Below are 115,343 nucleotides of genomic sequence, written 5' to 3' on the forward strand. Positions count from 1 at the left end.
CAATAAGGGAAGCCATGGAGTGGATGGAATGAAAGTGGATGAACTTCCACAATACTTGAAGCAAAATATAATCTCGCTTAAGAAAAGTATATTGGAGGGGACTTATCGTCCTCACCCTGTCAGAAGGGTGGAAATACCAAAACCTGACGGAGGAATAAGATTGCTTGGAATACCTACTGTAGTTGATAGAATGATACAACAAGCAGTTGCCCAGGTGCTAACTCCTATATTTGAAAAGACCTTTTCAGAAAATAGCTATGGATTTAGACCTAAAAGGGATGCTAAACAAGCTATACGAAAAGCAAAAGAATATATGGAACAAGGCTACAAATGGGTGGTGGACATAGACCTTGCAAAATACTTCGATACTGTGAATCATGATAAGCTCATGGCACTCGTTGCAAGAGAAATCAAAGATAAAAGAGTATTAAAGTTAATAAGGCTATTTTTACAAAGTGGGGTATTGATAAACGGAGTAGTTATTGAAACAGAGGAAGGTTGTCCACAAGGAGGACCTCTAAGTCCACTACTTAGTAACATCATGCTCACCGAACTCGATAGAGAGCTTGAGAAAAGAGGACACAAATTCTGTCGCTATGCTGATGATAACAATATTTACGTCAAAAGCAAGAAATCAGGAGATAGAGTTATGCATAGCATAACAGAATTCATTGAAAACAAACTTAAGCTTAAAGTTAACAAAGATAAAAGTGCAGTAGATAGACCTTGGAAAAGAAAATTTCTAGGGTTTAGCTTCTATCAATGGTACGGCAAGATAGGAATAAGAGTACACGAAAAATCTATAAACAAGTTCAAAGCTAAAATCAGAAATATAACGTCAAGAAGTAATGCTTGGGATATGAATTATAGAATGTTAAAACTCCGCCAGTGCATAGTAGGATGGCTCAATTATTTTAGAATAGCTGATATAGCAAGACTAACAAAAGAGTTAGACGAGTGGACTAGACGAAGGCTTAGAATGTGCTTTTGGAAACAGTGGAAAAAGATTAAGACTAAGCATGATAACTTAAAGAATCTTGGAATTAAAGAAAGCAAAGCGTGGGAATTTGCTAACACAAGGAAAAGCTATTGGCGAATAGCCAACAGCCCCATACTTGCATCAACACTGACCAATTCTTATCTTGAGAAAAATAGGATATACAAGTATTCATAAAAGGTATAAGCAAGTACATTAATTCTTGTTGAACCGCCGTATACCGAACGGTACGTACGGTGGTGTGAGAGGTCGGTAGATAAAATAATTATCTACCTCCTACTCGATTAATATAGTAAACTAAGCATACTAATATTAAATTCAACAGCTGGGCATAGATTGTTAAAATTATATAATTGTAAAACTTGGCTATTATTAAAATATTTGATAAAATTACTAGGACAGAGTAATACTTAAGCGCAGAGTTAAAATCCATATTTATATATACGACTTTAATTTTACGTAGATTACTAATTTTTATTTTTAGTTTTACATTGAGGCGGGAGGTAGTTACTATGAGAAAAACACGAAGCAAAAATAAAAAGAAAGAACAAAAGATACTCATAGGTTCTGTTGCGGTGTTAGGTAGTTTACTTGTTATATATTTGTCTATGTCCTTTTACTTTATGAAGCGTTTTTATTTCGGTACCATTATTAATGGGGTAAAGGCTGGGGGAAAAACCGTAGATTTAGTAAATAATCAAATAGCTAAGAGTATTGATAAGTATACCTTGACATTAGAAGAGAGGAAAGAAATAAAGGAAGAGATAAGGGGTGCTGATATAGGCTTAAAATACAGTGAAGTATATAAAGTTGAAGAGGTAAAAAGCAAGCAAAGTCCCTTTAAATGGCTTACAGGATCCTTCAATAAAAAAAATTATACCTTGTCTGAAATTATTTCCTTCGATGAAAAGTTGCTAAAAGAGAAGATTGATAATTTAAGCTGTTTTGTGGGAAAGGACATAACCGAGCCTAAGGATGCAGGCTTTAAATATACAGACAAGGGATATGAAATAGTAGAAGAGGTTAATGGAAATAAGGTTATTAAAGAAAAGTTATTGGAGGAGGTAAAGCAAGGCATTATCAACTTAAAAAGATCTTTAGACCTAGATAAAGCTGACTGTTATGAAAAGCCTAAATATACTAAGAATTCTAAAGAAATTATAGATACTAATAACCTTCTTAATAAATATATTTCTTCTAAAATCACTTATACTTTCGGGGACAATGAAGAAGTGTTGGATGCATCAGAGTTTAATACTTGGATTAAGGTGGATGAAAACTTAGGAGTTACTATTGATGAGGAAAAGGTGAAAAACTATGTAAAAATTTTATCTGGTAAATATGACACCTATGGTACTACTAGAAGTTTTAGTACCTCCACTGGAAAAGTAATAAATATAAAAGGCGGAAATTATGGATATAGAATAAATAGAAGTAAAGAATCCAGTGAAATAATGGAAGCTATAAAGCAGGGAGAAACTGTAAAGAAGAAGCCATCCTACTCCCAAACTGCCAAGGGTTCCTTAAGCAATGATATTGGAAATACTTATGTGGAAATCGATATGTCCAAGCAGCATCTGTGGCTTTATAAAAACAAAACCCTTTTAGCAGAGGGGGATATAGTTACAGGGAATATGTCGAAAAATTATTCAACTCCTGCAGGAACTTATAGGCTAACTTATAAGCAGAAAGATGCTACGTTAAAGGGTACTGATTACGAGACACCGGTAAGTTATTGGATGCCCTTTAACGGAAATATAGGACTTCACGATGCTACTTGGAGGAAAACCTTTGGAGGGAATATTTATCAGAAAGATGGTTCTCATGGTTGTGTAAATGCTCCATTTGGTTTAGCGGAAATTGTATTTAATAATATTGAAGCTGGAACTCCAGTGGTTTGTTATTATTAATAAATAATAAGTAAGAAGTAATGAGTAATAGCTGAATATAAGAATTGAAAGAAATTCTTTTACATTAGTAAAAAATAAAGAGCATATCCAGTGAATATCAACGTAAACTGGACATGCTCTTTTTTATATAAACAAGCTCTCTAAATCTTCTTGTGTCATTTTAGTCATAACATTGTCTTCGTTCATATCTTCATTAATGACATTATTGATAATCCTTTTCTTTTCTTCTTGAAGGTTAAAAATCTTTTCTTCTATAGTGCCTTTAGCTAAAAGCTTTATAACCTCTACAGTTTTTTTTTGACCTATTCTATGGGCTCTGTCAGTGGCCTGTTCTTCTACTGCAGGATTCCACCAGGGATCAAAATGTATTACCGTATCAGCCCCTGTAAGGTTTAATCCTGTACCTCCAGCTTTTAAGGATATTAAGAAAAGTTTTGCATCTCCAGTATTAAACTCTTTACATAAATCCATTCTATCTTCACTTTTGGTGTTACCATCTAAGTATAAATACTTGATACTGTTTTTATCTAATATCTTAGTGATGTTTTTAAGAACAGAAGTAAATTGGGAAAATAGGAGTATCTTATGTCCTTGTTCTAGACTTTCCTCTACTAGGTCATTAAGTGCTAGCATTTTTCCACTTTCTCCTTTAAAGCCTTCTACAAACACTGAAGGATCACAGCAGATTTGTCTTAACCTAGTAAGCACTGAGAAAATTTTGATTTTGCTTTTGTTAAAGCCCTTACCCTTAATTTCTTCATCAATTTCATTCTTGGCAGAAGCTAAGTAAGCTGCATAAAGTTTTTTCTGCTCATCAGTCATATCCACCACTAAGTTATGTTCTATCTTAGGAGGAAGTTCTTTCAGCACATCCTTTTTCATCCTTCGCAGTATAAAGGGCTTAATATGCCTGTTTAATTCTTCTAAAGCTTCATTATCCTGATTTTTTACTATAGGATTCTCATAGAGCTTTGAAAATTTGCTGTGAGAAAGCAAATACCCAGGCATAATGAAGTCAAAAATAGACCAAAGCTCTGTTAAGGAATTTTCCATTGGGGTTCCTGTAAGAGCAAAGTATCCTTCTGCTTTTATCCTTTTAACGGAATTTGCATTTTGTGAGGATGCATTTTTTATTTGCTGTGCCTCATCTAAAATGCAGTATTTAAAGTTTATGTTTTCATACTCATCTATATCTCTTCTAATTAAAGGATATGAAGTAATCACTATGTCAGAGTTTCCTACTTCTTCCATAAGCTCTTCTCTCTGCTTTTTGGATCCTGACATTACAAGTACCTTAAGCTCCGGTGTAAATTTTTCAATTTCGCTCTGCCAATTATATAATAGTGAGGTAGGAGCTACCACCAAGGAAGGCTTTTCTCCTATTTCAGAAGCTAAAAAGGCTATGGTTTGAAGGGTTTTACCTAAGCCCATCTCATCGGCTAAGATTCCTCCAAAGCCGTAATAGGATAAGGTTTTAAACCATTTGAAACCAATTTTTTGATAGTTTCTCATTACCTTATTAAGATATTCAGGTGGATTGTAGTCCATTTCCTTAATGTCTCTAATATTATTAGTAAGCTCTCTAAAATCCTTACTTCTTTGTATATAATTCATATCTTGGTCTTTTATCTTTTGATCAAGATATAATGCATTATATTTGGAAAGGAGTATCTTATCATTTAAAAAATCCTTATCTTTTATTCCAAGATAATCCATTACCTCTACAATATTCTTTATACCATCATCTTCTAAAGTTACAAAGCCGCCTTTTTTAAGCTTGTAATATTTTTTCTTTTCTCTTAAAGCATTAAAAATATTGGTAAGCTCTTCTTTATCTACGCCTTCTAGTTCGAAGGTAAACTCTAGGAGATTTTCATTATTAAGTCTTATTCCTGCTTTAAGGTTTGACTTTCCATATAGTCTAATATTTTTAAAGCTTTCAGAATAATAAACTTCACCAAGGTCTTGAAGTTTATTTACCCCTTCATTAAGAAAGCTCACTATGTTTTTTTCATTTCTCATTACATAGAAATTTGAATCTTTTTCAAAGCCAAAGCTTCTTAGCACTTGGTGGCATATCTCTTCCTTCTCTATATCCCTTACCAGAATGCCTTTATCTTTATTAATTTCATTTTGTAAGAAAGGATAAATTTCTATATCACCATAGTTGTACTTAAGGCTAGCGGTGATAAAATCATCCTTCTTATCCAGATAAGTGCTTACTAAAAGCTCAGTTTCATAAAAGGCCTCTTTTATGCTTTTGTCCACATTAACTTCCTTTGATAGCTTTTTAAGCATGGGGAGCAAGTAGGAAGCCACTTTTTCCCCTTCCTCTTTGCCTATGATAAGTTTGTTATTTCTTTTATTATTAATTAAATTATATAGGGGTTCATACATTTTAACTTGACTTTCACTAGGAATATAAAAATTACCATCGTAGAAAAATACCTTTTTAGCTCCATCAACGGGGTAAGGCATGGTGCTTTCCTGGGATAATTCAATGATTTGTTTGTTCATACCTAGATTAAACCTAAGAGGAAGGTCTCCTTCTATTATTTTCACATTTATATATTCTTTACTATTAATTTCAGCATTTATGGTTCTTTCTTTAGCTAACTTAAAAAATCTATATATTAATTTATCTGTTAGTAAAAATTTTTTTCCGGTAAAGACTGAGTTTGAGTATGAAGGGTAGTAGCCATAGGGGTTTTCGCGTTCCTCTTCAAGTTCTCTAAGCTCTAAAAACATCTGGATTATTTTTTCATCTGTTTCATTGAATTTTTGTATAGAGGGATCATAAGTAAAATTCTTACCAAACTCTAGATTTTCCTCTAATAAAACAGCATATAAAAACTTCTTCATGCTTTTTACTACATAGTTTTTTTCTAAACCTAACTTTAATTCTATATTGGGTCTTAAGGAAAGCTTATCATTAATAAAATTTATCTCTAAATTAAGTTCTCTTTTATACTCTTTACTATCCTTTGAAATATTTTTTATTTCATTAATAAGGGTATCAATTTCATTTATTTGAGAATTTATTTGTGCATTTCTTTGATATTCATTAATATATTTTAATAATACTGCAGTTATATGTTTGCAAGGACCATATTCTTTATTATCATCACAACTACAGCTAACACCAGTCTTATTTGTACTTTTATCTAACTCTATATAAACTTCATAACTGTTAAATCCGTTAAAAGAAATTACATTGCTGCTTATTTCCACTATATTATCTTTTTTTCTCCAGATGGTGTTATCTGCATTGATTTTAAGTTCTTCCACGTATCCGCCATCATAATATTTCATTGCTTTTCTATAGGTTATGTCATCTACCCAGCTTTTTATTGTCTGTATATTTAAAAACAAAATTACTACCTCCAAGCATAGGTTTAGGGAACTGTCCCTTTTATTTTTCTTTAAGTATTATATCATTAATTATTTGGCCTTAGGCATTAAATTCATAACAAATACAAAACTTTTACTTATATTCAGTGGCAATATAGTATTAATGTTGTAATCTTTCCATTATAATGTAAGAAAAGGGGGTAAGATTATGAGTTACAAATATGAATTTGTAATGGGAGATGAAGAACTTCCTTTAAAAGCTATAATACATAGTGTCAATGAATTTAATTTACACTGGCATAATAAATTTGAAATTCTAATTGTATTAGAAGGAAGTGTAAATGTGAGCATAGGTAAAGAAAACTATGTTCTTTATGAGGAGGATGTTATATTAATTAATTCTAACGAGATCCATGCTACCAGCAGAAATGAAGATAAAAATATATTACTGGCACTGCAAATTGATCCTGAATTTTATATTAGCTGTTATTCTAAATTTAAAAATATGAAGTTTCATAATAAACCTATAAATGAAAAGGGTTATGATGGGGATAATCTAAATATTCTTAAACAATATATTGCAAATGTTGTGTGGTGTTTAAATAAAAAGAATAACGGATACAAGCTAGTAGTCGGCAGCTATTTACTTCTTTTAGGGGAATATTTAATTAATAATTTTAAATATGCACTGCTAGAAGATAGGGATGAAATTACTGATGGTGACCTTATTAGAATAAAAAATATAATAGATTATACCAACGAAAATATAGGCAGGAATATTACCTTGAAGGAAATTGCTGAAAATATGCATCTCAGTTATCATTTTTTATCTCATTTTATTAAAGAGAAGATAGGTATGTCCTTCCAAGAATACCTAAACAGCATACGCTTGAACAAAGCGGTAAAACTGCTTTCCAAGGATGACCAAAGTATAACCAGCATAGCTTATGCCAGCGGCTTTCCCAGTGTAAATTCCTTTAATAGGCTATTTAAAAAGTACTATAATTATTCTCCCAGTGAATATAGAGACAATTTATTAAGCTCTAAGTCCAAGGATGATAATGTTTTACAGGTGAATAATGAAATAGGAAGTTACTTAGAGGTGGATAGAAATGCTGCCTTAAAAAAGCTTTATGGTTATCTTAAAGTATCCCCTAGAGAAGCTAAAGAAGACTATAGCCACGGAGAGGATTTAAAGCTTATTTCTATAGATTTAAATCAAGAGGGACAGGACTTTAGCCATTACTGGAAGAAGATAATAACCTTTGGCAGGGCTTCTGAAGGGTTAAGGAGTAATCTCCAAGGTCAGTTTAGAGAGCTTCAGAGGGAAATAGGTTTTGAATATGTAAGATTTCATGGAATTTTTATGGATGAAATGATGATATACAATGTTTCACTAGAAGGAAAGGTAGAGTATAACTGGAGCTACGTGGACAATCTCTTTGATTTTTTTAAGGAGATTAATATTAAGCCTTTTATTGAGCTTACCTTTATGCCCAGTGAATTGAAGAGAACAGAGGATACTATTTTCTTTTGGAAAGGTAATATCTCTCCTCCAAGGGATATAAATTTATGGACAGATCTTGTAAAAGCCTTTGTAAAGCACTGCATAAACAGGTACGGTGTAAAGGAAGTAGAGACTTGGTATTTTGAGATTTGGAATGAGCCAGAGCTTAAATACGTCTTTTGGGCTGGCAGTGATGAGGAATACTTTGAGTTTTATAAAGAAACCACTAAGGCTATAAAATCTATTTTAGGAAAGCTTAAGGTAGGAGGACCATCCATAACTCATGGGGCTATATTAGGAAGTACTTATATAGATAGGTTTTTAGACTATTGCAGCAAAGAGGGAATAGTAATAGATTTTATTTCTTTACATATATATCCGGAGTATCTTCTCCTTGATGCAATAGATGAATCAATATTAGAGCAATTAGATGATGAAGATAAATTAAATCTGATACCCTTGGTAAAGAAGATTTATCATGGCGAAAATAATACCTTTAATACTTTAAATACAGTAAATAATAAAATATTAGAAATTTTAAATTATAAGCCTGAAATTCATGTTACCGAGTGGAATGCTTCTTCTTCCAATGGAAATTTAATTCATGATACAAGCTATGTGGCAGCTTTTATAATAAAAAATGTGCTGCAATGCATAGGAAATACTAATTCTTTGGGATATTGGACTTTTACAGATTTGATGGAAGAACAAAAGCTTGGAATTTCATCCTTCCACGGAGGATTTGGACTTATTAATAAAGAAGGCTTAAAAAAAGCATCTTATTATGGATATTATCTATTGTCAAAGTTAGGCGATAGCATAATAAAAAGAGGAGAAGATTACATAGTAACTAAAAAGGATGATAGTATACAGATATTAGCCTATAATTATGCATTTTTTGATGAGCTGTTTTTACACGGAGATGTGTCTGCTTTAACTCATAAAGATAGATATTCCATTTATGAGAACAAACCATTAAAAGAAATTGAATTTACTTTAAATGGTCTTGAAGGAGATTATAAAATTACAAGCTATAAGCTAAATAGAGAACATGGCTCTGTATACGATGAGTGGATTAAATTAGGAGCTCAGGAGAATATGAACTTTGAAGAAATCAGTTATTTACAAGGAATATCTAAACCAAAAATGGAGATAAGAGAATTAGAGCTATATGGGGAATATAGGGATAAAATCAATATACCAGTACATGGAGCAGAATTAATAATACTGGAAAAGAGGATTTAGAAGCTAAAAACTAAATAGAGCAAATATTAGTATGTGTTTTAGCAATAATTATATAGTCTGATAATGAGTATATAGGTAAAATAATTACTATAAAGTATATAATGATTATTAACTAATATTTTTAGTTAATAATCATTATTTTTATATTGATTTTTATTTAGTATTATTTTATTATTAGTAATGTCGTAAAAAATGTAAATTCATTAGGTAGTTTTACTATAGCAATATTTATTATTTAGCAAAGTTATGTAAAATTAACTACTAATTTATTAAAGGAGACATAGAAGCATATACTTATCTGGGCACTTTGTATATGTGGAGTCGCTAGTGCAACCGACCTTAATTGTATTAAGGTCGGTTTTTTATTTTTTAAATTATTAATTATAAAGATTATGAAAGGAGATATATTATGAGAAAGAAGAGGTATAAGTTTAAGCGAAAGAAAAAAATGTCCGTGGTGGTAGCTTTACTTGCTGTGGTTTTTCAACTTTTTTCTATTTTCCCAGCAGTGGCGGTTAAATCTGCTGATACCACAAACAACTTCCCATTTATAACTGAAGTAACTTTAACTGATGGTAATGGGAACCTAATAAATGAGGCATCAAACCCAATAAAGAAAAATGCTGAGGTTAAATTAACTTATAAATTTACCATTCCAAATGAAGGAACGGTAAAAAAAGGTGATACCTATACCATGCAGATACCTAAGGAAATACAAATAATAAGCGAGTTAAAGTTCCCCATTACCATAGATAATGGTGATACCATTGCCAATGTAACCATTGGTACTGATGGAAAGGTTAATATTACTTTTACTGAATTTGCCGAAAGCAATTCCAATGTTTCAGGATACTTTTATATTGATACTCAATTTGATCCTAATAAAATAGGGGGGCCAAATCCAGTACCTATTAAATTTGAAATTGGAGGAAGCTCTGAGCCATATATAATTAATGTAAACTTTGAGCAGCCAGAAGCTCCAAAGGCTTCTGTGAAAAAGGAAGGCAGTTATGATACTTCTAAAAATGAGATTACTTGGAAGGTGACAATAAATCCTGAAAATGTTAAGGTTAATAATGCTCAAATCCTGGACAACATTTCAGATGGTCAGGAATTTATACCAGGCTCTGTGATAATAAATGGAGCTAATGCGGACACAACTAATTATAGCTATGATACTAGCAGTAAAAAGTTAACTTATAATTTTCCAGATGTAATAGATAAACAACAAGTAATGACATTTAAGACTAAGGTAGTCAATCCTAAGGCTTTTGAATCTGAAGGCACTACAGTATACGAGTATAATAAAGCAACTTTTAACCATGATGGAACTTCTAAAGTATCTAATGAGGCATCAGTTAAGATTGTTACAGACTTTATTAGAAAAGACGGTAAATATGATCAAAAAACCAAGAGAATTAATTGGACTATTTATGTAAACAATAATGCTCAATATATCCCCAATGCTGTGGTTACAGATGATATACCAGAGGGGTTAACTTTTACACCAGGCAGCGTTAAGATAGATGGAAGTCCAACCAATGACAATTATACTGTAAATGGACAAAAATTCGTCTATACTTTCCCAGGTGCTATTAATGAGCCTCATAAAATTGAATTTTCCACAGATGTAACGGATAAAGGGGCTTTTAATTCAAATGATTGGAAAACCTATAATAATAAAGTAACACTAACAGGTACTGGAGTTCCAGGTAATTCTTCAGACAATAAAGGTGTTGGAGTGCCTACTAGCGTTATTTATAAGAATGGAGTAGGGTACAACCCAGCCACAGGAGAAATTACTTGGCAAGTTGTGGTAAATAGTAATAAGATAGCTATAAAAAATGCTGTGGTGACAGATGATATAAGATTAGGACAAGAATATGTGGAAAATTCTGCTACTATAGATAAAAGCACCCCTGGTGGAAGCTTTAACTATGTAAAAGCAGGTGAAGGAGATTCTCAAAAAACTGGAACATTAACATATGCCTTTAATGGTGATATTAATGAAACTTATGTAATAACTTTTAAAACTAAAGTAACAGATCCTAAGGTTTTTGCAGGAAACAGAAGTGAAAAATATTATAATGTTGCCAAATTAACAGGAGACAATATTGTAACCTCTACAGGTCAAGGTGAACAAAAAGTAGATAGCCAGGTTATAAACAAGACAAGTGCAGCTTATGACTATGTTAAAAGAGAACTTACCTGGAAGGTGGTAGTGAATAATAACAAAATGACACTTCATAATGCTTATTTTACAGATGTTATAAAGGAAGGTCAGGAATTTGTACCTAATTCTGTGAAGATTAATGGAAATCCAGCGGAAGCATCAAATTATGTTTATGATGAAGCTACCAAAACGTTAAGATATAATTTCCCTAGTGAAATTAAAGATGAACAGATAGTAACCTTTAAAACTAAAATCACCGATGATTCCATTTTTAAAACTAATGGAGAAAAGGAGATTAGTAATACTGTAAAGCTAGTAACTGATTTAGTACCTGGCGGTGTAGAAAGTACCGGCACAGGAAAGATAAAGAATACTTTAATAGGAAAGACAGCTGATTATAAAACAGGTAATAATTATATTGATTGGAATGTAACCATTAACTCTAATAAAATCTTAATTAAGGATGCTGTTTTAACAGATATACTTCAAGAAGGACTTGAGCTAGATACTACTTCTGTAAAGTTGTACAAGCAGACATTAAGTGAAGATGGAGCTCTAGTAAAAGGAGAAGAAGTTCCTTTAGATGGCAGGAATATAAAATATAACTCTGAAACTAGAGAATTTACCTTTACTTTGCCTGCTATCACAGAAGAAGCATATATTTTAACCTTTAGAACCGAGGTTATAGACAAGAAAAAATCACCTTTCACTAATTCCATATCCTTTAAAGGAACAGGGTTAACAGAATCTACAGAATCCGGTAAGGTGGATGTAGTATTCCAAGGAGCTGGCGGCGGTGGTGTAGGTGAGACCGGCAGCATTAAGTTTATAAAAGTGGATAAAAACAATGAAAATATAAAGCTTCAGGGAGCAGTATTTGAATTATTAGACAAGTATCAAAATGTTATAAGGATCTCAGGAGCTACTGGAGAAAATGGAGAGGCTTTATTTGATAGGTTAAAGTTTGATATAGACTATTATGTAAGAGAAAAGTCTGCTCCTACAGGATATCTTCTAAGTGATGAAGTATATAGATTCCAGCTTAAAAATGCTGTAGATGGAAAAAATATAACCTATAATTATAAAAATCAAATAATTACTGGTGATATTGAATTCTATAAAACTGGGGAAAATAATGATAAGCTAAAAGATGCGGAGTTTACCCTGTATAAGCTTTCAGATACTGGTTATAAAAATCCTATAGCCACAGCTATAAGTGATGACAGTGGAAAAGTAGAATTTAAAAATGTGGAATACGGAGAATATGCAATAAAAGAAACAAAGGCACCAGAAGGATATAATCTTTCCTCGGAAATATTAAAGGCTGCTATTACTGAAGGAGGAAAAGTTGTAAAAGCAAATCCTTATAGTATCCCTAATACTAAAATAAGAGGAAATATAGAATTTACTAAATTAGGGGAAGGCAAAAATCCATTACAAGGTGCAGAGTTTAAGCTTTACAAAGAAGCGGATACAAGCTACGAAAATGCTGTAGCTGAAGCTATAAGTGATGGAAGCGGAAGAGTAGAGTTTAAAAATGTAGAGTATGGTAAGTACGTTATTAAAGAAACAAAGGCACCAAAAGGATATGTTCTTTCAGGGGAAGTATTAGCTGCTAATATAACTAAAAATGGTGCTACAGTAAAAGCAAACCCTGAAAGTATTTCTAATAAAATAATAAGAGGTAATATAGAATTTACCAAACTAGGTGAAGTGGAGGATCCACTAAGTGGAGCTGAATTTGCTCTTTATTATGAAGCAGATAAGAACTTTGAAAATCCTGTTTTCAAGGCTGTAAGCGATGAAAACGGAAAAGTAGAGTTTAAAGATGTAGAATATGGTAAGTATGTGATTAAAGAAACCAATCCACTAGAAGGATATCTTCTTTCAGAGGAAATATTAACAGCTGAAATAATTGAAAATGGTGTTGTGGTAAAAGCTAATCCAGAAAGCATCTCCAACACAAAGATAAGAGGAAATATAGAATTTACTAAACTAGGAGAAAATAAGGATCTATTACCTGGAGCAGAATTTACTCTTTACAGCAAAGAGGACAAGAACTTTGAAAATCCTATATTCACTGCTATAAGTGATGAAGAAGGAAAAGTAGAGTTTAAGAATGTAGAATATGGTAAGTATGTAATTAAAGAAACCAAAGCACCAGAAGGATACAATCTTTCACAGGAAGTTTTAACTGCTAATATCACCGAAGAGGGTGTTACAGTAAAAGCAAATCCAGAAAGTATTTCTAATACTAAAATTAGAGGTTCAGTTCAGGTGAAAAAGCTAGACCAAAATAATAAGCCACTTCAAGGAGCTGAGTTCACATTATACGATGTAGAAGGCAAGGAAATTAAAACTTCTGTGTCAGGAGAAGATGGTGTGGTACTATTTGAAAATATAGTTTATGGGGAATATACCATAAAAGAAACAAAGGTTCCTGAAGGATATCTAGCTGCAGAAGGTGATATAAAAGTATTTGTGGATAAAGACGGAGAGTTGTACACATATGAGGTAGTAAATAACAGAATTAAGGGAGTAATTGTAATTACCAAGACTGACATGAAAGGAAAGCTACTTCCTGGGGCAGAGTTTACTTTATATGACAGAGATGGCAAGGAAGTAACTACAGTTGTTTCTGATAAAGATGGAGTTGCAACCTTTAAGGATGTGGATTATGGTAGCTACACCATTAAAGAAACCAAAGCTCCTAAGGGCTATATTCTAGAAAAAGAGATATTAGAAGTTAAGGTTAATACTCCTGAAACTCAAGGGTTTACTGTTAAGAATGAAGCTGAAAAGCTTATTGATAAGGTAGTTAACAACCTGCCTAAGACTGGTACTTCTAACGCTAGGGCTATAAGTATCATTGGAACATTAATAATTCTCAGTGGTATTGGATTATTCTTAAAGAGAAATAGAGCAAAGTAAAATATAAATTTAACTAAATTAAAGGATATGAAATATGCTGTTTTAGCATACTTCATATCCTTTTTTATAACGATTTTTTATGAAGGGCGGTAGTGTTTTTTAATAGATGACCAACATTATTACTATCATATTTTATGGTATATATATTTTCTTCCTGATGTTCTACTTTTTCGCCAAAATCTAAATTTTTGAAATTAAATCTATAATAGTAATTTGTTATCCTCTCCAAGTTTCTTAAAGAGGGTTTAAAGGTAGCATCTAAGGAACAAGAGGCCCTATAGTGATTTCCAGCTAAGCTTAAATGTCCTTGAATTTCCGCTATAATACCAAGCAAATTATGAGGGCTAGGAGAAGAGTCATCTAATACCATAGAGGAATGGATATATTCTTTTGCTAAGGATAAATTGTTATTTTTAATTTCCTCAATGGATTTTCTTATATAATATTCAAACATATTTTTCACCTCAACATGATTTATATAGCTTTATTCTATCAAATTCTATATAAAAATCCTGTTAAGATAAACCTTGGAAATATAAGTAAGGTATAAAGATTTGTTATTAAGAAAATAATAAAAAGTTCTAAGAAGCACTGTGTTTAAAATCTTTATACAATCTTTATACTCTGAAAAATACTCTTAACACTATCTTTATATCATTACTGATATTATTGGAATATAAAAAGTTAATGGAGGAGTTTTTAAAATGTTAGACATTATTTTTGTATCAGCATTATTAATGGGATTTATTTCTATAAAATTTTTTGTGAATTGGTGTGAAAAGCAGATTGATAATAGATAACCATAAATGGAGGTAATGATATGTGGGCTTTAGGATTAATTATTTTATTACTATTTATGTATCTAGCTTATGCGCTGTTTAATCCGGAAAAATTTTAGTGTGGAAGTTTATATAGGAGGAAAACTTTTATGGAATGGTTACAGATAATAATAACTTTAGTATTATTTATGCTTATTATAGTACCGCTGGGAAAATATTTGTACAAGATAGCTAATTTTCATAAGACACTTGGGGACAAGTTTTTTAATAAAATAGATAACTTTATATATAAGGTATGTAAAATAAACAAAGATGAAGAAATGAACTGGAAAGAATATGTGATTTCCATTATTGCGGTAAACGCAGTGATGGTGTTTTTAGGATATATAATTCTTAGAACCCAAAACTTAAATATTTTAAATCCCAATAAGGTAGGGGGAATGGAGCAAAGCTTATCCTTTAATACCATCATAAGCTTTATGACAAATACAAATTTACAAGATTATAGCGGTGAATCAGGGCTTTCCCACTTTAGTCAGATGACGGTTATTATATTTATGATGTTTACTTCTGCGGCTACAGGTTATGCTGCAGCCATAGCTTTTATGAGAGCTATTACCGGAAGTAAAAAAAAGCTGGGAAACTTTTTTGTGGATTTAGTAAGGATAATAACTAGAGTTCTAATGCCATTAGCTTTAGTGGTATCCATAGTTTTGGTAACACAAGGAGTACCACAAACTCTTTCTGGAACTCGTACAGTGACTACCATAGAGGGGAAAATGCAGGACATAGCCTTAGGACCTGTAGCTTCTCTTGAATCCATAAAGCATTTAGGAACCAATGGTGGTGGATTCTTTGGAGCTAACTCCTCGCATCCCTTTGAAAATCCTACACCTATATCTAATTTAATAGAGATATTATCCATGATGATATTACCTGGTGCCTTAGTTTATACCTTTGGATTAATGCTTAAAAACAAGAAGCAAGCCTGGGCAATATTCTATGCTATGGCAACTTTATTTCTTATAGCATTACCTATAAGTTATTATGCAGAAAAAGCAGGAAATCCAATGCTGGCTCAAAGTGGACTAAATCAGTTAATGGGGAATATGGAGGGCAAAGAAGTAAGGTTTGGCATAGAGCAGTCAGCTTTATTTACCACAGTAACCACGGCCTTCACTACAGGTTCTGTGAATAACATGCATGACTCTTTAACTCCTTTAGGTGGAGCTGTACCCTTAATAAATATGATGCTTAATGTGGTATTTGGGGGTAAAGGTGTTGGCTTCATGAACATGATTATGTACGCCATACTCACAGTATTCTTATGCGGACTCATGGTGGGTAGAACCCCGGAATTTTTATCAAAGAAGATTGAAGGAAAAGAAATTAAACTTATAGCTTTGGCTATAATTATTCACCCCTTTTTAATATTAATGTTTTCAGCCTTAGCTTTAATTGTTCCTCAAGGGGGATCAGGAATATCCAACCCTGGATTCCATGGACTCACCCAGGTGCTTTACCAGTTTACATCTTCTGCTGCTAATAATGGTTCAGGGTTTGAAGGCTTGGCAGATAATAATATATTTTGGAATACCGCAGCAGGGATAGTAATGTTTTATGGAAGATATTTATCCATGATTATACTTCTTGCTGTAGCTAGTTCTTTAGCTTCTAAGAGGACAATCCCTGTAAGTGCAAGTACTTTTAGAACTGATAACGCTATGTTTACCATAACTTTAGTATTCATAGTTTTGATTATAGGTGCATTAACCTTCTTGCCAGCTCTAGCGCTGGGACCTATTGCGGAGCATCTGACCCTGTGGCATTAAAGACAGAGCAGCGATTAAATGTTCAATGAGGAGATTATTCATATGAGTGATAAAAATAATAAATCAAAATTTATTACTAGTAAAATATTGAAGGAAGCTTTTATAGAATCTTTTAAAAAACTCCATCCCAAATATATGATAAAAAATCCAGTGATGTTTGTGGTGGAAGTGGGCTTTATTATATCTTTATTCCTTAGCTTTTTTCCAAATTTCTTTGGGGATGAAGGTAATAATTTAAGAATTTACAATTCCATTGTGTCATTAATTTTGTTTATCACAGTACTTTTTGCAAATTTTGCAGAAGCTATAGCAGAAGGACGTGGTAAAGCTCAAGCAGAGAATTTAAAGAAAACCCGTAAAGACACCCTAGCAAAACTTATAGATGACCATGGAAATATAAAAGTTATAAATGCTTTAGATTTGAAAAAAGGAGATATAGTTTTAGTTGAAAATGGGGATATTATTCCCAATGATGGTGAGGTAATAGAGGGTATAGCCTCTGTGGATGAGTCTGCCATAACAGGAGAATCTGCTCCAGTTCTAAAGGAAAACGGTGGAGATTTTGCTTCTGTTACCGGAGGAACTAAGGTGGTTAGCGATTGGTTAAAGATAAGAATTACAGCTACCCCTGGAGAGTCTTTCTTAGATAAGATGATTGCCTTGGTAGAAGGGGCATCTAGGCAGAAGACACCTAATGAAATTGCCTTAAATACCTTACTTGTAAGTTTAACCCTTATATTTCTTATAGTTATAGTAACCCTTTATCCCATGGCTAACTATTCTGGCGTTAAAATACCTATATCCACCTTAATAGCATTGCTTGTATGCTTAATTCCTACCACCATTGGCGGTTTACTTTCTGCTATTGGAATAGCAGGTATGGATAGGGTTACTAGGTTTAACGTAATAGCCATGTCAGGAAAAGCTGTGGAGGCTTGTGGAGATGTAGATACCATGATACTAGACAAAACAGGCACCATAACCTTTGGAAACAGACTTGCATCAGAATTTATACCCGTAGGAAAATCTGATATGACATCCTTAATTAAATACTCAGTTATTTCTTCTTTAAAGGATGACACTCCAGAAGGTAAATCCATTGTAGAACTGGGTAATGAGATGGGAGCAAAAATAGATTTTAAAGCATATGAAAAGCTGAATTTTATTGAGTTTACAGCACAAACAAGGATGAGCGGAATAGATTTAAGCGATGGTATTATGATTAGAAAAGGATCCTATGATGCTATAAAAAACAGAGTAAAAGAAATGGGAGGGATAATTCCTAAGGACTTAGAAGCTGTAGTTAATAAAGTATCATCTCTGGGAGGTACTCCCTTGGTGGTTTGTGTTAATGACAGGATCTATGGTGTCATCTACCTTAAGGATACGGTTAAGCCGGGACTAGTGGAGAGATTTCAAAGGCTTAGAGAAATTGGCATTAAAACCATTATGTGCACAGGGGATAACCCTTTAACTGCTGCTACCATTGCCAGAGAAGCAGGAGTGGATGGCTTTATTGCAGAATGTAAACCAGAAGATAAGATTGAAGCCATTAAAAAAGAGCAATTAGAAGGCAAGCTAGTAGCTATGACTGGTGATGGTACCAACGACGCACCAGCATTGGCTCAGGCAGATGTAGGTCTTGCTATGAATAGTGGTACTACTGCTGCAAAAGAAGCAGCTAATATGGTAGACCTAGATTCAGACCCTACAAAAATTCTTGAAGTGGTGGAAATAGGTAAGCAGCTGCTTATTACTAGAGGAGCTTTAACTACCTTTAGCATAGCAAATGACGTAGCAAAATATTTTGCTATAATACCAGCTATATTTACTATAGCTATACCTGAAATGCAGATTATGAACGTTATGAAGCTTTCCACCCCCTATAGTGCTATACTTTCAGCGCTTATATTTAATGCCATAATAATACCATTGCTTATACCTATTGCTATGAAAGGTGTAAAGTATAAACCTATGAGATCAGAACTTATGCTCCTTAGAAATATGCTTATTTTTGGTGTGGGAGGTATAGTAGTTCCTTTTATAGGAATTAAGATTATAGATATGTTAATTACACCTTTAGTGGCGGTGCTTAATTTGGGTTAAATGAAAAAATATGTAAGAAATAAAAAGGAGAAATTCCTATGAAAATAATAAAAAAAGCCTTTCTAGTTAGTATTGTATTAATGATATTATGCGGCATTGTATATCCCCTTGCTATAACGGGAATAAGCCAGTTGGCTTTAAATAAAAAAGCTAATGGAAGCATCATAGTGGTAGAGGGAAAAGAAGTAGGTTCAGAGCTAATAGGGCAAAACTTTACAGATCCCAAGTATTTTAGAGGAAGGGTTTCTGGAGTAAATTACAATACCTATACAGAAGAAGATACAAAAGTTAAGGAAGATGGTACAAGGATCTATGGAGGAGTGGGCTCGGGGTCACAAAATCTTGCTCCTTCTAATAAAGCTCTTCAAGAAAGGGTAGAAAAGGATATTGAAGATTTCTTAAAATTCCATCCAGGGGTTAAAAGGGAAGATATCCCCACTGATTTGCTTACCAGTTCAGGATCAGGACTAGACCCTAATATAAGCCCTGAAGCTGCAAAAGTACAAATTCCTGCAGTTTCAAAAGCTTCTGGTATCAGTGAAGAAAAAATTGGAAAAATAGTGGATAAATATACACAAGGAAAATCCTTAAAGATTTTTGGTCAGCCTAGAGTAAATGTATTAAAAGTTAACTTAGAAATAGCTTCTATGTTAAAATCTAATTAAGTCTAATGCATTAGGGGATGATTAAAATAAATATGGATGAAAGACCTAATCCCGAATATTTTTTAGAACAGATAAAAAAAGAAGAAAATGAATATAAGAGAGGAAAGCTAAAGATATTTTTCGGCTATGCAGCAGGAGTGGGAAAAAGCTATGCCATGCTCATGGAAGCCCATGACATGAAAAAGATAGGTAAAGATGTGGTTATTGGATATATAGAACCTCATGCAAGACCAGAAACCACAGCTTTGCTCCAAGGCATTGAAGCTATAGAAACTAAAATAATTAAGTATAAGGGAATAACTTTAAAAGAATTTGACTTAGATAAAGCCTTGCTTAGAAAACCGGAAATAATATTAGTAGATGAGCTGGCTCATACCAATTCCAATGCTCAAAGGCATAGGAAAAGATGGCAGGATATCGAAGAGCTTTTAGATGCAGGAATAGATGTATATACTACTTTAAACGTTCAGCATATTGAAAGTTTAAATGATATTGTAGAAAGTATAACCCATGTTTCTGTAAGAGAAACCATTCCAGATAAAGTATTTGATGAGTCAGATAAGGTAGAATTAATAGATATAGAGCCCGCTGAACTATTAAAGCGCTTTAGCGATGGCAAAATATATAGCAAGGAGCAGACTAAAAGAGCTTTTAATAATTTCTTTACCATTAATAACTTATTTGCCCTTAGGGAAATTGCACTTAGAAGAACTGCGGATAGAGTAAATTATGAGGTGGAAAGCGTAAGGCTATCCAAGGGTCAGATAACGGTAATACCTACTTCTGAATCCATATTGGCATGTATTGGAACCTCCCCTTCCTCTTCAAGAATTATACGTACTGCGGCAAGAATGGCAGAAGCTCATCATTCTAAATGGATAGCCTTATATGTGGAAACCACAAAATCCCAGAGATTAAGTAAAGAGGACAAAGAAAGGTTAAATGCAAATTTTCTATTGGCAGAACAGTTAGGGGGAGAAGTGGTTACAGTCTATGGTGACAACGTGGTGGAACAAATAATACAATATGCTAAATTTAGGAATGTTACTAAGATAGTAATGGGAAAAAATCATAGAAAAGCTAATAATCTATTTCATTTTTATGCAAAAGATATTGTGGATAAACTTATGGACTCTACCTCCTATATAGATGTCTATGTTATACCTAATTTGACAATGCATAGAAAAAGCAAAAATCTTGCACCAAAAAATAAAAGCTTCTTTAAGATATCATTTAAAGAAGCTTTAGTAGCAACCTTTATAATGTTTTGTGCTACAATAGTTTCCATTATTATAGATCGTTTAGGCTTTAGTGATTCAAATGTTATAATGATTTTTATTTTAGGAGTTATAATTATAAATATAGAAACCACTGGATATATCTTAGGGTTTATATGTTCTATAATTAGTGTAATGCTATTTAATTATTTTTTCACAGACCCTAGATACACCTTACAATTTTATGATAAAAGTTATTTAGCAACTTTCCCTATAATGCTGGCTGTAACCTTCATCATTGGCACCCTTACCAGTAGAATTCAAAGGGAGGCGCGAAATTCTTCCGCTAGAGAGAATAGAACTCAGGTTTTATATAGAGTGAGTAGAAAGCTGTTAAGGGCTACAGGTACTGCAGATGTGGTTTCCATAGGGATAAAATATATCTCCAGACTATTAGAAAAAACGGTTATTTGTTACTTAACACAAGAGAACAACTTGTCCACACCTTTTATTTATAAAGCTGATAAAGGAGAAAAAGAGGATGTGCTTTTAAATAAGGAAGAAGAAGCGGTAGCTTACTGGACCTTATTAAATGATAAAGAATCAGGTAAGGGCACCAATACCTTTTATGGAGCCAAGGGCTATTATATGACTTTAAAGAGTCAGGGGAAAATATTAGGAGTGGTAGGTATTGCATGCACAGATGGTGTTCTAGAGCCGGAACAGAAGTTTATTTTTGAAACCGTGGCTAGCCAGATTTCCATAGCTTTAGACAGAGAAATTTTAGCTGAAACACAAAAAAATTCTAAGCTAGAAATCGAAAGTGAAAAGTTAAGAAGTAATTTATTAAGATCTATTTCCCATGACTTAAGAAGCCCTTTAGCAGGAATTAAAGGTGCTGTGAGCACAATTATAGAAAATGGTGAGCTTATTTCTAAAGAAAAGAAAGATGAACTTCTCCAAGGAGTTTATGAGGATACCGAATGGCTAATAAGGCTGGTAGAAAATTTGCTTAGCATGACAAGAGTAGATGAAGGAAAGATGAAAATAACTAAAAGTATGGAACTGGTGGAAGAAGTGGTATATGAAGCTGTGCAGAGGACCGCAAAAAGATTCAAAGAGCATAAAATAAAAGTTACAGTTCCAGAAAAGGTGATAATGGCTCCTATGGACGGTAGTTTAATTGAGCAAGTACTCATAAATTTAATGGACAATGCTTTGAAGTTTTCACCTCAGGATTCTTTAATAGAAATTAATGCCTATGAGGAAGGACAATGGGTTTATTTTGAGGTTGCGGATAACGGCATAGGAATACAAGAGGAAATATTACCCCATATTTTTAATATATTTTTTACCAATGGAAGCAAAGTGTCTGATTCAAGAAGAGGGGTAGGGTTAGGCCTTGCAATTTGTAAATCTATAGTTGAAGCTCATGGGGGAGAAATTAGTGCTTATAATAAAAAAGTGGGTGGGGCTGTTTTTAGATTTGTTATTCCAAAGGAGGAGAGTAAGGATGGAAAATAAACCATATATCCTTGTAGTTGAAGATGATAGAGCTATAAGAAATTTTATCACCGCTTCCTTGAGTGCACAAGGATTTAAATATATTGAAACGGACAAGGGAATTGAAGGTATTGCCCTTTCTATGTCTTATAATCCCGATTTGATAATATTAGATTTAGGACTTCCGGATATGGACGGTATTGATGTTCTTACTAAATTAAGAGAATGGTGTAATACTCCAATAATAATAGTTTCTGCAAGAGAAAATGAAAGACAAAAGGTAGAGGCCTTAGATAAAGGGGCAGATGATTATTTAACTAAACCCTTTGGAATAGGGGAATTACTAGCTAGGGTTAGAGTTGCTTTAAGGCATAGCATTACTAATAAAAATGAAAATGAGAATCAGGATAATTTTAGGGTGAAAGATTTATTTGTGGATTTTAACAAAAGGCGAGTAATGATAAATAATGAAGAAATTCATTTAACACCCATAGAATATAAAATAATGGCATTACTTTGCAAATACTCAGGGAAAGTATTAACCCATAATTTTATAATTCATGAGATTTGGGGTTCTGCCCTGGGTAATGAAACTCAATCGCTAAGAGTTTTCATGGCTAGTTTAAGAAGAAAGATAGAAAAAGATCCAGCTCAGCCAGAGTACATTTATACTGAAGTAGGTGTGGGGTATAGATTGATAGATGAATAAGTAAAAAGTAAGTAATAAGTAAGAGGTAAGAAGTAATAGGTAAAAAGTAAGAAGTAAGAAGTAACTCTTCACTCTTACTTCTTACCTGTTCTATGATTTTTACTCTACCTTTCTGTGATATTTATAATAAACCATGAGCTCATTATTTTCCCCTAAAGCATCATTTTTGTGATATATGATCATTCCGTCTAAACTCATTAAATCAGATCCAGAAATATCATTTATATAGCTTGTAAATACCACTTTATCATTGCATATGATGGAGAAAGTATCCTCTGCAATGTCAATATAACCACTCTTTCCTAATAGGGTTTCCACATTGGTATTCTTATCTCTAATAGAGGCATATCTCACCTCTTGATTATGTAATTTTCTTAATCTTTTCTCATTTTCAAGCTTTTCTTTTTTTAGCTTATATCTCTTCATCCAAAACACTTTTATACCGCCTATCCTTTAGTTCTTAAGAACATTATATTAACAAAACAATAGTAATTCAACCATAGAACAGTTAATCTCAATAGAGAATGATTTTCATATTTTTGTTTTAATACATATAAACTTATTAGTTTTCATATTATTATATTGTAATTGCATAGAATTTTGGTTTTGTATATAATAATCCATAAAGATTAAAGAGAGAAGATGGAGAAGAAAGTATGAGTTGTATATATAAAATTAAAAAAGGATTTTCAACATATACCAACACAGAGGTACGCATAGCGGAATATATATTAGAGAATAAAAAGGAAGTGCTGAATTATTCTGCTAAGGTCTTTGGGGAAAAGTCAGGAGCTTCTGCTGCTGCAGTAGTTAGATTTTCTAAAAAAGTAGGATACAAGGGCTTTACAGAATTAAAAATGGATCTGGCAAAAGACAACGAAGAAGAATCCATGTACATAGATGATATCTTAAGAGAAAACGATACAATGGAACTTTTAGTAAAAAAGTCAGAAAGTCATAAGATTGCTACCATAAATGAAACTTATAAACTGATAAATATTAACTATTTAGAAAAGGCTATAGAAGCCTTAAGAAATGCAAGGAGAATTTATTTATTCGGGGTAGGAAATTCAGGAATTGTGGCTCAAGATCTAGTGCAAAAGTTTTCTAGGATAAATGTTTTTGCTATACATCATAATGATAGCCACGTACAGTTAGCCAGTTCAGTTTCTATAGGAAAAGAAGATGTAGCTATAGCCATTAGCTATAGAGGCAACACTAGAGAGGTAAATTCAGCTATGCGTCAAGCAAAGGAAAATGGGGCTGTAACCATTGGGATAACTCAATATGACAAAAATGCCTTATCTAAAATTGTGGACATACCACTTTACATTCCTTCCGAAGAGAAGGATATACGATATGGAGCTGTTTCTTCTAGGGACTCATCCTTTATTATCACAGATTTACTATATTTAGGTGTAGCTAAGGATGATTTTGCTAAGACAAAACATCATATTTTAAAATCGCGAGAACTTATCATAGACACTTTTCGTTAAAGTGTATCAAAAATCATAATGCTTTGTGATTAAAATAACATTTCAAAAAAGTGTATCAAAAAATTGAAATGTTATTGACATCTTTAATGCAATCGTTATAATAAAAGTATAGAATAAAAGGAGGGAATTATTATATGAATTATAGCGAAATAGCCAAAAAGGTTCTTGAGCTAGTGGGTGGTAAGAGCAATGTTACAGCCAATGCAACTTGTATGACAAGGTTAAGAATTGGTCTTAAAGATGCATCCCTAGTACAAATGGAAGAACTTAAAAAGGTTGAGGGAGTTCTTGGTGTAGTAAAATCTGATACACTTCAGGTGGTATTTGGACCAGGAAAGGTAAATAAGGCAGGAGCAGAGTTTTCTAAACTTACTGGCATTTCTCTTGGTTCCGTAGATGAAAATCTAGAAGACTTAACCAAGAAAAATAAAGCTGAAAACAAAGCAAAACAAACTAACCCAGTTCAAGTATTCTTAAAACATATTGCTAATATTTTTGTACCTTTACTACCAGGTATTATAGCCGCAGGTTTAATAAACGGACTTACTAATGTTATTAATGTTTCTACAAAAGGCGCTTATAGTGGTGTTTGGTGGTATGAATTAATTAGAACCTTAGGTTGGGGATTATTTGCTTACTTACCAATCTTCGTTGCTATGAATGCAGCAAAAGAATTTAAAGGATCACCTATTTTAGGAGCTGTTATAGGTGTGTTATCCGTAGCTAATGCTGGTATGCCATTATTAGCAAAATTCAAAGATGCACAAGTTATTCTACCTTTCACTGGCAAGGTATTTAACCCAGCAGCAGGTGGACTAATTGCAGCATTAATATCCGGTATTTTAATAGCTTACTTAGAAAGAGGTATTCGTAAGTATATGCCAGATATGCTAGATACTTTCTTTACTCCATTATTTGCTTTAATTATAGGCGGATTCTTATCATTAATAGTATTACAACCAGTAGGTGCATTCTTAACAAAGAGCATAGTATCTGGATTAACCTTCTTATATCAAGATTTAGGTGCAATAGGCGGATATATCTTATCAGCAACCTTCTTACCATTGGTATCTGTTGGTCTGCATCAAGCTTTAACACCTATCCATGCTATATTAAATGACCCTGCAGGAGCTAGTAAGGGTGTAAACTACCTATTGCCAATACTTATGATGGCAGGTGGTGGGCAAGTTGGTGCTGGTTTTGCAATATACATGAAGACAAGATCCAAGAAACTTAAGAGATTAACTCGTGACTCATTGCCTATAGGTATATTAGGTGTAGGTGAACCAATGATGTATGCTATTACATTACCATTAGGTAAGCCATTTATCACAGCTTGTTTAGGAGCAGGTTTCGGTGGAATTCTTTCTTCATTATTCCACTTAGGAACTATTTCCCAAGGTGTATCCGGTTTATTTGGACTTCTAATCGTACAACCTGGTAATCAGCTTCAATATGCTATAGCAATGATAGCTGCATATATCGGCGGTTTCGTATTAACTTGGTTCTTTGGAGTAGACCACGATCGTATCGCTGAAATTTATGGGGAATAATCAATGAATTCTTACGGAATTTCCTTGTACCTCGGTACTGGAATTATCAAGAATACTGAAATAATAAAGAAAGCCAAAGATGCAAAGGTTAAATATGCTTTTACCTCTCTTCATCTTCCAGAGGAAAAGATTAGTGACTACAATAAAGAAGTGGAAGCATTATTATCCTTATGCAAAGATGCTGGCATTGAGTTAATTGTAGATATAGGACCTAGAACTATTGAAAAGCTAGGACTTCCTGATATCTATTCCTTAAAGAATACACCAATTACCCATATTCGTGTGGATTATGGCTTTACCAACCAAGAGATAGCTGATTTATCTAAAGATTTTCACATTGTATTTAACGCTTCAACTTTAAGCATAGATGACTTAGAGAGTTTAAGAGCATTAAAGGTGGACTTTAGTAAATTTAGCGGATGTCATAACTTTTATCCAAAGCCGCTTACTGGATTGTCTGTAGACAAGGTGAGAGAAATAAATAATCGCCTTCATAATTATGGGGTTAAAACCATAGGTTTTGTACCTGGAGACAAAGAAAGAAGAGGACCTTTGCATTTAGGACTTCCTACAGTGGAAGAGCATCGTAACAATGACTTGTTAGAAGCTGTTTTACAGCTTAGAAGCTTAGGGCAATGTGACATCATCTTAATTGGGGATGTAGATGTTAAGGAAGAAACTTGGACTAAATTAAAGCATCTTAATGAAAACTATATAGAGTTAGAAGCAGATATTGATGAAGACTATTCTTATGTTAGAGAACTAATTCATCATGATCGTCCAGATTCCAGTGAATATATCATTAGATCTCAGGAATCTAGAGGCTATGCTACCCAAGGAAAACCCTTTGAAAAAGAAGGGGTTAAACCTAGAGTAAAAGGCTCTATTAGTGTAGGTAATATAGAATATCTACGTTATAGTGGAGAACTAGAAATTGCCAGAATAGATTTAGACGAAGAAGAAAAGGTAAATATTATAGGGCACATACGAAACAAGTATTTGAAGTATCTTCCATATATCAATGATGGTATGGGATTTAGATTTAAATAAGGGTGCCGGGAACGTGATAAAGTGACAAGTGGGGGATAATCCCACTTGTCACTTTTCACATACCTGGCACCCTTAGTATATTAACATTATTTATCATTGATTTTAATAATTAAAGTATTATATAATTACAGACATGCAATACTTAATTAGTGAAGTTGATGCTTATCACAGGCAATAGGAAAAGGGGGAGTTAGATGAGGACAAGCAGAAATAATGGTGACAAGATTTTCTCAAAAATATTTTTGTATTTTTTAATATTTATAATATTAACATTATCCACTACTTCCTATATATTTTATAAAAATTTTGAGAAAAACGAAATAACTAATATTAGTTCATTTATAGAAAACAATTTAAATCAAGTAAGTTACAGTGCTAATATAATGTCTGATACAGTTAAGCTCATAGCCCTTCAAGTTTATTTTGATCCAGATATATCTAAAGCCTTAACTGAATCTAATGTTAGTTGGAATGACTCTAACATTGCTTGTAACCGTTTAAGAACTTATCAATCCATTGAGCCTTATATAAAGTCCATTTATTTATATAATTCCTTTGAAAAAAATTTTTATACAAGCATTTATACTTTTCCCAAAATGAAAGAAGAAGAGTTTTTTGATAAAGATATTATTAATGTAGTTAGTGACTTAAATGGTTATAAACAAAGATATCCCATATCTAGGAAATACTCTGAGCCTGATGAATTAGTCCCAAATAAGGTTAACGAGTCTTATGTGTACACTTTTATATTAAGAAGCTTACCTTTTAAATCAGTGCCTAGTAATAGTACTGTGGTGATAAATGTATCAGAGAACTGGATCAAGAATCTTATTAGTAAATTGGATATAGATAAGGGGAGTGATATCTTTATAATAAACAACGAAGGAAAGCTTGCTATAGGTAGCGATAATAAGCCTATGCTCACAGATATTTCCGGAGAAAATTATGTGAAGAAGATGATAAAGGATAATAAAACTTCTGATTACTTTATAACCAATGTTAATGGTACAAAATCCGTTGTTACTTATGTTTCCTCAGCAGAATTAGACTGGAAGTTTGTTAAGATAATTCCTTATGAAAATATAATAGGAAGAATTGATACTTTTAAAATGAGAACTCTTATCTTTTATTTTTTAATACTAATAGTAGTTCTCCTTATATATTTATTTATGTATAAGAGATATTCAAAGCCAATAGATGAGCTGATTAAAAAACTTAAGCAGCTGCAATATTATAAACAAAATAATGAATATATAGTGAAGCAGAAATATTTAAAGGATCTTTTAGCAGGGAAGGATGTTCATGAAGAAGAAGTGAAAGATAATTTTTCTAAATATGAAATCCAGCTTAATACTGAGAAACCTTTTATGCTCATAGGCTTTAAAATTGATAACTATGAGAAATTTACTTCCCTCTATGATGTGAATGATAGGGAACTTATAAGGTTTGGCATAATGAACGTTTGTTCTGAAATTTTTAAAACTAAATTTAATACTGCAGAAATAGACTTCAGTGAGGATACCGTGGTATTGGTAGCTAATGTGAATAATTCTCTTGGAGACAATTATCAATCAGTTATTAATGATCTAATAACAAAAACTCAAATTGATGTTTTAAGTAATATAAAAATTTCATTAACTGCATCGGTAAGTTCCGTAGGGGTTTCAGTAAATGAATTAAGTCTATTGCTTTCAGAGTGTTTAAATACTATGAATTATAGAGTTATATATGGTCTACAATCTGTAATTTATTATGATAATATTTACACCCTTGAGAATAAAGAGTATGAATATCCACAAGAAAAAGAAAGATTGCTTATGGAAGCATTAAATCTAGGAAATATGGATGAGGTAGTTACTAAATATAATAATTTTATAAAAGAAATATTAAACTTTTCTTATAATAGTTTTAGTAACTCATTATTGAACTTATCCTATAAGTGTTATAATTTATTAATTTCAAGAGCCAAGCAAAATAAGCAGTGGGGTAAAAAGTATAATTATAAAAAGATTATTTTTAAATTAGAAAAGGCTGAAAGGTTAGAGAATATTAATGCCATGTTTATGGAGTTGTTTGAACAAATAATGGAAATTCAACAACAAAAAGAAGATTCTAGGCACGATGATTTAGTGGAATCTATAATTGATATAATCAACAAAAATTATGGAGATAATGATTTGTGTACTAAGACTATTGCAGATAAGATGAATATGTCATCTGTTTATTTAGGAAGCTTATTTAAAAAGATAACCACCAAGTCCATTAGTCAGTATATATGTGATGTGAGGTTACAAAATGCAAAGAAAGCATTAATGGAAACAGAAAAACCTATTAATACTATATCAAAAGAGGTAGGATTCTCAGAAAGCAGCTATTTTTATAAAGTATTTAAAAAGGCATATGGAGAAACTCCATCACAATATAGGAGTAATAACTAAAACTACCCTGTAAGTCACTAAATTTATTGGTTATAGGTGTGTATACTATATAGAAGTAATCTTAAGAATATATAGTGTATTAACTGAAAAACTTTAGATTTGGTGATTTTTTTATGATAAAAATCAGTTATATATTGTATTTTTCCAGTAATCTTAAAAAATTACACTTGAAATTTCTTAAGAAAGTACAGGGATATTTAAAAATTACACTATAAAGGAATTTTCAGTTTTGATAATGTGTAGATAGCAACAAAAAACAAATTTAGGAGGGGTATAAATGATTAAAGCAAAGAAAGTATTTAGCTTGTTACTTTCAGCTACATTAGTATCAGCAGCATTTTTAGGGTGTGGAAATAAAGCTGCTAATACTGATACTAACAAAGCGTCTTCTTCAAAGGACATAAAAGCAAACATAAAAATTCTGTGGCCAGGAACTACAGAAGCGGAAAAAAAGGTAGCCCAAGATCTACAAGATAAAGTAAAGAAGGACTATCCAGGAATCAACATCCAATATATATTCCTAAATTGGTCTGATATCGAAAAGAAACTAGCTATTATGGTTCAAGGAGGAGATTCTCCAGATTTAATGATGATTCAAGATATTACAAACCCTGTAGCTATGGGAGCATTAGAACCTTTGGATCAATATTTAAACGCTAACATTAATAAGGATAAATTTATTAAAGCTACTTGGGAGGTTATGCAGAAGGATAATAATACCTATGCCATACCAGCTCTTGCAATTATATATTCACATGTAGCAAATACTGAACTTTTAGATAAGGCTGGCTTTAAAGTAAACGATTTAAAAACTTGGGGTGATTTAATTAAAGCTTCCAATGCAATAAAAAGTACTGGTAAAAATGGATATGCTATGGCCAATGGTGGAGAAGGAAGATTTACTTTTAGAGACTTTATGATGGTCTGATTAAGTAATGGAATAACCCCTGACCAAGTAGATGATGCCCATAAGAAACAATATATAGAAGTACTTAATTTGTTTAATACTTTAGGTAAAGACATGCCTACAAAATCTCAAGTTACATGGATGTATCCCGAATTATTCAAAGCTTGGGAAGCTGGCGATGTTGGATTTATGCATACAGGAAGTTATTTCACAGCCAACGTAATCGCTCATGGTAATAAAGCTATGGATAGAACTGCACCATTTGCATTTCCAGCAGGACCTTCTGCAAGTAAACCACAAATCATGGTTGGATCTGTAGGTATGGCAATGATTAAATCTTCAAAGAATAAAGAAGCTGCATGGAAGGTTATAGAAGAAATTATGTCACCAGAAATATTGGGACAATGGGGAGGAGCTATAAATATTACTTCTGGTAATTATGTAGATAAAGCAATAATCGAAAGCTCTGCAAAGAATGCCTTCCCTCAAGTATACAAACAACATATGGCATTATGTGATCAATGGACAGAAATTGCTAACCAGTATGGTGTTCCTATTCCATCAATTTTAGGACAAAAGCAAATGGAAATAACAGTTCAAGGGGTTATGGTAAAAATGTTATCTGGCGAGATATCACCAGAACAGGCTTATGACCAAATAAGAACAGGAATTCAGCAGGTTAAGGAAAAATATAAATAGTAATCAAATGCAGTAATATTTGTAAAGGGCTGTTGTAAATAATCATGTTGCACAGTATAGTAAGTTTCTATTGAATGAATATATTGTGCACAAATTTAATTACTCAACAGCCTCTTTACATAATAAATAATAATAAAAGCACATAAGTACTTAACAAAAAAGAGGTGAATAGATATGAAAAAAGCTTCTGGAAATGCCATTGGAGTTAATTATAAAATGGAATCTTTTTGGCATAAGAATAAAGTACCTTATTTATTCCTACTTCCAACGGTTTTATATTTAATTATATTTCAATTGTATCCACTATTAGAGTCATTAAGGCTTAGTTTTACAAATCTATCTCTACTGATACCAGGCAGCGGTAAATTTGTGTGGCTTGATAACTATAAGAAGTTATTAGTTCAGGACAAAGATTTTTGGAATATACTTTTTAATACATTTTTCTGGGTAATAGCATCTACAGTGCTTCAATACTTACTTTCAATACCAGCAGCACTAGTTTTAAATCAAAAATTGAAATTACGTCCTCTTTGGAGGGGATTAACCATGGTACCTTGGGTAACCCCAACGGTAATAATGGGACTTATATGGAAATGGATGTATGATGGAGATTATGGTTTAATTAACTACTACTTAAATACTCATATTAGCTGGTTAGGAAGTGAATGGACGGTATGGCCTTCACTGCTCTTATCTTCTACATGGAAGGGACTGCCTTATGCCATTATCATGGTATTAGCTGGTCTTCAGGGAATTCCAGGCTCACTATATGAGGCAGCTTATATAGATGGTTCAAGTGATTTTCAAGCTTTCAGAAAGATTACTATGCCTATGTTAAAACCTGTATTAATGGTATCAGTGATGATAAGTATAGTTATGACCTGGACTAAATTTGAAATGATTTGGGTTTTAACCGCTGGAGGGCCAGGAGTTAAAACAAGTATATTGCCAACATATATTTATACCAAGGCTTTTCAGTATTTTGATTTTGGAGAAGGCTCCGCTGTAGCGGTTCTTGCAATGATAATGATGATGATTTTTATAATGATATATGTAAAAGCTGTTAAAAAGATTGGCGGTGATGATATATGAAGATAAGTTTCTCTAAAAAAGTAGTGACATATATAGCACTAATTGTGTTAATGTTTTTTATACTAATACCTAATTTATGGATGCTTTCATGCAGCCTTAAGCCAGACAGCGAGATATTTAATTTAATACCCAGTTGGATTCCAAAGGAATTTACCCTTGAACATTATAAATGGGCTTTAGGTGCTTCAGGACCAAGCATTGGAAAATTGATGTTTAACTCCTTCTTTACTTCTGCTGTTACAGCAATAATGACTATAGTTTTTGCTGCTACCGGTGGCTATGCTTTAGGAAGATTTGATTTTAGTGGTAAAAATGCTATCTCCTTCGCATTACTATTATCACAAATGTTTCAAGGACCACTTATTATGATTCCATGGTACAAGATGGCATCTAAATTAGGAATACTTGATACAAAACTTGTACTTATATTGGTTTATGGAACAGCTACAATACCAATAGGTGTTTGGTTAATGATGGGGTTCTTTAAAGCTCTTCCAAAGGAATTGGAGGAAGCTGCAGAAGTGGATGGATGCTCTAAATGGCAAACTTTTACGCAGATTATTTTCCCATTAGTAAAGCCAGGTCTAGTTTCTGTGTGTATGTATTCTTTCATACTAAGCTGGAATGACTACCAATATGCTTTAATACTTTCAACTTCCACAAAATCAAAGACCATACAATTAGGTATTGCTGAATTAACCGATGCCCTTGGAAAGCAAAACTGGGGAGGAATATTAGCTACCGGAATTATTACCACAGTTCCAGTAATTATACTCTTTGCAATAATTCAAAAACAACTAATCGAAGGATTAACTGCAGGAGCTGTTAAAGGATAGTGAATAACAAATTTAGAAACTTATAATATATTCACAGCAAGAGAGGTGGTAGATTTCCCATGGATCAAGATATGATGACGGAAGCTTTACGACAGTGTATAGAAAAAATAAAAATTAATATGGAAAATTTCTCTGAAAAATTTCCTCATGTAAGTGAACAGAATGTATATATGCCACAAAAAAATGATCTTTGGACAAGCTCCTTTTGGCCAGGAATGGTATATTTGGCTTATTGCTGTTTTAAGGATGAAGCTCTTATGAAATATAAGGATAAATGGTTAGATAGTTTTGAGGAACGTTTAAATGATAAATCTTCTGATACTCACGACTTAGGTTTTTTATATACTTTATCCTGTGTATCCTTGTATAAAATTGAAGGAAATGAAAGAGCCAAAGGCCTTGCTTTAAGGGCAGCAGAAAAATTAATATCCCGTTACAATGAAGAAGGCAGATACATTAAGGCTTGGGAAAATGAAAGTGCAAGTATAGACCTTATGATAGATACCATGATGAATATACCATTGTTATTTTGGTCAAGTGAAGTTACGGGTGATAAGAAGTTTAGGGAGATTGCAGTTAAGCATGCCATTACCTCCTCAAAACATCTAGTAAGAAAAGATGGTTCAACCTATCATATATGCCCTTATGATTACTCCGCAGGAGAATTATTAAAAGGAAAGACCTTTCAGGGGAGATATGATGAAACCACTTGGGCTAGAGGTCAAGGGTGGGCCATCTATGGATTTGCACTTTGCTATAAATATACCAAAGATGAATACTTTATTAGTCTAGCTAAAAAAGCAGCTGATTATTTTATGAAAAATAATAAGGCTAAAGATTATGTACCTTATTGGGATATGAGCTTTACAGATGAATCACCGGATTTAAAGGATAGCTCTGCAGCATCAATAGCAGCTTGCGGTTTAATGGAATTAAGTTATGAGACAGAAGATAACAAATATAAAGAATACGCCATGAAAATTGAAGAATCACTATATAAATACTATTTTACAGGTTTATCTAGTAAATCTAATGGAATATTGCTTCAGGGGGTATATCATAGAAACCTAGGGGCGGATGAATGTAATATATGGGGTGATTATTTCTACTTGGAAGCATTGGCAAGATTGAATAATAACTATAGGATATTTTGGTAAGCATGGGCTTTATGTTATTGAAGAATATAAGAATTTGTAATGTAAAAGATTAAAAAGATAGCAAAAAAATTCAGATAGATTGATAAGGAAGGTGAAGTTATGAATAAGTATAATGGTATTATTCCAGCACTTATTACACCATACACAAAAGAAGGAAAAATAAATGAAAAATCCCTTGAAAAGCTTGTTAAGCTAAATTTAGATAAAGGTGTAAATGGATTTTATGTAGGGGGAAGTACAGCAGAAGCTTTTATGTTAAGCCTTGAAGAGAGAAAATACCTGCTGGATATCGTTTCAGATACGGCAAAGGGACAAGCTACAATCATTAATCATGTAGGATGCATAAGCACTGATGAAGCAATAGAGTTAGCAAAGCATGCTGAAAAAGTAGGAGTAGACGCTATTTCAGCTATACCTCCTTTTTACTATAAATTTTCTTATGAAGAAATTAAAAACCACTATTTAGATATAGTGAATTCTGTGAATTTGCCTATGATTATTTACAACTTTCCCGCTTTCTCTGGGGTAGAGATGACCAGTGAAAGGGTAAAAGAGTTGATGAATATAAATAGTAAATTTATTGGAGTTAAGAATACGTCAATGAATCTTTTTGAAATGGCAAAGATGAAAGAAATAAGTAAGAATATAGTTGTGTTAAATGGACATGATGAAGTGCTTTTAGGGGGACTATCCATGGGAGCTAATGGTGCAGTAGGCAGCACCTATAACTTTATGGCTGATAAATTTATTAAGATATATAAATTATTTAATGAAAATAAAATTGAAGAAGCTAGAGAAATTCAAAATAAAGCTAATGCCATCATAGATGTACTTATTAAAGCAAATATATTCCCTGCAATTAAGTATATCCTTGAAAAATATGAAGGCATAGAATGTAATGGCTGCAGAAAGCCTTTTGGTGATATAGCACCAGGTGGAAAAGAGCTATTAGATGCTGTATTAAAGAAATAAACCAATATGATGTAAAAAATATTAACAAAAGAAGCTGCTCACTATATGTGGTAGCTTCTTTATCTACCATGTAAATAATATATGTTAATTGAAGTTGTTCAGTATATACTGTAGGATTATTTGGTAAGACTATAAACTGAAACAAATTAAGTAATTGAATAAGCTGTAATAGTAAGCTAAAATAGAAATAGTAAAAAATTATTTTACTATTTCAGTATTTATGAATCACAAGTCTAACGAGGAAGGCAGGTATTTACAATGTTATATTTTGCTTACGGAAGCAACCTTAATATTCTTCAAATGAAAAAGAGATGTGCTGATTCAATTCCAGTTGCAAGGGTAAGCCTTAAAGATTATAAGCTGGTATTTAATCACTTCGCTGATATAATAGAAAGTAAAGGTGATATAGTTCAAGGTGCAATTTATGAAGTATCTGAAAATGATATAAAAAATCTTGACGAGTATGAAGAGTATCCAGATCTTTATACCAAAATAAATGTCACTGTTGAAGATGACCTTGGTAAAAGGTATGAAGCCTTTGTTTATGTCATGGTTAAGAAGGATATAGACAAACCAGAGCAGCCATATTATCAAATAATAGTAGATGGATATAAGGATTGGGAACTAGCAGTTACATGTTTAGAAAAAGCATTAGAGGAAACAAAGAAAATTTTATAATTAGGTTAGTTAAACTGAAAAGATAAATTAAATACATATTCTATAAAAGTACATAAAATTTATTAATTATAACAAAGAACTATGTAATGTAGAAATATGCTCCAAAAGTTAGTTATAGCATCTAACTTTTTTGTGTATTTCATTAATACCTAGTTCTTTTTTTTATTAAGATTTTTAAAAGACATTATTATAAAGCTAAAGATAGAAAAGAGGTATGGATTGGCAATTAATAAACTCTTTTTATTAATTAGAAAAAAACACATCTTATTTAACAAATTTGATGAAGGAAGTTAGAGCTTAAATGATATAATAGGGTGAATAAAAAGTAAAACGAAATAAATTTATAATAATTAATAAAAAAACTTTAGTAATTATATTGACATGTAAGAAAAAATTTAATAGAATTTAAGTGTAAACATTAACATATAAGCACTGTAAATGTACCCGGGATACATTCATTAGTTTATTATGTTAATGAAATATAATATGACGGGGGAAAGCTATGTTAAAAGGGGAAAAAACTAGTTTTAAAGATCAATTATTCGACTTAGGACAAAGACTTGGTAAAGCAATATTATTACCAATAGCAATTTTACCTGTAGCAGGACTTTTTTTAGGAGTATCTGCAGCATTATCTAATCCTACCATAGTTAAAACCTATCCATTACTAAACAACAAAACTATACAAGCTATATTTAAAATAATGAATGCAGCAGGTAATGGAGTTTTTAGTGCACTACCACTTATATTTGCAATAGGTATTGCAGTAGGTCTTGCAAGAACTGATAAAGGTACTGCAGGATTAGCTTCTGTTATTGGATTTTTCATTATGAATTGCACTATTAATGCTTTATTAGTTGTAACAGGTAAGATAGCTCCTGCAGGCACAGACTTGCGTCTACTAGGGCAAGGAAATGTGTTAGGTACAGTAACCTTACAGACAGGAATTTTTGGTGGAATTCTTGTTGGGCTTATGGCTGCTTGGTTACATAATAAGTATTGTGAAATTAAGTTACCAGTATATCTAGCTTTTTTTGGCGGATCTAGATTTGTACCCATAGTTACTTCTGTAGCAGCAGTTGTTTTAGGAGCAATATTATTTATTATATGGCCTTTCTTCGGAAAAGGTATTGCATCTGTTGGCTCCATTGTAAATAGTACAGGTATTTTAGGATCATTCATTTACGGATTAATATTACGTGCACTACTTCCTCTAGGTTTGCATCATGTATTCTACTTACCATTTTGGACTACTGCCTTGGGAGGAACACTAGAAGTAGGTGGAAAAGCTTATGAAGGTTTTCAAACAATTTTCCTTGCTCAATTAGGGGACCCATCTACAACAAAATTCTTCTATAATTTAGCTAAATTTAATAGCGGACGTTACTTACATATTATGATAGGTTTGCCAGCAGTGTGTCTAGCGATGTATCATGCTATTCCTGATAAAAATAAGCGTAAAGCTACTATAGGATTTTTATTATCTGCGGCTTTGACCTCTTTTATAACAGGAGTAACAGAACCTATAGATTTTGCCTTATTATTTGCTTCACCAGTATTGTTTGGGGTTAGTGCAGTATTCTTTGCCTTATGTTTTGTAATAACCTCACTTGTTGGAGTAACTATAGGATCAACATTTTCCGCTGGAGCTATAGAGTTTGGTCTCTTTGGTGTTATGCAGGGAAATGCTAAGACAGGGTATATATGGATATTAATAATAGGTATACCTTTAGCAATTATTTATTACTTAACATTTAAATGGCTTATTATAAAGTTTAATTATAAAACACCGGGAAGAGCAGAAGATGATAGCTTAGAAGGTAAAGAAATAATGGAAACTAAATCTTCTAATGGTGAAAAGGAAGAATCTATAATAAAGGGGTTAGGTGGAAAAGAAAACATTATAGATCTAGATAATTGTGCTACACGACTAAGGGTTACTGTAAAAGATGAAGGAAAAATTAATGAGGCATTATTAAAAAGTACCGGAGCCTATGGAGTGATTAAAAAAGGCAAGTCCGTACAAGTAGTTTACGGACCCACAGTAAATATAATAAGAAATGAAGTAGAAAAATATATGCTAAGTATTTAATAAAGGTTATAAAATTATATTTATAATACTAGTTTATAAGATGGCTTAAATATATAGGACCTTAGAAGTACTATGTACAAAATATATAATTGAAGAAAAGCTGTGTGCTTCTTAGGGAAAAGATAAAGTGTACTTAGAAAACGTTAAAATTATATATTTAAGCCATCCATTTTAAAATATCTATTTAGATAAAAAATAATATTAGTATAAGCTAAAATTTAATTTTTGAAAATAACTAATTAATATGTTTATTTTGGAGAATGCCTAAGCATACCTACCAAGTATTGATTAGATATATATAGAATTTAAAATAGAATAATAACAAAAAAGAAAAAGAGGTGTTTATATTGAAAGATTATAAATTATTATGGTCAGATTTACATACGAATCTACATCATCATCAAATGGAAGAGTTAGAAAGTTGGTATAATCATGCCAAAGAAATTATTGATTTTTGGCCTATAGCTTACTATCCATTTTATATGAGAAAAGATAAAAGTGGTTTAGGTGTAGAAGATATATATGAAAAAGAAATCAGAGATAAGGATTGGGAGCAGATTAAAGCCTTTACAAAAAAGGTTAATATGGAAAATAAGAATTTTCCAATGTTAATAGGGTATGAATGGCAAGGAGCTGGGTTGGATGGAGATCATAATGTCTTTTATTTAGATGAAGAAGGAGAACTCCATGCACCTAATAGATATGAAGATTTATGTAAGGCTCTTCCTAAAGGAAAAGCTATAGCAATACCTCATCATTTGGCTTATTCTTTAGGACATAGAGGAAAGAATTGGAGCACTCACAATCCAGAATATTCTCCTTTCGCAGAAATATATTCCTCACATGGTTCTTCTGAAAGTGGTTATACAGACACTCCAATGACAAGACATATTCATATGGGACCAAGAACCGGAGGAACATCAGTTTTTGATGGCTTAGCTTTAGGTAATGAAGTGGGAATTATCGCATCTGGAGATAATCATTCTGTCCCAGCTATGTATGGACATGGGTACATGGCTTGTTATTCAGAAGACTCAACAAAAGAAAAGATATGGGAAGCACTATTAAAAAGACATGTATATGGTGTAACAGGAAACAAAATAAAATTAAAATATAGTTTAAATAATGCTATTATGGGAGATAAGATTAAAGCTGAACCACCTTATAACCACAGTATAGAAGTAGAAGCCGGAGATGCAATAAACAGAATAGAGTTATTAAGAAACAATATTTTAGTTGATGAATACACTCATTCTGGAAAATGGGAAGAAACAGAATTAAGGAATACTGTAACTTTTAAATTTAAGATAGAATTTGGCTGGGGTCCTGATCTTAGAACTTACCCTAATATTACTAGCAAAGTATGGAAGGGAAGTTTGGAAACCTCGGGTGAAATATTAGATATAGAAAAATGCTGGACATCTCATGGACAAAAGCTAAATTGGAAAGAAACTAATAAGTGTGATTTTGAATTAACTACGTATAAAACCTCTCAAAGTGGTAAGTGGATGGGCCCCTCACCAGTAACTACAGAAGGATTTATATTTGAAATAAAAGCGCCTATAGATTCTGAAATTATATTAAAGGTGGATGAAAAGGAATATAAGATTAAAGTAAATAAAATTTTAGAAAACACTGAAGTTATTGCTTTATTAGAGGAATCAAAAGCTTTAGCAAAGGAAGTTTTTGGATTTGAAGACTATTATAGAAGCGACCCATTTTATCATAATGCATATAAAATAAGGATAAATAGAGGAACTCCAGATATCGGATATAAGGTAAAATGGAACACTACTACACTGGATAAGAAAAAGAAAAAGGATTATTACTTAATTAAAGTATATCAAAGAGATGGAAATTTAGCTTGGTCTTCACCAATATGGGTAGAATAATAAGATTATAGGATAAAGGAAGATGATAGTATGAATATAGTTTATATGCATACCCATGATTCAGGTACATTTCTTAAACCTTATGGACATAATGTACCTACAGACAATTTACTAGATTTTGCTAAGGATGCTACAGTATTTAGACAAGCATTTTGTACAGCACCTACTTGTTCCCCTAGCAGGGCTGCTTTACTTACTGGAATGTATCCTCATAGCAATGGAATGTTAGGGCTAGCCCATAGAGGGTTTAAAATAAATGATTACTCAAAACATATGGCTCAATATCTTAAAAACTTTAATTATGAAACTGCATTGTCTGGGGTACAGCATGAAGCTGCTATTTGGACGGAGTATGAGAAAGCAGCAAAAATAATAGGATATGATGTTAATTTAACCAAAGAACCTGAGACTAAAGAAGAAGGAGAAATGGTAGATTGGGATTTGAAAAATGCTAAATCTGCAGCTGATTATATAATAAAAAAGTCTAAAACCGGAGAGAAATTCTTTTTATCCTTTGGAATGTTTTCAACTCATAGAAAATATCCAGAAAAAATTGATGATGAAATAGATGAGAGGTATGTTGCTTTACCTCCTATGACAAAGGATACTGAGGAGAATAGAAGAGATACAGCTAGGTACTTAACATCTGCTAAAAAAGCAGATGAATGTATTAAAATTGTATTAGATGCTTTGAAGGTTGGAGGAATATATAATAATACTGTGATAATATTTACAACAGATCATGGTATAGCTAATCCTTTTAATAAATGTACATTGTTTGACTCAGGTATAGGAGTAGCATTAATTTTAAGAGATCCAAGGCAGAAAGAACAAGGGAAAGTAATTGATTCAATGATTTCCCAGGTAGATATTTTTCCTACCTTATGTGATGTCGTCGGTATTCCTAAGCCGAAATGGCTTCAAGGAATTTCTTTCTCATCTCTTATAGAAGGAAAAGAAGAAAGCGTTAGAGAAGAAATTTATGCGGAAATTAATTTTCATACTTCCTACGAACCTGCAAGATGTATAAGGACTAAAAGATATAAATATATAAAGTATTTTGATAATGACTATTTAAAATATAATTATTCAAATATAGACGATTCTCAACCTAAAAAGTTGCTGTTGGACCATGGACTCATGGATATGAAAAAGGATAGAGAGGCTTTATATGACTTATACTTTGATCCTTATGAAAAAAGAAATTTAGTAAATGAAGGGTTCTATCAAAATACACTAATGGAATTAAAGGAAAAACTAAATAGATGGCAGGTTGATACTAAAGACGATATATTAAATGGAAAATTAGCTATTCCAAAGGGTTCTAAGGTAAATAAAAAATATTGTATTTCACCAGGTTCAAAGAATAAGGAAGATTATGATTCTTATCCTGATTAAAAAATTGTAACAGATTAGCTCTGCAAACTGCAGAGCTAATCTGTTGTTAGTTAAACAATATTTAATATCTTAAAATAATTGATAAAGTATGATAATATTAGCTAAAGAGAGAATTGTTGTATACACAACGATAGGTGGTGTTTTGATTGACTATAGGAAAGAATATGCAGCATTTAAAACAAAATAATCAAAAAGCTGTTTTAAATATAATCAATGAAAAAGGTTCTATTCCTAAGAAGGATATGGCTGCAATATTAGGAATTACAGCTACTTCTATTACTAATATTACCAATGAAATGATTGCTGAAGGTATTTTAAAAACCATAGGTAAAAAAGAGGATAATAAAGTAGGAAGAAAGAAGGTTCTAATAAGCTTAAATTACGATTACAAAAAAGTCATAGGCTTAAATATTCATTTAATTGACGGTAAGATAGTGGTGAGTGTTGGAATTACAAATCTTAATGCTACACCTATATTTGAAGATAAATATATTTATGATAAAGATATAGATATTAATTTGATGTTTAAATCTATATGCGAAGAAATAAAAAAGGCAATGAAGGAAAAAATCCTTGAAGAGAAAGATATAATAGGAATAGGCGTTGCTATCATAGGTATTGTAGATACTGTAAATGGTATTAGCATAAATCCTCAAGGGTTATGGAACAGCCCTGTAAACGTAAGAGAAATAATAAAAACACACTTTAATTTACCTGTTCATGTTATAAATAATATACACAGTTATGTGTTAGCACACCAAATGTTGGAAAAAAATTTAATAAACAAAGAAAATTTTATTTTTATAAAATATGGTCCAAGAATAGGTTCTGTAGTAGTGATTAACGGAAATGTATATGAAGGAATGAATAATAGAGCGGGAAAATTGTCTCACTTAAGGGTAAACAGCCCTAGTGTTATACAGTGTAGATGTGGAGATATAAATTGTTTAGAAGCAGTAGTAAGCTTTGAAAGAATTCTCCATGAATTAAAGGAGGTAATAACTGAAGAAAATATGCCTCTTTTGTTTCAAAGAATAGATGGAAATAAAGATAAATTAACCATGGAGGATGTTTATTGGTCATATGATCAGCGAGATCCCAATGTAGTTGAAATAATTAACGAAAAATATTATTATATTGCATCTATTCTAGTTAATATAATAAAGTTCATTGATCCTAATGGAATATTCTTAACTGGTGAGGGATTTTCAAATGAAAATATAAATAAAGTATTTTATAAAAATGTGTATGAATTGAGCAATAAACGATTTAGTAAAGAAATGTTTTATAAAAGTGATATAGATAAATATCCAATTTATACAGGTGCCATAGCTTTAGTTCTATCTAACGAATTTTATAATTAATATATTTTTATAATGTAAAAAGAGACTATTTAGAAATGATTATAAAATCACTTTTAAATAGTCTCTTAAATTTAATATTCATTTTTCATAAGATAGTTATCCCTATATTCTTGAGGGCTTTTATTAAAGGTGTTTTTGAAAGTCTTATAAAAGTAGCCTAGATTTGAGAAACCTACTTCTACAGCTATTTCGTATATGGGCATCTCCGAGTGTCTTATAAGTATAACAGCTTGTTTCATTCTATGTTCCATCTTTAATTGGCTAAAGCTTTTCCCAGTTTTATTTTTAAGGAGATTACCTAAGTAATTTGAATTATAACAAAAATGTTTAGCGGTAGTGCTTAGAGTACAGTGATTATAATTATTTTCTATGTATTTAAGTATATTAATAATGTTATCAGATTTTTTATCTTCTAAATCATGCTCGCTGGAGTTATTTTCATTAAATATTCTTACCAACTCTGAAAAAATGATTATCATATAAGAATTTAAAACTTCATTGTAGCCAATATCCCTATGAAAATATTCGCACATTAAATTTTTTATTAAAATATCTATTTTAGATTTTTTATTGGGGCGGAAAACTATGTATTTACTATGACTCTTATTTTCTAATAGGGAATCTATTAAGAAGCTGGTAATGATACCTTCATTAGAAAGCCTAGTAAGAAAGCTGGTGGTGAAAAAGGATTCTGTCATGGCTATATTTACCACTATATCATTTTCTCCTATTGCTTTGGAGCTGTGAACTACATGGGTATCGCATAAACATAAATCCCCTTCATTTAATACTACCTTTTTACCTCCAATATCATAGGTGCATGAACCAGAGTATACGTAGTTCAACTCCATATCTGCATGCACATGCTTTGGAATATGGGTAAATCTAGTATCTTTGCTTAAGGTTATATTTTCTTTTTTAAATTTTAGTCCAAAGTCAAATAAATACACCAAAAAATCATCTATACTTACCTTGTGTACTTTCTTATAAAATTTACTTAACTTATTGGGATTTTCTAAATGCCATTTTTCACTAGGAGTTATCTTCCTTAAATAGGAATCTAATTCTTGATAATTCATTTTTACCCCCTAATATAAATCTGTTATTTTGTAAGTGAGTATCTGTTTTTGTGTAATTGTTTCCATACATTAGTATCAGTATAATAACATTGAAAGTAAAAAATATATGTTTTCTACTTATTATTATAAACTAATTATCCCTATTTGTATGTAAGTACTGCCTAGGTCAAGTATTTCACTAAGTGAAAAAAGTAATTTTTTAAAAAAAATATGTACGAATTAAAATGAAAGCGGGGGCAATTTCTATGGAAAATAGAGAATTAGCTGAAAAAATTATTCAATTATCTGGCGGGGAAGAAAATATTACAAAAGCTATACATTGTATCACCAGGCTTAGATTTAATTTAAAGGATGATAGCAAGGCGGACAGTGAAGCTATAGGGAACTTAAATGGAGTTATAGGTACCAGGTATCAAAATGGACAGTTTCAAGTGATAATAGGGAATAACGTGAAAAACGTATATGTGGAAGTAGCAAATATATTAGGATTAGATGATGAAAGTAAGAAAGAAGCTAAAGAAGAAAAAATTTCTAAAGAAGCTAAAGAGAATAAAGAGCATAAGAATATCATAAGTTCTATCTTAGATATAATAGCCAGCGCCTTTCAACCTATTTTACCAGCCATAATCGGTGCAGGTATGATGAAAGGGATATTGGCTATATTAATGGTAGCAGGATGGGTATCTGGGGAAAGCGGCACTTATCAAATATTAAATATTGTAGCAGATTCAGCCTTTTACTTTTTACCATTTTTATTAGCAGTTTCAGTAGCACGAAAGTTTGATGTAAATGAATATTTAGGAATTGTTGTAGCAGGTGCTTTAATGTACCCTACCATACTGGATCTAGCAAAAGCTGGACAAGTTAAATCCATAAGCTTTTTATCCATACCTATTCAAATAGTTAACTATAGCTCATCGGTATTTCCAATTATATTAAGTGTTATTTTGATGAGCTATATATATAAGGCTATAGATAGATATATTCCTAAGACTGTAAAACTAGTAATTACACCTACATTAACAATGTTAATAACTATTCCTTTGGTGTTAGCATTTATAGCACCTATAGGTTCATATTTGGGAAATTATTTAGCAATTGGTGTAAATTGGCTATTCAATCATGCAGGTATAGTGGCAGGACTTTTATTGGGAGCATTTAATCCCTTCATAGTAATGACAGGCATGCATTATGCACTTTTCCCAATAATGATTCAAAACCTTTCCACCTTTGGATATGAGCCGGGATATCTAGTGATAAATTTAATTACCAATATGGCTCAGGCAGGTGCAGTATTTGCAGTAGCTTTTAGAAGCAAAGATAAGGAATTAAAGTCTGTAGGTGTATCCAGTGGAATATCTGCACTTTTAGGAATTACAGAACCAGCTATGTTTGGTGTTAACTTAAAACAGAAAAAACCATTTTATGCAGCTATGATCTCTGGAGGAATTGTGGGAGCTGCGGTTGTAGTATTAGGTTTAAAAGCTTATGGTTTTGTTTTACCTGGACTTATAGCTCTTCCTACCTATGTATCTCCAGATGGAAGCCCTAAGAACTTTATAATAGCGATTTTAGGGATTATAGCATCCTTTACAATATCATTTGTTTTAACACTGACATTAGGTAATAAAGCTACAAAAATAAATAAAAATTAAACTAGTAAAATATACAGGAGGTAATTTAATGCATAAAGTAAGGACAGAATTTCCAAAAAACTTTTTATGGGGTGGAGCAACAGCAGCGAACCAAATAGAAGGTGCTTATCTAGAAGGGGGTAAAGGATTATCCACTTCCGATATGGCAGCTTATAAAGATCCTTATGGGGAAGGCAGAGTTAATAATTTTACTTTTAACGTTTCTAGTGAAGAATTGGAAAAATATTTACTAAATCCTGAAAAGTATAACTTTCCTAAAAGAAGAGGTATAGATTTTTATCATAGATATAAAGAAGATATAAGACTTTTTGCGGAAATGGGATTTAAAGTGTTTAGATTATCAATTTCTTGGGCAAGAATTTTCCCAACAGGTCTAGAAGATGAACCAAATGAAGAAGGGTTAAAATTCTATGATGATGTATTTGATGAATTGAAAAAATATAATATAGAGCCCCTTGTAACCATGTCCCACTATGAAATGCCTATTGAATTAACTAAAAGATATAATGGCTGGATGAGTAGAGAATTAATACCCCTATTTATAAAATATACAACAGCCATTATGGAAAGGTATAAGGACAAGGTGAAATATTGGATACCTTTCAATGAAATGAATATGAATTTAAACAGTATTTATACAGGTGCAGGGGTTTTAGAAGATAAGGTTACAAATGTTATACAAGCAGCCTATCAAACTTCTCATCATCAATTTTTAGCACAGGCTATGACCATAAGCAATGGAAGAAAAATTAGTAAGGATTTTAAGTTCGGCTGCATGATAAATGCTATTGAGTCCTACGCCGCAACAAGCAAACCTGAAGATCAATTAGCTTCATTAAAGGCAGGACAAATAAATTTATTTTATCCAGATGTACAAGTTAGAGGATATTATCCAAGCTACATGATAAGATATTTTAAAGAAAATAACATCAATATAGTACAGCAAGAGGGAGACAATGAGATTTTAAAAAATGGAACCTCAGATTATGTAGCATTCAGCTATTATATGACTCATATGACGGAACATAGGGAAGATATGAGAGATATAGCAGGAAGGCTAGATAGCCCTCTTAAAAATCCAAATTTAGAAATTAGTGAATGGGATTGGCCCATAGATCCAATAGGTTTTAGAATTGTATTAAATAAGCTATATGATAGATATCAAATTCCTTTATGGCCAGTAGAAAATGGACTTGGAGCTCATGATAAAGTAGTGGATGGTAAAATTCATGATGATTATAGAATAGATTACTTAAGAAAACATATCTCAGCTATGGCCGATGCCATAGAAGATGGTGTAGAAATAATAGGGTATACCACTTGGGGATGCATAGATTTAGTATCCTGCGGAACTTCACAGATGTCAAAAAGATATGGTTTTATATATGTAGATCAAGATGACCATGGAAATGGAACACTAGATAGAATAAGAAAAGATTCATTTTACTGGTACAAAAAAGTAATAGAATCTAATGGTGAAAAGCTAATATAGAAGGATCTTAAAGCTATTAATGAAATAGAGAATTTTAACCAAGATTTTAATAAATATAGGCAGAGGACTATTATAAGTCTCCTGCCTATATTTTCTATGGTGTTAGCATGTCATAAATTTTATTTAAATGCTTTCTACAAAATACTCATGGACCTTTAAATCCTCTGTTAATTCCGGATGGAAGGTGGTAACTATCATATTATCTTGTTTTGCTGCTACTATTTGATTATTGACTACAGATAAAACTTCAACATTTTCTGAAACCCTTTCTATATAGGGAGCTCTTATAAAGGTCATAGGGATTTCGCCAATGCCTTTAAAATTGCCTAAGGTTTTAAAGCTTCCAAGCTGACGGCCGTAGGCATTTCTTTTTACTGTAATATCCATGGTGGAAAGATGAGTTTTTTCATCATTGGCAATGGTCTTAGCTAATAGTATAACTCCAGCACAGGTTCCTAGAACAGGCAGTCCATCTTTTATTAGCTTTTGCATTTCTCCAAAGATATTCAGCTCTTTAAGCAATTTTCCCATAACGGTGCTTTCTCCACCAGGTAAAATTAATCCATGAATCTCATTATTAGTTAAGTCAGATAGCTGCCTAATTTCCACAGCCTCTACATTAAGCTTCTTTAAAGCATTAATGTGTTCTATAAAGGCACCTTGTACAGCTAATACTCCTATTTTAATGGACATTATATACCTCTTTCGGCCATAATTAACTGTATTTCATCCTCATTAATTCCTACCATGGCTTCTCCTAAATCTTCTGATAGTTCAGCAATTAACTTTGCATCCTTATAATTGGTAACAGCTTTTACAATAGCTTGGGCTCTTTTTTCAGGATTACCAGATTTAAATATTCCAGAGCCTACAAATACTCCTTCAGCGCCTAATTGCATCATTAAGGCTGCATCTGCAGGACTGGCAACACCACCAGCAGCAAAGTTAACCACAGGAAGTTTACCATTATCATGAACGTATTTAGCTAATTCATAATCCACCTGTAATTCCTTGGCAGCTTGAAAAAGTTCATCCTCTCTCATGTTTTGAAGATGTCTTATTTCTTCATTTATTTTTCTCATATGCCTTACTGCTTGGATTATATCTCCAGTGCCTGGCTCACCTTTGGTTCTAATCATGGAAGCACCTTCTTTAACCCTTCTTAATGCTTCTCCTAAGTCCTTTGCACCGCATACAAAAGGTACATCAAACTTTGTTTTGTCTATGTGATATTTATCATCTGCAGGAGAAAGCACTTCACTTTCATCTATAAAATCAATTTCAATAGCTTCTAAAATTTGTGCTTCTACAAAATGGCCGATACGAACCTTTGCCATAACAGGAATAGATACCGCTTCTTGAATACTCTTAATCATTTTAGGATCGCTCATCCTTGAAACTCCCCCAGCGGCACGAATATCTGCAGGTATTCTTTCTAAAGCCATAACAGCGCAAGCTCCTGCAGCCTCAGCTATCTTTGCTTGTTCAGGGGTGGTCACATCCATAATAACTCCACCCTTTAGCATTTGAGCTAAATTCTTGTTTAATTCATAACGATTACTCATAAACTCACTCCTTTGAAAATATTAACAAATTTTCCTCTCAGCCATTATTATATATTAAAACTGATAGTGTACAAAGTATCAAAATATGTTAATATAATGGTATCAGTTTAAAAGAATTATATATTTAACTTAAAGATATCTCAAAGGGGGAGAAACCATGAATATGCTTACCTTTACCATTAATGAAGATATAGAAATTCCTATTTATCTTCAGTTATATAATTATATAAAATCTGAAATTCAGTCAGGAAATATTCCTTTTGATACAAAGCTTCCTTCTAAAAGAAAGTTATCGGAACATTTAAATATCAGCCAAAATACTATACAAAGCGCTTATGACCAGCTTATAGAAGAAGGTTATGTTATTCCAAAAGCTAGGAGAGGTTTTTTTGTTTGTAAGCTAGACAATATTATAAAGCTGCAGGTTTCTCAAGAAATAAATGTGCCAGAAAATGCAGCCAGTAAAAAAGCAGTGAAATTTGATTTTTCCTATCATGGAGTGGACACGGAGAACTTTCCTTTTGGAATATGGAGAAAAATAACAAAGGATGTTATTAATGAATATGATAAAGAACTATTAAAGATAGGAGATTCTCAAGGCAATGCTAGCTTAAGGAAGAGCATTGCAGAATATCTTAGACAATCTAGAGGGGTAAACTGTACCTTTGAAGATATAATAGTAAGCTCTGGTACTGAGTATTTGTTTCAAATATTGATTCAGATGTTTAACAAATCTAGTGTATACGGCTTAGAAAATCCAGGCTATGAAAAGTTAAATTTATTATTTAAGAGCAACGGAGCTAAATTTAAACCCATAAAAATTGATAAAAGCGGCATGAGTTTAGAAGAGATAATTAAAAGTAAAGCTAATATACTATGTATAACTCCAGCACATCAATTTCCTTCAGGTAGCATTATGCCTATTAATAGGAGAATTCAATTACTTAATTGGGGCAATGAAGAGGATAATAGATATATAATTGAGGATGATTACGACAGCGAATTTAAATACAGCGGTAAGCCTATCCCAGCCTTGCAAGGTTTAGATACCAACGGAAAAGTTATATACATGGGAGCCTTTTCTAAATCCTTATCCCCCTCTCTTAGAATCAGCTATATGGTGCTGCCTCCTAAGCTTATGAAAAAATATAAGGAGAATCTTTCCTATATATTTTGTCCAGTACCTATTATAGAACAAAAAGTCTTATATAACTTTATTCAAAAGGGTTATTTTGAAAGACATCTAAATAAAATGAGAAATGTATATAAAAAGAAAAGAGAGATACTGGTGGATAGTATTTCTAAGTTAATGGGAAATGTACAAGTCATTGGTGCAGATGCAGGATTGCATGTACTATTAAAGATAAATAATGGAATGACAGAGCAAGAACTTATATCTTCAGCGTTAAAGATAGGAATAAAAGTTTATGGAATATCAAAATACTACGTGGATAAAAGTTATATTAAGGAAGAACCACTAATTTTATTAGGCTATGCCACCATGATAGAAGGGGACATTGTTAAAGCGGTGGAATTGCTAAAAGAATGTTGGAAAATTAAATAATTGGCCGTGGATAATAAATACCCATATGGGGTACTTGATGAAATGAGATAATTATTGTATAATACCCCTCGTAGGTATAATGTTGAGGGGGTATTTTTTTGAAAAAGAGTGCAGTAAAAAAGTTCGCAACTATAGCTGAACAGGAATGTGTAGCTTGTGGATGCTGTGTCAAGGTTTGTCCGTTAAAGGCCATTAAAATCGAGAAAGGAATTTTTGCAAGTGTAGATAAAAACAAATGTGTAGGTTGTGGAAAATGTGAGAAAATATGCCCAGCTTCAGTAATTAAAATGCATATAAAGGAGGAAATTAAATGTTAATTAAAAAGAAACCTATTTATGAGTATATGTGGATAGTTTCCTCGTTATATCTAATTTTAGGCTTTTTTAATATTTTATTTGCTTGGTTAGGGCTAATATGCTTTTTAGTGCCCTTGATTATCTCTCTTGCAGGAGGAGAAAAAGCTTATTGTAATAAGTATTGTGGAAGGGGTCAACTATTAGATTTTTTAGGAAACAAACTAAAGTTTTCTAGAAATAAAAGTATTCCAAAGTTTTTAAGGAGCAAGTGGTTTAGGTATGGATTCCTATCTTTTTTCTTAACTATGTTTTCTTTAATGCTATTTAATACCTATATGGTTTTGCAGGGAGAACGTAACTTAAGAAAAGCAATTACTTTGTTGTGGACATGGAGACTTCCTTGGAATTTTGTTAATACTTCCATGGTTTCACCCTGGATAGCTCAATTTGCTTTTGGTTTTTTTAGCCTAATGCTCACATCTACTATCCTGGGGATAATTACTATGCTGTTATATAAACCAAGATCTTGGTGTGTATATTGTCCTATGGGTACTATGACTCAAAGCATATGTAAAGTAAAAAATAAATAAATTAAAAGAAATTTTTTAAAATGTGTTTATAATGATAATAAAAAATACCCATAAAGGCTTATTATTAAGACTCTTTATGGGTATTAAACTTTAGTAGAGGGCTAATCACAGGCATATATAAGCTTGCTTTCTTCATGGTCTATAGAAAATAATTTTTCTATATCTTCAGATATTATGGTACTAATATCTGAAATGTAATTAAACTTAACTCCTATGCCGCAGTTAGAAGATAGCTTTCTAGGTACAGGCATAAGCTGTGAAGAAATATTTTTGCCTTTTAAAAATTTATTATATTTTAAAGCTCCTGAGTGTGTAAAAAATACTGCTATATATTCCATGGTGAATGCATCCTTATTTTTTTATTATTAAAAGGTAGTTATCTCCCTTTTCTTCTACGTCTACTTTATAGCCTGAATTTTTAGCAAATCTTGATACGTTTTGTTTTGCAGTATTATTATCTACTAAAACTTCTATACCTTTAGGACTATTTTCTAAAGCTTTTTTAGTCATAAGTACTGGTTGAGGACAAGACATTCCTACTGCGTTAATTTGCTCCAACTTTCACATCTCCTTTTATTTTAACATTTGAGGTTTTCTCTATGCTTACATAAGAAATTACAAGAACTATGACAAACCCTATTAACACTGCTACCTTACCATTAAAAGTAGGACCCTTAGCGCTAGAAGCTAAATTGAAGTTGTGAGTGAAAGCAGCTCCCACTAACATTCCTAATACCGCCATCACAGAATCTATATTTCCTTCTGCGGATAGTATTAGCTGTCTTAGAGGACATCCTCCTAAAAGAATGGAACCCCATCCTACTAATACCATGCCAAGAAAGTTCCATACACCGTCGGTATGAGCGATAGGCTGATTAGCAAATCCGAAGTTATAAAAATTTAAAAGTAAGTTTCCTAGGGTAGTAAATACAAAAATAGAAATAAATCCTGAAATTAAATATGTATCCTTAAATAATATTAAATCTCTTATTCCACCTACCATACATAATCTGGTTTTTTGTGAAAGCACACCTACTACTAAGCCTACAGCTAAAGAAATCCATATAGCAGCATGGGAAGCTCCTGGACCCTCTTTACTAAAAAAAATAAATACTGGAGCAGCAATTAATAATGCTAATAATGCCACATTTACTGCTGGAAATAGGTAGCCTTCAAATTTATTTAGTTTATAGTTTCTTTTTAAACTAAAACCCTTATTTAAGAAGAAGATTCCCACTGTAATACCTACAGCAAACCCTGCTAAACCTAATATAGCATTTAGGTCTCCGCCGCCTAGTCTTAAAACCATTCTTAAAGGACATCCTAAGAACATTAATGCACCTATCATAACAATAAATCCAAGAATAAATCGTATAAAAGGTGAAGAGCCTCCCTTGGTTTCAAACTCCTTACTAGCTATGGCCATTATAAAGGCTCCTAATACTATACCTATTACTTCAGGTCTAATGTACTGGACCACACCAGCTCTGTGAAGACCCACTGCACCTGCTATGTCTCTTACGAAACATGCAATGCATACTCCCATATTTTTAGGATTTCCGAAATAAACCAGCAGTACGGAAAGAATCCCTACTATGGCTCCTGTTAAAATAATACCTCTCTTTTCTTTCATTACACTTCCCCCTAAAATTTATTAGTTCTCTTTAATAGTAACAACTTATACAAATTGTGTTAAATAGAAATTACTTATAGATAAATGTATACCTATACAAAATATCAATGATTGTTAATTATTTGTCGAGACATCACTATAATAATGGTCTAATATATAATTAAGGATATATATTTTAATAAGATTTTAAGAGGGTGAAATAGTGAAAGAAATATATCTTGATAATGCAGCCACTTCCTTTCCTAAAGCGCCAGGAGTGTCTGAAAGTATGTGCACTTATATTAATAGAATAGGTTGTAATATAAACAGAGGAGCTTATAGCACTTCTTATGGTGCAGAAGAAATCGTATTTGAAACCCGTGAAATTATTTGCAAACTTTTTAACTTTCAAAAGCCTGAAAATGTGATTTTTAGTAAAAATATTACTGAAAGCCTTAATGTAATAATAAAGGGGCTATTTAAAGAAGGAGATCATATAATAGTATCTTCCATGGAACATAATGCAGTGATGAGACCTCTAAATTCTATGGTAAGCAGGGGCATAGAATATTCAAAAGTCCAATGTAATATCCTAGGAGAATTAAATATAGAAGCTTTGATAAAAGAAATAAAACCTAACACCAAAGCTATCATCATCACTTCAGCTTCCAATGTATGCGGTACCATAATGCCTTTAAAAGAGATTGGACAAGTAGCTAAAAAACATAATATTTATTTTATAATAGACAGTGCCCAAGGAGCAGGGTTTATACCTATGGATTACCAGAGCTTAGGTGCGGATATTATAGCTTTTACAGGGCATAAAGGATTGTTAGGTCCTCAAGGAATTGGTGGGTTTATTATAAATGATGAATTAGCAGCTTTAGTAAATCCTTTAATAGAAGGAGGAACTGGAAGCCTTTCAGAAGAAGAGGTTCAACCTCCTTATATGCCAGATAAGTTCGAAGCAGGAACCTTAAACATTCCAGGAATCTTTGGATTAAATGCTTCATTAAAATATTTACTATCCACAGGGGTAGATACCATAAGAGAAAAAGAACTATTTCTTACCCAAAAGTTTATTGAAGAGGTAAAAAATATACCTGGAGCAAAATTAATAGGTATACCTTCTATCAATAACAGAACTGCTGTGATATCTATAGATTTTACTTCAGATACCATAGATAATGGCATTATTGCACACTACTTAAGCAATGATTATGGCATTATGACTAGATGTGGCCTTCATTGTGCACCTTCAGCTCATAAAACCTTAGGAACCTTTCCAAATGGTACAGTAAGGTTTAGCTTCGGTCATAATAATACTCTAAAAGAGGTAAAATACACTATAGAGTCCATTAATAAAGGTATTAAGCAGTTCGGTTAGATTCGGGGAGCCAGGCACGTGCTTGGCTCCTTTTTTTAAAAAAATGCAAAAAATTAACTGAATATTATGAATATTAAGCAATAAGTTTAATATAAATATAACAAATAAGGTTGAAAATTTTAATAAAAGAACATGAGGTGGGGGGAATTTGTGGACATTATAGAAAGATTTTTTAAAAAGATATATTATAATCAAAATTACAATCCAACATCTTTGAATTTTAATAATATGCAAGTAAGCAAAGACAGTTATCTTATTAAAGGAATACCTCATATAAGCTATAAAGATGCCTACTGTCACTCTGCTGTATTACAGATGATACATGGAGGAAAGAAGGATATTGGGTATTATAATTGGATTATTGGATTTACCTATGGGGCGTTTTATAATGCTGATATAAAAAGTTTTATTCCTTATGCTGACCCAGAGCCTCTTATACAGAATGGTTGTAAATACTTAGGACTTAAAGGAACTTATTATACGGTAAAAAATAGTGATAAATATATTAAGGCTATAGAGTACTATATTTCAAATAATATACCAGTAAAAGTACCAGTAAATTTTGGAGTAATAAAGAATGAAAAATTCTTTGATCCTCATACGGAGTTAATAGTAGGTTATGATAAGGACAATTTTTATTACTATGAACCTGGGATAGAAGACAAATATGAAGAAGATTACTTGGGAGATAAGATAAAAAAAGACTTTCTACTTAAAGCTGTAGAAAGTATAGGGAAGGAATTTTGCTATCCTTGGAAATATGCTCTTATGGTATTTGAAGATAATGGTAACAAAAACCTTCCTGATGATAAAGACCTTTTCCTTAGAAATTCACAATTGCTTAAAGGTAAAAGCAGTGGTCCCTATGCCGAAGGAGCACAGGCTCTGGAAAGATTCGCTAATGGAATAAAAAATTACTCTGAGCTAGAAGAAGACGGAAAACATATTATTCTTGCTTTAGAACAGTGCACTTTTACAAGAAAATCCAATGGAGATTTTCTAATGACTTTAGGGGAAGAGCTTAAACCATATGGTGATTACCTTATAGAAGCATCAAAACTCTATGAAGAAGCTAAATTTTTATTTCAGGAGTCTTCAAAAAACCATGAAAAAGCAGGAGACCTTGTGCTTAAGGGCTGTAACTTAGAAGAGATGGTAGCCCATGGATTAAAGCGTTACTATAACACCGTTAAGTAAATATATTTTATTAAAATATATTTATAAAAATATAAGGAGGATGGGGTTTATGTTAAAATTCAACTCAAACATTAACTCAACTTGCACGGGAAAGAAAACATTAAAGGTTTCCCCTGGTGCTGGCTGCTGCTCTTGCTGCACATATTGTTGCTGTACATGTTGCTGTTGCACTACCGCATAACTCATTTCTAACTTAGATTTAGGGAATATTCTATATTTAATATAGGGATATTCCCTATGTTTTAAACTCTTGTTTTTATTTGCATAAAGAAGAATGAAATAGTACAAAGAGGATGTGAAAAGTATGGAAGAAAGATATCCCGTGGAACGCGATATTGCAATGTTTAACTTACATTATACTCAGATGTCTATATATGCGGATACCGTTGGGCTAAGAACCCCAGAAGCAGTGGTAAAGGGAGCCCTGTACTCCAAACATAATAGATTTCTGGGACAAGAATATTTATTAAATTTCAGAACGGATAATAATTATATTGGATTCTCTTCAGGAGTCTTTAGATTTTTTGAAACAGATGCGGCCCTTACTGCAGTTAATAGAAATTTAGAAGAAGAATTAAATGACGTTATACCTTTTCCAACCCCTAAAAAGATTAAAGCTTCCTTTAGTAGTGTAATAAGTTCTAGAAGGAGTGTAAGACAATTTAATAAGCAGAAAATTAGTAAACAGGAATTAGGGGATATTTTGTATTATGCCCAAGGTATTTCAGGAAGTGTACAAGCTGTTAATATACCTGTGGAAAAGAACACTATAGAACTTAGAAATGCACCTTCAGGAGGAGGCTTATATCCTATATATCTTTACATGCTTATATTAAATGCTGAAGGAATAAAAAAGGGCATATATAAATACTATCCTTATTCCCATAGCTTAAAGCCTGTACGCTTGGATTTTAATATAGATAAATGCAGAGAGTTAGCGCAGTTTGGGAATATAAATGGAGAAGACTGCAGTGTATATATTTTTTATGTATATGATTTTTATGTAAACAGCAGAAAGTACGGTGACGGGGCAATGATGTATGCAGCTATTGAAACCGGTGAGATAGCACAAAATATACAACTAACTTCTACAGCTTTAGGTTATGGCAGCTGTGATATAGGGGGTTACGACAAACAGTTCTGTGAAGAGGTGTTGAAATTAGACGGAATTAATAGACATGTTATTCACATGACCATAATAGGATAGGGGGATGCATATATGAGTACAGGTTATGTTTTAAATGATGGAGTAAGAGTTTTTAAAGCTTCAGATTTAGAGGTTAGGTTAAGAACAGGTATATGGAATTATGAAGAGGCTGTTATAAACTTACAAGATCAAAGCCCTGAAGTAAGCACTGCAGTGCTGGATATAATAGATAAGATGCAGCAAGGAATAGGTATAAATGAAGAAAGTTTAAATAAATATAGTCTTAACAAAAAAGATAAAGAAGGAATTATGGAGCTTTTAAATGGATTAAGCTATGGAGAATTTATTGTAGATAGTAATAATAGCCACATTGAAAAATTTTTAAACTCCATTTTATTGGGCAGCAATTACAATATTCCTCAGGATGTGGAATTAAAACAATGTAATAAGGTGCTGTTCATCAGTGATAATGACAGCATAAAGAAATATTCCATGAATTTATGTGAAGAAATGAATTTTAATATAGATATTTTATCAGATGAAACTTTAAAGTATTTAAATAAAGTAGATTTAACCACAAAGACAGATGCATTAAAAGTAGAAAAATTATATGAAGAATTTAATGAAATCCTTGGACAATATGATGTATTTGTCGTGGTGATGAAATATTTAAATGTAACCACTATGAGAAATTTAAATACATTATTAGTTAAATGGAACAAGCCTTCGGTAATATCCTTTTTAGATGGACCTTTTATAAACTTATTAGTTACAAACGGAAGTAAGACAGGGTGTTTTCAATGCTTTGAACAAAGAGCCCTAGCCAGAATTGAAGATACACATTCTTATCATACCTTCGTCAATTCAGCTTCATATCACATTAATAATGATAATAAGGGTTATTATCCTATATTAAATATATTGACCAATATGGCTATAATGGAGGCTTATCAGTATACCTTTGTAGGTACCTCAAAGCTTAGTGGAAGAATACTTGGAGTATATTTACCCACCTTAGAGATTCAGGTACAAAGTCTTTTAAGAGTGCCTTATTGCAGTGAGTGTGGAACTGTAGCAAAAGGAAAATTTGAAGAGATAAATATTTCTTCCAGGAGAGTCTTAGACGAAATATTAAGTAAGAAAGGCAGGTAAGCATATGCTGAGAAATTATCCTTACCTAAACACATTATTAAGAGAACTTCGATTTATTGGGAGTAATCACGGAGGCATAGTGCCAGGCTTTGTACTACCTAATACCCATTTTAATACTGAACCAGATATTAAATCAATAATTGGCATGATGCCACTTTATCATAGGGAAATATTAAATAATCCTGATTTAGATGTTCAGTACCACATAAGTGGATACGGATCTTTTTATGAGGAAGCCATGATTAAGTATATGGGAGAAAGTATTGAAAGATATGCTTCTATTATTGGACCTAGGCTGGTAGATCATAGAATAGAGTATGGAAGCTATAATGAGATGAAGAAAAAAGGAAAGGTTATGGAATTAAAATATCTAGATGCCTTTTCTCCTGAACAAATACAATGGTTTTCCAGTCATAATGAACTGTTTGCACAGAAATCTGTGGACGAAAACTCTGTTTTAGGTTGGATTAAGTGTAACTCTCTACTTAATAAAGATGAGGAAATATATGTACCAGCTCAGATGATGTTTATTGGATATGTTCCCAAAGTTGATTTGGGAGAAAAACTATATCTCCCTGCCTTTACTACAGGTACAGCTTCTCATAAATCTGTTAAAAAAGCTTTATTAAATGCTATTGTAGAGTATGTCCAAATAGATAGTTTCTTAATTAATTGGTATACGGAGAGGAAATGCCCTAAGATAAGCATTGATAACAAAACCATTAACGCTCTTCTTGAAAAAGCAAATTTACATGAAAAATCTTCTTATGATATCATACCTCTTTATATGACCTTAGAGGAAATGAAGCTTCCTATATTTGGAGTGCTAGCAAAAGCTAAGGAAGTAAGGATGCCCTATATGTTTTTTGGTGTACAAGGGGATTATGATACCTCTAATGCAATGCTAAGAGGTATTATGGAATCCACGGCAGTATCTCCTTTAGGCTATTTTCAACATATTATGGATCCGGACCTCTCCTTTGAAAAAATTGAAGCCTCAGGCTTTGGAGATTTGGATAGTAATGTTTTGTACTACTGTAGACCAGAAAAAGCAGAGGAAAAGTGGAGATGCTTTCAAAAGATTATAGGGGATGAAATAAAATTAAGTGAAATTCAAGATTATTCTAACTTAGATTTAGATGAAAAAGTGCATTTAGCCATTAATGATATAAGAAAAATAAGTGAGTACGCAGTTTATTTAGACATCACTCCTCCAGAGGCAGCAGATAAGGGCTGGTCCGTGATGAGGGTGCTTATTCCAGAGTTAATGCAAATGTGTTTGCCTGGTTTTCCTTATGTAAATCATCCTAGAATGAAAAAATATGGAGGAATAAAAAATGACTTTCCTCACCCCCTTCCTTAGTTTTTTAATAATTATATCCACCTCTCTATCTGTTATATTTATACAAAGTATATATGTAATAACAGGTAAACAAGAAGAAATAGATAGTATAGCTATAAGTAAGTGGATAATATTATATAATTTCATAATATTTATAGCTATAGCTACCCTCGGAGATGTGCAAATATATAATAAGATACCCATTAAATTTAATCAGTTGCTTTTTTTATCTATCCCTTTAGCTTTAATAACCTTTTTTATGGAAATAGCACCTAGTATTCTGAAATCAAAAATTAAAGGTGAAACCATAGAAATAGAAGTAACTAAGGCCTGGAGGGGAAAAACAATCACACTTATTTCACTTACTGTGATAATAGCTTTCCAGGAGGAGTTAATATTTAGAGGACTTTGGTTTGAAATTTTATTAAACACCTGGAAGGTTCCAATTATTATCACTTTATTAATATCTTCTATATTTTTTGCTATAAACCACATAGCTTTTGGTATAGAAATTTTTATGGAAAAAATAATTGCAGCCATAGTCTTTGGTTTTATTTATATAATCAGCGGAAATCTTTTGTTAGTTATGTTAACTCATGCCTTGGAGAATATCTTTATATTGTGGAAATTTAAGAAAACATGAAAATAGTATTGCTTTTAATAGTATTAATTGGACTTTTTACTCTATGGTATCGGCTGGACAAGGCATTAAACCATAAAACCAAGACTATAAAAAAATTTTCAGTCTATTTATCAGGAAGATGGGGAATAAGCTCTGAAAATATAATCTCAATTTTTTCCTTAGGAAATTATATAGGAGTATTACTTATATCTATTATCATTATGGAAGTGCTTAATAATAACACTTTGATAAATAATGTGAAAATATTCTTTGATATAAATAATATTGGCTTAATTATTTTAATGTTATCCTCAGTGTTAATTATTTCTACGGTAGTGGTAATAGGTATAGTTATATTTTTAGGGAATATAAATATCTATAGGAGTTTAGAAAATGTAAAGTATGTCCATAATTCTAATAAGTACAAAACTTATATTAAAAATATATTGATATTTAGCACTTCAACCTTTGAGTTTTTATTGTTTTATATTTCAATTCCGTATACATTATTTTATTTGAATATAAAATCTCAGTTTTTCTGCGTGGTAATATCTAGCATAATTTTATTAGTTTACAAATTAATTACCATAAAAAATATTATTCCATGCATGTTAATAAACAGTGGAAATCTTGTTATTATTATTTTTTCCACATTATTAATGGTAAATAATAGGAATATATTTGAAATAATGGTAACATATTATATGTATACCTTTATATACTGCTATTTTCAGAAGTTATCTTTAAGAGGAGGAATAAGTTAGATGCACATTATAAAAGTGGACAATCTAGTTAAGACCTACAACACAAGAAGAGCTGTGAAGGGTATCAGCTTTCAAGTGGAAGAAGGTGAAATCTTCGGAATAATAGGGCCTAATGGGGCAGGTAAAACTACCACAATAGAATGCATTGAAGGATTAAAAAAAAGTGATACAGGTTCTTTTATTGAAGTTATGGGATTAAACCCAGAAAAGCATAGGAAGGAACTCTATAAGCATATTGGGGTACAGTTACAAGAAACTTCCTATCCGCAATTTTCAAAGGTTAAGGATATTGCTAGAACTTTAGAGGCTTTTTATGATAATGCTTTATCTTATAAAGAACTTTTAAAGGATTTTCAGTTAGATGATAAGGCAAACAGCTATATATCAAATTTATCCGGTGGACAAAGGCAAAGGTTATCAATTGCTTTAGCTTTAATAAATAATCCAAAAATAGTTTTTTTGGACGAGCTTACCACAGGGCTAGACCCTCAAGCTAGAAGAGATATGTGGGAATGGGTTTTAAAGTTAAAAGAGCAAGGAAGAACAGTGGTGCTTACAACACATTATATGGAGGAAGCTCAATATTTATGCGACAGAATAGCTATAATTAAGGATGGAGAAATAGTAAAGCTAGATTCTGCTGATAATATAGTAAGTTCTTGTAACTTAACAGATAAAGTAGTTCTTAAATTACAACAATCCGAGGAGATAGAAAATATTAAAAAGTATGACTATTTAGAGGTGGAAAAAGATAAAAATGATAATGTAATAATTAAAGGTGATGGGGAAATAGCTCTTAAGGTTCTAGAAATTCTAAGCAAAGAAGATATAAAATACAGTGATTTAAAAGTAATAAAGCCAAGCTTAGAAGATGCCTATCTCAATATTACTAATAGTAGAGAGGAAGTGGGATAGTAAGATGAAAAGATTAGGTGCATTATTAAGACAAGAGATAACCTTATCTCTAAGAAATTATATATCAACTTTCTTTGCTGTTCTTTTTCCTGTAATCATGCTTATACTATTTGGCAGCATCTATGGAAATGAAGGTCAAGAGATATTACATGGATATGGCTCAATGGATATGACGGTACCTTCTTATTTTGGAGTAAGTTTAGGGGTATTAGGATTAATGACATTACCTATGACCTTAGCTGAATATAGAGAGAAAAAGGTATTGAAAAGATTTAAAGCTACTCCAGTTTCACCTTTAAGCTTACTTTCAGCAAATTTAATTGCTAGTATTATTATATATATTATATCTATAATGTTTTTAGTTATTGTGGGAAAGTTAGCATATGACATTAAATTTGAAGGTGAAATACCAGCGGTGGTATGTGCAGTAGCCTTAAGCGTCCTTGCAATTTTTGCTTTAGGTTTGTTTATAGCCTCCATAGCTAAGAGCGCCAAAAGCGCTAATGCCATAGGAAATTTAGTTTATTTCCCCATGTTGTTTTTATCAGGTGCTTCCATACCCTATGAAAAATTACCAGAAGCGGTTCAAAAGTTTGCTAAAATATTTCCACTAACTTATTCAGTGAAATTTATAAAAGGAGTATGGTTCGGAAATAAACTATTAGATTATAAGTTAGAAATAGCTGTACTTGCTGGTGTAACTTTAGTTTGTTTAGCTTTGTCTATTAAACTATTTAAATATGAATAAAAGATGGTGCTAGGTACTTTATGTATAATTAAATTCAGAAACTCAATAAATAAGGTTATTATGCTAGTAAGAGGATAAAAGTTGAATAAAAAAGGATGTTTCAAAAGGTAATTCATTTACCTGTTGAAACATCCTTTTTTAAATTTCAATTATGAAACATTATTTTGCTTTTGGTACTCCATAGGAATTATCCCAGTGTGAGCTTTGAAAAAGCTTGAGAAATATGTGATGAGAGCAAAATTAAAAATATATTCAATAAATCCTTGTTAATATATTGACAAGGTTGTTAATTAATATATAATAGTTACTAAAGGTAGCTACTAATTAAATTACAATGAAATTAAGCGCAAAAATAAATTTTAATATTTAAAACATTATTATTCTATTCTTTCATAATCACTAAGGATGTGATGAATAAATAGACTATGTTATAATAATAACTAATTATTTTCACATGGGAGTGGTTATTTATGGATAAGATAATAAATTTATTAAAGAACTTTAACTTTACAGAGTCAGAAGCAAAGGTATATATTTCTTTGTTAAAACACGGAGCTGGAACAGGCTATGAGATAAGCAAAAATTCTTCTGTACCAAGGTCAAAGGTATATAACATCCTCACAATTCTTATGGATAAAGGCTGTGTTGTAATTTCAAAACAAACGAATCCTATTAATTATTCTGCAGTGCCTATAGATGAATTTATAAGTAATATCAAGAGTAATGTTGATAGAACCCTTGATGAAGTAAAGGGGGAGCTTATAAATTTCAATCAGACTATGGATTTGGATAACATGTGGTATATAAGAGGATATCAAAATATATTTAATAAGTGTAAAAATATATTAAGTTCAGCTAAAAAGGATGTTTATATTCAAGTTTGGAGAGAAGATATAGACAATATTTATGATGAATTAAAATCTGTAGAAGAAAGACTTGATAAGGTGGTAACAATCCTTTACAGTGCTAACAATGACTATGATGTTAATCTTAATAGCTATTATAAGCATGGCTTTGAAAAGGATAAGCTGGCAGAAAGTGGAGGAAGATGGATTAATATTGTAGTAGATTCCAATGAGATGTTATTTGGACATATTCAAAATGATAAAAATGCTGAGGTAATTTGGACTAAAAGTAAACCTATGGTTTTTTTATCTAAGGAGAATATAAGGCACGATGCATATTGCTTAAAGCTCATTGATGCTTTAAATGACAATGTAAAAGTTAAGTTCGGAGACGATTTAGAGGGCATAAGAGATATTTTTAAAGAACATAATCCTAAATAAAAAGGAGCTAATTAATAATGGAAAAAATCGTTTTAGTACTTATCGTTATAATAAATGGAATGTTTGGTTTTAAATTCATACAAGACATATTAAAGAATAAAGAAGAAATGAAACAAGAACCAGGCAGCAATATATTCTTAGCAATTTCTTCATCAATAATATTTTTCTTTTCAACCTTTGGTATTTCAGACTTTGCAATTTCAACTATATTATATAGAAAGAAAAAATTAGTTTCAGATAAGAAATTACCTGGTACTTTAAATACACAATGTGTTATTCCTGTGGCTGTAATGGCCTTAGCATACATATCAGTTATAAAAGTTGATCCCGTTACCTTAATAGTTTGTATAGTCTCTCAAATAATAGGAGCTTATATAGGACCAAGATTCGTAGTGAAACTGGAGCCCAAAATTATTAGAAAGTTTATTAGTATGGGATTATTAATAGCTACTGCCTTTATTCTAGCTGGTAAATTCAATCTTGTACCTTCAGGTGGAACTGCTACAGGACTTAGTGGAGCAAAACTTGTTATAGCAGCTATTAGCTTATTTGTGTATGGTGCTTTAAATAATATTGGAATAGGGTCTTACTCATTAACCATGGCAACAATATATGCACTAGGAATGAATCCAGCTGTGGCATTCCCAATAATGATGGGAGCCTGTACTTTCTCAGTTCCTATAGGAAGTATGGAGTTTATTAAATATGGAGAATATGGCAGAAAAATAACAGCATTTACCTCTACCTTTGGGGTTATTGGAGTTCTTGTAGCTGTATATTTAGTTAAGAGTTTAAATGTATCTATGCTTCAATGGGTTATAGCAGCAATTCTTCTATATAGCGGATTAAGCATGATTATAGGTGATATAAAAGCAAAAAAAGCTGAAGTAGCACAAGCGTAGTGATAATTAAAATATAAAGCTTATTTAGTAGGATATTATAATTTTATAAGAAGGAGTGGTTAGATGTTAATTTTAACTAGAGAAGATATAAAAAAAGTATTTTCTATGAAAGATGCAATTGAGGCAGATAAGGAAGCCTTAAGAATATACTCTGAAGGAAAAAGCGTAGTGCCTTTAAGGGTTAATATAGATATTCCTAAAGAGCAGGGACAAAGTCTATTTATGCCAGCTTATGTGGAAGGGTTAGATGCCACAGGAATAAAAATAGTTTCTGTTTTTCCTAAGAATATTGAAATAGGAAAGCCTTCTGTGCCAGCTAAAATGATCTTATTAGATGGAAAAACTGGTGAGGTTTCTGCCATAATGGATGGTACCTATCTAACTCAGTTAAGAACAGGAGCGGTTCAAGGAGCTGCAACTGATATTCTTGCAAGGAAGGATGCAAAGATTGGAGTTCTATTTGGAACAGGCGGACAAGCTGCCACACAACTTGAAGCCATGCTTTGTGTTAGAGAGTTAGAAGAGGTTAGAGTTTTTGATATAAATATTAAAAGAGCCAAAGAGTTTGTAGAAGAAATGAAAATTAACCTTGCTCAATATAGTACCAAGATAATAGCTGTTGAAAATGGAAATGAAGCTATAAAGGATGCAGATATTATAACTACAGTTACCACTTCAAGAAGACCAGTATTTGATGGTTCATTGGTTAAAAAAGGTGCTCATGTGAATGGTGTAGGAGCTTATACTCCTGAAATGCAGGAGCTAGACGAATTAATAATAAAAAATTCAGATAAGATATACTTTGACACAATGGAAGGGGTTTTAGCTGAAGCAGGAGACTTTATAATTCCTATGAAAAAGGGTATTGTATCAAAAGATGATTTCCAGGGGGAGTTAGGACGAGTAATACTTGAAGAAATTCCAGGAAGAGAAAATGATCAAGAGATAACGCTATTTAAAACCGTGGGAGTGGCAGTATTAGATGTAGTTACTGCGTATAGAATATATAAAAAAGCAGTGGAAAATAACATAGGTAGCAATATAGAAATATAAGAACATTAAAACACCTTCAATTATAATTAAATTTGTGATGAAGGTGTTTTAATATTTAAAAGTTATACCTTCAAAGGGGTAGGGTGCCAGGCACCACTATTTAAAATTAGAGTACCTATTTAGTTTAATTGTACTTATAAGCAATAAAAGTACAGATACAATCATGCATAAGGAGTATTTAATAAATACTTCTCGTGGAAGTATAATCTGTTCATTGTTTAAATATATGTTGGCAAACCAGAATATTTTACCTTCAGTTATAAATTGAGTGGAGGTATAGGAGAGCACTAAAAATAAACTCCATTCACTTTTGCGAGTAAAGAGCATCACTATAAAAGTGAAACCGTAAAAATATAGGCTTTGTATAAAAAACTGAACCCAGAGAGCTGCATATACAGGCTCTTTTATTCTTAGCTGCACAAGTAGAAGTGTAATAGAAGAAAGCAGCATATATAATAAAAAGAAAAATAAGGTTTTATATAAGCCAATATATTTTCTATCAATGCTATAGGAGAAAAGGGTTTCTCCTCCCTCATCTTCTAACACATTCTTTAAGGAGAAGATTATCCACCAGCTGCATAAGGCTGGTATAATACCTTCCATCATGGGAATAAGCTTGTCAAATTGAGTGCTTTCTCCTGTAAAAAGCCTAGAGCATAAAACTAAGAGAAAATGTAATATGAAAGGCACAGAAAACAAGTACCCCATTTCTTTTATATCCATATATATTATATATCCTAGTTTCCTAAGTTTTTTAGAAGACATAAATATCCATCCTCCAGAGTAGGATTAATAGGAATTGCATTTTCCAAGGGTTTGTTTACTGATGCTATTTTTAAGGTTACTGTACCTTTATCGCTATTTCTTATGGTAGAGAAAATTTCAAACTTTGTTTTTATGTTGCTGTACTCCCTTAATCCACAGGTTACTTCCCATATTTTATCTTTTCCAAAGGTTGAGAGATTTTTTGTTTCTCCAGTATATATGAAGCTTCCTTTGTTTAACACACCCACGGTAGAGCAGGTATTTTCTATATCCTCAATAAGATGAGTGGAGATAATAACTATTGATTCTGTGGATATAAAGGAAAGAAGGTTTCTAAATCTTATTCTTTCCTCTGGATCTAATCCAGCGGTAGGCTCGTCTACAATTAATATCTTTGGATTTCCCAGTATTGCTTGGGCTATACCTAATCTTCTTACCATACCTCCAGACAAGGCTTTCACTTTCTTATCTTTATGTTCTGTAAGATTAACTAAATCTAAAAGTTCATTTAAGTCTTTATCATTAAATTCCTGCACTTCTTTTAATACTGCAATGTAATTAAGACACTCTTCTACCGTAAGGTTTTTATATAGGTAAAATTTTTGTGGCAAGTAACCTATGATGTTTCTAACCTTATGCTTATCTTTCCAATCCAAATCTCCTAATCGTATGCTTCCACTATCTTTTTCTAAGACTGTAGTAAGTATTCTCATTAATGTGGTTTTTCCTGCACCGTTTGGTCCTAATAATCCATAAGCACCAGGAGCTATTTCTATAGATATATCCTTCAATGCTTGAAAGCTTCCATAACTTTTATTTAAATTTTCAATCATAAGTTTACTCATAATATCACCTGTCCTTTGATTTAATAAAATCTTTTACTTCATTTATGGTCAAATTAGGATTAGTAGATAAATACTTATAATAGTCTCTAAAGAAATTCTTCATAAACTTTTCATTGGTAATATGCTTTGAAAAAAAGTCATTAAGACAACTATAAAATTCATAATCTCTTTTGGATATATCATCTTTATTATTTTTATCTTCTGACATAGCTTTAGAGGCATTTAACATGTTCATAAACATTGAATATTCTAATTTCTTTTCATTGCTTTTATACAAATACCAATATTCATAGGAGAATAGAAATGAACTATATAAAAGATTATTTTGACTAGTTAAGGTTTCTTCTTCTGAGCATAAAGCTGTAGTTAATGGAATTAAAAAAACTCTTGGTGGAACTTGTTTAGTTTTGTTTATAAACCCGTTGTTACTATCAATATAAATTTCATTTCCATTCTTAATTATCGTAGTATTGCTCATAGTACTTCTAATAGGTATACTGTACATATTTTTTATTTCAGCACTTTTGTTCTCTAATGCAAGATCTTCTATTATATCTCCGAAAAGCTTTTCGAGCTGAGGCTTATAGTCTGGAAGAGAATCAGCTTGTTCTTGAAAAACCTTAGGATATACCATAACTAAATTAGAGGAGGTTATGGTATTTATATCACCTGCCATTACAGTAATGCCATTATTACTTAGTCCTTCCCATTTCCCTTTATCAATGAATGGTATGTTACAGTACATTGATTTAGGGTGATTTAGCTTTAAGGAGTAATGAATAGGTTTAGGGTTATAGTTAATATTTAAGCTGTTATTATTTATATTATACGCATTAAATAAATTTTCCTGTGGAATCCAAGGGAAGAAACTTGGAAGTAAGATTCCGTTGGAGTTTGCGTAAAAAATGGGAGAAGAAAATCCAGAATACTCTATATTTAAAGTTAAATTTTTTTCTTTATTATCTGGAATATAAAAGGTTACTATATCGCCTTCTCTTTTAAAGCTAAGATCTTTTCCTTGAGAGGTATTTAGTTGTGTTATATTAAAGTTATGATAAAGAGTAAAGGAACCCTGAGAAATATTATTGTTAGGAAAATTTATATCAAAAGTAACGGAAGCACTTAAGTCCTTTGTAATATCTAAGTTGATATCATAGCTGCTTATATTAATTTTATTATAAGAATTACTGTTTATGGCTTGTTTATAAGGGGGATAACCTGAGTCGTAGTGCCTTATTGAATCTGAAGTTAGATCATAATATATAATTCTAGAAGAATGCTTGTACATCCAACCTAAGGAAGTAAATATGAATAAGAATAATGGGATAACTATTTTTAAGTACTTATTTCTTTTTTCGTACTGTAGTAGATTTTGAATTGTTAAAATGAATAAAACTATAAATAAGTAAATACCCATGAAAATAAAACGCCTTTTTTCTATAGGCAACCCGTATAGAGGGTTGTAATGCATGTGAGGTTCAGAAACGGTTATATTTAGAATTACTCCTAATTGTTTTAAATCAATTAGTAAAAAATTAGTTATAAGCTGAAAGATTACTGTATTTATACTGGTAATAAAACACCATATTAGTACCAGCAATATATAGGCAAGCTTTGATTTTATTAAGTTCCCTATGATTATTCCAATAATGCCTGATATAGTGAAGGGTAAAAAGTAATATAATAATATGTATTTTATGGTAGGAGCTAAAAAATACATATCTACCTTATAAATTAAATACTCTATAAAATATATTAAAAATCCTAATAGGCTTACTGATAGAGCTGTAACAAATATTACTATAATTTTGGAAAAGGATTGAGATGCTTTAGCATCATTGAATGTTGCCATTAATTCATTACAATTATTGTTATCTTCAGTGTTGCTTAAGAAATATCCTAGAACCATAAAAAATAATACCCCTGAAACAGAAAAATAAGCAGAGGCGGCTAGAGCTCCTCCAGCATTATTCTTAGGAATAAAGCTTAAGGTAACTGGAAGCAGGTATAAAAGATTTGCAATAAGAAATATGTATGTCCATATATTTCTTGTTAGTATTTTCATATAGGATGTAAAGGAAAAGTATATTTTTTTCATAGATCCTCCTTATAAATTAAGGAGGAAGATTTCTTCCCCCTTATAATAGTATTGCTCAAAAGTTAATTAACAAGCATTATTCTAAAATCTAATATTCTTATCAGTCTGACAGAGTACCATAACAGACAGAATTGTATGGACCTGCAGGATCAAGATGAACATAATAGTTCCCACCTTTAAATTTATCAGGAGCTCTTTGCAATGATAATAACATATATGGAACTAATTGTAAATAAAGCGAATTATATTAAATAAGGTATTTAAGTAAGTGTAATTTTTACAATAAAAGTATATAATGATAAGCATTTAAATGTAAAAACATAGAAATAATAAAAAGTTAATTAGGCAAGTGTCAGATATTACACGTGCCTGGCACCTTATTGTATAATTACATTAAGAAACTTAATAAATAACGAAAGTGAGGGATATTAGTAATATGAGTAAAGTATATGAGTTTGAAGCTGAAATTAAAAAGGTTCCGGATATAGATGGGGCATATATTGAAATTCCCTTTGATGTGAAAGCTGAATTTGGTAAGGGACGAGTTCCAGTTACTGCTACTTTTGATGGCGAGGTCTATGAAGGGAGCCTAGTTAAAATGAAAACTCCTTGTCATGTTATCGGAATAAGAAAAGATATTAGAGCAAAGATTGGAAAGCAGCCTGGGGATACTATTAAAGTTACCTTGGTGGAAAGAATAAAAGGTTAATTATCAATAAATAGTTCATAATTATTATTAGGAGATATAATTTAGATATTGACAATATAGTTATATAGTTATATAATCGTAATGAACATTGTTCATTACGCGTTGAGGTGAAGTTTGATATGGCAAAGCATAATGAAAATCTAAAAGAAATTATTTTAGCTTCTGCTAAAGATATTTCTTTAGAGCACAGTATAAATGAAATTAATATACGTAAAGTAGCAAAAAAGAGTAATATTTCTATTGGTACTGTATATAACTACTTTCCCACAAAGGCAGACTTATTGGTTGCAGTTATAGAAGATTTTTGGAAAGAGGCTTTTACCAAAATTGATATAAGAGCTCTGGGACACAAAAGCTTCTATGAAAAAATAGAAGAGATTTATGATAGTCTATATTCATATCTTTATAACTTTAAGGAAAACTGGCTTGAACAAATTTCTCTATTAAATGCTCAAGAAAAGGAAGTGGGGAGAAAAAGGCAAGAAGAATATTTTGCCAGGATACGTACTATTATAATATCGCTTATGGACAGTGATAAAAGCATTGGCAAGCATATATGGAGTTCTAGTATAACCAAAGAAAAAACTGCACAATTCATATTTGATAACATGCTTTTAAATCTAAAAAAAGGTGAGAGCAATTTTGAATTTTTTATAGAAATATTAAAAAAAATAATGTCCAATTAAAATCATACCTAGGTATGATTTTAAAAATGAACGAAAGTGAACATTGTTCAAAAATAATTATGAGGTGATTTTAATGCAAGGAATAATGGAAACTTTATTTGATGTGGTATATCTTTCTACAGTAATAATAATTGGTGTTATTATGATAACAAGGTCTGGTGATAATAAGCAGTATAAGATGTTTGGAATAATGTCAGTGGTACTAGGCTCAGGAGATGCTTTTCACTTGGTACCAAGATCTTATGCTTTGCTTACTACAGGATTAGAATCTAAGGCAGCTGCGTTAGGGATTGGTAAGCTTATAACTTCTATTACCATGACTGTATTTTATGTGATTTTATATTATATTTGGAGAAATAGATATGATATTAAAGAAAGAAAAGGCTTAACTGCTTCTATTTATTTACTAGCAATAATTAGAATAGTATTATGCTTATTCCCACAAAATGATTGGCTTAATTACTATGCACCAGTTTCATGGGGAATTTATAGAAATATTCCTTTTGCTCTTATGGGAATCATTATCATATGGTTATTTTACACTGAAACCAAGAAGCATAATGATAAAAACTTTAGGTTTATGTGGCTTGCCATAGTATTATCCTTTGGATTTTATATCCCCGTAGTACTTTGGGCAGATACCATAAGTATAATAGGAATATTGATGATACCAAAAACCCTTGCTTATGTTTGGGTAGTACTCATGGGGTATAATGAGTTTAAAGACAAGCTTAAAGGTTAATATAATATATATTTAGCTATTAAAACTTAGTTCTATATAATTTTAAATAGATTATTAAAATTTAGATTCCATGTGATTTTAAATAGGCTATGTGAAAAGGTAACTTACTCATCTTTTCACATAGCCTATATTTTTAATTACAATTAGGCGATATTATTTCGTCTCCTATATTCCATAGGAGTTATCCCAGTGTGGGATTTAAAAAAACTTGAGAAATATGTTGTATGGGTAAAGTTGAATATATAGCTGATTTCACCTATGGAAAGTTCAGTATAAGTTAGATAGAGTTTGATAGCTTCAATTTTCTGCTCAGTTATATATTCTGTTAAGGTTTTACCCACTTCTTTTTTAAAAGTTGCAGATAGATAGTTAGGATGAACCTTCGCTATGGAAGAAAGCTCTTGCAAGGAGAGCTTATTTTCTATATTTTTTCTGATATAAGAAATTACATGATTAATGAGTGGATTATATGCGTACTCTTTGTGGGTTTTTAGTACTTGAATAAAAGAGGTTAACATTTTATACTCTAAATTCTCAACTTCATCTTTGGTGCTGGCTTCATCTATGAGATTTATATAGTAGTCGCTTAGCATAAATGCAGTTTCAGGATATAGTCCAGATTCTATAGCAGCACGGGTAAAAAGCGTACAGGAACCCACTAAAGAGTATTTTAGTGAATTAAGAGGTCTATTGGAAAGCTGAGCTCTTTCTAATGAGTTAATTTCATCTAGTATTTCTATGCTTCTATCCATGTCTATTTGTTTAATATACTCCATAAGTTTACATTCTAACTCATATGGAGGATGGGTATAGGAGTTATACTTATTTTTGGCATTTATAAGTTCTAATTTTCTAAGAATACTACTCAAGAAATATCACATCCCCAAATAATAATATTAAGATTTTATAATAAATATTATGATTTTATAAAAAGTATACCTTTTCATATATATAATGTCTATATAATCACTTAAATAAGTTGATATTAGGGGGAGGAGAATAAGATGAAAAAATCACTTAGTATTATCATTGCAACAGCATTGGCAATGTCAACCTTAATAGGCTGTTCTTCTGGAGGATCAAAATCATCTGATGAGGGTAAAAAAGCCAATAAAGAGAAAACAGTTATTACCATGATTCAAAACAAAGTAGAGATACAAGAACAATTAGAGGAAGCAGCTAAAGAGTATAATAAATCTCAAAGTGAAGTTGAAGTAAAGATTTTAGGCGCTGCTGGAGACGATTTAATGAAGGTACTACAGTCTCAATTTGCATCCACTCCTGAAAAAGCTCCTACTATTTTTACAGTAGGAAGTGGTAGTGAGTTCGAAAAGTTTTTTAATTATATGATACCCTTAGATTCAGCTAAAGCTTCTAAAAAAATAGTAAAAGGTCAAGCTGATGATGCCATGAAAGATGGCAAGCTCTATGGATTACCAGTGGCTATTGAAGGTTTTGGATTAATATACAATAAAGAGATATTTAAAGAAGCTGGAGTAAAGGCTGAAGACATTAAATCCATAGATGATTTAGTTAAGGCTAGTGAAAAGCTGGAAAAGGTTAAAGGAGTTCAGCATGCTATAGGTTTTGGTAAAGAAACTTATTTTAAATTTATGCACCCATTTAACTGGCCATTTGCCTTGATGAAGGATTATAAAGGAAGTATTGAAAAAGTTAAAAAAGGAGAGCTTAAACTAAAAGACATACCTGAAGTTAAACAATATGCACAGGATTTAGATAAATTGAAATCACACACAAACCTTGCTAAGGACACTTATGATGATCAAGTAGCTGGATTTGCACAAGGAAAATTTGCAATAATTCATCAAGGAAACTGGGCTCAAGGTATTATAGATGATTATAAGGTTAAATTTGAATATGGTATGATGCCAATGCCTTTCAATGGTAATGAAGGTATAGCTGTAGGTAATACAAACTATTTCCGTGTTAATAAACATGCCACTAAGGAACAACAAGATGCTTCTATTAATTTCTTGGATTGGCTGCTTACCGAAAAAGCAGGACAAACTTATGTTACAGAAAAGTTTAAGTTAATACCAGCTTATGAAGGCTTTAACACAGATAAGTTGAACCCACTAGCTCAAGAGGTATCAAAGTATTCACAAGAAGGTAAGACAGTACCTTGGACCTTTAACCTATTCCCAGCAGGCATAGATAAAGACTGTTCAAGCCAAATGGAAAAATATTATGCAGGTCAGATAAATAGTGATCAGCTTTTAGATGAAATAAATAAAATTTGGGTTAATGCTTCAAAATAATGTAGTTTACTCATTAAAAGCCTCTTATATATTTTAGAGGCTTTTAATATTATAAGGAGTGTGGAGAAATGAAGAGGAATATTAAGAGCAAAATAACAACTAGCTTATTTGTTATTCCTTCACTATTTATATTTATCAATGTGGTTGTTATTCCTTTCATAATGGGAATTATTTATTCATTTACGGATTGGAATGGATTTGCTTTTAAAGGATCTTCCTTTGTGGCATTAAGTAACTATATAGAGGTGTTTAAAGATGAAAAGTTTGTTAGCTCTTTTTGGCTAACAGCTAAATATACCATTGTTATGGTTATCACTGTTAATGTAGTGGGATTAGCGCTAGCGCTTTTGGTAACTTCAAAGCTAAAGAGTAAAAACTTATTAAGAACGGTGTATTTTTTACCCAATTTAATCGGTGGGCTAATTTTGGGCTTTATATGGAAGTTTGTTTTTACTAAGTTCTTTGAACAGCTAGGACAAATGCTTAATAAGTCGGAGGTTTTCTTTAATTGGTTAGATAATCCTACTATGGCTTTTTGGGCTCTAGTTATAGTAGGAACTTGGCAGATGGCGGGATATGTCATGGTAATTTATATAGCCTCTATAGAAAGTATATCCGATGAGGTGATAGAAGCAGCAGAAATCGATGGTGCTAATGGCTTTAATAAGTTTAAATCCATTACCCTTCCATTGATTGGACCTGCTTTTACCATTAGTTTATTTATTACCTTATCTAATTCCTTTAAACAATACGATACTAACTTATCCTTAACCAATGGAGGGCCTTATGGAAGTACGGAGTTAATTACTATGAATATATTTTCCACAGCCTTTAGTTATAATAAGTTTGCCATTGCACAGGCAAAAGCCATTATATTTTTCTTGGTGATTATGGTTATTACTGTGATTCAAGTTTATAGTACTAAGAAAAGAGAGGTGGAGATGTGATGAAAGCTAAGTTTAAGCCCTCTAAGATATTAGGATTAATAGGATGGATTGCTGCCATTATAACTTTGTTTCCTATGTACATCATGGTAGTGAACTCCTTTAAAGGAAGAGCAGAAATATTTACAGATACCATGGGACTACCTAAGTCCTTATATTTCTCATATTACCTAAAAGCCATGGAGAAAATGAACTTTACTAAAGCCTTGTTTAATTCTTTAATTATCACAGTGAGCAGCATAGTTTTAATTATAATATTTTCTTCTATGACAGCTTGGGTATTAGTAAGAAATAAATCAAAACTTTCTGACGGTATATTTTATTTGTTTGTAGCCACAATGCTCGTACCTTTTCAATCTCTTATGATTCCTTTAATGCAATACATGAGTGGGTGGGAAATAAAAGCAATTAATTTTTCCATGATTGACACTTATTACGGGCTTATTTTCATGTATATAGGTTTTGGAATGAGCTTATCCGTATTTCTATATCATGGATTCATAAAAGGGGTACCCCGTTCCTTAGAAGAAGCAGCCATGATAGATGGATGTAATAAGTTTCAAGTGTTTTGGAGAATAGTATTTCCTACTTTAAAACCCATTACAGTAACTGTAGCTATCTTAAATGTAATATGGATATGGAATGACTATTTATTGCCTTCTTTAGTATTAAGAAGCCCAGATTTAAGAACCATTCCGCTCTCCACCTTCTACTTCTTTGGAGAGTTTACAATACAATGGAACCTAGCTATGGCAGGTCTTGTGCTTACCATTATACCTATAATAATTTTCTATTTATTTTCACAAAGGTATATTATCAAAGGTGTTATGGCTGGAGCAATTAAATAAGAAGATTAAATAGAAAGTAGGCATAAACATCATGAATAATCAATGGATAATAAGTGATAATAGTTTAGATATAGATAGCCTTTTGAAGAATGAAAGTATCTTTAATGTTTCCAATGGCTATATAGGCATTAGAGGAAATTTTGAGGAAAAGTATCCTAAAAACTTTCCTACCATAAGAGGAAGTTATATAAATGCCTTTTATGAAGTAGAAGCTATACCCTATGGTGAAAAAGCTTATGCCTTCCCTGACACTATGCAAAAGATAGTTAATATAGGGGATGCTCAAAATATAGATATAATAATTGATGGAGAAAAGTTTTCTCTTTTTCAGGGGACGGTTAATGAATTTAAAAGATATTTAGATATGAAACATGGATATTACAAAAGAGAAATATGGTGGACCTCTCCTAAAGGAAAAGAAATGAAAATAAATATAACCAGAATTGCTTCTCTTAGCAATCTAGAACTTTTTACTATACATTATGAAGTGGAAAAAATTAATTTTAATGGAGAGGTAGTTATTGAGTCTTCCATCAATGGAGATGTTAAAAATTATACCGATGAAAATGATCCTAGATTGGCCGCTAGCGGTGCAAATATATTAAATGTAAATTCTATTACCTTTGAAAACTCTGTTGTGCAGCTCACATCCCAAACAAAAAACTCAAAAGAAATGGTGGCCATTACAGTAAAGCATCATTGTAATGTAGATTATGATTTAACTATTAACAAAGATGGTACATCCATAACCGGTGTTTATAGGCTGGAGTCTGGGGAAAGTGTTATAGAATTTACTAAATATGTGGTGTATACAGATTCAAGAAGATTTAAAGATGTAAATAGCAGCGGGAAGGAAATAGTAGATAACCTAAGTAAGAAGTCTTTTAATGAATTGCTTAAGGAACAATATGATTATCTTAAGGAGTTTTGGACTACAGCAGATATTAAAATTCAAGGGGATGAAAACCTTCAACAAGGATTAAGATACAATCTGTTTCAATTGCTTCAGGCTGTGGGTAAAGATTCAGTAAGCAACATCACTGCCAAGGGGTTAAGCGGAGAAGGGTATGAAGGACATTATTTTTGGGATACAGAAATATATATACTCCCATTTTTTACTCTATGCCAGCCTAAATTAGCAAGGCATTTATTAGAGTACCGCTATAAGATATTAGATGTGGCAAGACAAAGAGCAAAAGAATTAGGACATAAAAAAGGATCTGCATTTTCTTGGAGAACCATAACCGGGGAGGAGTGTTCTTCATATTTTCCAGCAGGTACTGCACAGTATCATATTAATGCGGATATAGCCTATGCCTATATTCAGTACTATCTAGTTACAGAAGATATGCGCTTTATAAAGGATTTTGGGGCAGAGGTAATCTTTGAAACAGCTAGAATATGGTTAGAAATAGGTCACTTTCATCATGGCTTGTTTAAGATAGATGCAGTAACGGGGCCTGATGAATACACTGCTATAGTAAATAACAACTACTATACCAATGTTATGGCAAAATATAATCTTAAATGGGCAGTGAAAATTTATGACTTATTGAAAAATACAGACAAAGAAACCTTGCATAGCTTATGCAAAAAAATAAACCTTGAAAAGGAAGAGATAGATTTATTCCATAAGGCATATATAAATATGTATTTGCCTTATGATGAAGATCATAAAATAGATGCTCAGGACGATAGTTTTTTATCTAAAGAGCTTTGGGATTTTAAAAATACTCCTAAGGAAAAATATCCTTTATTATTAAATTATCATCCCCTAACTATTTACAGATATCAAGTGTTAAAACAAGCAGATACGGTACTTGCTCATCTTTTAGTAGAGGATGAATCAGACTTTGACACCATAAAAAACTCCTACGATTATTATGAAAAAATAACCACCCATGACTCCTCATTATCCTGTGCTGTATATAGCATTATGGCATCTAAGATAGGATATACTCATAAAGCTTTTAACTATTTTATAGAAACGGCAAGGCTAGATTTAGATGATACCCATGGAAACACCAAGCACGGAATCCACACTGCCAATATGGGTGGCACTTGGATGGCCATAGTATACGGCTTTGGAGGAGTTAGGATAAAAGAGGATTATGTATGTTTAAATCCAAGGCTTCCTGAAAAATGGGAAGAGCTTAAATTTGAGTTTTTATACAAAGGTGCAATTATTCAAGTAGACATGAGAAAAAATAAAACCATAATAGAGGTAAAAACCAATTATCCTATTCAGCTTAAGATTAAAGATACTATATATAAGTTTTCTGACAATGAAACTGTAGAGGTGTAAAAAAGGGTGGGGGAGACTAGTGAAACTTCTTCTCCACCCCTAAAGCTTACAATAAAAGAAAGATGTAGCTTTAGGGGTTACGAAGAAGTAAGCGACTGCGCCAAATCAAAGATTTGGAGCATCTGCTTAAGATGAAGATGAAGCGGCGGCGGAACTAGCGGCTATGGTTGCAGCTACGGCTGCTTGTTGCTGAGCGATTATTATAGCGTTTATACTGTTACTTAAAGTAACTTCTAATACTCCTTTTTTAAGACCCTCTACATAGAAGTCCGCAACTAAGGTTGAAGCTAGCATTACTCTCATGGATTTATCAATACTCCAAGAACCATATCCAGACTTATCATATAGATAGTCATAAACTTCCTTTATTTCCTTAACTAATTTATCTACATCTGGGGTAATAAGAGATAGAACCCCTAAAGTGGCTAGGCCACTATATCGTGGTTTCATTTTTTTGTTTGTTAGCTCATGATATATTTTAGTAGCTCTATTACATTTTTCTTCAGTACTTTCTTCACCTATGGCTAGTATATGTGATAAAGTTTGAAGATCATTTCCTTTATAGAAACCCATCTTATTTAATGTGGTGTAACAATTTTCTATTTGTTCAGAGGCTTGAGATACATCTAAATCTGTAGTAGCTAATACTGCTGCAAATACATAATCATCAGTAGAAGTAAGCCAAAAATGATTCCTTTTCATGCTCTCATAGAAATCTTGCATACGGTTAAGAGCATCACTCCATTTGTCTTTAGGAACTTCCTTAACTATGGTATAAGCAGCTAAGGGTAAGTAGGTACTTCTTTTAAAGCCCATATTCTTCATTTTTTCATAAAGATCTATGGTGTTTTGGAAGAAATCCTTATAATCCTCTTCCAAATATAAAAGAGTACATAGAGTAAATTGGTTAATACCTCTGAAATAAGAGGTCCAACTAGTATTGGTCTTAATATATTTTTTTATATCCTCCAGTGCAAATACGTCTACGGATCTTTTTTTGGTGGCATGAACGGAGGCAGAAAAGTGCTTTATTAGGGTATGCTCCCACTTGAAATTCTTTTTTAGTTTATAAAAGTTTTCTATCATTAGATCTACTTTTTCTTTCAATAATATATCCATACTACCCCTCGCTTTTTAGCTATATTAAGCGGTATAAAATACTGCTTAATATAATTGTACTACTTATAAAATTTTAAGTAAATAAGTATCAAGTGATTCTTAGCTTCAGATGGGGTTTGCCTAAAAGGAGTACTTACCCTATCTGAAGCTAAGAAGAACTTATCCAGGAGCTTAGCGCTGATTATTCCGCCACTTGAAGAAGTGGGGGTATTAGAAGCGGTTAGCTATGGGATAACTGCATAAATAAAGCACCTTGCTTTATTAAAACAGCAAGATGCTTTTGGAATTATTGTTAGTCTTGATATTGTGATAATTGATCACAAGCAGTATTTAATGAATTAATAGCCTGTTGAATCTTAGCCTTATTATCTGGCTTTTCTGCTAAATTAACAGCTTGCTGAAGTGAATTAACAGCTGTCTTCACAGTGTTCATACTTTGGTCGATATGTTGTTTTGCTTTTCCTGGCATATATAAAACCTCCCTATTAAAATACTTCAATAGTAGTATGGTCTTAGATTTTAAAAATATACATGAGGTGCCAGGCAGGACTTACTCTATTTTCATAAGTATATTTATTATTTCTTCCACATTATATTTTAATGATTCTAAATCATTAGGATTTAAAGTGGATATTTTATTTGATAGAATTCTTTTCATCCTATCCTCTTGTTCTCTTACAAACTCATGGGCTTTATTTGTGAGTTCTACTCTTACTATCCTTCTGTCCTTTGTATCATTATATCTATGAACCATTCCATCAGAAATAAGTTTATCAATAATAGGAGTCATGTTGGGCCTAGAAATGGTAAGGCTATTACAAATATCTGACACGGAAGATGTTCCCTTTTTTTTTAGATAAAATATAACTTTGAAGTGGGAAGATGGCATAGAAAGATTTTTCATAGTTTCATCTGGATTAATAACTTTTTTATGTAATAGTAATAATAGATTATATAAGTCATCTGAAAGTTTATTAAGGTTAGTTTCCATGATTTTCACACCTTTTTCTATAAATATCTTAATATATATAAGGCTATTATACCATAAAAAAGTTATTGACATATAAAAATAATTAAAATATAATAGTTATTATTTCATAATTATATAAAAGGTAATACTATGAATAATATCAAGTGATTCTAATAAAATGGGGAGATGTTATTAAATGTTTAAGATAGCTAAGTATCTAAAACCCTTCATTGCGTCTATAGCGGCAGTGGTAGCACTTTTATTCTTACAAGCAGTATGTGACTTATCACTGCCAGAATATATGTCTAACATTGTTAATGTGGGTATTCAGCAAGGAGGAGTAGAAAACGCAGTTCCTAGAGCACTTCGTGAAAGTGAGCTTGATAAAATAAAACTTTTTTTAAGCGAAGAGGATAAGAAAATAGTAGAAGATAACTATATACTTTTGGATAAAAATAATTTATCTCAAAGTGAGTTGAAAAGATATTTAAAGGACTATTCAAACTTCCAAGAGCAGCCACTTTATATACTTAATACAAAAGACAAAAAAACCATAGACAAACTTAATAACATATTAGGAAAGCCAATAATAATTGTTGGTGGCATTGAGAAGGGCGGAATTTCAAGTTTAACTTCCCCTATGCAAGGAGCTTCCGGGGGAAAACCCACAGGTAATATTTCAGCAAATACAGATCCCTTTGCAATAATAGCTAAATTGCCTCAAGAGCAAATTAAGGCTATGAAAGAAAATATAGACAAGAAATTTAAAGATATGCCTGAAAGTATGATTACACAGTCAGCGGTTACCTTTATTCAGAATGAATACAAAGCCATAGGAATAGAAACAGATAAGCTTCAATCAAATTATATTGTTATGGCAGGTTTTAAAATGCTGCTTTTAGCATTGCTCAGCATGGTAGCTACGGTTATAGTTGGATTATTAGCTGCAAGAGTGGCAGCTGGTGTGGGAAGAAATCTTAGAGAAAAAGTGTTTAAAAAGGTTACAAGTTTCTCTAACACAGAATTTGATAAATTCTCCACTGCTTCATTAATCACTAGAAGTACTAATGATATTCAGCAGGTACAGATGCTTATGGTAATGTTACTTAGAATTGTATTTTACGCTCCAATCTTAGGGATTGGTGGAATTATAAAAGTTTTAAAAACCGATACATCTATGGGATGGATTATTGCCGTAGCTGTTATGGCTATTTTAACCTTGGTTATTGTGTTATTTAGTATAGCTATTCCTAAATTTAAGAGTGTACAAAAACTAGTGGACAAGATAAACCTTATAACTCGTGATTCTTTAATAGGAATGTTGGTAATACGCGCTTTTAATACTGAAAAATATGAAGAAAATAAATTTGATAAAGCAAATAAAGATTTAACTAGAACTAATTTGATTATAAGTCGTTTAATGACCATTATGATGCCTATGATGATGCTTATAATGAATGTCATAACCGTTTTAATTATTTGGGTGGGAGCACACCAAGTGGATGCAGGTAATATGCAAGTGGGTAATATGATGGCGTTTATGCAGTATACCATGCAAATAATAATGGCATTCTTAATGATTTCCATGGTGTCCATTATGCTTCCTCGTGCTTCCGTATCAGCACAACGTATAGTGGAAGTGCTAGATACTGAGGTTATGATTAAGGATGCTCCAAAGACTAAAGATTTCAATTCATATAACAAGGGATATATAGAGTTTAATAATGTTAGCTTTAAATATCCTGGAGCAGAAGAGGCAGTACTAGAAAATATAACCTTTACTGCAAGACCAGGAGAAACCACAGCCTTTATTGGAAGTACAGGAAGTGGTAAATCCACTTTAATAAATTTAATACCTCGTTTTTATGATGTAACCAGTGGAGAAATACTAATTGATGGCACAGACATAAGACAGGTAGCTCAAAAAGAGCTAAGGGATAAGATTGGATATGTGCCACAAAAGGGAGTTTTATTTTCAGGTACCATAGAAAGCAATATTAAATATGGTAAGAAGGATGCCTCAGAATCAGAGCTATTAAGGGCAGGAGAAATAGCTCAAGCGATGGAGTTTATAAATTCTAAACCAGAGGGCTTTAAAACAGAAATATCTCAAGGGGGTACTAACGTTTCAGGAGGACAAAAACAAAGATTGTCCATTGCAAGAGCCTTGGCTAAAAATCCTGAGATATTCATATTCGACGATAGCTTCTCAGCTTTGGATTTTAAAACTGATGCAGCCTTACGTAAGGCTTTAAGACAACAGATTACACATAGCACTGTGCTTATCGTGGCACAAAGAATAAGTACCATTATGAATGCTGATAAGATTATAGTGCTGGATGAAGGTAAAATAGTGGGAAATGGTACTCATAAAGAACTTATGAGAAATTGTGAGGTTTACAAACAAATAGCATTATCCCAACTTTCAGAGGAGGAACTTTCATCATGAGTGATAGAAAAATAGATAATAAAAGACAAGGTGGCTTTGGTGGCGGGGGCCACATGGGAGGCATGGGAAAGGTTGAGAAGGCCAAAGATTTTAAGGGCACTATGAATAAGCTGATGAAGTATCTAAAACCTTATAGCATAGCCATAATCATAGTGGTGCTTTTTGCTATTTTTAGTGCAGCTTTTTCCATAGTAGGTCCTAAAATTTTAGGAAAGGCTACCACAAAGCTTTTTGAAGGATTGGTAAATAAGGTTACTGGGGTAGAAGGCGCCTCTATAGACTTTGCTTATATAGGAAATATAGTAATTTGGCTTTTAGGATTATATTTAACCAGTGCTATTTTCTCCTTTGTACAAGGATATATAATGTCTGGAGTAGCGCAGAAGATTTCTTATAAATTTAGAAAAGAGATTTCAGAAAAAATTAATCGTATGCCGCTAAAATATTTTGATAGCAAGACACATGGAGAAGTATTATCTAGGGTTACTAATGATGTAGATACCGTGAGTCAAACCTTAAATCAAAGTATGTCACAGATAATAACTTCAGTTATTACAATAATAGGTGTTCTTATAATGATGATATCTATTAGCTGGCAGATGACTTTGGTAGCACTTTTAATTCTACCTGTATCCATGGCGCTTATCATGGGTGTAGTAAAAAAGTCACAAAAATATTTTAAGTCTCAGCAAGAATTTTTAGGCCATGTTAATGGTCATGTGGAAGAAGTTTATGGCGGTCACAATATAATGAAGGCCTTTAATGGAGAAGAAGAGGCAGTAGAAAAATTCCAAGAAATTAATAGTACTCTCTATAATTCAGCTTGGAAATCCCAATTTTTATCAGGGATGATGATGCCTATTATGACCTTCATAGGAAATATAGGTTATGTAGCAGTATCCATATTAGGTGGATGGCTTGCCATAAAGAAAACCATTGAGGTGGGAGATATTCTATCCTTTATTCAATATGTTAGAACCTTTACTCAACCTATAGCGCAAGTAGCTCAAATAGCCAATGTTCTTCAATCCACAGCAGCTGCTGCTGAGAGGGTTTTTGAGTTCTTAGAAGAGGAAGAAGAGATTAAAGAAGCAGAAAATCCAGTTACTCTTGAAGAGGTTAAAGGGGAAGTTGTATTTAAGAATGTTCACTTTGGATATAACCCTGATAAGATAATAATAAATGATTTTTCAGCAAAGATTAAACCTGGTCAAAAAGTGGCTATTGTTGGACCAACAGGAGCGGGTAAAACCACTATGATTAAGCTTCTTATGCGTTTTTATGACGTAAATGATGGTGCTATATTAGTAGATGGACATGACATTAGAGACTTTAGGAGAAGTGACTTACGTAATATGTTTGGTATGGTGCTTCAAGATACTTGGCTATTTAATGGTTCAATAATGGAAAATATTCGTTATGGTAACCTTTCTGCCACTGATAAGGAAGTAATTGAAGCAGCAAAATCAGCTCATGTTCACCACTTTGTAAAAGCTCTTCCTAATGGATATAACATGGAATTAAATGAAGAAGCAAGCAACGTATCTCAAGGACAAAAGCAGTTATTAACCATTGCTCGTGCTATACTATCTGATCCAAAGATATTAATTCTAGATGAAGCCACCAGCTCAGTGGATACTCGTACGGAAGTATTAATACAAAAGGCTATGGAAAACTTGATGAAAGACAGAACTAGCTTTATCATTGCCCATAGACTATCTACCATTAGGGATGCAGATTTAATACTTGTAATGAAGGATGGAGACATAGTAGAACAAGGCAAACATGAAGAATTATTAAAAGCCCAAGGCTTCTATTCTGCCCTTTATAACAGTCAATTTGAAGATGTAGCTATATAATAAAGATAATAAGCTTTTATTATCAATATATATTTTAGGTCACTTGGAATTAGATGAAATGGAAAAAGATAATAAATAATGCGATGTAATAAATGCTGTAATATATGGAAAACATTGTGATATAATAGGTATAATTATAGGATCTCTATAGTTATACCTATTTTGTTTTTTAGAAATATAAACATGGGATTTAAATTGTGCCATTGAATTATGTTAATTAGATGATTTAGGAGGTAAAGAGATGAAAAAAAAGTTAGTTTTAATTCTACTTGTTTTAGTTTATACATTAACTGGATGTAGTGTGGACAAGTTAGGCGAGGATGAAAGTAAAGCCCCTGCAATAATTGCTAGGTATCCAGAAGTATCTAAACTTAATAGGGATAAAATAGATGCTATACCTCAGCATAAACCTGATGCTTCGTACTGGGAGGTTGACTTAAGGCATTATGATTTATCTAATTTAGACATTACTGATGAATATAATAACTTAAAATATGCGGATTTTGATTATGGTACTGTTTGGCCCAAGAAGCTGCCAAAGGAATTTGATCCTGAGAAGATTATGAAAAATGGAAAAGATCCAGGATTAAATTTAAAAAAATTACATAAGAAAGGCATAACAGGAAAAGGAGTAGGTATAGCGATAATTGATCAAGGACTATTAGTTAATCATAATGAATATAAGAAAAGACTAAGAGTATATGAGGAAATACATTGCTTAGACGAAACAGCTACTATGCATGGTTCAGCTTTGGCTTCAATATCAGTAGGAGAAAATGTTGGTGTAGCTCCACAAGCAGATTTGTATTATATAGCTGAAACTAGTGGTGAACATAAAGGCGAAGACTTTATAATGGATTATTCTTATGTGGCACAAAGTATAGATAGAATTCTTGAGATAAACGATACCTTACCACAGAACAAAAAGATAAGAGTAATAGCTATTGCTTTAGGATGGTCATCAAAAGAAAAAGGATATGAAGAAGTGATTAAAGCTGTGGAAAGGGCAAAGAATAATGGAATTTTTGTAGTTACTTCTAGCTTGGCTGAAACCTATTATGGATTTAATTTTATGGGGTTAGGTAGAGATATTAATGAAGATCCCAATAAATTTAATAGTTATAGGCCAGGTTTATTTTGGAATGATTTGTATTATAATAATCCAGATAATTTTAGTAATTATCTATTAGTTCCTATGGATTCCAGGAGCGTGGCAAGTCCTACAGGAGTGGATGATTATGTCTTTTATAGAAGAGGTGGATTAAGCTGGTCAATTCCTTATATTGCAGGACTTTATGCATTATCATGTCAGGTTAAACCAGATATTACTCCGGAAGAGTTTTTAAAAGCTGCAGTGGATACAGGAGAGATTATAACTTATGGTGATGATATAAAGTATGAGCTTAGTAAAATAGTTAATCCAGAAAAGTTAATTAAAGCAATTAAAAAGTAGAATAGAAGGAAAGCAATAAGCATTTTACCATTTTTAGATTACTTTTTCTTAGTAATATTTATATTTATTCCTTAGTATAATATTAGAGATGATGAATTTTATTAAGAGGAATGAAATATGTTATCAAATGCTGAGTTTATAAGACAATCCTTAGAACTGCACTTGTTTTTTGCAAGGATAATGAAAGAACATTCCTTCTTTTTACAAGTTGGTTTTCCACAAAAGAATTCTAATTTTATACTCCAAGCAGATGCTTTTAGAAAGGAATTTGACAATTTTTTGTTAGAAGTAATAAGACTTTCCCAAGGAATTGTTAGTGAAAATGTACTGCACTCTGGAGAAGTTGTAACCCCCTATACATTAAAGGCAGAAATGGCTTTGGTAGAAAACAGATGGAGAATGGATAAGGTTAATATGGAACAGAGTGTATTCATCATTAATCAAAAGGCAATGGAATTAATAAAGGCTTTAATGCATTTTAAGAGTGTAGTAATATCACAAGTTAATTCCTGTACTATCATTACCACAAATTATCCTTCTTTATTAATGCATATTTTAGAAGAAGCAAAACATTATCTCTTAGATGTTCAGCGCCTCCAAATGCGTGAGGAAGTTACTGTACACACTGAGCCTATTAAGGAAGAAGATTTTTGGAATGACATTATGGGGGAACATGCAAAATTTATTAGAGGCATGCTAGATCCTAGTGAGGAAGAGTTAATAAAAATAGCCAATAATCTTGCAAATAAATTTGATGCCTTGAAAAAAGAATCTAGTAGCATTATGGACAAAGTTGTGGCAACTACAAAATTGTTAGAAGACAGCATTAAAGCCACCATGGAAATAATTAAATTTAAGCAGCAAGGCACTGAAGGAATTCTAAATTGTAAAATTAAATCCTTGATAATACCATTATTGGCGGATCATACTTTAAGAGAAGCAAATCATTATATGAGAGTGTTAAAATCTTTTTAAGGTGCTAGGAACGTGACAAGTGATAAATTATGAAATCATAATTTATCACTTGTACGTGCTTAGCATCTTTTTATTAACTTAAAATTTTCTTAAATTTTGTAAAAAATCTTTTAACATTAAGTTTTTTTCTTTATAATATAAATATATTAAAAAAGTGTAAATTTTTTGTAACTATTATTGTAAAAGTGAGGAGTTTATTTGTATATAATTGGTAATATAATAATAAGCAAACTATTTATCCATGAAGGTGAGGATATAAAATGATAAAACCTGTATTGAAGAAATTTGCTTTTTTTGCAGCATTGGCAGGATTAATAATGTTTTTAGAAAAAGATACTATAGCTTCTGGAAATGTAAAGCTTTTTAGTGATGCTTATCCTAGAAGTGAAAGAAGACATAGTATGGAAAGACTTTGTAAAACTAGAGTTGAAGAAGTACAAGCCTCTTTAAAAGATAAAAAAAATGAAGTTGCATTAAACTTTTTTTTAGAAGGTAAGGAGATTAAATTTACTTCCCCTATAATATTTACCTTTAACAGATATTATCTTCCTGCAGAAGAAATCTTAGCAAAACTAGGATATACTGTGGAAAAGTCACAAGATGATATGAGTATAATATCTAGTTCTAATAAAGTTAATATTAACTTTAAGGATAAAAGTTTCAATATTAATGGTGAGAAGGAATATTTAAGAGGTGAAACTGGGTTAATAAATGACAAAGTTTATATGTCCTTATTTGATCTATGCAATATAGGAAATTTAACAACTCGTTGGAACAGTAAAGAAAATAAAATTTCCCTCTATGCAAAAAAGAATAACCAGATAAATGCTATTAATGATAAGAGAAAAACTAATAAATCTAATAAAAGTGCCTTGGTAAGATTTGAAGATTTAGCGCCTATGGAGTTTTATTTAGATGATGGAAATTTAGAAAGGCTTAGAGCTGTAGGGGACAAGATGTATGAAAGTGCTACACCCTTCCATGTGGCTTGGGTTCCTAGATATGTAAATCCTAAAGAAGGTATTGATAATAGTTTACTAGCTAATAAAAATATAAAAAATGCTGATTTTCTCTTCACTTTGGATTACTTGATAACTAAAGGAGGAATAATAGGGCTTCACGGCTACACTCATCAGAATAAGGATGAGGAAAGCATAATTGGCTCTGAATTCTCTGAAAAGTACAATCTATCAAGAAGTGAAAAGAGGCAAAGGGTGGAAAAAGCTATAGAGGTAGCTCAGTACTTAAATATTCCATACAAATTTTTTGAAACCCCACATTATAGATGTAGTGCAAGATTCCAAAGATTATTGGAGCAATATTTTGATTATATTTATGAATCTAATTTAGAGGTGTTTAATAATAAACCTATAGTAAGTGAGTATAATAATAGAACTATGTACATTCCCACTCCCTTGGGATATGTAAAAGATGATAATGTCGGAGAAATAATAGATAAGGCGGAAAAAATAAAATCAGAAGACTTTTTTAGCTTTTATTATCATCCAGGCAAAGAGTTTAAGTACATTACTTTAGAAACCTCAAAAGATGGATACCCTTCATATAAATATGAAGCAAACAAAGGGGTACAAGCCATTATTAATAAGATGTATTCTATGGGCATAGATTTTAAGAATATAATAGAGTTGAGAGATAAAGTGGAAAAATAATTTGAATAATTAAAAAGTAAAATAGAAGGCAAACTAATAGGAGGAATCTTATTAGTTTGCTTTTTTTTATGATAATTTCTAAATCATAATATCATTAAGACTTTAGTTGCCCTTAATTATGATAATTTCTATACTCCAAAGGAGTAAAGCCTGTAAGCTTTTTAAAGGTCATATTGTAATAATTTTGATTGTTAAACCCTACATTTAAAGCGATATCCAGTATAGAGGAATCTCCTTCCACTAATAAGCCTTTGCTTTTTTCTATCCTAATTTCATTTAAAAACTGAGAGAAGGTCTTATTTACTTCCTTTCTAAATAAGCTGCATAAGTAGCATTTATTAACATTTAATTTCTTAGCCAAGGTATCTAAATTAATGGTTTCCTTATAGTTTTCATACATATAGTCCACAGCCCTTTTTACATAAAAGTTTTGAGGGGAAATTCCCTCTGGGTGGTGACCTTCTACTAAATCACAAGTCTTTGCAATGCTATGTAAAAAAGAAATAAGGTTTGGAATAAATTTTTTAGGCTTAAAAACTATATCTGTGATTTTGCTTTGATCTGTCACATAAGGACCTAGAATATAGATTCCCTTATCTTTATTTTTTGGACATGCAAAAAAACCTGTAAAATTAATGTCCTCTTCTACTAGTAAGGTTTCATATTCAAAAGGATTATTTCTAAGGCTTTCTTTTATTTTTTTGTATATATTATATTCCTCTACAAGGCAGTTAAAATTCTCATTATAGCCATAAGAGGCTATAGCTGTGTGGTTAGAGGCGTAGAATTTAATGGGCAGATGAGTGCATGAAAAGAAATTTTTAATGGTTTCATTTATATGATTTTGATCTAGATATAGAGTTTTGTGCAAAGATAATCCCTCCAGGTGAAGAAAGATATAAATTTAATTATAAAAAAACAAATATATTTAAGATTTAAAATTTTTATATTGTTACAATGTTATTGATAATGATTTTCAATAATATCGCTGGATAAATTATAGCAAGAGCTGAAGACATAGTCAAATCTAACACTGAATATACAGCTTGGAATGGATGGAATTAAAAATGGTTGACCTTATTTATGCAAATTCTATCTAAAGTTAAGAATAACTTGATATTTTAAAAGGGAAGGGTGGGGATAGCTTGAAAAAGAAACATTTAATCATCCTATTGATAATTTTAAGTATACTTTCATTATTCATAGGAGCAAAAGATATAAAACCCATGGACATATTAAGGCTTAAAGAAGAGCATATTCAAGTGTTACTTATAAGCAGGATTCCAAGGCTGATAAGCATAATAGTAGTGGGGATGAGCATGAGCATAAGCGGTCTTATTATGCAAGCCATAAGTAGAAATAAATTCGTTTCACCCACCACTGCGGCTACCACCGATTGGGCTAGATTTGGAATCTTAATTTCCATGATGCTCTTTTCTTCTGCTAGCTACCTGCAAAAGATGCTTATAGCTTTTCTCTTTGCTTTAGGAGGAACTTTTTTATTTATGAAATTACTTAATAAAATTAAGTATAAAAATTCCATATTTATCCCCTTACTAGGGATTATGCTGGGGAATATAGTAAGTTCTATAACAACCTTTTTTGCATATAAGCATGATTTAATTCAAAATATTTCTTCCTGGTTGCAAGGGGATTTTTCTTTAATCATAAAGGGGAGATATGAGCTTTTATACATAGGTATACCATTGCTTATAACCGCTTATATCTATGGAAATAAATTCACCATCGCAGGCATGGGAGAAGAATTTTCCATTAATTTAGGACTTAATTATAATAAGGTGGTGACTTTGGGGCTTGTGATTGTAGCATTAATAACCTCTGTTACTGTACTTACTGTAGGAACCATACCGTTTTTAGGATTAATAGTTCCTAATATAGTATCCTTATATAATGGGGATAATTTAAAAGATAATATTCCTCATACAGCTTTGTTAGGAGGGGTATTTGTATTAGCCTGCGATATATTAGGAAGAGTTTTAATATATCCTTACGAGCTTTCTATAGGAGTGGTAGTGGGAGTGCTGGGCAGTGGGATATTTCTATACTTATTGATGAGGAGAAAAAACTATGCAGTATGATGCTTTAAATAAGCAAAAAATAGACACCAAAAATATTCATAAGGTAAATATGTTTAAAAACATAAAGTTTTTAAAGCATAGCAATAAAAGGATCTTAACTATTTTATTGTTAGTAGCTGTAGTTTTAATCTTAACATTTTTATTTATAGGAATTACTCCTAAGAACTTTGGCTATAATTTTCCTAGGAGAGTTAAAAAGGTTTTGTCCATTATATTAACAGGAAGCAGTATAGCCTTTTCCTCTGTGGTCTTTCAAACCATCACTAATAACAGAGTTTTAACCCCTAGTGTACTAGGATTAGATTCTCTTTACATGTTTATCCAAACTTTAGTGGTGTACTTGTTTACCTCCTCCAGTGTACTGGTAGCCAATAAGAATATTAATTTTATCCTATGTCTAGGGATAATGATTGGTTTCTCTGGAGTTTTGTTTAAAATCATGTTTAAAAGAGAAAACAATAATGTGCTTTTTTTAGTGCTTATAGGTATGATATTTGGAAGTTTGTTTAGCAGTTTATCTTCTTTTATGCAAATGCTTATAGACCCTAATGAATTCTTAATTGTACAAGATAAGATGTTTGCCAGCTTTAATAATATAAATACCAATATTCTTTTTATCAGTATTTTATCTATTGCTATTATAGGAATTTATATCTATAGAGATATTAAATTTTTAGATGTTCTGTCCTTAGGTAGAGATAATGCTATAAATCTAGGGGTGGATTATGAGAGGGTAGTAAAAAGATTCTTATTTGCAGTGGCGGTTTTGGTTTCTATTTCTACAGCCTTATCAGGACCTATAACATTCCTTGGAATATTAGTGGTTAATTTAGCTAAGGAGCTTATGAAAACTTATAAACACATTTATTGGTTTATATCAGCCATACTTATCAGCATCATTGCTTTAGTTGGTGGACAACTTATTGTGGAGAGGCTATTGAATTTTAGTACAAGCCTTAGCGTAATTATAAATTTCATTGGGGGAGTTTATTTTATATACCTTCTAATTAAGGAGAATAAGCGATGATTGAAGTAAAGAACATAAATAAAAGCTATTCACAGAAATCTGTTTTAGAAAATGTATCCTTAAGACTTAAAAAAGGTGAAATGATATCCTTTATAGGAGCCAACGGTGCAGGAAAAAGCACTTTATTATCTATAATAAGCAGGCTCATAAGTAAAGATAAGGGAGAGGTTTATATAGATGATAAAGCCGTAGATAAATGGGACAAGAATCAGCTGTCAAAAACCATATCCATCTTAAGACAATCTAATTATATGAATATAAAATTGACAGTTAAAGAATTGGTGAGTTTTGGAAGATTTCCTTATTCACAAGGAAAGCTCACTTCTGAAGACTTAGAGCATATTCATAAAGCCATGGATTATATTAATATATCCCACTTGAAGGATAGATATATAGATGAACTAAGCGGCGGAGAAAGGCAGATGGCATACATAGCCATGGTAATAGCCCAAGACACAGAATACATTTTTTTAGATGAGCCATTAAATAACTTAGATATGAAACATTCTGTGGAGATAATGAAGATCTTAAGAAGATTGGTGGACGAGCTTAATAAGACTATTATTATAGTTATTCACGATATAAATTTTGCTTCCTGCTATTCAGATTATATAGTGGCCTTAAAGCATGGAAAGGTAGTTAAGGAGGGGAAGACAAAAGAGATAATAAAGCCTGAGGTATTAAAAGAAATATATGATTTGGATATTAATATAGAAGAGATAAATGGAAACAACCTATGCCATTATTTTTCTTGAGAATCAAGTGTTAATAGATATTTTAAATAAATAATCATGAGGTGATAATATGAAAAAAACAATAATAGCAATATTAAGCGCGGTATTAATTGGAAGCTTTACAGCAGGATGTGCAGCAAATACCAATAAAGATGCAGTTAACAACCAATCTTCTAAAGAATATAAAACTTTAAATATAAAACAAGACTTAGGAGACATCACCATAAGCAAAAGACCTGAAAAAGTAGTGGTTTTTGATTATGGCGCATTAGATACTCTCCAGGTTTTAAATGTAGAGCCTGTGGGAGTGGTGAAGGATAATCTTCCAGAATATCTTTCAAAATATAAAGATAATAAATATAAAGCTATTGGAGGCTTGAAGGAGCCTAATTTTGAAGTTATTAGTGAACTTCAGCCGGATTTGATCATAATTTCAGCAAGGCAGTCAGATCATTATAAAGAGTTAAGCAAAATTGCTCCAACCTTATATGTAGGCTTAGATACCAAGAAGTATCTAGATTCCTTTAAATCCAATACCACCACCTTAGCACAAATTTTCCAAAAGGAAGAAGAGGGAAAAAAGAAAATTGAAGCTATAGAAACTAGGGTTAAAGAGGTTCAGGAGGAAGTAAATAAAAAGGCTAAAGATAAAAAGTCTTTAATTATGCTAGCTAATGACGGTAATATCAGCGCCTATGGTCCAGGATCTAGGTTTGCTTTAGTGGATACCCTAGGTTTTAAAGCTGTGGATGAAAAGGTAGAAGCTTCTACCCATGGTCAAAAAATCGGATATGAGTATATAAAAGAAAAAAATCCTGATTACATATTTATTATAGATAGAAGCGCTGCATTAGGCACTAAAGGTACCTCTTCAGCAAAGCAATCCTTAGAAAATGATTTAGTTAAGAGCACCAATGCCTACAAAGAAGGTAAAATGGTGTATTTAGATCCATCCTACTGGTATTTGTCTGGAGGAGGAATAAAATCCATGGAAGTAATGATAGAAGAAGTAGCTAAAGCTCTTAAGTAACTAGAACTGCAGTAAACTATAATGTGCTTAAAGGATAATCTTAGCATTTTTGTGCTTAAGATTATCCTTTTTATTTATCACTAATAAATATTAAAAAATAATTTTTAAAATATTAAGTAAGAAATAAATATGTCGATATATCTATTAACGATGTCGATATAAATAAAAAATAATTGAATAAAATGTTATTATTGCATTAAATGACAATCTTTATAAATAAAATTTAATTAAAGCATAAATAATAATATAAAAATAGTTTTGACTTTATACTCTGCATAGGACGACTTTTGAATATTATTTAATATAAAGGAGAGATAAATATGACTATAAAGAAAAAACTTCCCATTATTATAGCTTTATTATTGGCTATACCATTACTAGCTACCTCCATCTTTACTTATTTCTATAGTTCTAATATTATTTCTAAGAATACTCAAGAGCAAATAAAATCTTTAAGTAGTGATGGTTCTCAAATTATTTCAGCTTTAATACTGGCTGAAAAAGCTGAAATTAAAGGTATTAGTGGCTATGAAAATGTTATTTCTCTAGCTGAAAAACGCAATAAAACCCTTGATGAAAGTTTTTTTCAATCCTACAGCCAAGATATAAATTCTCTAAATGAATATCTTGACAAAAAAGCAAAAGAAGAAGGGAATCTAGAACACATTTTTTTAGTAGATAGTAATGGTACTATCTTTGCAGACAGTGCACCTGGATCTTTTAAAAAGAGTGTTTTAGATAGAGATTATTTTAAAGATGTGGTAGAGAAAAAAGAGTTGGTAATCAGTAACAGCATGGTATCTAAAGCTACTGGGGATTTGATAGTGGTTTTTATATTACCTATAAAGGATGCAGATAATAATATTTTAGGTTATGTAGGTAAAGGGGTATATGTAGATTATCTAACTAAAAACCTTAAAAATATAAAAGTTGAAGGTAGTGGATATGTTTATCTAGTAGATTCCAAAGGCATTATGTTATCTCATCCTGAAAAAGATAAAATTACTAAACCTGTGGAAAATGAAGTGATAAAAAAGGTAGCTCAAGAGGTTGATTCTGGTAAAACTATTGAAACCAAGGCAGAGCAATATTTATATAAAGGATTAAAAAAGTTATGCAGCTACAGTGAAGTGGATGAAACTAAATGGATAATAGTTATTACAGCAGATTTGAAAGAGATTCAAGCAGGTACCACTAAAATGCTTTACTATACTATAATGGTAACTTTAGTTGCACTGGCCATAGCCATAATTATAGCTATATTATTTTCAAAAAATATCACCTCGCCATTAGGACAGGCAGTGACACATTTAGGTTATTTAGCTAATGGTGATTTTAGCAATGATGTGCCAGAGAATTTCAAAAGAAGAAAGGACGAATTAGGTACCATTGGTGTAGCTTTACATGATTTACAAGTGCAATTTGTAGGTTTAGTAGGTGATATAAAAAATGAATCTAACAATATAGAGGTTATGGTAAAGAATATTAAAGAAAGTGTTTCGGATTTAAATAGTAATATAGAACAAGTATCAGCTACTACAGAGGAATTATCCGCAAGTATGGAGGAGACAGCTGCATCCTCTGAAGAGATGTTTGCAACTTCACAAGAAATAGAAAAAGCGGTTAATTCTATAGCAAAAAAATCAGAAGAAGGAGCTATAGCCGCTGGAGAAATTACTAAACGTGCAGAAACTACAAAGAATAATGTTATTATAGCTCAAGAAAAAGCTGTAGATATATTTAATAATACAAAAGAAAATTTGAAAAAAGCTATAGATAACTCAAAGGTAGTAGAAAAGATCAATATATTATCTAATGCTATAATGCAAATAACAGATCAGACTAATCTACTAGCATTAAATGCAGCTATAGAAGCAGCTAGGGCGGGAGAGGCTGGAAAAGGATTCTCCGTGGTGGCTGAAGAAATTAGAAAGTTAGCGGAGCAATCTAAAGATACAGTAAGCGAAATTCAGAACATAACAAGTCAGGTTAAAAATGCAGTAGATAATTTATCTGACGGCTCAGAAAGATTATTAGATTTTGTTTCTTCGGATGTTATAAGAGATTATGATACCTTACTGCAAGTAGGTGAAAAGTACAGTGAGGACGCTAAATTTGTTAATGAATTAGTTTCTGATTTTAGTGCTACTGCAGAAGAACTATCTGCTTCATTACAGGATGTTATAAAAACTATAGATGGAGTAGCCCAAGCTGCTAGCGAGGGGGCAGGAGGTACTACTGATATAGCATCTAGAATATCAGACATAAGTTCTAAGTCTAATGATGTTCTAGAAGAGGTATCGAAGTCTAAAGAAAGTGCGGATAATCTTAATAATGAAATGTCTAAGTTCAAAATAACTAAATAGCACTCCAGTGTTTTAATTAAATGGGATAATTCTAAAACTAATAAGTTTTAGATTATCCCATTTATACTTATTAAAGTAGATTGTTTTAGTGTAAAATTGAAAATATGCATTGTTATATAGTAATATAAATTTATGAAGGATAATGGTATAGGATTTTGAATGGTAAAAGAAGGTTTTATTAGAACATTAGGAGAAGGGTGGAGTATTAATTGATTAAAGATTTATTATTAAAAAACAGGAGTTATAGAAGATTTTATGAGGACGAAAAAATCTCCAAGGAGACTTTAATTGAGCTTATGAATTTGGCAAGGATATCTTCTTCAGGGGGAAATCTTCAAAGCCTTAAGTATGTACTTTCTTACACAGAAGAAAGAAATCAGATAGTTTTTGATAATTTAAAATGGGCAGGTTATCTTAAAGATTGGCATGGACCGGAAAAGGGAGAAAGACCTTCTGCTTATATAATAATGCTTCATGACAAGGATATTAGTAATAACTATTTTTGGGATCATGGTATAGCAGCGGAAAATATACTTTTAGGTGCAGTGGAAAAAGGACTTGGGGGTTGTATGTTTGGTTCAGTTAACAGATTAGAGCTTTCTAAGGCTTTAAATATACCTTCAAAATATGAAATACTTATGGTGATTGCCTTAGGGGCTCCAAAGGAAAATGTAATACTTGAAGAAATAGATAAAAATGGAGACATTAAATACTATAGAGATGAAGAAGGAAATCATTACGTGCCTAAGAGAAAGCTAGAGGATATAGTGTTAGATATCTAGAAAATCAAGTGGTAAAAATTTATGGTGAACTCTACAACATATAAGGTAGAGTTCTAATTTTTATGGTATTATGTGTTTTTCATATATTATAATTATTAGTATATTTTATTAAAATACAGGAGGAAATAAAATGAAGTTTTCAGTAAAAAGGTGGTTATTACTATTATTATCCGTGGTTCTAAGTTTTGCATTTGCAGCTTGCAAGCCATCTAATAATAAAGTAAATGACACCCTTAAGAGTACTAAAATAGATGAAAAGGGAACTTATGATGATTTTCAATCTGTTGCTGACTACATTAGAGAATATAATAAACTTCCCTCCAATTATATTACCAAATCTGAAGCTACAAAGTTCGGATGGAATCCTGGAGATGACCTTTGGAAGATAGCTAAAGGAAAGAGCATCGGAGGAGATGTGTTTGGAAATTTTGAAGGAAGTTTACCTAAAGCTAAAGGGAGGACTTGGCGTGAGTGCGACATAAACTATAAAGGCGGAAAAAGGGGAGCAGATAGAATATTGTTTTCAAATGATGGTCTGGTTTATGGAACCTCTGACCATTATAAAACCTTCAAAGCTTATTATGATAAGCCTAATAAATAGAAATAAACCAGGTGGTGTTTTACATGAAAACTATAATTTTAAAAGGTGAAGACTTTATCACAAAAGAGAAATTTCATAAAATACTTAAAAATAAGCTAGGTTTCCCTGAACATTATGGAGGAAATCTAGATGCATTGTGGGATTGCCTAACTACAGATCTAGAATATCCTGTTAAAATACATTGGGTCAATGTAGATAAAAGCATAGAATTGTTAGGAAATTATGCCCAAATAGCGTTAGATATATTTATTAAAGCAGCTGAAGAATCGCAGGGCAATTATATTTTTACTTATGGAAAATGATAAATTTCTTATAATATAAAAAATAATGCCTGACACTAAGGAATTTATAATTATTCTTTGGTGCCTGGCATTATTAACTTAACCACTAGGAACATCTTATCATTATTAATTATAAGTAAACTTTAATAGAATTCATTGATTCAGAAATGGGTTAATAATATGCTTAATGTAATAATGGCATTTGCCATAAAAGGAAGGTGTTAATGATGAAAGATAATAAATTAATGGGTATGCTTCTAGGAAGCTTTGCAGCAGATGCATTTGCTCTAGGACCTCACTGGATTTATGATACAGAAAAAATAGATGATACCTTTGGAGACATTAATACTATAACCAATCCTCCAATAGGCTCTTTCCACCCTACTAAAGAAAAAGGGGACTTTACTCATTATGGAGATCAAACCCTGCTTTTACTAAAGTTTTTAAGGGAGCATAGGGACTTTAATATAGAAAAATTTAAAGAGGCTTGGCTTAAATATATGGAATATTATAAAGGGTACAAAGACCACGCCACCAAGGAATCCATAGAAAGATTAAGAAATTCCGAAACTCTAGAAGGTTCTTCCTCAGATGAATTAGGAGGGGCAGCTAGAATGGCTCCTATTATATTTGAATTCTATCCTGATAAAAATAAAATACTTAAATATGTGGCAGCTGAAACTAAATTGACTCACAATAATCCTTTAGTTATACACATGGTAGAATTTATAGCCCAAATAACCTTTAAGGTGCTAAAAGGAAGTTCTCCTGAAGAAGCGGTGCTCAGTGAAAAGGATAAAGCTCCTAACTCCTTAAAAAATATGATAGATAATGCCTTGGAAAATCTACAAAATGAACCAAGAGATGTGATAAAGAACTTTGGACAAAGCTGTGGAGGAGTGCATGCATTTCCATCTACCATATACCTTCTTATAAAATATCAAGATGACTTTAAGGAAGCTCTTAAGAAAAATGTTTTAAGTGGAGGAGATTCTGCGGCAAGGGGAATGATATTAGGAATGATATTAGGGGCTTATAAGGGTCAGGAAGGTATACCAGAAAGCTGGCTGAAAGATATGAAAGCTTATGAAGAAATAATAAGCTAACATACATTATTAAGTGAATACGCTAATCATACAAAGAGAGGTTTCCTTTTATAAGGGGACCTCTTTTTGTATACAAAAAATTATTAATTTATATAATTATAGAAAAATTAATTCTAACTAAATGAAATATAAAGAGAAATAGGTTAAAATTAACATTTTATTAACTTGATGATAATTATTATCATATAATAAAATATATTTAAAAGATAATTTACTATATTTGTGAAAGAGGTGCTTATATGGCATTAAAGATAACTGAAGACTTAATGCTCGAAAAATTTTCCGGGTACTTAAGTAAGGATGAAACTGAAATTTATCCTATTTATGCAATAAAACTAAATTGGTTTATTACATTGCTAAGTAAATATTACTTTATTGCGTTAACTAATAAAAGAATATTGATATTAAGAGTATCATCGCTTTTAAATGAAAAAGACTTTATGGAAATAAGACCGGAAGAAATAAAAAGTTGCAGCATGAAGAAAGCTCCTTTAGGAAAAGCAATAGAAATAAGATTAAAGGATGATAGTGTATTAAAAGCTAAAGCTAATAATAAGGTGCTTGGCCTTAGCAATCAGAGTGAAAATATTGAAAGATTATATAACTTTTTTCAAAAAATAAATAATTTAAATCCATAGTTTTATATTTTGAATGTATAAGATGATTCTTGTATCTAAAGAGAATCATCTTTTTTAGTTTAATTCATTATATTATTGTTTCAATTTTTACTGATTCTTTAGTTATAGGAAGGATAGCCATTATACAGGATTGTAAACATTTTATAATTTCTCTTTACTTTTTGTAATATGCATTTTTATAGGTGATAAGATAATAATAAATACATTAATATTAATTATTACAATTTTCGTTCAAAGACTAATTTTATCCGATAGCTAACCGCTCCTAATCACCCTACTTATTCAATTAGTGGGATAATGAGCGCTAAGCGCCTGGATAAGGTCTTCTAAGCTTCAGATGGAGAAGGTATTCCTTTTAAGTGAGTCCATCTGAAGCTAAGAATCACTTGATAAATAGTAAATATCATCAATAAAGAAAGGAGGTTCTGGTTTAGAAATATGAGAAAAACCAGGAGTATATGAATTTTAAATTGAGAGATCTTGATAAAGATAAAGTTAAAGAGATAATAAAGAACAAGAAAGGCGATATACTAAAGGTTGTCATTGCATTAATAGTAATTGCTGTGATGATATATGAGTTTGGTAATGAGATAAAGAGTGTAAACTTCAGAAAAACCTTTTATATTTTAAGAGATTTGGGTAATGTAACCATACTTATTATGATGATTGCAGGTATTGTAGCAGTTATGTCCACCACCCTTTATGATTTCTCCATAAGTAAATACTTCGGTTTTCATTTAAGCTCTGGGAAAGTGTTAAAAATAGGATGGATAGCTAACTCTATAAATAGTTTTATAGGTATGGGAGGGATAGGCGGAGCCAGTGTAAGAACTCTTTTATATAAAAGGGAAAATATAGATACTAAGAAAGCTGTAAATGCTAACTTTTACATAATTTTATCCACAGGTACAGGCTTGTCTACATTAATAATATTGGGATTTCTTAATGTCTTTAACTTTTCATTTTTAATTGATGAAAGCAATTTTTATAAGATTATTCTAGTAGTATTTATATTATATATACCCTTATATTTTTTATCTGGAAAAATAAAATTTATAAGGGAAAAGATATTAGGAGAAAATGTTGAAGCTCCTTTGAAGTTAAAATTAATGTTGTTTTTCTCCTCTATAGTAGAGTGGTTAGCTGCAGCTTCATTTTTTGCAGGAATATCTAGAAGTTTCACACCAAACCTTTCTATAAGAGGGGCCTTGGGAGTTTATATAGTGGCTGTTACCTTGGGACTTGCAAGTTTTATACCTAGTGGATTAGGTTCTTTTGACTTTGCAGCACTTTTAGGATTAAAGCTTATGGGTGCTGGTTATGAAGCTGCTTTAGCTGGAATACTAACCTTCAGATTGTTTTATTATGTGGTGCCTTGGAGTATTTCTATGGTTTTTTTAGCTATTGATTTAGTATCTAGAAGGAAAAAAACAAAGAAAGAAGAAAAAAATATTTCCAGTGAAATAGGTGTAAGGGCTTTAGCTGCGTTAGTTTTTCTAGGAGGAGTTATTCTTGTTTTATCCTCTGCTACCCCAGCATTAGCAGATAGAATAAAGGTGATACATAAGGTATTGTCTTTTCCTGTATTAAGGTTCTCTAAGAATGCTTCCATGGCTATAGGTATAATACTTATAATATTATCTAGAGGTATATGGGATAAGATTAAAAGCTATTATAATTTAACTGTAATATTTCTGCTTTTAGGGGGCTTTCTAACCTTTATTAAAGGACTAGATTTTGAAGAGTCTACTATTATACTTATAATATCAGGACTTCTATATTTAGGAAAAGACAATTTTTATAGGGAAAGTGCTCCTATAAGATTGAAAGATATTTTTATTATTTTAATATCCACCACCATCATGGCTTTTATCTATGCCGGCATTAGCTATTCTACTCACAGACATTTATTTACCACTATGGAAAGTAAAAATGCTCTGCTTTCAAGAGTTTTCTTATTTTTAATTGTCACATGGATTATAGCGGGATTATTTTTATTTAGGAGGGTTAGAAAAGTAGGATTTGAATTTCCTAATGATGAGGATTTAGAAGAACTAGAAGATTTTCTGAAAAAATACTCTGGAAACAGGATGACACATTTACTGTTTCTAAAAGATAAATGCTTCTATTTCTCTCAAAATAAAAAAGTGCTTATTGCTTACACACCGTATAAAGATAAAATGGTGGTGTTAGGCGACCCCATAGGAGAAAAAGAACTTTTTATCAATGCTATTTTAGAATTTAGACACTTTGCAGATAAATTTGATATGATACCAGTTATTTACGAAGCATCTGATGAAAATCTATCTATTTATCACGATAATGGCTATGAATTCTTTAAATTAGGTGAAGAAGCTCTAATAGATTTAGTGGATTTTAACCTTACAGGTAAGAAAAAACAAGATCTAAGAATAGCAAGAAATAAGATGGATAAAAATGAATTTCAATTTGCCATGATTATGCCACCTTTTGACAAAGAGTTTTTAGATAAACTTCGGGTTATATCTGATGAATGGCTGGGAGAAAGGAAAGAAAAGGGGTTTTCTGTGGGTTGGTTTGATACAGATTATTTAAATAGAGCTCCCATAGCGGTTATAAATAAAGATGATGATATCCTTGCTTTTGCCAGCATAATGCCTATATACGATAATGTAACTATATCTATAGATTTAATGAGAGGAAAAGTAGAAGTTCCCAGTGGTGTTATGGATGCTTTATTTTTAGGGATAATAAATTGGTCAAAGGACAATGGTTACAAACAGTTCAGTTTAGGAGTTGCACCTTTATCAAATGTAGGAAGTAATCCTTATTCCCATACAGACGAAAAGCTTGGAAAATATGTATATAATTATGGTAATAAGATATATAGTTTTAGAGGCTTAAGAAAATTTAAAGAAAAATTTCAGCCAGAATGGAAAGGGGTTTATTTAGCTTACCCAAAAGGCGCTAAATTGACATTGTTGGTATTGGAGTTAGCACTTTTGGCAGGGAAGCATAAAGAGTGAGAATGTGAATTTAGAATTTATAATTGAGAATTTGAAATTAAGGAAGTAACTCCTAGAGGAGTTTCTTTAAACTAACACAAGACAAAAAAACTTTATTAGAAGTTTTTTGTCTTGAACTATTTTTATAAGCCTCCTAAGAGGAAATGTAGAAAATAGTAAATTTATGTTTGTTATATTCAAAAAAGAAGCTTCAGAGGAAGCTTCTTTCCTTTTTACTTCATTATAAATTTTAAATTCTCAATTATCTAATTTGCTTTTGCTTTGTTAAAGCTTGCAGTAGCTAGAGAGGTGAATATTAGACCTATAAATAATATTATCCCTACTTCAACTAACATGGTTATGGAGTGGTTAAATATTTGGAGGTTTAATCCCATTGCTTGTCTCAACATTGGATCCATGGTATTTACTTCTAAGATAATCTTTTTGAACATGTCCACTGCGTAAGTCATAGGGTTAATTTTTATAAGAAAATCCATCCATATAGGAAGTCCGTTAAGAGGGAATAATGCTCCTGATAGGAAAAGCATTGGGAATATCAATAATTGTATGGCTACGTGGAAACCTTGTGAGGTTTTTATGAAACTTGCTACAAATAGTCCTAAAGAAGAAACTGTAAAGGCTACTATAAACATAGCTGGTATTAGTTTAATTACCATATCAAAGTTTAATTTTACTCCTACAAGAGGAATGAATATTAAGATTAACAAGCCTTGAATTACAGCAATGCTGCTACCGCCTAGAACTTTTCCCAGTGCTACAGAGGATCTTGGAACAGGAGATACAAGCATCTCTCTCAAGTATCCAAACTCTCTATCCTGTACCACAGATAAAGCTGATATTATAGCAGTGTTAAATACAGTCATGGCTATTATGCCTGGGAACATGAACTGAACAAAGTTGAAGTCCTTAACTGGGCCGGCAGCGTTGGCGCCTGACATCATAGACTTAATAGCTCCTCCCATACCGCTACCAAATACTATAAGTAATAAGAAGGGGAGTGCTAGTGATCCTATAAGTTGTGCTTTATCTCTAAAAAATTTAACTATATCTCTTTTCCAAATTGCTAAAATTGCTTCCATTTATAATACACCTACTTTCTTGAACCTTTTTTATTTTGTGGTTTACTTGAGGAAGATTCTTCTCTTATCTCCCTTCCTGTTAGACCTAAGAAAACATCATTTAAGGTTGGCCTCCTCAAATTAACGCTATCTATAGGAATCTCAAAGTCTTTTACAAAGTCTACTAAAAATTCATTGCCTTTTAATACATTAAAAGAAATTATTCCATTTTTTACCTTTGGGTTTTTATTATATTTATCTTTTATTATTTTTAAGGCTTTATCATTATCCTTTGTGGAAATTTCCATTATATCTCCACCAAGAGAATTTTTAAGGCTTTCAGGAGTCTCCAGGGCTATTATCCTTCCATCATCAATAATGGCTATCCTGTCGCAAAATTCTGCTTCATCCATGTAATGGGTAGTTAAAAATACTGTAATGCCTTCTCTTTCCTTAAGTTTCAATATATAGCTCCAGATGTGATCTCTAGTTTGTGGATCAAGTCCTACGGTAGGCTCATCTAGAAATATTACCTTTGGATAATGAAGCAATCCTCTTGCTATCTCTAGTCTTCTCTTCATACCACCTGAAAAGGTCTTTACTAGGTTTTCTTTCTTATCTGAAAGTTCTACCATATCTAAAACTTCATTTATTCTTTCCTCTCTCACGGATTTTTCTACTCCATAGAGCTTGCAATGAAGCATAAGATTTTCATAAGCGGTTAATTTTTCATCTAAGGTATTTTCTTGAAATATTATGCCTATGCTTTCCCTTACTTTATCCCTTTCCTTTGATACATTAAAACCATTTATCGAAGCATCACCGGAAGAAGGTTTTATCATAGTAGATAACATATTTATAGTTGTACTTTTACCGGCTCCATTTGGACCTAGAAATCCGAATATTTCACCTTTTTTTACGCTAAAGCTAACATCCTTTACTGCTTGAAAGTCTCCATATGACTTTTTTAAGTTATTTATTTCAATTATATTTTTCATATAGCATTCTCCTCCATATATTTCGTGTATATTCTAAATCTATCTATTAAGAAGATCTTTTAAAGTCTTAAGACCTTTTACTACATCGTTAATTTCTTCCTCACTTCCTTTGGAAACTAGGCTAGCTAAGTATTCATTTACGGTATCATGTATATCATCTTTGATGTCATCAGTTTTGGGAGAGAGTATTAAATAAACTATTCTCTTGTCCTCATGACTTCTTACCCTTTCCACAAGTCCCTGCTGTTCCAATCTATCTACAATTCCTGAAACCGTGCTGTTTGCTAGTTTCATCTCTTGGCTAAGCTCCGTTAATTTCATTTTTTTATTTGAATACAGAATTTTTAAAGCATTTATTTGAGGTATCGTTAATTCTGAATCTTTAAAGCTACACTTTAGCTTATTATTTAATTCATGATTTATTTCTTTTAAAAGAGAAGAGATTTCCGCTCCTTTTGCAGTTTTCATAATAAAACCTCCATTTCACTATGATTATAAATTTAATGTAATTTTATATATTTCGCATATTAATATTTAGTGTTAAAATATTTCGCCTTCGAACTAATTTGATTATATTACCATAACTATAATATGTCAATAATAATTATTAAATAATATAATTTATTATATGGAGATTATTGTTTTCATATTATCGATTTATGTAACTTTTTAAAGAAAAATGCTTATTATGTAATATATAAAGGAGGTGGTAATAGTGAGTGTTTCTATTATAATGGCATTTAGAGAATGTTTAGAAATGCTATTGATTATTCTACCTCTTTTAATTTTCCTTAATAATATAGGCAAAAAAAGTTTATCAAAATATGTATATTATGGATCAGCAGTAGGTATAGTAATCAATATTCTTGCAGGAGTTTTTCTTATTGGACAAGTTAATAAGCTGGATGGTTATTTTCATCAGCTTTTTTTAGGTGGAAGCATGATTTTCCTTGCAATATTAATATTGTATAGCATAGTGATGCTATCAAAACAAAGCAAGGAATTAACTTTAAATGTTACAGAAAAGTATGATGTAAAGCTTAATGGGCTTAGTCTATTTTTATTGGCATTTGTAACAGTGTTTCGAGAAGGCATAGAGATTGTACTGTTCTTACTTCCACTGTCTAGTGAAAACCCATTGAAGTTAGCCCTAGGGGTGTTACTAGGAATAATTCTATCCTTAATACCAGCTTATATATTATTTAAAACCTCCGCTAAAATAAATGTTTATATAATTTTTAGTATTTTAACATTAATTCTTATATTTATAGGAGGACACTTTTTGGGTGAAGGGCTTGGTATTATATACCCTGAAGCAGAAAATTTTGCCTCAAAATTTGGTGAGCTTATTTATATAGTCCCATTACTATTTTTATTTCTAAAGAGAGAACTAAGAAAGTATCTAAAAAAATGATATTCCCATAAAATGTATCTACCTCAGGGGGGATTCCATAAAAAGGAATCGCCCCTGGGGTAGTTCCTTTTTATGGTAATTTGTGTGTTTTGTAATTTATTAATGTAAACATATTGATACTTATTGATAAAATATCTATGATATAATAAGATATCTATTATCTTAAACCATGAAAATTTGGTTAAGATAATAAAGATTTGTTCTATATTTTGTTTTATTATTGTAAAGATGAATTTAAGGAGGTTAACTTATGTTAAGTAAGAGAATTGAAGAAATGTTAAACGATCAAATTAACTATGAACTATTTTCAAGCTATTTGTATCTGTCTATGTCAGCTTATCTATCAGACTTAAACATGAATGGATATGCTCATTGGTTCCATGTTCAGGCACAAGAAGAAAAGGATCATGCTATGATTCTATATAATTATGTGGTAAGCGCTGGTGGAAGGATTAAGCTTGCAGCCATAGATGGACCTAAAACAGATTTTGAAGGTATAAGAGAAGTTTTAGAAGAAACTTTAGAGCACGAAAGAGATATCACTAGCAGAATTTATAATATTGTAGAAGAAGCTACCAGCCAAAGAGATTATAAAACCGTTAAGGCTTTAGAGTGGTTTATTAATGAGCAGGTAGAAGAAGAAGAAAATGCAGTGGATAATATTGCAAAATACAATATGCTAGCTGAAGATCCTAAAGGACTATATATGTTAGATAAAGAACTTCAAGCTCGTGTTTATGTACCTTCACCATTATTAGCTAACCAAGCTTAATGTATTTAAAGTTACATATTTCATTAAATCTAAAGGATCAGTAATTTTACTGATCCTTTTTGATAAAAAAAATAGGATGAAGCAGTATAAAGCAGAATTTTAAGGGGATCTGCTTTATTTACTGTCATCCTTTAGTTTGGGGTAATATTCCGTAGAATATTAGTGTTATATATGAACGCATTTCCACTTTGGGTTATTTTTAGTTGCAATGAAAAAAACCCAAATTGTTAATTATATAACAACAAGATTGTATCATATTGTTTGGAAGTAGTACAGGTTATATTTACCATTATAAGGGTTAATAAATGCTGTTTAATTATTAAAGTAGAATTAAAAGTCTCCAGAGGATGGAGACTTTTTTGTTATTTATTTGCTTCTAAGGATAGACTTTTTTCTGAGTCTGAGGGCAACGAAGTTTCATGACTTAACCTAAAATCTCTAATAGAGCCATAAGCATAGCCAATGATACATCCTATAATGCCGGGAATAATCCATCCAAGGCCTTGAGAGTATAAGGGTACATAGCTTAAGAGCTTGAATTTAATATCAAACTGACTTAAAGCATCCATTATACTAAAGATAGAAGTAAATATCATAGTAAATAAATATACTGAATTATAACCGTTGAACCAGTTATGCATCAATGATAGTAAAATAAGTACTATGGCCATGGGATAAATGGCTGTTAAAATCGGTACTGATATCTTTAAAATTTTGGTCAAGCCTACATTGGCTAAAAGCATGCTGGATAAGCATAATATGGTCACCCAAGATTTATAGCTTACTTTAGGCACCAATGTAGCAAAATACTCACTACAGGAGGTAATAAGTCCTACAGAAGTAGTTAAGCAAGCTAATGAAAAAATAAGTCCAAGAATTATTACTCCATTATTGTTAAATAAGTAATATACCACATTAGTAAGAGTCTGAGCACCGTTATCTGCAACACCAAATCTGGTTTGGGCACCTGCACCAAGATAAGAAAGTATTGCGTATATTATAGTAAGAATTAATCCAGCTATGATACCGGCTTTTATGGTATTTGACATTATTGCTTTTTCTTCTGTGATGCCTTTTTCTTTTAGAGCCAATGAAATTACAATACCAAAGTTTAGGGCTGCAATGGCATCCATGGTCATATATCCTTCTAAAAAACCTTTTAATAGTGGAGATTCAGCATAAGCTCCTTGGGCAGGACTAAAAGCTCCCAGTGGCTTTACCATGCTAGCTATAAAAATTATAGCTATAAGTACTAATATAGCTGGTGTAAGTACCTTACCGAATCTGTCTACCAGTTTAGAAGGATTTAGACTTAACCAAAAGGCTATGAGAAAATAACATAGGGTATATATAAGCAAAGGCATAAATCCTGTATTCATGGTTTTTGGTAAAAAAGGAGATATTCCCATTTCAAAAGCGAGACTCCCTGCACGGGGGATACCTAAAAAAGGTCCTATGGATAAATATATTAGCACTGTAAAAATCACAGCAAAATTCTTATGTACTCTCCCGGCCATATTTTGAAGCCCACCGGATTTAGCTACGGTGGCTACTGCTAAAATAGGTAGTCCCACTGCAGAGGCTAAAAATCCTAAAAGAGCAGATGTTAAATTTTTACCGGATAACTGTCCAAGGAGCGGTGGAAATATGAGGTTTCCAGCCCCAAAAAACATGGAAAATAGCATTAAACTTACTAAGATTAAATTTTTCTTTGATAATTTATTCATTTCTGTTCCTCCTGATTTTATAAATTCTTTTGTAATAAATAAACTTAAGATTTTAATGTCTATGTCACTTTCCAATATTCCACCACCTCCTTAAATTAGCATTCACTTAGAGAATTAATTTGTAAATAAGAATCACTTGATAATTTTTGGCAAAATAAAAGCTCGCCCCTAAAAAGGGACGAGCATTACTCGCGTTACCACCCTAATTCTATTATTATAAAAAATAAAGTATAATATAATAATAGCACTCTACACAGTACAGCATGATACTGGTTCCTTATAATGGTGGACATCCATCAAACCTTACTATATTTGGGGTTTGCTTCTCGGAGATGATTTTCAGCTATAGTCTGAACATTGGCTTTCAGCAATTACCAACTCTCTTTAGAACAGATTGTACAACTTACTTGTTCTCTTCATAAAATTTATTTTTTCTTTTTTATATTTTATACCATGGAGTTTATTTATTGTCAAGGTTTTAATAAGGGGGATTATGTGGAAAATAATCGTATAATTTTAAAATTATAGGCATAAAGTTCGTATTTTTGCTATTTGTTAAATTAATAGTAAGGATAAAATAAAAAATACTTTTCAATTAGTATTTTATTAATGTTATAATCAATATGTTGGAAAAAGATAACGGTAAGGAAGGATGGGGTAAATGGATTCCAAGGAAAGACGAGAGCTTATATTAAAGGGTAACATGTATAAAGTAATAATAACACTTTCATTACCCATTATGATTAATAATTTGATTCAGACCTTGTATAATTTAGCAGATGGAGTTTGGGTAAGCAAAATAAGTTCTGTACACTTTGCGGCCACCTCGTTTGTTTGGCCAGTGAATTTCCTTTTTGTTTCTTTGGGAATAGGCTTATCTATAGCAGGTACATCTATTTTATCTCAGCTTATTGGAGCCTCTAAGTATGAAGAAGCCAATAAATATTCCAGTCAGCTTATAGCTATTTCTTTTATTACTTCCATAGTTTTTGCCATAATTGGATATATAATAAGTCCTATTATAATTAAACTCATGGGAGGAACAGGAAGCCTTGCAGAGTACAGTAATATATATTTGAAAATAACATTTTTGGACATGCCCTTTATGTTTTTATTTTTTAACTATAATTCTATAATGAATGCTCAAGGTAATACTTTACAGCCAACTATACTAAGTGCTATAAGTGCTATATTAAATGTAGTATTAGATCCAATTTTTATATTTAATTTTAACATGGGCATTGCAGGAGCAGCTATAGCAACCCTTTTAACCAAAGCACTTTTAGCTGCAGCCGGGTTTTATATGCTTATTAAAAAGCCAGGAATGATAAAAATAAATTTTAAAGGTTTTAAGTTTGATAAAAATGTAATTAAAAAGATAGTAAAAATAGCACTTCCCTCATCCGTAGGGCAATCTGGTTCTGCCTTGGGTTTTATGGTTTTAAATAGCTTTATAGCTTCTTATGGAACGGCTACCATAGCTGCTTTTGGTATGGTAAACAGGATAACAGGACTTATAATGCAGCCGGCTATGGGGGTAGGAGCCGCTTTGACAGCAGTAGTGGGACAAAACCTTGGCTCAGATCAGCTGGAAAGAGTTAAAGAAGCATTTATAAAATCCCTAAAGCTCACCATAGCATTTTCTGTGGTGGGATGTGCAATTATGCTTATTTGGGACAATGCAATTATTAATTTCTTTATACAATCTAGAGATGATGAGCAAGTTATATCTCAAGGAATAACTTATCTCCAGTATATTTCCTATTCCATGCCTTTAATGGGCATATTCAGCATATTTCAAGGAATATTCCAAGGCTCAGGTCATACCAAATATTCCATGTCTATGGAAATTGGAAGGCTTTGGCTGGTAAGGCTGCCTATGATACTTCTATTTAAATACCTTACGGATGTTGGGCCTACAGGAATTTGGTTTTCCATGAGTTTTAGCAACCTCATAGTGTGTATTTACGGCTATATGATTTATCGCAGAAACAAGTGGCAGAGAAAACTAATTAAATAAAATACAAAAAAATGTCACCGCCCCTGGGGTGCTTCCTTTTCACTGGAAGCACCCCAGGGGCGGTGACATTTTTTGACTATTCCTGTAGGTTTATAAACTTAACGCACACGGGATTTGGTATGTTTATAGATTCGCCTATATGTTTTAACGTACCTGTTTCTTCATTAATAGAGTAGGTGACTATATTACTGGTATTTTGGTTTGCTGCAATAAGAAATCTTCCGGTGGGGTCTATGTTAAAGTCCCTAGGACCATCTCCTAAAGTTGAGTGATGGGAAATAGGTTGTAACTTACCGGTTTCACCGTCTACTGAAAATACTGCTATGCTGTTATGACCTCTATTGGAAGTGTATAAATATCTGCCATCTTTGGATATATGAATAGCAGCACCGGTATTATCTCCATTAAAGTCCATAGGAAGAGTTGAAATGTACTCAATTTCTTTTAAATTAAAATCTTGTGGATTATATTCCAGCACAACTACTTCAGAGCTTAGTTCTGTAATAACATATATAAACTTCCCATTAGGATGAAATACTAAATGTCTTGGTCCGCAACCAGGTTTTAGAGAGATGGAAAGATTTAAATTATGGTGTAGTTTTCCTTTTTCAAAGTCAAAATCGTAAGCTTCTATTCTATCGGTACCTAAATCCACAGCAAATAAATATTTTTCATCAGGAGAGAGGGAAGCAAAGTGTACATGAGGAGCTTCCTGCCTTTCTTTATTAGGGCCAGAACCAGTGTGTCTTATAATGTCTGAGGGCATGGCCACACTTCCTGCATCTGTTATAGGAAATACCGACAAAGTACCTTCATGATAATTTGCTGAAAAAACATACCTGCTATTTTTATCTATACTTACATGACAAGGAGATTTCCCTTCTAAGGTTTCATAATTCAATAATTTCAATTCGCCAGTGGAGGAATTTAGAGTGTATGCGCTTACTCCATTACTTTCTAAATTTTTTTCATTGGGTGCTTTAACTACAGAGTAAAGATATTTATTATTCTTATCAATAGCTATATAAGTAGGGTTCCCAAGTTTTGCAGCGACACTTATATTTTCTATGGATCCGGATTCAGTGTCTAAAGTAAAACCATAAATCCCTTCACTACCTCCCTGGGTGTATGTCCCAATATAACCTATTAGTTTATCTGTGCTTATTTCCATGACACAAACCTCCTGTTGATTTCATTGCTATAAGTTAATTAATTCATTTAATATGATTATACCTCATTATTCCATTATAAATATTTCTATTATAAAAGTTTAAATATTTTTAAATTATGCATTATTTTTTTATTTTAAAATTATTAACTTTTAGGTTTATTGAGTTATAATATATATGCTGAAAAATTCGTTATTTAGATTTTATGATAGGAAGTATGTGTTAAAAGGATGTAGATATAACCTATAACCACAGGAAAGTTTTTACTCTTAAGGAGGTAATTATGAATAATTTCACAGTTCTTATGTATCATGACATAGTGCCAAAGGAAACTTTTAATTATGATAAAAATCAAGGGATTAAGGTAAAACAAGACTATAAAGATAAGCTTCCAAAACCTTTATTCACTTATGTAGAGGAATTTGAAAAGCAGATGAAATATCTTTATGAAAATAACTACAAAATCTTAGAGCTTAAAGATATTGAGAATTTTTATTGTAATGGTAAAACTCTTCCAGACAAATGCGTGCTTATTACCTTCGATGATATGTATAAATCTGCAAAAATATATGCCTACCCAATTTTGAAAAAGTATAATTTCTCTGCAGTGGGCTTTTTGGTGGAGGATTGGATTTTTCATAATGAGGAGGAGAATTCCCTAGAAGCCTCTGTTTGTATGTGTGAAAATGAACTCATAGAAATAGGAGAAGTATTTGAATTTGCCAATCATTCTAAGGCTTTACATACAAGAAAGAAGCAAGGAACGGCACTTCAATCAGTAAGTGAAGAAGATTTTTGCAATGATTTGAAAAGTTGTGGAGAATTTATAAAAAAGATCAATAAAAGCCCTCTAGAAAAGAATTATACACATAAGGATTTCAAGAGTGCCTATGCTTACCCTTTTGGGATATATGATGAAAAAATAATACAGCAATTGAAGAACCATGGATACTCTTTAGCTTTCACTACAAAGCCAGGAATAAACCATGGTGACACAAATCCCTTGGAACTCTGTAGAAATGCGGTGATGCTGGATTGGGAACTTGAGGATTTTATAAAGTTATTTAAATAGAATAATTCTGTTAAGTTCATTGCTCTAATATATGAGAATAAGGTAAATAGTTATGTACAAGCTTATTACTATTTATTTATATGTTTAAAAATAAATTCAATTATTGCTATGTTTAAACTGATTTCCTTACTAAAATTCAGTAGAGCAGTGTTCACATCAATAGCAAAATCTTTATAAAATATTGGAGGAATAATATGAAGAAAAAATTATTTACAGCAATAGTAGCAGCAATAACTGTATCCATGATGATTTTATCCGGTTGTGGAAAAGAAAAAAACGTAGAAAGTAAAAAAATAGTATTTGGAACATTACCAGCAGAATCTGCCATTCCTATAATAGTGGCAAAAGAAAAGGGCTTTTTTGAAAAGCAGGGGGTAGAAGTAGAGCTTCAAGCCTTTAATTCGCCCTTTGATCGCGATGCTGCTGTACAAGCAGGTAAGATTGATGGAATCATAGCAGATGTTATGACATCTTTGGTATATCATAATGCAGGAGTAGGCATGAAGATAACTTCAGATATTAATGAAGACTTTAAGCTTTTAACTTCACCAAAGTCTGGTATAGATAGCTTTGATAAGCTTAATAATAAGGATGTTTCTATTGTGCCAAACTATGTGTTAGAGTATATAATGGATGAGATGGCTGCAAAGAACAATATAAAATATAAGATAGTAACCATACCTTCCATATCCGCAAGATTTGAAGCCCTCCTTGCAGATAAAGTTAGTGCGGTAGTTTTCACAGAGCCTCAATCCACTATGCTTAAGCAAAGAGGAGCAAAAGTTCTAGCAAGTTCCAAAGAATATGGATTAAAAGCAGGAGCTATACTATTTAACGAAAAAACCATAAAAGAGAACTCTAATGGAGTAAAAGAATTCTATGCAGCTTATAATGACGCTATTGACTATATTAATAAAACCGATGCTTCACAGTATAGTGATATATTAAAAAAATATACCTTCCCAGATTCAGTTACTCAATATCTTAAAGGAGAAGCTAAATACAGCAAAGCTGAAAAGATTACTGAAGATTCCTTTAATAGTGTAATGAAATGGACAAGAAATAAAAACCTCATTTCAAAAGAGTTTAATTTCCAAGACATAAGCGATTTTCAATTTATTAAGTAGGAGGCTTTAGTGTGGCAAGGGATAAAAAGATTCAAGGAATTATATATGCATTCATTTCTGCCTGCGCTTTTGGTTTTATTCCTATTTTTGCTAGATTTGCTTATAATGCTGGTATTACACCAGTTACAGTAATATTTTTAAGATTTTTATTTTCAATAATTATACTTTTATTTTATTTTCTAATTAATAAAATAGACTTTAGAATAGAAAAGAAATTACTGCCTCAGTTTGCTTTTCTGGGGATTATAGGTAATGGAGCTACAGGTATTACTTTATTTTTGTCCTATAATTATATTTCATCAGGTTTATCCACTGTAATTCATTTTATATATCCTGCTATAGTCACTTTGTTTTCTATAGTATTTTTTAAAGAAAAGATTAATTTAAGGAAAATTATATCATTAGTATTTTGCATAGCAGGAGTGTATGTACTTATAGGGTTTAGCGCTGTAAAACTAGATATAAGAGGAGTAACTCTCTCTTTAGCATCAGGAGTACTTTATTCAATTTATATATTAGGTATAGACCATAGTGATATAAGAAAGGTAGATACCCTTGTAATTACCTTTTATGTGTTAATATTTTCTTTAATAGGAGCCTTAACTTTTGGAATTATAGATAATAGTATTTCTTTTAACTTTCAGCCTCAGGGTTATGTTTATGTAGTTGCATTATCATTAATTTGTACAATAATAGCATTAAGTATTTTTGCTAAGGCTATAATGATGATAGGCTCCTCTAATGCATCTATATTAAGTACTTTAGAGCCTATAACCAGCATTATTTTAAGTGCTATAATCTTTGGAGAAAGTATCACCATAAACACTATTTTAGGAAGTATGCTTATAATAAGCTCAGTATATATTTTAATAATCAGCAAAAAATAAATAAAGTTCTTAATAATCTTAAATTTAACATAATTAACAATTACTTTATTGACTGTGTATAGATCAGTGCTATAATTGTGGTTAAGATAGACCTTTAGGTCAAAAATAGGAGGTGTTTTAATATGGATGCTAAATTAAAGAATATACTCCTAGCTGGCATAGGAGCTGCAGCTTATTCTTACGATAAAGCTATGGATATGGTAGAGGATTTTGTTAAAAAAGGTGAACTTACAGTAAATCAAGGAAAAGAACTTACTCAAGAACTAAAAAGAACAGTGGAAAAGTGTCATGTCACAGAAGACAATAAAAAAGAAAATCTCAACAATTTGACTGTAGAAAATTTAAAGGATGTTTTAGAAAGTTTAAATTTAGCTACTAAAGAAGATATTAAAGCACTAGATGAGAGAATTAACAACATTGAGAAGAAAGATTTATAGAAATTACAGAATAATAAGTTATAAAATAAAGTAGATATACCGTAGAGGGTGTCTACTTTATTTTTACATAACCACAAATAGATTTTGGTATAATTATATTAGTTAGCACTTAAATGGAGTTGAGCAAATGGCAAATAGTGATGAAAAGAAAAGAGTCCGGGAAATAATTTCGGTTTTTATTAAACATGGAATGAAAGATGGTATAAAGAGTGTAACAGATCCATATCAGATAAGACTTGCCTTTGAAGAGTTAGGACCAACTTTTGTAAAAATAGGACAGATATTATCTACAAGAGCTGATATTTTACCAAAGGAATATATACTTGAATTTGAAAAGCTGCAAGATGACGTAAAGGGTGAACCTTATGAAAATGTAAAAGTCATTATAGAAGAAAACCTGGGATGTCCCATAGATGAAGTGTTTAGATCCTTTAAGCGTAATCCAGAAGCAAGTGCTTCTATGGCTGTAGTGCATAGAGGAGTTTTAAAAGATGGAGAAGAGGTGGTTATAAAGGTACAGAGACCTGGTATTAGAGAAACTATGATGAGAGACATTTCTGTACTTAGAAAAATTTCTAGATTTGCAAAGATTGCACCTCAAAGTGATGTTATAGATGTAAGAGATATCATAGAAGAGCTTTCTCAGGCTATAAATAGAGAACTAGACTTTAATATTGAAGCTTCCAATATAGATATCTTTAGAGAAAACAATAAAGATATAGATTGTATAGATTGTCCTAAAGTTTATGATGATTACACCACTTCTAAAATTTTGGTGATGGAGTATGTTAAGGGAACAAAAATTGATGATATAGAAAATTTGAAAGAAAAGGGCTATGATTTAGAAGATATTTCTGTAAAGTTAGCTAATAATTATTTTAAGCAGATATTTAAAGATGGTTTTTTTCATGCAGATCCTCATCCAGGTAACATACTTATTAGAGATGGAAAAATTGTCTATATTGACTTTGGACTAGTGGGAAACATAGATAAAGGCATGAGAGACAAGTTTTTAGAATTTTTATATGGAGTGGCCTCTAGAAATGTAGAGGTTATGATGTATTCCATTATGAAGATAGGTATACAAAAAGATACTATTAACACTAAGAAACTATATTCAGATATTGAGAGCATATATAATACTTATATTGAGACAAACCTCAGTGATATTGATCTTCCACAAATGATGGAACAGGTTTTTAATGCCTGCAGAAAAAATAATATAGCTATTCCTAAAAATGTTACCATGATGATGAAAGGGCTAATAACCATTGAAGGCTTGGTGGAAAAAATTAATCCTGATTTAAATATAATGAATGTGGCAGTACCTTTTGTTAAACAACAGATGCTGGAAAAAAAA

The 115,343-nt window shown here is 31.8% G+C and carries 93 protein-coding genes, 1 pseudogene, 1 riboswitch and 1 other annotated feature (2 of these 96 cut by a window edge); of the genes and pseudogenes, 72 read left to right on the forward strand and 22 right to left on the reverse strand.

Features of this window, described 5'->3' with window-relative positions:
- On the forward strand, positions 1–1,174 hold the 3' portion of the coding sequence (ltrA, locus tag BUA82_RS09090) for a group II intron reverse transcriptase/maturase (protein WP_423230451.1). 218 nt of this gene lie to the left of the window's left edge; the window shows 1,174 of its 1,392 coding nt (coding positions 219–1,392); the start codon falls outside the window, past its left edge; it ends in the stop codon at positions 1,172–1,174.
- A 335-nt stretch (positions 1,175–1,509) separates the two neighbouring features.
- Positions 1,510–2,907, forward strand: coding sequence for a L,D-transpeptidase family protein (locus tag BUA82_RS09095; protein ID WP_073006834.1), 1,398 nt, complete (start codon positions 1,510–1,512; stop codon positions 2,905–2,907).
- A gap of 123 nt (positions 2,908–3,030) precedes the next feature.
- Here the strand turns inward: BUA82_RS09095 and BUA82_RS09100 are convergent, their stop codons facing one another.
- Complete coding sequence (locus tag BUA82_RS09100) at positions 3,031–6,279, reverse strand: SNF2 helicase associated domain-containing protein (RefSeq protein ID WP_242948948.1); 3,249 nt, start codon at positions 6,277–6,279, stop codon at positions 3,031–3,033.
- A 187-nt stretch (positions 6,280–6,466) separates the two neighbouring features.
- On the opposite strand from BUA82_RS09100, the gene BUA82_RS09105 reads away from it, so the two are divergent.
- Together BUA82_RS09105 and BUA82_RS09110 are read left to right on the forward strand one after the other, a co-directional pair.
- Positions 6,467–9,010, forward strand: coding sequence for a GH39 family glycosyl hydrolase (locus BUA82_RS09105; protein WP_073006836.1), 2,544 nt, complete (start codon positions 6,467–6,469; stop codon positions 9,008–9,010).
- 265 nt (positions 9,011–9,275) lie between these two features.
- Positions 9,276–9,358, forward strand: a riboswitch (cyclic di-GMP riboswitch).
- 61 nt (positions 9,359–9,419) lie between these two features.
- Positions 9,420–14,114 carry a SpaA isopeptide-forming pilin-related protein gene (locus BUA82_RS09110; RefSeq protein WP_073006837.1) on the forward strand — a complete coding sequence of 1,565 codons (4,695 nt, stop codon included), beginning with the start codon at positions 9,420–9,422 and terminating at the stop codon, positions 14,112–14,114.
- A gap of 64 nt (positions 14,115–14,178) precedes the next feature.
- Here BUA82_RS09110 and BUA82_RS09115 read toward each other — a convergent pair whose 3' ends face one another.
- Positions 14,179–14,568 carry a hypothetical protein gene (locus BUA82_RS09115; RefSeq protein ID WP_073006838.1) on the reverse strand — a complete coding sequence of 130 codons (390 nt, stop codon included), beginning with the start codon at positions 14,566–14,568 and terminating at the stop codon, positions 14,179–14,181.
- 366 nt (positions 14,569–14,934) lie between these two features.
- Here BUA82_RS09115 and kdpF point away from each other — a divergent pair, with 366 nt between their 5' ends.
- From kdpF to BUA82_RS09145, 6 genes are read left to right on the forward strand one after another with little or no spacing between them, the layout of a single operon-like run.
- Positions 14,935–15,012, forward strand: a complete 78-nt coding sequence (kdpF, locus tag BUA82_RS21225) for a K(+)-transporting ATPase subunit F (protein ID WP_073007193.1) — start codon at positions 14,935–14,937, stop codon at positions 15,010–15,012.
- Between the two features lie 30 nt (positions 15,013–15,042).
- Positions 15,043–16,725 (forward strand): potassium-transporting ATPase subunit KdpA, encoded by a 1,683-nt coding sequence (gene kdpA / locus BUA82_RS09125; protein WP_073006839.1) that lies wholly within the window; start codon positions 15,043–15,045, stop codon positions 16,723–16,725.
- 42 nt (positions 16,726–16,767) lie between these two features.
- Positions 16,768–18,831: a potassium-transporting ATPase subunit KdpB gene (gene kdpB, locus BUA82_RS09130; protein ID WP_073006840.1), complete on the forward strand. Its 2,064-nt coding sequence runs from the start codon at positions 16,768–16,770 to the stop codon at positions 18,829–18,831.
- Between the two features lie 38 nt (positions 18,832–18,869).
- Positions 18,870–19,496 (forward strand): K(+)-transporting ATPase subunit C, encoded by a 627-nt coding sequence (locus tag BUA82_RS09135; RefSeq protein ID WP_073006841.1) that lies wholly within the window; start codon positions 18,870–18,872, stop codon positions 19,494–19,496.
- Between the two features lie 32 nt (positions 19,497–19,528).
- Positions 19,529–22,237, forward strand: a complete 2,709-nt coding sequence (locus tag BUA82_RS09140) for a sensor histidine kinase (protein ID WP_073006842.1) — start codon at positions 19,529–19,531, stop codon at positions 22,235–22,237.
- The gene (locus tag BUA82_RS09145) at positions 22,227–22,925 is read left to right on the forward strand and encodes a response regulator (protein ID WP_073006843.1); all 699 of its coding nucleotides are present in this window, start codon (positions 22,227–22,229) and stop codon (positions 22,923–22,925) included. Before BUA82_RS09140 ends, BUA82_RS09145 begins: the two co-directional genes overlap by 11 nt.
- A 99-nt stretch (positions 22,926–23,024) precedes the next feature.
- Here the strand turns inward: BUA82_RS09145 and BUA82_RS09150 are convergent, their stop codons facing one another.
- Positions 23,025–23,360: a hypothetical protein gene (locus BUA82_RS09150; RefSeq protein WP_073006844.1), complete on the reverse strand. Its 336-nt coding sequence runs from the start codon at positions 23,358–23,360 to the stop codon at positions 23,025–23,027.
- A 221-nt stretch (positions 23,361–23,581) separates the two neighbouring features.
- On the opposite strand from BUA82_RS09150, the gene BUA82_RS09155 reads away from it, so the two are divergent.
- The 14 genes and pseudogenes from BUA82_RS09155 (at position 23,582) to BUA82_RS09225 (ending at position 42,549) form a co-directional block, all read left to right on the forward strand.
- Positions 23,582–24,421, forward strand: coding sequence for a MurR/RpiR family transcriptional regulator (locus tag BUA82_RS09155; RefSeq protein ID WP_073006846.1), 840 nt, complete (start codon positions 23,582–23,584; stop codon positions 24,419–24,421).
- Positions 24,422–24,555: 134 nt separating this feature from the next.
- Positions 24,556–25,974, forward strand: a complete 1,419-nt coding sequence (locus BUA82_RS09160; protein ID WP_073006848.1) for a PTS transporter subunit EIIC — start codon at positions 24,556–24,558, stop codon at positions 25,972–25,974.
- A gap of 3 nt (positions 25,975–25,977) precedes the next feature.
- Entirely contained in the window at positions 25,978–27,024 is a 1,047-nt protein-coding gene (locus BUA82_RS09165; protein ID WP_073006851.1) for a MupG family TIM beta-alpha barrel fold protein, read from the forward strand.
- A 194-nt stretch (positions 27,025–27,218) separates the two neighbouring features.
- The gene (locus tag BUA82_RS09170; RefSeq protein WP_073006854.1) at positions 27,219–29,462 is read left to right on the forward strand and encodes a helix-turn-helix domain-containing protein; all 2,244 of its coding nucleotides are present in this window, start codon (positions 27,219–27,221) and stop codon (positions 29,460–29,462) included.
- A 277-nt stretch (positions 29,463–29,739) separates the two neighbouring features.
- Positions 29,740–31,068: pseudogene (locus BUA82_RS20970) on the forward strand (ABC transporter substrate-binding protein).
- A 174-nt stretch (positions 31,069–31,242) separates the two neighbouring features.
- Positions 31,243–32,160: a carbohydrate ABC transporter permease gene (locus BUA82_RS09185; protein ID WP_073006860.1), complete on the forward strand. Its 918-nt coding sequence runs from the start codon at positions 31,243–31,245 to the stop codon at positions 32,158–32,160.
- The gene (locus BUA82_RS09190; RefSeq protein WP_073006862.1) at positions 32,157–32,996 is read left to right on the forward strand and encodes a carbohydrate ABC transporter permease; all 840 of its coding nucleotides are present in this window, start codon (positions 32,157–32,159) and stop codon (positions 32,994–32,996) included. The genes BUA82_RS09185 and BUA82_RS09190 overlap by 4 nt, the downstream gene beginning before the upstream one ends.
- Before the next feature lie 59 nt (positions 32,997–33,055).
- Entirely contained in the window at positions 33,056–34,153 is a 1,098-nt protein-coding gene (locus tag BUA82_RS09195; RefSeq protein WP_073006864.1) for a glycoside hydrolase family 88 protein, read from the forward strand.
- 99 nt (positions 34,154–34,252) lie between these two features.
- Positions 34,253–35,125, forward strand: a complete 873-nt coding sequence (locus tag BUA82_RS09200) for an N-acetylneuraminate lyase (protein ID WP_073006866.1) — start codon at positions 34,253–34,255, stop codon at positions 35,123–35,125.
- A 258-nt stretch (positions 35,126–35,383) separates the two neighbouring features.
- A complete protein-coding gene (locus BUA82_RS09205; protein ID WP_073006868.1) occupies positions 35,384–35,803 on the forward strand; it encodes a gamma-glutamylcyclotransferase family protein in 420 nt (139 codons plus the stop codon).
- 502 nt (positions 35,804–36,305) lie between these two features.
- A complete protein-coding gene (locus tag BUA82_RS09210; RefSeq protein WP_073006871.1) occupies positions 36,306–37,895 on the forward strand; it encodes a PTS transporter subunit EIIC in 1,590 nt (529 codons plus the stop codon).
- A gap of 347 nt (positions 37,896–38,242) precedes the next feature.
- A complete protein-coding gene (locus BUA82_RS09215) occupies positions 38,243–39,787 on the forward strand; it encodes a hypothetical protein (RefSeq protein WP_242948949.1) in 1,545 nt (514 codons plus the stop codon).
- Between the two features lie 30 nt (positions 39,788–39,817).
- Complete coding sequence (locus tag BUA82_RS09220; protein ID WP_073006873.1) at positions 39,818–41,185, forward strand: sulfatase family protein; 1,368 nt, start codon at positions 39,818–39,820, stop codon at positions 41,183–41,185.
- Positions 41,186–41,331: 146 nt separating this feature from the next.
- The gene (locus BUA82_RS09225) at positions 41,332–42,549 is read left to right on the forward strand and encodes an ROK family transcriptional regulator (protein ID WP_073006875.1); all 1,218 of its coding nucleotides are present in this window, start codon (positions 41,332–41,334) and stop codon (positions 42,547–42,549) included.
- 71 nt (positions 42,550–42,620) lie between these two features.
- Here BUA82_RS09225 and BUA82_RS09230 read toward each other — a convergent pair whose 3' ends face one another.
- On the reverse strand, positions 42,621–43,628 hold the full coding sequence (locus BUA82_RS09230; protein WP_073006877.1) for an AraC family transcriptional regulator: 1,008 nt from the start codon (positions 43,626–43,628) through the stop codon (positions 42,621–42,623).
- A 245-nt stretch (positions 43,629–43,873) separates the two neighbouring features.
- Between BUA82_RS09230 and BUA82_RS09235 the strand changes: the two genes are divergently transcribed.
- Together BUA82_RS09235 and BUA82_RS09240 are read left to right on the forward strand one after the other, a co-directional pair.
- The gene (locus tag BUA82_RS09235; protein ID WP_073006880.1) at positions 43,874–45,283 is read left to right on the forward strand and encodes a PTS transporter subunit EIIC; all 1,410 of its coding nucleotides are present in this window, start codon (positions 43,874–43,876) and stop codon (positions 45,281–45,283) included.
- A 28-nt stretch (positions 45,284–45,311) separates the two neighbouring features.
- Complete coding sequence (locus BUA82_RS09240) at positions 45,312–46,775, forward strand: glycoside hydrolase family 1 protein (protein WP_073006883.1); 1,464 nt, start codon at positions 45,312–45,314, stop codon at positions 46,773–46,775.
- Positions 46,776–46,898: 123 nt separating this feature from the next.
- Here the strand turns inward: BUA82_RS09240 and pdxT are convergent, their stop codons facing one another.
- Complete coding sequence (gene pdxT, locus BUA82_RS09245; RefSeq protein WP_073007202.1) at positions 46,899–47,462, reverse strand: pyridoxal 5'-phosphate synthase glutaminase subunit PdxT; 564 nt, start codon at positions 47,460–47,462, stop codon at positions 46,899–46,901.
- 5 nt (positions 47,463–47,467) lie between these two features.
- Positions 47,468–48,340: a pyridoxal 5'-phosphate synthase lyase subunit PdxS gene (gene pdxS / locus BUA82_RS09250; protein ID WP_073006885.1), complete on the reverse strand. Its 873-nt coding sequence runs from the start codon at positions 48,338–48,340 to the stop codon at positions 47,468–47,470.
- 157 nt (positions 48,341–48,497) lie between these two features.
- Here pdxS and pdxR point away from each other — a divergent pair, with 157 nt between their 5' ends.
- From pdxR to BUA82_RS09265, 3 genes are all read left to right on the forward strand, one after another.
- Positions 48,498–49,904 carry a MocR-like pyridoxine biosynthesis transcription factor PdxR gene (gene pdxR / locus BUA82_RS09255; protein ID WP_073006888.1) on the forward strand — a complete coding sequence of 469 codons (1,407 nt, stop codon included), beginning with the start codon at positions 48,498–48,500 and terminating at the stop codon, positions 49,902–49,904.
- Positions 49,905–50,002: 98 nt separating this feature from the next.
- Positions 50,003–50,221 carry a 4Fe-4S dicluster-binding protein gene (locus BUA82_RS09260; RefSeq protein ID WP_073006890.1) on the forward strand — a complete coding sequence of 73 codons (219 nt, stop codon included), beginning with the start codon at positions 50,003–50,005 and terminating at the stop codon, positions 50,219–50,221.
- On the forward strand, positions 50,215–50,790 hold the full coding sequence (locus tag BUA82_RS09265; RefSeq protein WP_073006892.1) for a 4Fe-4S binding protein: 576 nt from the start codon (positions 50,215–50,217) through the stop codon (positions 50,788–50,790). The genes BUA82_RS09260 and BUA82_RS09265 overlap by 7 nt, the downstream gene beginning before the upstream one ends.
- A gap of 101 nt (positions 50,791–50,891) precedes the next feature.
- On the opposite strand, the gene BUA82_RS09270 is transcribed toward BUA82_RS09265, so the two are convergent.
- Genes BUA82_RS09270 through yedE form a run of 3 tightly spaced genes read right to left on the reverse strand, consistent with a single transcriptional unit; the run spans position 50,892 to position 52,423 of the window.
- Positions 50,892–51,128: a putative Se/S carrier protein gene (locus BUA82_RS09270; RefSeq protein WP_073006895.1), complete on the reverse strand. Its 237-nt coding sequence runs from the start codon at positions 51,126–51,128 to the stop codon at positions 50,892–50,894.
- A gap of 13 nt (positions 51,129–51,141) precedes the next feature.
- On the reverse strand, positions 51,142–51,348 hold the full coding sequence (locus BUA82_RS09275; RefSeq protein ID WP_073006897.1) for a sulfurtransferase TusA family protein: 207 nt from the start codon (positions 51,346–51,348) through the stop codon (positions 51,142–51,144).
- Entirely contained in the window at positions 51,335–52,423 is a 1,089-nt protein-coding gene (gene yedE, locus BUA82_RS09280) for a YedE family putative selenium transporter (RefSeq protein ID WP_073006899.1), read from the reverse strand. The genes BUA82_RS09275 and yedE overlap by 14 nt, the downstream gene beginning before the upstream one ends.
- 202 nt (positions 52,424–52,625) lie before the next feature.
- Here yedE and BUA82_RS09285 point away from each other — a divergent pair, with 202 nt between their 5' ends.
- The 12 genes from BUA82_RS09285 (at position 52,626) to BUA82_RS09345 (ending at position 64,917) form a co-directional block, all read left to right on the forward strand.
- Complete coding sequence (locus BUA82_RS09285; protein ID WP_073006902.1) at positions 52,626–53,789, forward strand: aminotransferase class V-fold PLP-dependent enzyme; 1,164 nt, start codon at positions 52,626–52,628, stop codon at positions 53,787–53,789.
- A 150-nt stretch (positions 53,790–53,939) separates the two neighbouring features.
- Positions 53,940–54,986 (forward strand): hypothetical protein, encoded by a 1,047-nt coding sequence (locus tag BUA82_RS09290; protein ID WP_073006905.1) that lies wholly within the window; start codon positions 53,940–53,942, stop codon positions 54,984–54,986.
- A 304-nt stretch (positions 54,987–55,290) separates the two neighbouring features.
- On the forward strand, positions 55,291–56,193 hold the full coding sequence (locus BUA82_RS09300) for a SagB family peptide dehydrogenase (RefSeq protein ID WP_083599865.1): 903 nt from the start codon (positions 55,291–55,293) through the stop codon (positions 56,191–56,193).
- Positions 56,194–56,205: 12 nt separating this feature from the next.
- A complete protein-coding gene (locus tag BUA82_RS09305; RefSeq protein ID WP_073006908.1) occupies positions 56,206–57,285 on the forward strand; it encodes a hypothetical protein in 1,080 nt (359 codons plus the stop codon).
- Between the two features lie 4 nt (positions 57,286–57,289).
- Complete coding sequence (locus BUA82_RS09310) at positions 57,290–58,648, forward strand: YcaO-like family protein (RefSeq protein ID WP_073006909.1); 1,359 nt, start codon at positions 57,290–57,292, stop codon at positions 58,646–58,648.
- Positions 58,623–59,270: a CPBP family intramembrane glutamic endopeptidase gene (locus BUA82_RS09315; RefSeq protein ID WP_073006910.1), complete on the forward strand. Its 648-nt coding sequence runs from the start codon at positions 58,623–58,625 to the stop codon at positions 59,268–59,270. The genes BUA82_RS09310 and BUA82_RS09315 overlap by 26 nt, the downstream gene beginning before the upstream one ends.
- Positions 59,267–60,013 (forward strand): hypothetical protein, encoded by a 747-nt coding sequence (locus BUA82_RS20900; protein WP_073006911.1) that lies wholly within the window; start codon positions 59,267–59,269, stop codon positions 60,011–60,013. Before BUA82_RS09315 ends, BUA82_RS20900 begins: the two co-directional genes overlap by 4 nt.
- On the forward strand, positions 60,014–60,928 hold the full coding sequence (locus BUA82_RS09325; RefSeq protein ID WP_073006912.1) for an ABC transporter ATP-binding protein: 915 nt from the start codon (positions 60,014–60,016) through the stop codon (positions 60,926–60,928).
- 4 nt (positions 60,929–60,932) lie between these two features.
- Positions 60,933–61,676 (forward strand): ABC transporter permease, encoded by a 744-nt coding sequence (locus tag BUA82_RS09330; protein WP_073006913.1) that lies wholly within the window; start codon positions 60,933–60,935, stop codon positions 61,674–61,676.
- 470 nt (positions 61,677–62,146) lie between these two features.
- A complete protein-coding gene (locus BUA82_RS09335; protein WP_073006914.1) occupies positions 62,147–62,962 on the forward strand; it encodes a TrmB family transcriptional regulator in 816 nt (271 codons plus the stop codon).
- 17 nt (positions 62,963–62,979) lie between these two features.
- On the forward strand, positions 62,980–63,864 hold the full coding sequence (locus BUA82_RS09340) for a sulfite exporter TauE/SafE family protein (protein ID WP_073006916.1): 885 nt from the start codon (positions 62,980–62,982) through the stop codon (positions 63,862–63,864).
- Positions 63,865–63,927: 63 nt separating this feature from the next.
- Positions 63,928–64,917, forward strand: a complete 990-nt coding sequence (locus tag BUA82_RS09345) for an ornithine cyclodeaminase family protein (RefSeq protein ID WP_073006918.1) — start codon at positions 63,928–63,930, stop codon at positions 64,915–64,917.
- A 96-nt stretch (positions 64,918–65,013) separates the two neighbouring features.
- Here BUA82_RS09345 and BUA82_RS09350 read toward each other — a convergent pair whose 3' ends face one another.
- Genes BUA82_RS09350 through BUA82_RS09360 form a run of 3 tightly spaced genes read right to left on the reverse strand, consistent with a single transcriptional unit; the run spans position 65,014 to position 68,625 of the window.
- On the reverse strand, positions 65,014–65,682 hold the full coding sequence (locus BUA82_RS09350; protein WP_073006921.1) for a hypothetical protein: 669 nt from the start codon (positions 65,680–65,682) through the stop codon (positions 65,014–65,016).
- The gene (locus BUA82_RS09355) at positions 65,655–66,527 is read right to left on the reverse strand and encodes an ABC transporter ATP-binding protein (protein ID WP_073006923.1); all 873 of its coding nucleotides are present in this window, start codon (positions 66,525–66,527) and stop codon (positions 65,655–65,657) included. Before BUA82_RS09355 ends, BUA82_RS09350 begins: the two co-directional genes overlap by 28 nt.
- Positions 66,528–66,531: 4 nt before the next feature.
- Complete coding sequence (locus BUA82_RS09360) at positions 66,532–68,625, reverse strand: hypothetical protein (RefSeq protein WP_073006925.1); 2,094 nt, start codon at positions 68,623–68,625, stop codon at positions 66,532–66,534.
- Between the two features lie 436 nt (positions 68,626–69,061).
- Here BUA82_RS09360 and BUA82_RS09365 point away from each other — a divergent pair, with 436 nt between their 5' ends.
- The 3 genes from BUA82_RS09365 to BUA82_RS09375 all read left to right on the forward strand — a co-directional run bounded on the left by BUA82_RS09365 (position 69,062) and on the right by BUA82_RS09375 (position 70,762).
- Entirely contained in the window at positions 69,062–69,334 is a 273-nt protein-coding gene (locus BUA82_RS09365) for a DUF1905 domain-containing protein (RefSeq protein WP_073006927.1), read from the forward strand.
- Positions 69,335–69,453: 119 nt separating this feature from the next.
- Positions 69,454–70,020 carry a TetR/AcrR family transcriptional regulator gene (locus BUA82_RS09370; RefSeq protein ID WP_073006929.1) on the forward strand — a complete coding sequence of 189 codons (567 nt, stop codon included), beginning with the start codon at positions 69,454–69,456 and terminating at the stop codon, positions 70,018–70,020.
- Between the two features lie 73 nt (positions 70,021–70,093).
- The gene (locus BUA82_RS09375; RefSeq protein ID WP_073006931.1) at positions 70,094–70,762 is read left to right on the forward strand and encodes a hypothetical protein; all 669 of its coding nucleotides are present in this window, start codon (positions 70,094–70,096) and stop codon (positions 70,760–70,762) included.
- Between the two features lie 143 nt (positions 70,763–70,905).
- Here BUA82_RS09375 and BUA82_RS09380 read toward each other — a convergent pair whose 3' ends face one another.
- Positions 70,906–71,631: an AraC family transcriptional regulator gene (locus BUA82_RS09380; RefSeq protein WP_083599867.1), complete on the reverse strand. Its 726-nt coding sequence runs from the start codon at positions 71,629–71,631 to the stop codon at positions 70,906–70,908.
- Positions 71,632–71,766: 135 nt separating this feature from the next.
- Between BUA82_RS09380 and BUA82_RS09385 the strand changes: the two genes are divergently transcribed.
- The 4 genes from BUA82_RS09385 (at position 71,767) to BUA82_RS09400 (ending at position 77,138) form a co-directional block, all read left to right on the forward strand.
- A complete protein-coding gene (locus tag BUA82_RS09385) occupies positions 71,767–73,041 on the forward strand; it encodes an ABC transporter substrate-binding protein (RefSeq protein WP_073006934.1) in 1,275 nt (424 codons plus the stop codon).
- A 68-nt stretch (positions 73,042–73,109) separates the two neighbouring features.
- Positions 73,110–73,988, forward strand: coding sequence for a carbohydrate ABC transporter permease (locus tag BUA82_RS09390; protein ID WP_073006936.1), 879 nt, complete (start codon positions 73,110–73,112; stop codon positions 73,986–73,988).
- Positions 73,988–74,833, forward strand: a complete 846-nt coding sequence (locus BUA82_RS09395) for a carbohydrate ABC transporter permease (protein WP_073006938.1) — start codon at positions 73,988–73,990, stop codon at positions 74,831–74,833. The genes BUA82_RS09390 and BUA82_RS09395 overlap by 1 nt, the downstream gene beginning before the upstream one ends.
- A 31-nt stretch (positions 74,834–74,864) precedes the next feature.
- Complete coding sequence (locus BUA82_RS09400; protein WP_073006941.1) at positions 74,865–77,138, forward strand: glycoside hydrolase family 65 protein; 2,274 nt, start codon at positions 74,865–74,867, stop codon at positions 77,136–77,138.
- 126 nt (positions 77,139–77,264) lie between these two features.
- Here the strand turns inward: BUA82_RS09400 and BUA82_RS09405 are convergent, their stop codons facing one another.
- From BUA82_RS09405 to BUA82_RS09410, 3 genes are all read right to left on the reverse strand, one after another.
- Entirely contained in the window at positions 77,265–78,257 is a 993-nt protein-coding gene (locus BUA82_RS09405) for a DUF4003 family protein (protein WP_073006943.1), read from the reverse strand.
- A gap of 292 nt (positions 78,258–78,549) precedes the next feature.
- Positions 78,550–78,726 (reverse strand): hypothetical protein, encoded by a 177-nt coding sequence (locus BUA82_RS20670; RefSeq protein ID WP_178140712.1) that lies wholly within the window; start codon positions 78,724–78,726, stop codon positions 78,550–78,552.
- A gap of 81 nt (positions 78,727–78,807) precedes the next feature.
- The gene (locus BUA82_RS09410; protein ID WP_073006945.1) at positions 78,808–79,248 is read right to left on the reverse strand and encodes a MarR family winged helix-turn-helix transcriptional regulator; all 441 of its coding nucleotides are present in this window, start codon (positions 79,246–79,248) and stop codon (positions 78,808–78,810) included.
- A 175-nt stretch (positions 79,249–79,423) separates the two neighbouring features.
- Between BUA82_RS09410 and BUA82_RS09415 the strand changes: the two genes are divergently transcribed.
- The 5 genes from BUA82_RS09415 (at position 79,424) to BUA82_RS09435 (ending at position 87,633) form a co-directional block, all read left to right on the forward strand.
- Positions 79,424–81,676, forward strand: coding sequence for an ABC transporter ATP-binding protein (locus BUA82_RS09415; protein WP_073006947.1), 2,253 nt, complete (start codon positions 79,424–79,426; stop codon positions 81,674–81,676).
- Entirely contained in the window at positions 81,673–83,535 is a 1,863-nt protein-coding gene (locus tag BUA82_RS09420; protein ID WP_073006950.1) for an ABC transporter ATP-binding protein, read from the forward strand. Before BUA82_RS09415 ends, BUA82_RS09420 begins: the two co-directional genes overlap by 4 nt.
- Before the next feature lie 241 nt (positions 83,536–83,776).
- Positions 83,777–84,988, forward strand: a complete 1,212-nt coding sequence (locus BUA82_RS20320; protein WP_083599869.1) for a S8 family serine peptidase — start codon at positions 83,777–83,779, stop codon at positions 84,986–84,988.
- A gap of 117 nt (positions 84,989–85,105) precedes the next feature.
- Positions 85,106–85,963, forward strand: a complete 858-nt coding sequence (locus tag BUA82_RS09430) for a DUF2935 domain-containing protein (RefSeq protein ID WP_073006951.1) — start codon at positions 85,106–85,108, stop codon at positions 85,961–85,963.
- Between the two features lie 260 nt (positions 85,964–86,223).
- Positions 86,224–87,633 (forward strand): DUF2334 domain-containing protein, encoded by a 1,410-nt coding sequence (locus BUA82_RS09435; RefSeq protein ID WP_073006952.1) that lies wholly within the window; start codon positions 86,224–86,226, stop codon positions 87,631–87,633.
- A gap of 112 nt (positions 87,634–87,745) precedes the next feature.
- On the opposite strand, the gene BUA82_RS09440 is transcribed toward BUA82_RS09435, so the two are convergent.
- A complete protein-coding gene (locus BUA82_RS09440; protein ID WP_073006953.1) occupies positions 87,746–88,504 on the reverse strand; it encodes a helix-turn-helix transcriptional regulator in 759 nt (252 codons plus the stop codon).
- Positions 88,505–88,778: 274 nt separating this feature from the next.
- Here BUA82_RS09440 and BUA82_RS09445 point away from each other — a divergent pair, with 274 nt between their 5' ends.
- From BUA82_RS09445 to mprF, 11 genes are all read left to right on the forward strand, one after another.
- Positions 88,779–89,732: an ABC transporter permease gene (locus tag BUA82_RS09445; RefSeq protein WP_073006955.1), complete on the forward strand. Its 954-nt coding sequence runs from the start codon at positions 88,779–88,781 to the stop codon at positions 89,730–89,732.
- A 49-nt stretch (positions 89,733–89,781) separates the two neighbouring features.
- Positions 89,782–90,759 (forward strand): iron chelate uptake ABC transporter family permease subunit, encoded by a 978-nt coding sequence (locus BUA82_RS09450; RefSeq protein WP_073007209.1) that lies wholly within the window; start codon positions 89,782–89,784, stop codon positions 90,757–90,759.
- Positions 90,756–91,514 (forward strand): iron ABC transporter ATP-binding protein, encoded by a 759-nt coding sequence (locus BUA82_RS09455; protein ID WP_073006957.1) that lies wholly within the window; start codon positions 90,756–90,758, stop codon positions 91,512–91,514. Before BUA82_RS09450 ends, BUA82_RS09455 begins: the two co-directional genes overlap by 4 nt.
- Before the next feature lie 49 nt (positions 91,515–91,563).
- Entirely contained in the window at positions 91,564–92,523 is a 960-nt protein-coding gene (locus BUA82_RS09460; protein WP_073006959.1) for a siderophore ABC transporter substrate-binding protein, read from the forward strand.
- Between the two features lie 320 nt (positions 92,524–92,843).
- Positions 92,844–94,889: a methyl-accepting chemotaxis protein gene (locus tag BUA82_RS09465; RefSeq protein ID WP_073006961.1), complete on the forward strand. Its 2,046-nt coding sequence runs from the start codon at positions 92,844–92,846 to the stop codon at positions 94,887–94,889.
- A gap of 209 nt (positions 94,890–95,098) precedes the next feature.
- Positions 95,099–95,671 (forward strand): nitroreductase family protein, encoded by a 573-nt coding sequence (locus BUA82_RS09470; protein ID WP_073006963.1) that lies wholly within the window; start codon positions 95,099–95,101, stop codon positions 95,669–95,671.
- Between the two features lie 130 nt (positions 95,672–95,801).
- Positions 95,802–96,272 carry a ribonuclease domain-containing protein gene (locus BUA82_RS09475; protein WP_073006965.1) on the forward strand — a complete coding sequence of 157 codons (471 nt, stop codon included), beginning with the start codon at positions 95,802–95,804 and terminating at the stop codon, positions 96,270–96,272.
- 23 nt (positions 96,273–96,295) lie between these two features.
- On the forward strand, positions 96,296–96,574 hold the full coding sequence (locus BUA82_RS09480) for a barstar family protein (RefSeq protein WP_073006967.1): 279 nt from the start codon (positions 96,296–96,298) through the stop codon (positions 96,572–96,574).
- 203 nt (positions 96,575–96,777) lie between these two features.
- Positions 96,778–97,659: an ADP-ribosylglycohydrolase family protein gene (locus BUA82_RS09485; RefSeq protein WP_083599870.1), complete on the forward strand. Its 882-nt coding sequence runs from the start codon at positions 96,778–96,780 to the stop codon at positions 97,657–97,659.
- Between the two features lie 239 nt (positions 97,660–97,898).
- Positions 97,899–98,297: a PH domain-containing protein gene (locus BUA82_RS09490; RefSeq protein WP_073006969.1), complete on the forward strand. Its 399-nt coding sequence runs from the start codon at positions 97,899–97,901 to the stop codon at positions 98,295–98,297.
- A gap of 458 nt (positions 98,298–98,755) precedes the next feature.
- A complete protein-coding gene (gene mprF, locus BUA82_RS09495; protein ID WP_073006972.1) occupies positions 98,756–101,302 on the forward strand; it encodes a bifunctional lysylphosphatidylglycerol flippase/synthetase MprF in 2,547 nt (848 codons plus the stop codon).
- 245 nt (positions 101,303–101,547) lie between these two features.
- On the opposite strand, the gene BUA82_RS09500 is transcribed toward mprF, so the two are convergent.
- The 3 genes from BUA82_RS09500 to BUA82_RS09510 are packed head-to-tail and all read right to left on the reverse strand — an operon-like array spanning position 101,548 to position 103,826.
- On the reverse strand, positions 101,548–102,381 hold the full coding sequence (locus tag BUA82_RS09500; RefSeq protein WP_073006974.1) for an ABC transporter permease: 834 nt from the start codon (positions 102,379–102,381) through the stop codon (positions 101,548–101,550).
- Between the two features lie 11 nt (positions 102,382–102,392).
- Positions 102,393–103,358 (reverse strand): ATP-binding cassette domain-containing protein, encoded by a 966-nt coding sequence (locus BUA82_RS09505; protein ID WP_073006977.1) that lies wholly within the window; start codon positions 103,356–103,358, stop codon positions 102,393–102,395.
- Positions 103,359–103,397: 39 nt separating this feature from the next.
- Complete coding sequence (locus BUA82_RS09510) at positions 103,398–103,826, reverse strand: MarR family winged helix-turn-helix transcriptional regulator (RefSeq protein WP_073006979.1); 429 nt, start codon at positions 103,824–103,826, stop codon at positions 103,398–103,400.
- Positions 103,827–104,073: 247 nt separating this feature from the next.
- Here BUA82_RS09510 and BUA82_RS09515 point away from each other — a divergent pair, with 247 nt between their 5' ends.
- Both BUA82_RS09515 and BUA82_RS09520 read left to right on the forward strand, forming a co-directional pair.
- Positions 104,074–104,772, forward strand: coding sequence for an FTR1 family protein (locus BUA82_RS09515; RefSeq protein ID WP_073006982.1), 699 nt, complete (start codon positions 104,074–104,076; stop codon positions 104,770–104,772).
- Between the two features lie 250 nt (positions 104,773–105,022).
- Entirely contained in the window at positions 105,023–105,544 is a 522-nt protein-coding gene (locus tag BUA82_RS09520; protein ID WP_073006985.1) for a ferritin, read from the forward strand.
- Between the two features lie 362 nt (positions 105,545–105,906).
- On the opposite strand, the gene brnQ is transcribed toward BUA82_RS09520, so the two are convergent.
- Complete coding sequence (brnQ, locus tag BUA82_RS09525) at positions 105,907–107,271, reverse strand: branched-chain amino acid transport system II carrier protein (RefSeq protein WP_073007215.1); 1,365 nt, start codon at positions 107,269–107,271, stop codon at positions 105,907–105,909.
- A gap of 171 nt (positions 107,272–107,442) precedes the next feature.
- Positions 107,443–107,700 (reverse strand) — a binding site (T-box leader).
- A 232-nt stretch (positions 107,701–107,932) separates the two neighbouring features.
- Here brnQ and BUA82_RS09530 point away from each other — a divergent pair.
- Entirely contained in the window at positions 107,933–109,291 is a 1,359-nt protein-coding gene (locus BUA82_RS09530) for an MATE family efflux transporter (RefSeq protein WP_073006987.1), read from the forward strand.
- A 76-nt stretch (positions 109,292–109,367) separates the two neighbouring features.
- Here BUA82_RS09530 and BUA82_RS09535 read toward each other — a convergent pair whose 3' ends face one another.
- Positions 109,368–110,462 carry a lactonase family protein gene (locus tag BUA82_RS09535; protein WP_073006990.1) on the reverse strand — a complete coding sequence of 365 codons (1,095 nt, stop codon included), beginning with the start codon at positions 110,460–110,462 and terminating at the stop codon, positions 109,368–109,370.
- A 281-nt stretch (positions 110,463–110,743) separates the two neighbouring features.
- Here BUA82_RS09535 and BUA82_RS09540 point away from each other — a divergent pair, with 281 nt between their 5' ends.
- From BUA82_RS09540 to BUA82_RS09560, 5 genes are all read left to right on the forward strand, one after another.
- Entirely contained in the window at positions 110,744–111,532 is a 789-nt protein-coding gene (locus BUA82_RS09540; protein WP_073006992.1) for a polysaccharide deacetylase family protein, read from the forward strand.
- A 194-nt stretch (positions 111,533–111,726) separates the two neighbouring features.
- Positions 111,727–112,659 carry an ABC transporter substrate-binding protein gene (locus BUA82_RS09545; protein ID WP_073006995.1) on the forward strand — a complete coding sequence of 311 codons (933 nt, stop codon included), beginning with the start codon at positions 111,727–111,729 and terminating at the stop codon, positions 112,657–112,659.
- An 11-nt stretch (positions 112,660–112,670) separates the two neighbouring features.
- Positions 112,671–113,546 (forward strand): DMT family transporter, encoded by an 876-nt coding sequence (locus BUA82_RS09550; RefSeq protein ID WP_073006998.1) that lies wholly within the window; start codon positions 112,671–112,673, stop codon positions 113,544–113,546.
- Between the two features lie 122 nt (positions 113,547–113,668).
- On the forward strand, positions 113,669–113,983 hold the full coding sequence (locus tag BUA82_RS09555) for a phasin family protein (RefSeq protein ID WP_073007001.1): 315 nt from the start codon (positions 113,669–113,671) through the stop codon (positions 113,981–113,983).
- Between the two features lie 127 nt (positions 113,984–114,110).
- Positions 114,111–115,343, forward strand: partial view of an ABC1 kinase family protein gene (locus BUA82_RS09560; RefSeq protein WP_073007004.1) — the 5' portion only. The gene runs 363 nt beyond the window's last position; only the first 1,233 of its 1,596 coding nucleotides appear in the window; the start codon lies at positions 114,111–114,113; its stop codon lies off the right edge, out of view.

It is taken from the genome of Clostridium amylolyticum, assembly GCF_900142075.1.
Classification (GTDB): Bacteria; Bacillota; Clostridia; order Clostridiales; family Clostridiaceae; genus Clostridium_AA; species Clostridium_AA amylolyticum.

Bases quoted from the DNA above. Each gene is read 5' to 3' on its own strand.
- BUA82_RS09165 (WP_073006851.1), top strand. From the start codon at position 25,978: ATGAATTCTTACGGAATTTCCTTGTACCTCGGTACTGGAATTATCAAG.
- BUA82_RS20670 (WP_178140712.1), bottom strand. From the start codon at position 78,726: ATGCCAGGAAAAGCAAAACAACATATCGACCAAAGTATGAACACTGTG.
- BUA82_RS09500 (WP_073006974.1), bottom strand. From the start codon at position 102,381: ATGGAAGCAATTTTAGCAATTTGGAAAAGAGATATAGTTAAATTTTTT.
- BUA82_RS09355 (WP_073006923.1), bottom strand. From the start codon at position 66,527: ATGAGTAAACTTATGATTGAAAATTTAAATAAAAGTTATGGAAGCTTT.
- BUA82_RS09410 (WP_073006945.1), bottom strand. From the start codon at position 79,248: ATGGAAACTAACCTTAATAAACTTTCAGATGACTTATATAATCTATTA.
- BUA82_RS20320 (WP_083599869.1), top strand. From the start codon at position 83,777: ATGAAAAAAAAGTTAGTTTTAATTCTACTTGTTTTAGTTTATACATTA.
- BUA82_RS09330 (WP_073006913.1), top strand. From the start codon at position 60,933: ATGAAAAGATTAGGTGCATTATTAAGACAAGAGATAACCTTATCTCTA.
- BUA82_RS09325 (WP_073006912.1), top strand. From the start codon at position 60,014: ATGCACATTATAAAAGTGGACAATCTAGTTAAGACCTACAACACAAGA.
- BUA82_RS09170 (WP_073006854.1), top strand. From the start codon at position 27,219: ATGAGGACAAGCAGAAATAATGGTGACAAGATTTTCTCAAAAATATTT.
- BUA82_RS09385 (WP_073006934.1), top strand. From the start codon at position 71,767: ATGAAAAAATCACTTAGTATTATCATTGCAACAGCATTGGCAATGTCA.
- BUA82_RS09335 (WP_073006914.1), top strand. From the start codon at position 62,147: ATGGATAAGATAATAAATTTATTAAAGAACTTTAACTTTACAGAGTCA.
- BUA82_RS09360 (WP_073006925.1), bottom strand. From the start codon at position 68,625: ATGAAAAAAATATACTTTTCCTTTACATCCTATATGAAAATACTAACA.
- BUA82_RS09155 (WP_073006846.1), top strand. From the start codon at position 23,582: ATGAGTTGTATATATAAAATTAAAAAAGGATTTTCAACATATACCAAC.
- BUA82_RS09340 (WP_073006916.1), top strand. From the start codon at position 62,980: ATGGAAAAAATCGTTTTAGTACTTATCGTTATAATAAATGGAATGTTT.
- BUA82_RS09300 (WP_083599865.1), top strand. From the start codon at position 55,291: ATGGAAGAAAGATATCCCGTGGAACGCGATATTGCAATGTTTAACTTA.
- BUA82_RS09460 (WP_073006959.1), top strand. From the start codon at position 91,564: ATGAAAAAAACAATAATAGCAATATTAAGCGCGGTATTAATTGGAAGC.
- BUA82_RS09390 (WP_073006936.1), top strand. From the start codon at position 73,110: ATGAAGAGGAATATTAAGAGCAAAATAACAACTAGCTTATTTGTTATT.
- BUA82_RS09430 (WP_073006951.1), top strand. From the start codon at position 85,106: ATGTTATCAAATGCTGAGTTTATAAGACAATCCTTAGAACTGCACTTG.
- BUA82_RS09135 (WP_073006841.1), top strand. From the start codon at position 18,870: ATGAAAATAATAAAAAAAGCCTTTCTAGTTAGTATTGTATTAATGATA.
- BUA82_RS09105 (WP_073006836.1), top strand. From the start codon at position 6,467: ATGAGTTACAAATATGAATTTGTAATGGGAGATGAAGAACTTCCTTTA.
- BUA82_RS09415 (WP_073006947.1), top strand. From the start codon at position 79,424: ATGTTTAAGATAGCTAAGTATCTAAAACCCTTCATTGCGTCTATAGCG.
- BUA82_RS09195 (WP_073006864.1), top strand. From the start codon at position 33,056: ATGGATCAAGATATGATGACGGAAGCTTTACGACAGTGTATAGAAAAA.
- BUA82_RS09145 (WP_073006843.1), top strand. From the start codon at position 22,227: ATGGAAAATAAACCATATATCCTTGTAGTTGAAGATGATAGAGCTATA.
- BUA82_RS09270 (WP_073006895.1), bottom strand. From the start codon at position 51,128: ATGGAATATATAGCAGTATTTTTTACACACTCAGGAGCTTTAAAATAT.
- BUA82_RS09315 (WP_073006910.1), top strand. From the start codon at position 58,623: ATGACTTTCCTCACCCCCTTCCTTAGTTTTTTAATAATTATATCCACC.
- BUA82_RS09450 (WP_073007209.1), top strand. From the start codon at position 89,782: ATGTTTAAAAACATAAAGTTTTTAAAGCATAGCAATAAAAGGATCTTA.
- BUA82_RS09420 (WP_073006950.1), top strand. From the start codon at position 81,673: ATGAGTGATAGAAAAATAGATAATAAAAGACAAGGTGGCTTTGGTGGC.
- BUA82_RS09555 (WP_073007001.1), top strand. From the start codon at position 113,669: ATGGATGCTAAATTAAAGAATATACTCCTAGCTGGCATAGGAGCTGCA.
- BUA82_RS09400 (WP_073006941.1), top strand. From the start codon at position 74,865: ATGAATAATCAATGGATAATAAGTGATAATAGTTTAGATATAGATAGC.
- BUA82_RS09095 (WP_073006834.1), top strand. From the start codon at position 1,510: ATGAGAAAAACACGAAGCAAAAATAAAAAGAAAGAACAAAAGATACTC.
- BUA82_RS09345 (WP_073006918.1), top strand. From the start codon at position 63,928: ATGTTAATTTTAACTAGAGAAGATATAAAAAAAGTATTTTCTATGAAA.
- BUA82_RS09375 (WP_073006931.1), top strand. From the start codon at position 70,094: ATGCAAGGAATAATGGAAACTTTATTTGATGTGGTATATCTTTCTACA.
- BUA82_RS09115 (WP_073006838.1), bottom strand. From the start codon at position 14,568: ATGTTTGAATATTATATAAGAAAATCCATTGAGGAAATTAAAAATAAC.
- BUA82_RS09185 (WP_073006860.1), top strand. From the start codon at position 31,243: ATGAAAAAAGCTTCTGGAAATGCCATTGGAGTTAATTATAAAATGGAA.
- BUA82_RS09160 (WP_073006848.1), top strand. From the start codon at position 24,556: ATGAATTATAGCGAAATAGCCAAAAAGGTTCTTGAGCTAGTGGGTGGT.
- mprF (WP_073006972.1), top strand. From the start codon at position 98,756: ATGAATTTTAAATTGAGAGATCTTGATAAAGATAAAGTTAAAGAGATA.
- BUA82_RS09490 (WP_073006969.1), top strand. From the start codon at position 97,899: ATGGCATTAAAGATAACTGAAGACTTAATGCTCGAAAAATTTTCCGGG.
- BUA82_RS20900 (WP_073006911.1), top strand. From the start codon at position 59,267: ATGAAAATAGTATTGCTTTTAATAGTATTAATTGGACTTTTTACTCTA.
- BUA82_RS09395 (WP_073006938.1), top strand. From the start codon at position 73,988: ATGAAAGCTAAGTTTAAGCCCTCTAAGATATTAGGATTAATAGGATGG.
- BUA82_RS09435 (WP_073006952.1), top strand. From the start codon at position 86,224: ATGATAAAACCTGTATTGAAGAAATTTGCTTTTTTTGCAGCATTGGCA.
- BUA82_RS09455 (WP_073006957.1), top strand. From the start codon at position 90,756: ATGATTGAAGTAAAGAACATAAATAAAAGCTATTCACAGAAATCTGTT.
- BUA82_RS09240 (WP_073006883.1), top strand. From the start codon at position 45,312: ATGCATAAAGTAAGGACAGAATTTCCAAAAAACTTTTTATGGGGTGGA.
- BUA82_RS09220 (WP_073006873.1), top strand. From the start codon at position 39,818: ATGAATATAGTTTATATGCATACCCATGATTCAGGTACATTTCTTAAA.
- BUA82_RS09205 (WP_073006868.1), top strand. From the start codon at position 35,384: ATGTTATATTTTGCTTACGGAAGCAACCTTAATATTCTTCAAATGAAA.
- kdpB (WP_073006840.1), top strand. From the start codon at position 16,768: ATGAGTGATAAAAATAATAAATCAAAATTTATTACTAGTAAAATATTG.
- kdpA (WP_073006839.1), top strand. From the start codon at position 15,043: ATGGAATGGTTACAGATAATAATAACTTTAGTATTATTTATGCTTATT.
- BUA82_RS09350 (WP_073006921.1), bottom strand. From the start codon at position 65,682: ATGTCTTCTAAAAAACTTAGGAAACTAGGATATATAATATATATGGAT.
- BUA82_RS09230 (WP_073006877.1), bottom strand. From the start codon at position 43,628: ATGAATTATCAAGAATTAGATTCCTATTTAAGGAAGATAACTCCTAGT.
- pdxR (WP_073006888.1), top strand. From the start codon at position 48,498: ATGAATATGCTTACCTTTACCATTAATGAAGATATAGAAATTCCTATT.
- BUA82_RS09510 (WP_073006979.1), bottom strand. From the start codon at position 103,826: ATGAAAACTGCAAAAGGAGCGGAAATCTCTTCTCTTTTAAAAGAAATA.
- BUA82_RS09235 (WP_073006880.1), top strand. From the start codon at position 43,874: ATGGAAAATAGAGAATTAGCTGAAAAAATTATTCAATTATCTGGCGGG.
- BUA82_RS09465 (WP_073006961.1), top strand. From the start codon at position 92,844: ATGACTATAAAGAAAAAACTTCCCATTATTATAGCTTTATTATTGGCT.
- BUA82_RS09485 (WP_083599870.1), top strand. From the start codon at position 96,778: ATGATGAAAGATAATAAATTAATGGGTATGCTTCTAGGAAGCTTTGCA.
- BUA82_RS09365 (WP_073006927.1), top strand. From the start codon at position 69,062: ATGAGTAAAGTATATGAGTTTGAAGCTGAAATTAAAAAGGTTCCGGAT.
- yedE (WP_073006899.1), bottom strand. From the start codon at position 52,423: ATGAAAGAAAAGAGAGGTATTATTTTAACAGGAGCCATAGTAGGGATT.
- BUA82_RS09265 (WP_073006892.1), top strand. From the start codon at position 50,215: ATGTTAATTAAAAAGAAACCTATTTATGAGTATATGTGGATAGTTTCC.
- BUA82_RS09530 (WP_073006987.1), top strand. From the start codon at position 107,933: ATGGATTCCAAGGAAAGACGAGAGCTTATATTAAAGGGTAACATGTAT.
- BUA82_RS09310 (WP_073006909.1), top strand. From the start codon at position 57,290: ATGCTGAGAAATTATCCTTACCTAAACACATTATTAAGAGAACTTCGA.
- BUA82_RS09535 (WP_073006990.1), bottom strand. From the start codon at position 110,462: ATGGAAATAAGCACAGATAAACTAATAGGTTATATTGGGACATACACC.
- BUA82_RS09370 (WP_073006929.1), top strand. From the start codon at position 69,454: ATGGCAAAGCATAATGAAAATCTAAAAGAAATTATTTTAGCTTCTGCT.
- BUA82_RS09190 (WP_073006862.1), top strand. From the start codon at position 32,157: ATGAAGATAAGTTTCTCTAAAAAAGTAGTGACATATATAGCACTAATT.
- brnQ (WP_073007215.1), bottom strand. From the start codon at position 107,271: ATGAATAAATTATCAAAGAAAAATTTAATCTTAGTAAGTTTAATGCTA.
- BUA82_RS09405 (WP_073006943.1), bottom strand. From the start codon at position 78,257: ATGGATATATTATTGAAAGAAAAAGTAGATCTAATGATAGAAAACTTT.
- BUA82_RS09200 (WP_073006866.1), top strand. From the start codon at position 34,253: ATGAATAAGTATAATGGTATTATTCCAGCACTTATTACACCATACACA.
- BUA82_RS09475 (WP_073006965.1), top strand. From the start codon at position 95,802: ATGAAGTTTTCAGTAAAAAGGTGGTTATTACTATTATTATCCGTGGTT.
- BUA82_RS09305 (WP_073006908.1), top strand. From the start codon at position 56,206: ATGAGTACAGGTTATGTTTTAAATGATGGAGTAAGAGTTTTTAAAGCT.
- BUA82_RS09480 (WP_073006967.1), top strand. From the start codon at position 96,296: ATGAAAACTATAATTTTAAAAGGTGAAGACTTTATCACAAAAGAGAAA.
- BUA82_RS09110 (WP_073006837.1), top strand. From the start codon at position 9,420: ATGAGAAAGAAGAGGTATAAGTTTAAGCGAAAGAAAAAAATGTCCGTG.
- pdxS (WP_073006885.1), bottom strand. From the start codon at position 48,340: ATGAGTAATCGTTATGAATTAAACAAGAATTTAGCTCAAATGCTAAAG.
- BUA82_RS09540 (WP_073006992.1), top strand. From the start codon at position 110,744: ATGAATAATTTCACAGTTCTTATGTATCATGACATAGTGCCAAAGGAA.
- BUA82_RS09210 (WP_073006871.1), top strand. From the start codon at position 36,306: ATGTTAAAAGGGGAAAAAACTAGTTTTAAAGATCAATTATTCGACTTA.
- BUA82_RS09140 (WP_073006842.1), top strand. From the start codon at position 19,529: ATGGATGAAAGACCTAATCCCGAATATTTTTTAGAACAGATAAAAAAA.
- BUA82_RS09520 (WP_073006985.1), top strand. From the start codon at position 105,023: ATGTTAAGTAAGAGAATTGAAGAAATGTTAAACGATCAAATTAACTAT.
- BUA82_RS09505 (WP_073006977.1), bottom strand. From the start codon at position 103,358: ATGAAAAATATAATTGAAATAAATAACTTAAAAAAGTCATATGGAGAC.
- BUA82_RS09545 (WP_073006995.1), top strand. From the start codon at position 111,727: ATGAAGAAAAAATTATTTACAGCAATAGTAGCAGCAATAACTGTATCC.
- kdpF (WP_073007193.1), top strand. From the start codon at position 14,935: ATGTGGGCTTTAGGATTAATTATTTTATTACTATTTATGTATCTAGCT.